This is a genomic window from Virgibacillus subterraneus (assembly GCF_900110695.1).
Classification (GTDB): domain Bacteria; phylum Bacillota; class Bacilli; order Bacillales; family Amphibacillaceae; genus Lentibacillus; species Lentibacillus subterraneus.
In genome coordinates this window covers 459,703-575,045 of sequence record NZ_FOEH01000001.1, presented here as the reverse complement: position 1 = coordinate 575,045, position 115,343 = coordinate 459,703, and the positions used below count along the sequence as shown (strand labels likewise).

117 protein-coding genes (1 of these 117 running past the window's edge) are annotated in these 115,343 nt (G+C 39.7%); 20 read left to right on the top strand and 97 right to left on the bottom strand.

The window, feature by feature from the left end:
- The 5 genes from BMY13_RS02790 to BMY13_RS02770 all read right to left on the bottom strand — a co-directional run.
- Positions 1 to 344, bottom strand: the 5' portion of a protein-coding gene (locus tag BMY13_RS02790) for a permease (protein ID WP_092491498.1). It extends 517 nt beyond the left edge of the window; the window shows 344 of its 861 coding nt (coding positions 1-344); its start codon is at positions 342 to 344; its stop codon lies beyond the left edge, outside the window.
- A gap of 168 nt (positions 345 to 512) precedes the next feature.
- A complete protein-coding gene (locus tag BMY13_RS02785; protein ID WP_092502333.1) occupies positions 513 to 836 on the bottom strand; it encodes an ArsR/SmtB family transcription factor in 324 nt (107 codons plus the stop codon).
- Between the two features lie 164 nt (positions 837 to 1,000).
- Positions 1,001 to 1,642, bottom strand: a complete 642-nt coding sequence (locus tag BMY13_RS02780) for a TetR/AcrR family transcriptional regulator (protein WP_092502331.1) — start codon at positions 1,640 to 1,642, stop codon at positions 1,001 to 1,003.
- Positions 1,643 to 1,661: 19 nt separating this feature from the next.
- Positions 1,662 to 2,678 (bottom strand): ABC transporter permease, encoded by a 1,017-nt coding sequence (locus BMY13_RS02775; protein ID WP_092502329.1) that lies wholly within the window; start codon positions 2,676 to 2,678, stop codon positions 1,662 to 1,664.
- Entirely contained in the window at positions 2,656 to 3,396 is a 741-nt protein-coding gene (locus BMY13_RS02770) for an ABC transporter ATP-binding protein (protein WP_092502327.1), read from the bottom strand. Before BMY13_RS02770 ends, BMY13_RS02775 begins: the two co-directional genes overlap by 23 nt.
- Before the next feature lie 243 nt (positions 3,397 to 3,639).
- Here BMY13_RS02770 and BMY13_RS02765 point away from each other — a divergent pair, with 243 nt between their 5' ends.
- From BMY13_RS02765 to BMY13_RS02755, 3 genes are all read left to right on the top strand, one after another.
- On the top strand, positions 3,640 to 4,071 hold the full coding sequence (locus BMY13_RS02765) for a DUF2935 domain-containing protein (RefSeq protein WP_092502325.1): 432 nt from the start codon (positions 3,640 to 3,642) through the stop codon (positions 4,069 to 4,071).
- A gap of 304 nt (positions 4,072 to 4,375) precedes the next feature.
- On the top strand, positions 4,376 to 5,113 hold the full coding sequence (locus BMY13_RS02760) for a threonine/serine exporter family protein (RefSeq protein ID WP_092503403.1): 738 nt from the start codon (positions 4,376 to 4,378) through the stop codon (positions 5,111 to 5,113).
- A gap of 44 nt (positions 5,114 to 5,157) precedes the next feature.
- Positions 5,158 to 5,595 carry a threonine/serine exporter family protein gene (locus tag BMY13_RS02755; protein WP_175476727.1) on the top strand — a complete coding sequence of 146 codons (438 nt, stop codon included), beginning with the start codon at positions 5,158 to 5,160 and terminating at the stop codon, positions 5,593 to 5,595.
- Positions 5,596 to 5,607: 12 nt separating this feature from the next.
- Here the strand turns inward: BMY13_RS02755 and BMY13_RS02750 are convergent, their stop codons facing one another.
- The 3 genes from BMY13_RS02750 to BMY13_RS02740 form a co-directional block, all read right to left on the bottom strand.
- Positions 5,608 to 5,898 carry a hypothetical protein gene (locus tag BMY13_RS02750; protein WP_092491491.1) on the bottom strand — a complete coding sequence of 97 codons (291 nt, stop codon included), beginning with the start codon at positions 5,896 to 5,898 and terminating at the stop codon, positions 5,608 to 5,610.
- A 266-nt stretch (positions 5,899 to 6,164) separates the two neighbouring features.
- Positions 6,165 to 9,230, bottom strand: a complete 3,066-nt coding sequence (locus tag BMY13_RS02745) for an efflux RND transporter permease subunit (protein WP_092502321.1) — start codon at positions 9,228 to 9,230, stop codon at positions 6,165 to 6,167.
- A gap of 3 nt (positions 9,231 to 9,233) precedes the next feature.
- Positions 9,234 to 10,094 (bottom strand): efflux RND transporter periplasmic adaptor subunit, encoded by an 861-nt coding sequence (locus tag BMY13_RS02740; RefSeq protein ID WP_092502319.1) that lies wholly within the window; start codon positions 10,092 to 10,094, stop codon positions 9,234 to 9,236.
- Positions 10,095 to 10,193: 99 nt separating this feature from the next.
- On the opposite strand from BMY13_RS02740, the gene BMY13_RS02735 reads away from it, so the two are divergent.
- Both BMY13_RS02735 and BMY13_RS02730 read left to right on the top strand, forming a co-directional pair.
- Entirely contained in the window at positions 10,194 to 10,550 is a 357-nt protein-coding gene (locus BMY13_RS02735) for a hypothetical protein (RefSeq protein WP_092502317.1), read from the top strand.
- Positions 10,551 to 10,618: 68 nt separating this feature from the next.
- Positions 10,619 to 11,116 carry a TetR/AcrR family transcriptional regulator gene (locus tag BMY13_RS02730; protein ID WP_092502315.1) on the top strand — a complete coding sequence of 166 codons (498 nt, stop codon included), beginning with the start codon at positions 10,619 to 10,621 and terminating at the stop codon, positions 11,114 to 11,116.
- Here the strand turns inward: BMY13_RS02730 and BMY13_RS02725 are convergent.
- Positions 11,113 to 11,613, bottom strand: a complete 501-nt coding sequence (locus tag BMY13_RS02725; RefSeq protein ID WP_092502313.1) for a competence protein ComK — start codon at positions 11,611 to 11,613, stop codon at positions 11,113 to 11,115. The two genes, BMY13_RS02730 and BMY13_RS02725, sit on opposite strands and share 4 nt — an antisense overlap.
- A gap of 118 nt (positions 11,614 to 11,731) precedes the next feature.
- Here BMY13_RS02725 and BMY13_RS02720 point away from each other — a divergent pair, with 118 nt between their 5' ends.
- Positions 11,732 to 11,920: a YjfB family protein gene (locus BMY13_RS02720; RefSeq protein ID WP_092491486.1), complete on the top strand. Its 189-nt coding sequence runs from the start codon at positions 11,732 to 11,734 to the stop codon at positions 11,918 to 11,920.
- A 106-nt stretch (positions 11,921 to 12,026) separates the two neighbouring features.
- Here BMY13_RS02720 and BMY13_RS02715 read toward each other — a convergent pair whose 3' ends face one another.
- The 6 genes from BMY13_RS02715 to mreB form a co-directional block, all read right to left on the bottom strand.
- Positions 12,027 to 12,329: a hypothetical protein gene (locus tag BMY13_RS02715; RefSeq protein ID WP_092502311.1), complete on the bottom strand. Its 303-nt coding sequence runs from the start codon at positions 12,327 to 12,329 to the stop codon at positions 12,027 to 12,029.
- A 199-nt stretch (positions 12,330 to 12,528) separates the two neighbouring features.
- A complete protein-coding gene (gene fabZ, locus BMY13_RS02710) occupies positions 12,529 to 12,948 on the bottom strand; it encodes a 3-hydroxyacyl-ACP dehydratase FabZ (RefSeq protein WP_092502309.1) in 420 nt (139 codons plus the stop codon).
- 147 nt (positions 12,949 to 13,095) lie between these two features.
- Complete coding sequence (locus BMY13_RS02705) at positions 13,096 to 13,449, bottom strand: DNA-directed RNA polymerase subunit beta (RefSeq protein WP_092491483.1); 354 nt, start codon at positions 13,447 to 13,449, stop codon at positions 13,096 to 13,098.
- A gap of 30 nt (positions 13,450 to 13,479) precedes the next feature.
- A complete protein-coding gene (locus BMY13_RS02700; RefSeq protein WP_092502307.1) occupies positions 13,480 to 14,310 on the bottom strand; it encodes a flagellar hook-basal body protein in 831 nt (276 codons plus the stop codon).
- 10 nt (positions 14,311 to 14,320) lie between these two features.
- Complete coding sequence (locus tag BMY13_RS02695) at positions 14,321 to 15,124, bottom strand: flagellar hook-basal body protein (RefSeq protein WP_092502305.1); 804 nt, start codon at positions 15,122 to 15,124, stop codon at positions 14,321 to 14,323.
- 122 nt (positions 15,125 to 15,246) lie between these two features.
- Positions 15,247 to 16,248 (bottom strand): rod shape-determining protein, encoded by a 1,002-nt coding sequence (mreB, locus tag BMY13_RS02690; protein WP_092491480.1) that lies wholly within the window; start codon positions 16,246 to 16,248, stop codon positions 15,247 to 15,249.
- 434 nt (positions 16,249 to 16,682) lie between these two features.
- On the opposite strand from mreB, the gene BMY13_RS02685 reads away from it, so the two are divergent.
- The gene (locus BMY13_RS02685) at positions 16,683 to 17,708 is read left to right on the top strand and encodes a nuclease-related domain-containing protein (protein WP_092502302.1); all 1,026 of its coding nucleotides are present in this window, start codon (positions 16,683 to 16,685) and stop codon (positions 17,706 to 17,708) included.
- A 414-nt stretch (positions 17,709 to 18,122) separates the two neighbouring features.
- Here BMY13_RS02685 and spoIIID read toward each other — a convergent pair whose 3' ends face one another.
- From spoIIID to BMY13_RS02645, 9 genes are all read right to left on the bottom strand, one after another.
- Positions 18,123 to 18,407: a sporulation transcriptional regulator SpoIIID gene (spoIIID, locus tag BMY13_RS02680; RefSeq protein ID WP_245735983.1), complete on the bottom strand. Its 285-nt coding sequence runs from the start codon at positions 18,405 to 18,407 to the stop codon at positions 18,123 to 18,125.
- A 411-nt stretch (positions 18,408 to 18,818) separates the two neighbouring features.
- Entirely contained in the window at positions 18,819 to 18,947 is a 129-nt protein-coding gene (locus BMY13_RS19870; RefSeq protein WP_281243640.1) for a hypothetical protein, read from the bottom strand.
- An 81-nt stretch (positions 18,948 to 19,028) separates the two neighbouring features.
- Positions 19,029 to 20,066 carry an AimR family lysis-lysogeny pheromone receptor gene (locus BMY13_RS02675; protein ID WP_092502300.1) on the bottom strand — a complete coding sequence of 346 codons (1,038 nt, stop codon included), beginning with the start codon at positions 20,064 to 20,066 and terminating at the stop codon, positions 19,029 to 19,031.
- Positions 20,067 to 20,284: 218 nt separating this feature from the next.
- Positions 20,285 to 21,178: a stage II sporulation protein SpoIIQ gene (spoIIQ, locus tag BMY13_RS02670; protein ID WP_092502298.1), complete on the bottom strand. Its 894-nt coding sequence runs from the start codon at positions 21,176 to 21,178 to the stop codon at positions 20,285 to 20,287.
- A gap of 272 nt (positions 21,179 to 21,450) precedes the next feature.
- Positions 21,451 to 22,581, bottom strand: a complete 1,131-nt coding sequence (spoIID, locus tag BMY13_RS02665; protein ID WP_092491474.1) for a stage II sporulation protein D — start codon at positions 22,579 to 22,581, stop codon at positions 21,451 to 21,453.
- A gap of 127 nt (positions 22,582 to 22,708) precedes the next feature.
- Positions 22,709 to 23,725 (bottom strand): ABC transporter ATP-binding protein, encoded by a 1,017-nt coding sequence (locus BMY13_RS02660; RefSeq protein ID WP_092502296.1) that lies wholly within the window; start codon positions 23,723 to 23,725, stop codon positions 22,709 to 22,711.
- A 2-nt stretch (positions 23,726 to 23,727) separates the two neighbouring features.
- Positions 23,728 to 24,669, bottom strand: a complete 942-nt coding sequence (locus tag BMY13_RS02655) for a C40 family peptidase (protein ID WP_092502294.1) — start codon at positions 24,667 to 24,669, stop codon at positions 23,728 to 23,730.
- A 26-nt stretch (positions 24,670 to 24,695) separates the two neighbouring features.
- On the bottom strand, positions 24,696 to 25,790 hold the full coding sequence (locus BMY13_RS02650; protein WP_092502292.1) for a mandelate racemase/muconate lactonizing enzyme family protein: 1,095 nt from the start codon (positions 25,788 to 25,790) through the stop codon (positions 24,696 to 24,698).
- A 21-nt stretch (positions 25,791 to 25,811) separates the two neighbouring features.
- Complete coding sequence (locus tag BMY13_RS02645) at positions 25,812 to 26,732, bottom strand: S66 peptidase family protein (protein WP_092502290.1); 921 nt, start codon at positions 26,730 to 26,732, stop codon at positions 25,812 to 25,814.
- Positions 26,733 to 26,788: 56 nt separating this feature from the next.
- On the opposite strand from BMY13_RS02645, the gene BMY13_RS19145 reads away from it, so the two are divergent.
- Complete coding sequence (locus BMY13_RS19145; RefSeq protein WP_139184786.1) at positions 26,789 to 27,001, top strand: hypothetical protein; 213 nt, start codon at positions 26,789 to 26,791, stop codon at positions 26,999 to 27,001.
- 163 nt (positions 27,002 to 27,164) lie between these two features.
- Here BMY13_RS19145 and BMY13_RS02640 read toward each other — a convergent pair whose 3' ends face one another.
- From BMY13_RS02640 to BMY13_RS02390, 51 genes are all read right to left on the bottom strand, one after another.
- Positions 27,165 to 28,808, bottom strand: coding sequence for a peptide ABC transporter substrate-binding protein (locus tag BMY13_RS02640; protein ID WP_092491468.1), 1,644 nt, complete (start codon positions 28,806 to 28,808; stop codon positions 27,165 to 27,167).
- A 23-nt stretch (positions 28,809 to 28,831) separates the two neighbouring features.
- A complete protein-coding gene (locus tag BMY13_RS02635) occupies positions 28,832 to 29,836 on the bottom strand; it encodes an ABC transporter ATP-binding protein (protein ID WP_092502288.1) in 1,005 nt (334 codons plus the stop codon).
- Positions 29,837 to 29,845: 9 nt separating this feature from the next.
- Complete coding sequence (locus tag BMY13_RS02630) at positions 29,846 to 30,799, bottom strand: ABC transporter permease (protein ID WP_092491466.1); 954 nt, start codon at positions 30,797 to 30,799, stop codon at positions 29,846 to 29,848.
- Position 30,800: 1 nt separating this feature from the next.
- Positions 30,801 to 31,733, bottom strand: a complete 933-nt coding sequence (locus BMY13_RS02625; RefSeq protein WP_092491465.1) for an ABC transporter permease — start codon at positions 31,731 to 31,733, stop codon at positions 30,801 to 30,803.
- A 12-nt stretch (positions 31,734 to 31,745) separates the two neighbouring features.
- Positions 31,746 to 32,570 carry a M55 family metallopeptidase gene (locus BMY13_RS02620; protein WP_092502286.1) on the bottom strand — a complete coding sequence of 275 codons (825 nt, stop codon included), beginning with the start codon at positions 32,568 to 32,570 and terminating at the stop codon, positions 31,746 to 31,748.
- A gap of 261 nt (positions 32,571 to 32,831) precedes the next feature.
- Complete coding sequence (murA, locus tag BMY13_RS02615) at positions 32,832 to 34,160, bottom strand: UDP-N-acetylglucosamine 1-carboxyvinyltransferase (protein WP_092502284.1); 1,329 nt, start codon at positions 34,158 to 34,160, stop codon at positions 32,832 to 32,834.
- A 34-nt stretch (positions 34,161 to 34,194) separates the two neighbouring features.
- Positions 34,195 to 34,911: a YwmB family TATA-box binding protein gene (locus BMY13_RS02610; protein ID WP_092502282.1), complete on the bottom strand. Its 717-nt coding sequence runs from the start codon at positions 34,909 to 34,911 to the stop codon at positions 34,195 to 34,197.
- A gap of 133 nt (positions 34,912 to 35,044) precedes the next feature.
- Complete coding sequence (locus tag BMY13_RS02605) at positions 35,045 to 35,275, bottom strand: DUF1146 family protein (protein WP_092491461.1); 231 nt, start codon at positions 35,273 to 35,275, stop codon at positions 35,045 to 35,047.
- 190 nt (positions 35,276 to 35,465) lie between these two features.
- Positions 35,466 to 35,669, bottom strand: a complete 204-nt coding sequence (locus tag BMY13_RS02600) for a hypothetical protein (protein ID WP_092502280.1) — start codon at positions 35,667 to 35,669, stop codon at positions 35,466 to 35,468.
- Between the two features lie 166 nt (positions 35,670 to 35,835).
- Positions 35,836 to 36,231: a F0F1 ATP synthase subunit epsilon gene (locus BMY13_RS02595; RefSeq protein ID WP_092491460.1), complete on the bottom strand. Its 396-nt coding sequence runs from the start codon at positions 36,229 to 36,231 to the stop codon at positions 35,836 to 35,838.
- Between the two features lie 332 nt (positions 36,232 to 36,563).
- The gene (gene atpD / locus BMY13_RS02590) at positions 36,564 to 37,976 is read right to left on the bottom strand and encodes a F0F1 ATP synthase subunit beta (RefSeq protein ID WP_092502278.1); all 1,413 of its coding nucleotides are present in this window, start codon (positions 37,974 to 37,976) and stop codon (positions 36,564 to 36,566) included.
- A gap of 39 nt (positions 37,977 to 38,015) precedes the next feature.
- Positions 38,016 to 38,879, bottom strand: a complete 864-nt coding sequence (gene atpG / locus BMY13_RS02585; protein WP_092491458.1) for an ATP synthase F1 subunit gamma — start codon at positions 38,877 to 38,879, stop codon at positions 38,016 to 38,018.
- Between the two features lie 177 nt (positions 38,880 to 39,056).
- Positions 39,057 to 40,565, bottom strand: coding sequence for a F0F1 ATP synthase subunit alpha (gene atpA, locus BMY13_RS02580; RefSeq protein ID WP_092502276.1), 1,509 nt, complete (start codon positions 40,563 to 40,565; stop codon positions 39,057 to 39,059).
- A 21-nt stretch (positions 40,566 to 40,586) separates the two neighbouring features.
- On the bottom strand, positions 40,587 to 41,129 hold the full coding sequence (locus BMY13_RS02575; RefSeq protein ID WP_092502274.1) for a F0F1 ATP synthase subunit delta: 543 nt from the start codon (positions 41,127 to 41,129) through the stop codon (positions 40,587 to 40,589).
- The gene (locus BMY13_RS02570; protein ID WP_092502272.1) at positions 41,129 to 41,653 is read right to left on the bottom strand and encodes a F0F1 ATP synthase subunit B; all 525 of its coding nucleotides are present in this window, start codon (positions 41,651 to 41,653) and stop codon (positions 41,129 to 41,131) included. Before BMY13_RS02570 ends, BMY13_RS02575 begins: the two co-directional genes overlap by 1 nt.
- A gap of 125 nt (positions 41,654 to 41,778) precedes the next feature.
- On the bottom strand, positions 41,779 to 41,985 hold the full coding sequence (gene atpE / locus BMY13_RS02565) for a F0F1 ATP synthase subunit C (protein WP_092491454.1): 207 nt from the start codon (positions 41,983 to 41,985) through the stop codon (positions 41,779 to 41,781).
- Positions 41,986 to 42,133: 148 nt separating this feature from the next.
- Positions 42,134 to 42,856, bottom strand: coding sequence for a F0F1 ATP synthase subunit A (gene atpB, locus BMY13_RS02560; protein WP_092491453.1), 723 nt, complete (start codon positions 42,854 to 42,856; stop codon positions 42,134 to 42,136).
- A gap of 23 nt (positions 42,857 to 42,879) precedes the next feature.
- A complete protein-coding gene (locus BMY13_RS02555; protein WP_092491452.1) occupies positions 42,880 to 43,248 on the bottom strand; it encodes an ATP synthase subunit I in 369 nt (122 codons plus the stop codon).
- A 430-nt stretch (positions 43,249 to 43,678) separates the two neighbouring features.
- Complete coding sequence (locus BMY13_RS02550; RefSeq protein WP_092502270.1) at positions 43,679 to 45,838, bottom strand: S8 family serine peptidase; 2,160 nt, start codon at positions 45,836 to 45,838, stop codon at positions 43,679 to 43,681.
- 182 nt (positions 45,839 to 46,020) lie between these two features.
- The gene (gene wecB, locus BMY13_RS02545) at positions 46,021 to 47,136 is read right to left on the bottom strand and encodes a non-hydrolyzing UDP-N-acetylglucosamine 2-epimerase (RefSeq protein WP_092502268.1); all 1,116 of its coding nucleotides are present in this window, start codon (positions 47,134 to 47,136) and stop codon (positions 46,021 to 46,023) included.
- A gap of 18 nt (positions 47,137 to 47,154) precedes the next feature.
- On the bottom strand, positions 47,155 to 47,784 hold the full coding sequence (gene upp, locus BMY13_RS02540) for a uracil phosphoribosyltransferase (RefSeq protein ID WP_092491449.1): 630 nt from the start codon (positions 47,782 to 47,784) through the stop codon (positions 47,155 to 47,157).
- Between the two features lie 126 nt (positions 47,785 to 47,910).
- Positions 47,911 to 49,146, bottom strand: a complete 1,236-nt coding sequence (locus BMY13_RS02535) for a serine hydroxymethyltransferase (protein WP_092502266.1) — start codon at positions 49,144 to 49,146, stop codon at positions 47,911 to 47,913.
- Between the two features lie 20 nt (positions 49,147 to 49,166).
- Complete coding sequence (locus tag BMY13_RS02530) at positions 49,167 to 49,742, bottom strand: TIGR01440 family protein (RefSeq protein WP_092503401.1); 576 nt, start codon at positions 49,740 to 49,742, stop codon at positions 49,167 to 49,169.
- 29 nt (positions 49,743 to 49,771) lie between these two features.
- Positions 49,772 to 50,212: a ribose 5-phosphate isomerase B gene (rpiB, locus tag BMY13_RS02525; protein WP_092502264.1), complete on the bottom strand. Its 441-nt coding sequence runs from the start codon at positions 50,210 to 50,212 to the stop codon at positions 49,772 to 49,774.
- A 65-nt stretch (positions 50,213 to 50,277) separates the two neighbouring features.
- Positions 50,278 to 50,892, bottom strand: a complete 615-nt coding sequence (locus tag BMY13_RS02520) for a low molecular weight protein arginine phosphatase (protein WP_092502262.1) — start codon at positions 50,890 to 50,892, stop codon at positions 50,278 to 50,280.
- Positions 50,893 to 51,066: 174 nt separating this feature from the next.
- Positions 51,067 to 51,621 (bottom strand): manganese efflux pump MntP, encoded by a 555-nt coding sequence (locus tag BMY13_RS02515; RefSeq protein ID WP_092491445.1) that lies wholly within the window; start codon positions 51,619 to 51,621, stop codon positions 51,067 to 51,069.
- Positions 51,622 to 51,688: 67 nt separating this feature from the next.
- Positions 51,689 to 52,696, bottom strand: a complete 1,008-nt coding sequence (locus BMY13_RS02510; RefSeq protein WP_483887701.1) for an L-threonylcarbamoyladenylate synthase — start codon at positions 52,694 to 52,696, stop codon at positions 51,689 to 51,691.
- Positions 52,697 to 53,139: 443 nt separating this feature from the next.
- Positions 53,140 to 53,541 (bottom strand): GNAT family N-acetyltransferase, encoded by a 402-nt coding sequence (locus BMY13_RS02505; protein ID WP_092502258.1) that lies wholly within the window; start codon positions 53,539 to 53,541, stop codon positions 53,140 to 53,142.
- A 103-nt stretch (positions 53,542 to 53,644) separates the two neighbouring features.
- Positions 53,645 to 54,259, bottom strand: a complete 615-nt coding sequence (spoIIR, locus tag BMY13_RS02500) for a stage II sporulation protein R (protein ID WP_092491443.1) — start codon at positions 54,257 to 54,259, stop codon at positions 53,645 to 53,647.
- A gap of 71 nt (positions 54,260 to 54,330) precedes the next feature.
- Positions 54,331 to 55,182, bottom strand: a complete 852-nt coding sequence (gene prmC, locus BMY13_RS02495; RefSeq protein ID WP_092502256.1) for a peptide chain release factor N(5)-glutamine methyltransferase — start codon at positions 55,180 to 55,182, stop codon at positions 54,331 to 54,333.
- Between the two features lies 1 nt (position 55,183).
- Positions 55,184 to 56,254, bottom strand: a complete 1,071-nt coding sequence (prfA, locus tag BMY13_RS02490; protein WP_092502254.1) for a peptide chain release factor 1 — start codon at positions 56,252 to 56,254, stop codon at positions 55,184 to 55,186.
- A 284-nt stretch (positions 56,255 to 56,538) separates the two neighbouring features.
- Positions 56,539 to 57,159, bottom strand: coding sequence for a thymidine kinase (locus tag BMY13_RS02485; protein WP_092491440.1), 621 nt, complete (start codon positions 57,157 to 57,159; stop codon positions 56,539 to 56,541).
- A gap of 344 nt (positions 57,160 to 57,503) precedes the next feature.
- A complete protein-coding gene (locus BMY13_RS02480) occupies positions 57,504 to 57,749 on the bottom strand; it encodes a type B 50S ribosomal protein L31 (protein ID WP_092491439.1) in 246 nt (81 codons plus the stop codon).
- 149 nt (positions 57,750 to 57,898) lie between these two features.
- Complete coding sequence (gene rho / locus BMY13_RS02475) at positions 57,899 to 59,179, bottom strand: transcription termination factor Rho (RefSeq protein ID WP_092491438.1); 1,281 nt, start codon at positions 59,177 to 59,179, stop codon at positions 57,899 to 57,901.
- 396 nt (positions 59,180 to 59,575) lie between these two features.
- On the bottom strand, positions 59,576 to 60,544 hold the full coding sequence (glpX, locus tag BMY13_RS02470) for a class II fructose-bisphosphatase (protein WP_092491437.1): 969 nt from the start codon (positions 60,542 to 60,544) through the stop codon (positions 59,576 to 59,578).
- A gap of 98 nt (positions 60,545 to 60,642) precedes the next feature.
- Positions 60,643 to 61,929 (bottom strand): UDP-N-acetylglucosamine 1-carboxyvinyltransferase, encoded by a 1,287-nt coding sequence (locus BMY13_RS02465; protein ID WP_092491436.1) that lies wholly within the window; start codon positions 61,927 to 61,929, stop codon positions 60,643 to 60,645.
- A 182-nt stretch (positions 61,930 to 62,111) separates the two neighbouring features.
- Positions 62,112 to 62,753 carry a fructose-6-phosphate aldolase gene (gene fsa, locus BMY13_RS02460; RefSeq protein ID WP_092502252.1) on the bottom strand — a complete coding sequence of 214 codons (642 nt, stop codon included), beginning with the start codon at positions 62,751 to 62,753 and terminating at the stop codon, positions 62,112 to 62,114.
- Between the two features lie 64 nt (positions 62,754 to 62,817).
- A complete protein-coding gene (fba, locus tag BMY13_RS02455; protein ID WP_092502250.1) occupies positions 62,818 to 63,684 on the bottom strand; it encodes a class II fructose-1,6-bisphosphate aldolase in 867 nt (288 codons plus the stop codon).
- Between the two features lie 191 nt (positions 63,685 to 63,875).
- On the bottom strand, positions 63,876 to 64,235 hold the full coding sequence (locus tag BMY13_RS02450) for a response regulator (protein ID WP_092491433.1): 360 nt from the start codon (positions 64,233 to 64,235) through the stop codon (positions 63,876 to 63,878).
- A 203-nt stretch (positions 64,236 to 64,438) separates the two neighbouring features.
- Positions 64,439 to 66,037 (bottom strand): CTP synthase, encoded by a 1,599-nt coding sequence (locus BMY13_RS02445; RefSeq protein ID WP_092502247.1) that lies wholly within the window; start codon positions 66,035 to 66,037, stop codon positions 64,439 to 64,441.
- Between the two features lie 496 nt (positions 66,038 to 66,533).
- A complete protein-coding gene (gene rpoE / locus BMY13_RS02440; RefSeq protein ID WP_092502245.1) occupies positions 66,534 to 67,091 on the bottom strand; it encodes a DNA-directed RNA polymerase subunit delta in 558 nt (185 codons plus the stop codon).
- Between the two features lie 616 nt (positions 67,092 to 67,707).
- Complete coding sequence (gene icmF, locus BMY13_RS02435; RefSeq protein WP_092503399.1) at positions 67,708 to 70,947, bottom strand: fused isobutyryl-CoA mutase/GTPase IcmF; 3,240 nt, start codon at positions 70,945 to 70,947, stop codon at positions 67,708 to 67,710.
- A 5-nt stretch (positions 70,948 to 70,952) separates the two neighbouring features.
- Positions 70,953 to 71,594 carry a TetR/AcrR family transcriptional regulator gene (locus tag BMY13_RS02430; protein ID WP_092491430.1) on the bottom strand — a complete coding sequence of 214 codons (642 nt, stop codon included), beginning with the start codon at positions 71,592 to 71,594 and terminating at the stop codon, positions 70,953 to 70,955.
- Positions 71,591 to 72,517 (bottom strand): methylmalonyl Co-A mutase-associated GTPase MeaB, encoded by a 927-nt coding sequence (gene meaB / locus BMY13_RS02425; protein WP_092502243.1) that lies wholly within the window; start codon positions 72,515 to 72,517, stop codon positions 71,591 to 71,593. The genes BMY13_RS02430 and meaB overlap by 4 nt, the downstream gene beginning before the upstream one ends.
- Before the next feature lie 352 nt (positions 72,518 to 72,869).
- Complete coding sequence (locus BMY13_RS02420; RefSeq protein WP_092491428.1) at positions 72,870 to 74,009, bottom strand: acyl-CoA dehydrogenase; 1,140 nt, start codon at positions 74,007 to 74,009, stop codon at positions 72,870 to 72,872.
- A gap of 15 nt (positions 74,010 to 74,024) precedes the next feature.
- Complete coding sequence (locus tag BMY13_RS02415) at positions 74,025 to 75,167, bottom strand: acyl-CoA dehydrogenase (RefSeq protein ID WP_092502241.1); 1,143 nt, start codon at positions 75,165 to 75,167, stop codon at positions 74,025 to 74,027.
- A gap of 36 nt (positions 75,168 to 75,203) precedes the next feature.
- Positions 75,204 to 76,052: a 3-hydroxybutyryl-CoA dehydrogenase gene (locus tag BMY13_RS02410; protein WP_092491426.1), complete on the bottom strand. Its 849-nt coding sequence runs from the start codon at positions 76,050 to 76,052 to the stop codon at positions 75,204 to 75,206.
- Between the two features lie 137 nt (positions 76,053 to 76,189).
- A complete protein-coding gene (locus BMY13_RS02405; protein WP_092502239.1) occupies positions 76,190 to 77,380 on the bottom strand; it encodes an acetyl-CoA C-acetyltransferase in 1,191 nt (396 codons plus the stop codon).
- Between the two features lie 273 nt (positions 77,381 to 77,653).
- Complete coding sequence (locus tag BMY13_RS02400; protein ID WP_092502237.1) at positions 77,654 to 79,762, bottom strand: heterodisulfide reductase-related iron-sulfur binding cluster; 2,109 nt, start codon at positions 79,760 to 79,762, stop codon at positions 77,654 to 77,656.
- Positions 79,763 to 80,610: 848 nt separating this feature from the next.
- Entirely contained in the window at positions 80,611 to 82,281 is a 1,671-nt protein-coding gene (gene argS / locus BMY13_RS02395; RefSeq protein WP_092502235.1) for an arginine--tRNA ligase, read from the bottom strand.
- Positions 82,278 to 82,718 carry a YwiB family protein gene (locus BMY13_RS02390; protein ID WP_092491422.1) on the bottom strand — a complete coding sequence of 147 codons (441 nt, stop codon included), beginning with the start codon at positions 82,716 to 82,718 and terminating at the stop codon, positions 82,278 to 82,280. Before BMY13_RS02390 ends, argS begins: the two co-directional genes overlap by 4 nt.
- A 271-nt stretch (positions 82,719 to 82,989) precedes the next feature.
- Here BMY13_RS02390 and BMY13_RS02385 point away from each other — a divergent pair, with 271 nt between their 5' ends.
- The gene (locus BMY13_RS02385; RefSeq protein WP_245735979.1) at positions 82,990 to 84,927 is read left to right on the top strand and encodes a transglycosylase domain-containing protein; all 1,938 of its coding nucleotides are present in this window, start codon (positions 82,990 to 82,992) and stop codon (positions 84,925 to 84,927) included.
- 311 nt (positions 84,928 to 85,238) lie between these two features.
- Here BMY13_RS02385 and BMY13_RS02380 read toward each other — a convergent pair whose 3' ends face one another.
- The 3 genes from BMY13_RS02380 to BMY13_RS02370 all read right to left on the bottom strand — a co-directional run bounded on the left by BMY13_RS02380 (position 85,239) and on the right by BMY13_RS02370 (position 87,666).
- Positions 85,239 to 85,760 (bottom strand): YwhD family protein, encoded by a 522-nt coding sequence (locus tag BMY13_RS02380; protein ID WP_092491420.1) that lies wholly within the window; start codon positions 85,758 to 85,760, stop codon positions 85,239 to 85,241.
- 96 nt (positions 85,761 to 85,856) lie between these two features.
- Positions 85,857 to 86,357 carry a YwgA family protein gene (locus BMY13_RS02375; RefSeq protein WP_092491419.1) on the bottom strand — a complete coding sequence of 167 codons (501 nt, stop codon included), beginning with the start codon at positions 86,355 to 86,357 and terminating at the stop codon, positions 85,857 to 85,859.
- Positions 86,347 to 87,666, bottom strand: coding sequence for an HD domain-containing protein (locus BMY13_RS02370; RefSeq protein ID WP_092502231.1), 1,320 nt, complete (start codon positions 87,664 to 87,666; stop codon positions 86,347 to 86,349). The genes BMY13_RS02375 and BMY13_RS02370 overlap by 11 nt, the downstream gene beginning before the upstream one ends.
- Before the next feature lie 97 nt (positions 87,667 to 87,763).
- Between BMY13_RS02370 and BMY13_RS02365 the strand changes: the two genes are divergently transcribed.
- Complete coding sequence (locus BMY13_RS02365; protein ID WP_092502229.1) at positions 87,764 to 88,615, top strand: lipoate--protein ligase family protein; 852 nt, start codon at positions 87,764 to 87,766, stop codon at positions 88,613 to 88,615.
- Positions 88,616 to 88,899: 284 nt separating this feature from the next.
- Here the strand turns inward: BMY13_RS02365 and pta are convergent, their stop codons facing one another.
- Positions 88,900 to 89,868, bottom strand: a complete 969-nt coding sequence (pta, locus tag BMY13_RS02360; protein ID WP_092491416.1) for a phosphate acetyltransferase — start codon at positions 89,866 to 89,868, stop codon at positions 88,900 to 88,902.
- A 197-nt stretch (positions 89,869 to 90,065) separates the two neighbouring features.
- On the opposite strand from pta, the gene hemQ reads away from it, so the two are divergent.
- From hemQ to BMY13_RS02340, 4 genes are all read left to right on the top strand, one after another.
- On the top strand, positions 90,066 to 90,806 hold the full coding sequence (hemQ, locus tag BMY13_RS02355) for a hydrogen peroxide-dependent heme synthase (RefSeq protein WP_092502227.1): 741 nt from the start codon (positions 90,066 to 90,068) through the stop codon (positions 90,804 to 90,806).
- Positions 90,807 to 91,032: 226 nt separating this feature from the next.
- Positions 91,033 to 91,182, top strand: a complete 150-nt coding sequence (locus BMY13_RS02350; protein ID WP_425445144.1) for a hypothetical protein — start codon at positions 91,033 to 91,035, stop codon at positions 91,180 to 91,182.
- Between the two features lie 301 nt (positions 91,183 to 91,483).
- Positions 91,484 to 91,966 carry a spore coat protein GerQ gene (gene gerQ, locus BMY13_RS02345; protein ID WP_092491414.1) on the top strand — a complete coding sequence of 161 codons (483 nt, stop codon included), beginning with the start codon at positions 91,484 to 91,486 and terminating at the stop codon, positions 91,964 to 91,966.
- 72 nt (positions 91,967 to 92,038) lie between these two features.
- Positions 92,039 to 92,290, top strand: coding sequence for a hypothetical protein (locus BMY13_RS02340; RefSeq protein ID WP_092491413.1), 252 nt, complete (start codon positions 92,039 to 92,041; stop codon positions 92,288 to 92,290).
- Here BMY13_RS02340 and BMY13_RS02335 read toward each other — a convergent pair.
- The 7 genes from BMY13_RS02335 to BMY13_RS19855 all read right to left on the bottom strand — a co-directional run bounded on the left by BMY13_RS02335 (position 92,285) and on the right by BMY13_RS19855 (position 94,503).
- Complete coding sequence (locus BMY13_RS02335) at positions 92,285 to 92,653, bottom strand: DUF423 domain-containing protein (RefSeq protein ID WP_092502225.1); 369 nt, start codon at positions 92,651 to 92,653, stop codon at positions 92,285 to 92,287. The two genes, BMY13_RS02340 and BMY13_RS02335, sit on opposite strands and share 6 nt — an antisense overlap.
- A 108-nt stretch (positions 92,654 to 92,761) precedes the next feature.
- On the bottom strand, positions 92,762 to 93,046 hold the full coding sequence (locus tag BMY13_RS02330) for a YwdI family protein (protein ID WP_092502223.1): 285 nt from the start codon (positions 93,044 to 93,046) through the stop codon (positions 92,762 to 92,764).
- A gap of 147 nt (positions 93,047 to 93,193) precedes the next feature.
- On the bottom strand, positions 93,194 to 93,322 hold the full coding sequence (locus BMY13_RS19865; protein WP_281243639.1) for a hypothetical protein: 129 nt from the start codon (positions 93,320 to 93,322) through the stop codon (positions 93,194 to 93,196).
- A 176-nt stretch (positions 93,323 to 93,498) separates the two neighbouring features.
- Positions 93,499 to 93,669, bottom strand: coding sequence for a cytochrome c oxidase subunit 3 (locus BMY13_RS19130; protein WP_139184783.1), 171 nt, complete (start codon positions 93,667 to 93,669; stop codon positions 93,499 to 93,501).
- Positions 93,670 to 93,743: 74 nt separating this feature from the next.
- Entirely contained in the window at positions 93,744 to 94,043 is a 300-nt protein-coding gene (locus tag BMY13_RS02325) for a phasin family protein (RefSeq protein WP_092491410.1), read from the bottom strand.
- An 84-nt stretch (positions 94,044 to 94,127) separates the two neighbouring features.
- Positions 94,128 to 94,262 (bottom strand): hypothetical protein, encoded by a 135-nt coding sequence (locus BMY13_RS19860; protein ID WP_281243638.1) that lies wholly within the window; start codon positions 94,260 to 94,262, stop codon positions 94,128 to 94,130.
- A gap of 115 nt (positions 94,263 to 94,377) precedes the next feature.
- The gene (locus BMY13_RS19855) at positions 94,378 to 94,503 is read right to left on the bottom strand and encodes a hypothetical protein (RefSeq protein ID WP_281243637.1); all 126 of its coding nucleotides are present in this window, start codon (positions 94,501 to 94,503) and stop codon (positions 94,378 to 94,380) included.
- A 335-nt stretch (positions 94,504 to 94,838) separates the two neighbouring features.
- On the opposite strand from BMY13_RS19855, the gene BMY13_RS02320 reads away from it, so the two are divergent.
- Positions 94,839 to 96,956, top strand: coding sequence for a choice-of-anchor J domain-containing protein (locus tag BMY13_RS02320; RefSeq protein ID WP_092491408.1), 2,118 nt, complete (start codon positions 94,839 to 94,841; stop codon positions 96,954 to 96,956).
- Positions 96,957 to 97,326: 370 nt separating this feature from the next.
- Positions 97,327 to 98,676 (top strand): YjiH family protein, encoded by a 1,350-nt coding sequence (locus tag BMY13_RS02315; RefSeq protein ID WP_092491407.1) that lies wholly within the window; start codon positions 97,327 to 97,329, stop codon positions 98,674 to 98,676.
- A gap of 225 nt (positions 98,677 to 98,901) precedes the next feature.
- Here the strand turns inward: BMY13_RS02315 and BMY13_RS02310 are convergent, their stop codons facing one another.
- The 3 genes from BMY13_RS02310 to ku all read right to left on the bottom strand — a co-directional run bounded on the left by BMY13_RS02310 (position 98,902) and on the right by ku (position 101,978).
- Entirely contained in the window at positions 98,902 to 99,729 is an 828-nt protein-coding gene (locus BMY13_RS02310; RefSeq protein ID WP_092502221.1) for a sugar nucleotide-binding protein, read from the bottom strand.
- A gap of 34 nt (positions 99,730 to 99,763) precedes the next feature.
- Positions 99,764 to 100,780 (bottom strand): acyltransferase family protein, encoded by a 1,017-nt coding sequence (locus tag BMY13_RS02305; RefSeq protein ID WP_092502219.1) that lies wholly within the window; start codon positions 100,778 to 100,780, stop codon positions 99,764 to 99,766.
- Positions 100,781 to 101,114: 334 nt separating this feature from the next.
- On the bottom strand, positions 101,115 to 101,978 hold the full coding sequence (gene ku / locus BMY13_RS02300) for a non-homologous end joining protein Ku (RefSeq protein ID WP_092502217.1): 864 nt from the start codon (positions 101,976 to 101,978) through the stop codon (positions 101,115 to 101,117).
- A gap of 115 nt (positions 101,979 to 102,093) precedes the next feature.
- Here ku and BMY13_RS02295 point away from each other — a divergent pair, with 115 nt between their 5' ends.
- Both BMY13_RS02295 and BMY13_RS19125 read left to right on the top strand, forming a co-directional pair.
- On the top strand, positions 102,094 to 103,884 hold the full coding sequence (locus tag BMY13_RS02295; protein ID WP_245736045.1) for a DNA ligase D: 1,791 nt from the start codon (positions 102,094 to 102,096) through the stop codon (positions 103,882 to 103,884).
- Entirely contained in the window at positions 103,871 to 104,092 is a 222-nt protein-coding gene (locus tag BMY13_RS19125; RefSeq protein ID WP_139184782.1) for a hypothetical protein, read from the top strand. Before BMY13_RS02295 ends, BMY13_RS19125 begins: the two co-directional genes overlap by 14 nt.
- A 98-nt stretch (positions 104,093 to 104,190) precedes the next feature.
- On the opposite strand, the gene BMY13_RS02290 is transcribed toward BMY13_RS19125, so the two are convergent.
- From BMY13_RS02290 to BMY13_RS02265, 6 genes are all read right to left on the bottom strand, one after another.
- The gene (locus tag BMY13_RS02290; RefSeq protein WP_092491402.1) at positions 104,191 to 105,585 is read right to left on the bottom strand and encodes an L-cystine transporter; all 1,395 of its coding nucleotides are present in this window, start codon (positions 105,583 to 105,585) and stop codon (positions 104,191 to 104,193) included.
- 223 nt (positions 105,586 to 105,808) lie between these two features.
- Complete coding sequence (locus BMY13_RS02285; protein ID WP_092491401.1) at positions 105,809 to 106,249, bottom strand: OsmC family protein; 441 nt, start codon at positions 106,247 to 106,249, stop codon at positions 105,809 to 105,811.
- 15 nt (positions 106,250 to 106,264) lie between these two features.
- Positions 106,265 to 107,443: a chromate transporter gene (locus tag BMY13_RS02280; protein ID WP_092502213.1), complete on the bottom strand. Its 1,179-nt coding sequence runs from the start codon at positions 107,441 to 107,443 to the stop codon at positions 106,265 to 106,267.
- Between the two features lie 202 nt (positions 107,444 to 107,645).
- Positions 107,646 to 108,005, bottom strand: a complete 360-nt coding sequence (locus BMY13_RS02275; RefSeq protein ID WP_092502211.1) for a DUF488 domain-containing protein — start codon at positions 108,003 to 108,005, stop codon at positions 107,646 to 107,648.
- A 20-nt stretch (positions 108,006 to 108,025) separates the two neighbouring features.
- The gene (locus tag BMY13_RS02270; protein WP_092502209.1) at positions 108,026 to 108,784 is read right to left on the bottom strand and encodes a TerC family protein; all 759 of its coding nucleotides are present in this window, start codon (positions 108,782 to 108,784) and stop codon (positions 108,026 to 108,028) included.
- A gap of 288 nt (positions 108,785 to 109,072) precedes the next feature.
- Complete coding sequence (locus tag BMY13_RS02265; RefSeq protein WP_092502207.1) at positions 109,073 to 110,800, bottom strand: phospho-sugar mutase; 1,728 nt, start codon at positions 110,798 to 110,800, stop codon at positions 109,073 to 109,075.
- 165 nt (positions 110,801 to 110,965) lie between these two features.
- On the opposite strand from BMY13_RS02265, the gene BMY13_RS02260 reads away from it, so the two are divergent.
- Positions 110,966 to 112,078, top strand: a complete 1,113-nt coding sequence (locus tag BMY13_RS02260) for an AI-2E family transporter (protein WP_245735977.1) — start codon at positions 110,966 to 110,968, stop codon at positions 112,076 to 112,078.
- Positions 112,079 to 112,252: 174 nt separating this feature from the next.
- Here the strand turns inward: BMY13_RS02260 and BMY13_RS02255 are convergent, their stop codons facing one another.
- Entirely contained in the window at positions 112,253 to 113,110 is an 858-nt protein-coding gene (locus BMY13_RS02255) for a GNAT family N-acetyltransferase (RefSeq protein WP_175476690.1), read from the bottom strand.
- A 92-nt stretch (positions 113,111 to 113,202) separates the two neighbouring features.
- Here BMY13_RS02255 and BMY13_RS02250 point away from each other — a divergent pair, with 92 nt between their 5' ends.
- Entirely contained in the window at positions 113,203 to 113,382 is a 180-nt protein-coding gene (locus tag BMY13_RS02250; RefSeq protein ID WP_092491395.1) for an SE1832 family protein, read from the top strand.
- 83 nt (positions 113,383 to 113,465) lie between these two features.
- Here BMY13_RS02250 and BMY13_RS02245 read toward each other — a convergent pair whose 3' ends face one another.
- Positions 113,466 to 115,316 (bottom strand): cation:proton antiporter, encoded by a 1,851-nt coding sequence (locus BMY13_RS02245; protein WP_092502203.1) that lies wholly within the window; start codon positions 115,314 to 115,316, stop codon positions 113,466 to 113,468.
- Positions 115,317 to 115,343 lie beyond the last annotated feature (27 nt).

Below are 115,343 nucleotides of genomic sequence, written 5' to 3'. Positions count from 1 at the left end.
GTGTAAATCAAGGCAACTTTCCATCCGAGAATGACACCCATTAATGTAAGAATGGTTGGGTCTAGTACCGGTGATGCAAATAGAAAAATCACGACAATTTTGAATGGCATATTTTTTCGCAGCATGTTTACGACAACCGGAATTGTTGAGCATGAACAAAATGGTGTAATAAAAGCGAACAATAATGCCGCTAAGATACCAATAAGCTGATTGCTTTTGGATAGATAATGTTCGATTTTTTTATAAGGTATGTAGGATTGAAGTGCGCTTAGGATAAATGAGATGACAAAGAATAGTACAGTTAATTCAAGCGCAATCATGAGAAAGTTTTTTAATGTTTCCATATTGAATCTCTCCTTTATATTAATCAACTTTTTTTGATATATTCAATTAATCAAAAAAAGTTGATATATAGTTTTAGAAAACCTGCCATTCGCCAAGCCTTAATGGCGAATGCCTTAGTTGCACTTATGCAGTAAGAAAGGATTTATTCTTACTTACCTGCCAAAAAATTAGCAGCAGGATGGAACGAATACACAGCAAAGTTCGTCTGAGAGCAGGCTTTTTACTTCGGAATTGTTCAGTTCATAGTAGCCCCATGTACCTTTTGTTTCTTTTTTAATCAGATTTGCATCCAGTAAAATTTTGAGATGGTATGACAGTTTTGATTGTGGCATTCCGACCATGTCCACAAGGTCACAAACGCATGTTGAGCCATTATGGCATAGGATATTCATAATCTGAAGTCGTTTCGTATCTGAAAGTGCTTTAAATTTTGACGCATATGTTGTGAATGCTTCCTCGCTTGGATTGTTAAGTACATTTAACTCTTTCATTAGGAGTCGCCCCTCTTTATATCAAATATTTTTGATTTAATGTTATTATATACCATTTAGCGGAAAAAGCAACCATTAAATCAAAAAAAATTGATTAATTGCCCGACAAAATTCGGGTCGTACCTGTCACTTCCCGATGGATGGATGGTGTGGGGACTGGCTCATCACCATTTCTTCCCCACTCCACCCATTATATATGCAATCGTCTGGTGTATATCTGTTTCGTCGTCCCAATCCTTGTCTGGTTGAACGATGAATCTTGTTATCATGAATCCCAGAATTGTTGTGACCATCATGCGGATCATTGTCTCATTTGGCAGGTCCTGCAGTTCTCCTTTTTCTTTATAGAAGTCGAGCGCATGATTAAACGCTGGTATGACTTTTTCGCCAAATTCTTTTTTATATGCGGTTTGGATTTCCGGGTGGAATGCCAGCTCCTGCAATAGAATTTTTATCAATGGGAGATTGGACTGTGCGAACTCAAAGCGATTTTTTTTAAAGGCATAGAGCAGGTCCTCAAAGTGTTCATAGTCATTTTGGAAGACCTGGCTGACGAATTTCTTTGCAAAAACGGGTGCTGAGAAATTCGTTATTACAGGTGTGACAATCGCAACGAGCAGGTCTTTTTTTGTGCGATAGTGGCGAAAAATTGTTCCTTCAGCCACTCCTGCCCTATTGGCGATTTCACTTGTTGATGTGTTGTAATAGCCATTTTCAGAAATAAGCTCGATGGCAGCTTTGACGATCTCAATTTGTTTCGGTGTCATCTTTTCATCATTTCGTAATGTTTCCATCATATCTGACATGAGTGGTTTCCTCCTGGGATTATAGTGTTCGATGGCGTTTGAGTGCGAAAATATTAAGGATAATAAATACTGCTGAGAATCCTATCAATACACTTATGTCACCGGTAACGGTCGCTAACTCCTGCCCTTTAATCATGATTTCCTTTAATGCATCTGCTCCATACGTTAATGGCATTACTTTTCCAATGGTATTAATCCATTCAACGGATTCAGTCGGAAAAACACCGGAAAAGAATACCTGTGGGATGATGATAATCGGGATAAACTGCATCATTTGAAATTCATTTTTGGCATAAGCTGACAGTAAAGTGCCAAGGCTTAATGCCGTGATAGCTAGCAGAAACGTGATAAACAGTACTGCTATGAACGATCCGGCCATGTAAATACCAAGTACATAGATGGAGAATGCTGTAACGATAATCGATTGAATGATAATAAATATGCCAAACCCGAGCAGGTAGCCAATGACAATTTCCCAGCGTTTTAATGGGGTTGCCAGTAATCGTTCGAGTGTTCCCTGCGTCCGTTCGCGCAGGAATGAAACGCCGCCAATAATAAATACGAAAAAGAAGACGAAGAACCCGATCAAGACAGAGCCTGTTTGATCAAATAAATTCAGGTCAGATGTGCCATGGAGAAAGTTAATTTCCAATTCGGGCGCGTTTGGATTTATTTGTTTTACCGCATTACTGATGACACGCTGGACGGCAGATGTTGCTGATGGGTTACTTCCTTCCATTGTCAGTTGTGCCTGATTTTTTTCAAAAAACAGATGGGCATCGGCATGTTCATTTTGAAGTGCGGTTTTGGCCTGGGGTTCGTCTGCCTCCAGAATTGTTGCATCTTGCTGTTCGAGGGCATTCTGCATCTGTGTTGGGACATCTGTAACTGCGATTGTCGGTACGTATTGCTCCATATCAAGCACAAGCCACAGCAATGTCATGACCAATAGTGGTGCGACCATCATCATGGCGATGCTGCGTTTATCGCGGAGAAACTGGTGGATGATTCGCTTAATGATTGCTTGAATGCGCATGTGAGGCACCTCCATACTGTAAGAAGGCCTCTTCCAGGGTTTCGGTGTTGCTTTTTGATTTTAATTGCTGGGGACTTCCCTGGGCGATAACATAGCCATCCCTTAGCAGTGCGAGATTATCACATTTTTCCGCTTCGTCCATTACGTGTGTAGTGATGATGATTGTCGTGCCCTGCTTTTGCATGTTTCGTAGCTCCTCCCAGATGGACGCGCGAAGAACCGGGTCAATGCCGACAGTCGGCTCATCCAGAATCAGCAGGTTTGGCTGGTGCAGGAGTGCTACAGCTAATGACATGCGCCGCTTCATGCCACCAGAGTATTTTTCCAGAGTCTTATCAAGATGATCCTGTAGGTCAACGATTTTTGCAGCTTCTGTGACACGTTCTTTCTGCTGCTTTTTAGGGATCTTATATATACTAGCGAAAAAATACAGGTTTTCCCGGGCTGTCAACTCACTGTATAAAGCGTCTGACTGGGCCATGTAGCCGATTTTCTGCATTTGTTTGAAGGACGGCATTTGCTGATTATCGATGTGGATTATTCCATTCGTGGGGGTTAGCAGGCCGATCATGATTTTGACGAGCGTTGTTTTTCCTGAACCTGATGGACCAAGCAGTCCAAAGAGCTGCCCTTCTGGAATGGATAGGTCGACTTCTTTCAAAACGGATTCCTTATTGTAGCTGTGAGCGATATTGTTCATCTCGATAAAGGCGGACATGGTGGAACCTCCTTTTGTTTATGTGAGTGATGTGAGTGGTGTGAGTGGTGTGAGTGGTGTGAGTGATTACTCACTTTTTATAATAAGCTATTTATGTTGAGTTGTAAAGGATGTGACGCGAAAGTTTATTCGACATAAACCGGGAAGTGACAGGCACCGCACGAATTTTTCACTAGCATGAACTGGCTTCTTTTCGCATAAATATTATTGGACATATTTTATTTTCATCAGGGAGGCTGTGAGATGCAGTTTTATTATGGGAGTCAAATGCCGCTTCGGGTTTTGGATGAGGCGGAGTTTTGGAAGGAACAGGAGTCTGAGCATACAGTAGTGATGCGGGAACTTGTTCAGGATTTAGAGAGCGAATACGTTGATGCGTTGAAGCGTTGGGAGGATGTGCTGAATACGACACACCAGCATGTTAAGCGATTTGTTGAGTCAGTCATCCGGAGCAATAATCAGATATCGCCAGCGTTGTATAATCAGGTACTTGAGCTAGTGACATTTTGTTTACAGGAGAGTGTTGCATTTACGCAGTTCTGCAGGCAAGTGAAGAGCGAAAGTGCTGCTGTTCAGGCTAACCCAACCGCTAAAGTCGTTATCGACCACATAATTGACGAGTCAGAATACTTTATTGGGATTGCACAGACAATTTTATACGAACAGCAGAATTAATTCTATTGGATAGACGCCTTTTTCGGGTGTCCATTTTTGGTGGTTGGCGGGTGATTGAATTATGTTGCGGGGAGACTTGAATGACTTAATGAGGAAAATTTTCTGCAGTGCAGAAAATCAACTGCTCCATTTGTGAACTTCGGTGATCGAACTGTGAACTTCGAGCAACTTTATTGTGAACTACGGTAAGTTTCATGTGAACTTCGGGATTTACGTTGTGAACTTCAGCATTTCAGCTAAATTTCCTTTCAAAAACGCTCTACACACCTTATAATGAAAAAAGATAAAGGTGGTGTTGACTGTGATGGATCGAGTGGTAATTGCAAAAGTGTGTATGCTTGCGGGAAAAATTATGCTGGAAAGTGGTGCGGAGACGTATCGTGTAGAGGACACAATGAGTCGGATTGCGTCTGCATATGGTTTGGCGAATGTACAAAGTTATGCGACGCCGACGGGTATTAATTTTTCCGCTGATTTTGCTGATGTTACGAACTTTATCCGGATTTCCAATCGGTCAACTGACTTACATAAAATTGCGGAAGTTAATAGTATTTCCCGTAATATTGCAGCCGGTAACGTTACCATTAATGAAGCGTTAGAGTCGCTGAACAATGTCAATGAAGCAAGCTACGCATTCCCTTTTTGGATTCAAATTTTCGCTGCCGCTTTTGTTAGTGGAGGCTTTGCAATCATGTTTGGGGGAGTTTGGCCTGATTTTATTCCTTCCTTTATTGCGGGTGGGGTTGGCTATGCGGTAATGGTATGGTTTAAACAGTTAGTTGAAATTGGCTTTGTTGCTGATTTTGTTGCATCATTTGTGATTGGTATTTTTGCAATGTTGTTTATAGCAAACGGATTCGGTGTGAATCTGGATAAAGTGATTGTCGGGGCGGTAATGCCACTTGTGCCTGGGCTACTTATCACAAATGCTGTCCGTGATTTAGTTGCAGGACACTTGGTTGCGGGTTTATCCAAAGGCGTCGAAGCAATGTTAACAGCTTTTGCAATCGGTGCTGGCGTAGCTGTTGTGTTTGCTTTTTAGGTGGTGCCATTCCCAGTTTTGTGAAAGGTGGTTTTTTTACCGTGATGATCGTTACTCAACTTATAACAAGTTTCATAGCTGCAGCTGGGTTTGGGGTGTTGTTTAATGCACCGAGAAAGGCGCTTATTCAATGTGGTCTCATTGGTATGCTCGGCTGGATTTTATATTACGTTCTTGTCCTGGGTGAGATGGATGTTGTGCCAGCAACTGTTTTTGGTGCGATGCTTGTCGCTGTTTTGAGTCAGCTTAGCTCCAAAATATTCAAAAAGCCGGTGATAGTTTTCAATGTATCCGGGATCATCCCGCTCGTTCCAGGTGGAGTTGCTTACGATGCAATGCGCCATTTTGTGGAGAATGATTATTTTACCGCAGTACAGCTATCAGCTAAAGTCATGCTTTTGGCAGGAGCAATTGCGATCGGATTGATGTTTTCAGAAGTAGCGAATCAGTTGATTAAAAAAATAAATTCGGCAGGTGCATAACACCTGTCGAATTTATTTTTTGTTAAATCCTGCATCAATTAATAGAACGATTGCGGTTATGATGTGCATGATCATTCCAATTATCGGTATAACACCAACAGCTGATGTGACCATTCCAATAATGCTTCCGGCCTTGCTTCCTTTTTCATTGTGTGCGATGAGCAGGGTTACCAGGTGCAGGATGAACATGACGAACAAGGCACCCCAACCTGAACTAAGTACAAACGCTCCACCAATGATTGGAATTCCAAGGAACGCTTCACAGCCTCCAGTTACCCATTTCATAATACGAGATAACGACATAATGTTGCCTCCTAAATAAATATCTCATTCAATAGTAGCATATTGCGTAGGACAAACACACTAATTTTGTATATCGCTGTCAGTTTGTAATCATAAATTAGCTGAGGGGGCGCTGGTTGTCGGGTGATTCAGTCTTCGTGGGTGGTGCCTGTCACTTCCCGGTATTTGTCGAATGTTATTGCGCGAGTTTGGTGTTATGTCGCGCGACTTCCCCTATAGCGTGACCTCACCAAAAAAGCTCCCCGCCGTAGCAGGGAGCTTCTCCATTATGCTGGTTTATTTTTCCGTCGTACTATTTTCGCAGTTAAATCGTCGAACAATGTATATACGACTGGGATTAGCAGCAGTGTAAAGATGCTGGAGATTCCGAGTCCGAATATAATTGTGACTGCTAGCGGCTGCTGCATTTCTGCACCTTCGCCTAATGCGAGTGCTAAAGGCACCATTGCTAGTACGGTTGTTAAAGTTGTCATCAGGATCGGGCGTAATCTGCTTGGTCCTGCTTGTAAGATTGCTTCATATCGATCTTTACCGTTTCGCCGTAATATATTGATGTAGTCAACGAGCACGATCGAGTTGTTGACTACGATACCGGCGAGCATGATTATTCCGATAAACGCTGGAATACTTAATGGTAATCCTGTTACGAATAGTCCTACCATAACACCGACAACGGTTGCTGGCATGGAGAACATGATAATCAATGGGAATAGGAAGTTCTCAAATTGCACTGCCATGACCGCATAGACTAGGAATATCGAGAAGATCAGCGCGATTGAAAGGTCTGTGAATGACTCGGCCATATCCTGTGCCTGCCCGCCGATTTTGTAGCTGTACCCTTCAGGCAGATTGATTCCTTCCAGCTCTGCTTCGATATCTGTCGTGATGCTCCCGAGATCGCGATCAACAATTTCGCTAGTTATATTCATTTGCGGTTGTTGATTTTCTCTCAATAATGTTACAGGTCCTTGCACTTCTTTAAATGTCACAACTGAATCCAATGGAATCGACGCGCCGGATTGTGATTGTATTTTCATATCTTGTAAATCATTTATTGTGCTGCGTTCGTCCTCTGGGAACATTAGCTTGACGTTCATTTCATGGCCTTCTTCACGATACTTTGATGCAACTTGACCAGTAAATTGCAGCTGTATTTGACTTATAATTTGTTGCTGATTCAAGCCGTATGCTGCTGCTTTTTCCTCATCAACCTCAATTGTCATTTGTGGAATGCCATCTTCGGCTGCAGACGTCGGATTGTATACACCATCAACAGTTGAAATTTCATCGACTACACGACTGGATAATTCGCGCAACACTTCATGCTCTGGTCCTTTAAGCTGAATTTGTACGGGGTCTCCCATACCCATTCCGCTGTCAGTGGCGTTAACTGTTATTTCAGCACCTGGAATTGATTGAACATCTTCATCAATTTCCTGCACGATATCTTTTGTTGTTTTTGATCTGTCGGTTGAAGGAATTAGCTGCATTGTGTATGTTGCCTGATTTCCGCTTGCAGCCATCGCACCAAATCCGCCACCTCCAACACTGACATAGTTCGTCTCGATGACATCATCATATTCGGTTAGCTGTTCATTTATTTGATCCACGATTCCTTGTGTGTGTTCCAATGAACTTCCCGGTGCTGCTTCAACACGGATTTCCATTTGCCCCTGATCTGAGGATGGGATAAATTCCGCTCCAATTAGTGGTGTCAGCGCCAAGCTTCCTGCAATTGCGATGATGGTGCCGAACACGGTTGTTTTACGGTGCTTGAGTACCCATCTCAGTACGCTCCGGTAGCCATTATTGACACGATCCAGGAAGCGGTCAAACCAGTAACGGCGCCCTTTATCTTCCATCGCCTTCGTTAGTAATTTTGATGAAAGCATTGGCACTAAAGTTACCGCCACAACAAGTGACGCGATTAACGAGAACGATACTGCTAATGCCAGTGGAGTGAACATGTCGGATGCAATTCCTTCAACATAAATAATTGGTAAAAATACGACCAATGTTGTAGTTGTTGAGGCAATTACGGCGGGTGCAAGCTCTGATGCACCTTTTGTTGCCGACTCCATTATCGAATAGCCTTTTTTCCGGTATGAATAGATATTTTCTAAAATAACGATTGAGCTGTCAACCATCATACCGAGCCCGAGCGCCAGACCCCCAAGCGTTAGCACGTTCAGTGTTTCACCGGTAAAATACATTAAAGTAAATGTTGAGATAATCGCAATTGGTATGGATAGTCCAATAACAATTGTTGCTCGAACACTTTTCAAAAATAATAGCAAAATGAAGATCGAGATAATGCCACCGATCAAAATGTTTTTAACAACGGAACTGATCGACATTTCGATGAACTCGGATGTGTCTATAATGACATCTAGGTTAGCATCGGGAGGCAGTTCACCTTTAATTTCTTCCATGCTCTCTTTAATGTTCGTTGCAACTTCTACCGTGTTGCCGTCTGTTTTTTTCATAATGGAAAGCACGACAGATGGTTCACCGTTTACAAGTGTTTCTGTCGATGATTTTTTATATGTGTCCTTCACTTCAGCGACTTCATCTATATAAACTTTCCCACCGGATTGCGTTTGAACAAACGTTTGTTTAATTTCTTCAACTGACTCAAATTCACCTGTCACACGAAGCTGCAGTTTCTTATTACCTTTTTCAACAGCCCCGACTGATGCGGACTGATTCGAACTATTCAGCGACTGCGTAATCATCTGTGCTGAGACGCCATACTGCTGTAATTTTGCCTGATCGAGTATGAGCTGGATTTCTCGTTCTTTCGCCCCTTCGACTGTAACGGATGCTACTCCACCTTGACGTTCAAAGAATGGAACGACTTCATCCTCAGCAACTTGTGTTAGTGTCGCAGAGTCATCACCAGTTAGACCAACCCACATAACAGGTAACTGGTCCGGGCTGAATCGCATCACACTTGGTTCACCCGCTTCTTCAGGCAAAAATCCCTTAGCCTGGTCGACCTTTTCCCGTACATCAAGCAAGGCTTGATCAAGATCTACCCCATTATTAAACATCATGATGACAAGAGAAGATCCTGATTGGGACTGTGATTGCACCGTTTGGATTCCTTCCACTGAGCTTACTGATGATTCAATTGGCCGACTAATTAAATTCTCTACTTCCTGTGGTGCAGCATCACCATAACTTGTTGCTACAACAGCTACCGGGAGATCGATTTTAGGAAAAAGATCAACCGTCAAGCTGCGGACTGAAACAATGCCTAGGGCGATAATCGCCAAGACAATCATGATTACACCAACAGGACGTTTTACGGATGTATTTACTAGTTTCAAGATTTATTCCCCTTCTTTCACGACGTTGACTTTGCTTTCGTCCGTAAGTGTCAGTTGTCCATTTGTAACGACCTGAGCACCGTCGTTGACCTCACCCTCAATCGCTGTTTCATTGGATTGGGATTCTTTGATCCATACTTCTTTTTTAATTGCTTTCTCATCTTCAATTACATAAATGAACGTTTCGCCACTTTCATCGACGATCGCTGCGGTTGGTACGATAACGGTGTCTTTCACTCTTTTTTCTGGAACCTTCATAACTGCAACCATTCCAGCTAGAACAGCTTCATCTTTATTTTCAATAGTTGCCTCCACTGGATACAGCCCAGTGTCATCAGGCATTGAGCCAATAGATGTAATTTCTGCATCGTATTCTATGTCGTCAATTGATGCGGTGAACGTGTCTTCTTTTTCAAAAAGATCCAGCGTACCAGCTGCTACGGTAAAGTTTAGCTTCATTGTGTCGAAATCAGCAATTACTGCTAATGGCTCTGAATTCGATACCATAGCGCCCTCCTCAGCGTTTAGATTAGCAATTTCGCCATCTTTGGAGGCATAGATATTCTGGTTCCCTCTTGCTGTTTGAATGGTTGCTATCAGGTCATCCTCTTCGACCATTTCACCATTTTCGACTTCCAGTTCCGTAAGCTCTCCAGGATTTTGCAGCGTGACTGGCGTCGTGCTTGCCGGTGCTGTTCGTCCGTAGAGTGATTTTTCAACAACCAGGTCACCAGTTGTTACTTCGACTGTTTCGACTGGAGTAACTGTTTCTTTCTTATCTCCGTCTGATTCATCGTTTTGATTACATGCAGCAAGAACACCGATTAAGGCTATTGCTGTAATACTTACAAGCATTTTTCGCATTGATGTAACTCCTCTTCTATTAATTTAATCAAGCAAATCAATATGCAATATTCTGGCGATCTCTTCACATTCTTTTTCCAGTTCAGAAATTCGCTGAAAATGGTAGTGGATGTAAGTATTCAGCTGGATGGGCTGATGAACGGCTACTTCAAATGGATTGTTATCGACGACATCGATATTGACCGGACGAAAATAGGTGCATACCTTGTTAGGCGAATCGACGATATTGTGAGAGGCCTGTTAGACCGTGATGAGATACCATTAATCACGGAAAAAAATATTGCCAACTTATATCAGGATGGCGAGCAGCAATTGACTGACCTCAAAGAAAAAGTCCACAAACTGCAGTTGCCTCAGGAAAAAGTCAAGCAGCTAGACGAAGTAATTGATATTATTTTAAAAGAAATAAATAAAGACGAACCGCAATACATGATGGTCCAAGGGTTGCTGGTTTGACCGGTTAGTTTAGTCTGCAAAGTTGAAACCAATTAGCAATTAAATCGTATAAAGAAACAGGTGTTTAAATGAATGAGAAAAAAATGAAGCTCATCGAAGCAGGCATGAAATTATTTGCTGAGAAGGGCTACCATAAGACGTCAATTCAGGAAATAGCGTCTGAAGCAGGCGTTTCCAAAGGTGCATTTTATTTATATTTTCAGTCAAAAGAGGATTTCATCACAACAGCTTTTCATTTTTACCATGATGAGATTACCGAGCAAATTAAAAAGGTCAGTGAACAAAATCTCGAGCCTCGCGCAAGCTTAGCGAAACAAATCGAAGTCATTATCGCGTACATATACGAGTATAAGGACTTTATCACGATGCAGCTTCGAGAAAATATTTCGATTGGGCAAGATACTGATACGTTTATCAGGCAAATGAAAATGCAAAATTTTTATTGGTTGCGGCAAAATATAAGTGATATTTATGGCGAAAAAGTCACTCCCTATATCACTTTACCTATATTACATTATGCAGGGTTTTTTTGGCAAGAAAAAAACTCCCTTAGTTCGGAAGTTTAATAAAGGTTCCATGGTAATGAGCGTTTGCCAAAAAAGATCGAACGATTTAATTGAGCAATAACCTGACTTGTCCGTTTGAATTGGAGGTCAAATGATTTTTCTGATGTGTTAACATATAAGCCTGTGCCATCATTAAATACAATATATGTTTTGCCATCACGCTGTTCATAACCTTTAATTTGATAGAAGGAGAGCCACGCACAATCTTTATTTTTCGTTGACGATGTGGGTAGCATGAAAACACCTTTGCCCGGAATAATCGGAACAGGAACCTTACTGTTGATCTTAAGAATATCTTTGACTGCTGCTCGCCGTCCTTCAAGTGTTGAACCGTACAATAAACATGTATGATCAATGATTTGCTCCGGCCTATGGATGGAGTGCGATTCACGCTGTGTCTCCAAAATTCGTGACCGGTAATATGAAGAATCATGCGTTAAAATTGCCTTTGTTTGCTGCGTAATTATGTAAACTGATGATGAAATACCGTCCTCCATTCACTTCCCCCCCCGGTAAGCTATAAGCATATTGTACTATGTTTTATTAAGATAATCTATTTGATATTCACATTTGTACGATTTTTGTCGATAAAAGAAGCGTAAGGAGGCTTGTGTAATGGATATAGCAGCAATGTCTGTTGTCTCAGCAAATCAACAGGTACGATCTGATGCAAGTTTGGCTGTCATGAAAAATGCAAAAGGGCTTATGGAGCAACAGGGCCAGCAATTAATTGAAATGATGCAAACGCCTCAAGCTTCAGCGCCCCATCCATCTCTCGGAAGCTCGATTGATGTAAAAGCATAGCCTTTTGAAAATTCCTCTGCATAAGCGGAGGATTTTTATTTGGCAGTAATAAAGTTAAAAATCCCCTCTATTTTGATAAGGGGATTTTTAATGATGTAGTGAGCAATTAGTTGTTGTCTTCCTCATTCATTGTATCTTCATTTCCATCACCCATGCCATTATTGTTATCTGTATCAGTGTCATTATTGTTAGCGTCGTCTCCGCCATTACCATTCATGTCACCATTTTCGTCTTGATTCATGCCACCATCCTGATTGTTCTCGTCTTCATTCATATCACCATTATCTTCCTCTTGATTCAATGGAGCCTCATCCTCAACGGGATCTTCTTGCTCATCAGTTCCACATGCAGCAACTAGTGACAATGCTAAAATTGGTGCGCCAAATTTAATTAGTAATTTCCTTTTCATGATGTTTCCCTCCTTAAATTGTTCACTATCGTCTATAGCTTATCCATTTTCTAAAATGTGATACTCTTTTTAATGAAATTGTTGCTTAGCGTTCAGCTAGAGGAAGAAATATTGTAGTTAATCAAACAGGCAGAGGACAATTAGCGTGATTCCGGTCATAAAAAAATTCCCCACATATGTAGTGTGGAGAATTCCAATTTTATTGAATTGCGAATGTAATTTCTGCTTCACAGGAAACTTCGCCATCAACTGTTGCGACAGCTTTCCCTTTTCCAATTGGCCCTTTTACTCGAATAATCTCAACGTCCAATTTTAACTGATCACCTGGTTTGACCTGACGTTTGAATCGGCATTTATCCAGTCCTGCCAGAAAGCCGATTTTGCCTTTATTTTCTTCGATTCCAAGCACAGCAATTGCTCCAGCTTGTGCAAGTGCTTCAACAATTAATACACCTGGCATAACAGGGTAATTTGGAAAATGCCCTTGGAAAAATGGTTCGTTCGCGGTCACATTTTTAATTGCTGTAACACGCTTTCCTTCTTCCATTTCGATCACTTTATCGACTAATAAAAATGGGTACCGGTGTGGAATTGTTTCCTTAATTTGTTCGATGTCCATTCGTATCTCTCCTTCATTCTTTTGCCTTCATTATAGCAAATATCGATTTTTGGAGTACATGCCTTAACGGCGAATGTCATAGTTGCACTTATCAGTATTTATGCTTTTTAACTGCTAAAATAAGCATATCCATTCGAGTGGATATGCTTACTCTCTTTTCACTACTATATCGATAATGTGCTGCCACGTTTCCTTTTCCAACGCGTCGCTAGGATTCCCCTCTCCGATAATCCCATAACCAACCATCAGCCCGGCCGCTAATGCTGCTGCACATACAATAAGCACAACAATAATCCGTGCCCATATTGGAAAAATACGGCGACGTGGCTTCTTGTTTTGTCGTTTTTCTAACTTCTGTTTTTTCTTTTGCTCTTTACGCGTGGATTTGTCTGTTGATTTTTCATTTTCCCGCTGCTGGGTAAGTTCTTTTTCCTGATCAGCGGATTGCTTCTTACTTCTTGTCTTTTTATCAACAGGTTTATCCGTTTGTTTTGTTGGCATGGTTTCTTTCTCCTTATATCCTTTTGTTACTTATCGAAGCTGGTTAACGAGTCCCATCATCTGATCACTCATTGAAATTGTTCTGGAATTAAACTGATACGAACGTTGTGTTGAAATCATGTCCGTCATTTGTTTGGAAATATCTACATTCGAATGTTCTAATGCTCCACTTTTCAACACATCGGTATTCGGGGCGACGGCTTGAATTATTTCATTAAAATTAAATCCTAATTCATCCAGATTTGGCATACGAAATGCATTTTCACCTGTAGCTTCTAATAGTCTAGGTCGCACCGCTTCAGCAATTGCAAGATTACCAGTATTTTCCGTTTGGTTCCCTCGTTTGACTGTAATTTGCCCATCAGGCTGGATATTAATCGCATCGAAGCCTTCCTCAATAACAATTGGTCCATTTTCTCCCATTACTGGGTTGCCATCTTTTGTCGTTAGCATAACCGACTGGTTGTTATTAACCGGGCTTAAATAAAAGGAACCATCGCGTGTATATCGAGTTTCCGCATTACCATTTTCGGTAACCTGAATTTGATATAAATGATTTTTTCCGAGTAATGCAGTGTCCAAAGTACGATTTGTCTCGGTTATAGACCCTGGCGCAAGATCAATATTGACCGAACCAAGCTTGGCGCCTGACCCAACTCGCACTCCATCAGGGGTTAAGCGTCCTTCGGCATTAGCAGGATCTGTCATGTTGTTGATTTGCTGAAATAACAATGATGAGAAATCTGCTTGGCGTGTTTTATAGCCGGTTGTTTGGCTATTTGCCATATTATTTCCAATCAAATCCAGTTTATTTTGCAGCTGATTCATTGTAACTGCCGCTTGAATCATCGTTCGTGACATAGTATCCCTCCTAGCCTAGTCGGCCAATTTCGCTAACTGCTTTCCCCATACTTTCATCATAAGCCTTCAACACACGCTGGTTCGTCTCAAACATCCGGTATGACTCCATCATTTGAGTCATCGACTGTAATGCATTGACGTTTGAACGTTCTAAGGCTCCTTGTTGAACACTGAATGTAGCTCCAACTGGTACTGCACCTGCTTCACCATTAAATAGTCCATTTCCTTCTTTGGCAAAATCATTCGCGTTCGCAGTGTACGCAATACCAAGCGGAATAGTTTGACCATTAACTTGAAGTTCGCCTTCCTTCGTTACATCAAATTCCATACCGTTCGTCTGAATTGGATTTCCAGCCTGGTCTAATACGTAATAGCCCTGGTTCGTTGTGAGAAATCCTTCTCCATCAACTGTAAAATTCCCATTACGTGTGAAGCGCTCTTCTCCATCCTCGTTTTGCACCGTAAAAAACAGACTCCCTGTTTCATCTGGAAGCTGTCCGTTCACAAGCGCCAAGTCAGTTCCAATGCCCGTTTCCCGAATATCGCCTTGCTTAAAATTAGGGACGTCTTCCTGCACGTATACTCCGCTGTTCATGGACCCAATTGGATGTTGCACTGGCAAATTCAACCCGTGCGTAGTCGGAATCTTTTTTTCACCCATTTGCTGCATCAACATCTCAGGAAAAGCACGTAACGTCGGCTGATCCGCTTTATAACCCGGTGTATTAGCATTGGCAATATTATTTGATAAAGCTTCCTGTGCGCGTTGCTGCGAAAGCATTCCGCTGGCTGCTGTATAAAATCCTCTAAGCAAGATTTCCAACCCCCTTAAAAGGTGATTATTTCAAGAAGTTATATAGTGTGTTATTTCTAATCAGTTAAGCAAGATTACTAAAGCTTTTACTACTAAAGCATGAAGTTAAGCAAGTTTTCTAATTAGCCAATTTTTTTCCGTTCAATTTTATCGATGTTCTCTAACATAATGCCTGTACCTTTTGCGACACAATTCATTGGCTCTTCTGACATAAAAACAGGAACCTTTAATTCTTCGGCCAATAGTTGATCGATACCGTGGATTAGTGCTCCGCCACCTGTCAAAATGACACCACGATCGATAATATCGGCTGATAATTCTGGTGGTGTTCGCTCAAGTACCAGTTTAGCACCCTGCGTAATTAATGAGACAGGCTCACGCAGTGCTTCTTCAATTTCATCAGAATAGACTGTAATTGTGCGCGGCAAACCAGATACCATATCACGCCCGCGAATGTCCATTTGTTCTTGGCGTCCACCTTTAAAAACAGTCGCTACATTTATTTTAATATCTTCTGCTGTACGTTCACCAATTAGCAATTTGTATTCTTTTTTTATGTATTGAAGAATCTCAGCATCAAACTTGTCCCCAGCCATTTTTATCGACTCAGCTGTTACGATATCACCCATTGATAGTACTGCTACGTCTGTGGTTCCTCCACCAACATCAACGACCATATTTCCGCTCGGCTGGAAGATTTCCATGCCAGCTCCAATCGCTGCAACTTTAGGCTCTTCTTCAAGATAAACGCGTTTACCTCCAGATTTCTCAGCCGCTTCTTTAATCGCTTTTTGCTCCACCTTTGTAATATTTGTCGGGCAGCAAATAAGCATTCTCGGCTTAGAAAGAAAACCTCTTACATTAATTTTATTTATAAAATGCTTTAACATAGCTTCTGTAACATCAAAGTCAGCAATCACACCATCTTTCAATGGACGAATGGCCTCAATATTTCCTGGTGTACGTCCAACCATGCGACGCGCCGCTTCGCCTACTTCAAGCACACGGCCTGTATTACGATCCATCGCAACAACAGATGGTTCGTCTAAAACAATTCCTTTACCTTTTACATGTATCAACACATTGGCAGTTCCAAGGTCGATTCCGATATCCCTAGAAAACATTAATTTAGATCCTCCCTGCTACAATTACTTTCTCGCATCTGTAAGAGAACACAATGCTACTAATATTATATTTTACCACAAAAATCCACATATAACTGCAAATTTTGAAAAAAAGGTAGTGAAGAATTGTTTTGATATAGGATAGTTAGGGTATGGGATATGATATTTTGTGGTGTTGGAGTGGGTTGTATAATTTTGTGGGTTGATATATCCGATTTCCGGTTGATATACCAGGGTTGAGGTCGATATATTCGTTTCCCGATCGATAAATCCAGACTGAGGTCGATATATCCGTTCTCCGGTTGATATAACCAATTATAGCCCTCTCTACAGTCAATTGTTCACATAATTGAAAGAACTTTAAGAAGGAAATTGTTAAAGTTTGTAGAATAATTACTATTAATACAAGAAAGGGAGTGGTTCCACTGACTACTATGAAATACAGATTAAAAATATATGATCTTCTCATTTACGAAGCTTTATTCAGACGTTTTCATGAAAGATACGCGAGAAACAATAGTATCATCTCTGCTTACAGGAAGGAGAAAGCAGGCTTCGATGGTGAAAGGAATGTGGACTACAAGCTCTCCACTTACCCACAAAAAGATTTCTTCATTTTTCAAGGTATCCGATTACCAAATCCCCCTTTTTATTTTCAAATCGACACACTCATACTAACAAAAAAACTCATTTATATACTTGAAGTTAAAAATTACAAAGGCAATTTGAAGTATGATTCTAAACAAAATCAAATGACACAGGAGGTTAAGGGAGAAGTGAATGCCTTCAAAGATCCTATTTTACAGGCTGAGGCCCAAAAGACACACTTGCAGCAATGGCTGGAGAAGCATGGGATCTATAATGTGCCAATAGAGACACTTGTTGTCATCGCATATCCCTCAACCATTATTGAAAACATCCATCAGGACCCAGAAGTTTATCACAAGATTATTCACACCGAAAGTTTGCACCAGCATTTGAACAGGCTACATGAAACGCACGCGAAAGATGTTTTGACGACTGCGGCAATACGAAAACTCAGCAAAACTCTCCTACAGGAAGATCAACCCCTTCGTACAAACATACTAGATTATTACAATATAGATGATCAGCAATTAATTAAAGGAGTACCATGTGAACAGTGTAACTACTCTCCCATGACGCGGCTAGCTGGAAAATGGTCCTGCCAGAAGTGTAATGCAATTAGTTACAACGCGCACGAACGAGTTATTCTTGACCACTTTTTATTACATGGCGATACTATTACCAATAAACAGTGCCGTGACCTTCTTCGGATAAGTTCGCCAAGGACGGCGTATTTAATATTAAACGGAATGAACTTAGAACACTCCGGGGGAAACAAGGGAAGAAAATATATTTCCCCTGTATTAGGAAATTTCCCTCAAGTTTCTTACCTACCAAAAGAAATAATGAGTACTCTTATTTTTGATAAGCTATAAAGATGCTGATATCTCGCCATCAAAGTTGATATTCACCTGTTATGGTCGATAATCTGTTTGTGCAGTTGATATATCCTGATAAGGGTTGATATACTTCTATTCAGGTTGATATACGTTAACTACAGTTGATATCGTGCTTCAAAGGTTGATATTTCCTTATCCGAGTTGATATCCACCCAAAGAAGTTGATATATCTTCCTGTCCAAACCTGTCTCTCGATCGCACCCACAAATGCCACAGACCAAAAACCCAGCCGATTATCTCAATTCGGCTGGGTTCCTGTTTTGTCCTACTGTGAAGTGGAAAACTCTTGCTGTGTATTCTTTCTGTTGTCGCTCCACCACCTCCTTAAGGATAGGGATGTTGTTTGTCAGGCTAACTCTCATGCAAAGTAATATTCCCCCTAAATAAGTATCACCCGACTGGTTTGACTGTGGAGTCTTCAGTTTTTTGATCTAGTCTGTACTTGTTACGGGTTGCTTCTCCTCCACGGAGATGGCGGATTGATTTGTGGTAATCGAGTATGTGTTTTACTTCATTGTAGAGTTCTGGGTTTATTTCTGGTAATCGCTCTGTCAGATCTTTATGGACTGTGCTTTTGGAAACACCAAATTCTTTTGCTATCACTCGGACGGTTTTCCTCGTCTCCACGACATATTTCCCTATCCTGATAGTCCTCTCTTTGATGTAATCGTGCACACCGTTCGCCTCCCTAAGTTGGATATTTCCGAGGTGTGGATCGAGACAAGGTGATACAATTTTTATGCTGCTCACTTATCTACTGACAAATACTCATGTGCAGCTGCTACTATGGTTTTGTTATGAACATGGACAAAATGGTCCGTGTTATATGATGTTTTGTCTATGTAGTGGGTTATTTTGTGGTGGGTAGATGGAAAGCTACACAAGCTCTCACCTCAGACTTTTCTGATTGCTTGGTTTGTAATATTTTATTAATGTACAGAGAGGATTATGATTAAATTTACATCTTTTGGGGATGAGGACAAGAAGTATTTTTTCAAAAAGAAATATAAAAAAGAAAATAGGGTGTTTGACTTCTATCGAAAATCACTTTTTAGCGTGTTTTTTCTACAAAATTACGCTAGATAATTAATCGAGGTCGCCTAATTCTGGATCATGATAAGTTGGCTGTTCGTCGATTGCAAGTTCATCAAAATGAAATGTGCTACTCATTAATATTAATAAACTAATGCCTGCAATAGCTGCTAACTTTTTCAATTTTTTTCCTCCTTTATGTTTACTATTAAATTACACCCTATTTTCAAAAAACACCATTTAAATAAAAATTACTCTGGAGGTTTACGCACCCATTTCACGGATTGATTGAAGTGGTAGTCTGCTGAAGAAATAATCACTACGGTTCTCAATAAAGCTGTTATATGATTGAAGAAGTATGTGTTTATCTTGTTTTGCAAGTCCCAGATAGTACATCTTAAAGGGACTATCTATTGGAACCTCACTTAGAATTGATTCTGCTTTTGCATTATTTCCCTTAGCAATTTCAATATGGGCTTGTTCGCTTTTATCTGTTGTTGTCATTCCTTCTACCTTCTTGAAGTGTGCCGATAAAAATGGAATATTTCTTTGTTCAGTTACTGCAACATCTGTTTGCAAATCATTTTTTTTAGCTATTTTCAATGCTTCTGACATATGATACATACCTTGAAAATAAGTGTCGAAAAGATAAGAAAACCCAAGATTTGTATGTACATTTATTTTTGTTTTTGGACAAGTAGTATCATTTAGAACTCGAAATGCATATTTTCGTGCCATGATCACTTCATTCCGTATTAAATAAAAGACAAATAAACTTTGATTTAAACGTATTTGAAATAATGATAGCAGGAATCTGTCCTCTATTTTTTCAAACAAATATTGCTGTTTTTCCAGGGAGTTACCGAATTGACTATAATCATTCATACTATGATATATGTTGATTTTCACGAATTCAATTAAGCATTGCAGTGCAGGCTCGTCCGTCACTATATTCCCTAATTGTTTTATTGTTTCACTCGGGGAGTATCGCTTATATTTCCGGTCAATAGTCACCTGGTATACTGCTGCCCATTTTTGATTGGATATACAATCAGATACTTTATTTTTATTAATCAATTTCTGCAAATCATGATAATAGCCGTTCATATATAAGAATTCCATGCCTTTTTTGCTAATTTCATTTGATGTTGTTTGCAGGCAAAAATTTCGGGCAAGCCGATTTGCAGTTTGCTCATCATGTTCCTGTTTTAAAACTTGTAAAACTTGCTCCAATGTATACTGATTATTACTGGTCATTGTTATAATAGAGTTAGGCATTAAATTCGCTTTGGAAAAGTGCATTATGGGAGCTCCTTTCTAATCATCTATATGATCGGCAAATCTGAATTTACCTAATTTTCTTTCAATTATTTGCAAATTTATATACTACCGATTATATTACCACACATTTACCATATAAAAACCCTATTCGTTCGACATTTTTCGCGCCATGACAGGGCAAAATCTCCTTTTAGCAAAAAAATAACCCTAGTAATTAAACTAGGGTTTGCGTTAATAGATTACGCATCATCTTCTGAGGAAGATGAATCGGATGTATCGTCCGTTGTATTTCCACCTTCAACATTTGAGTTTTGACTGTTTTGGGTTGATGCATCTTCAGCACCTGTACCTGAATCTTCCGTGCTTTCTTCAGTTCCATCAGATTCAACACTTTCTTCTTCTTCTTCCGTTGCTTCTGATTCAGTACCCTCATCTTCTGTTGAAGCTTCATCCAGTGCACTTAATGGTTGATTGAAAAATGATTCTGGATTCACTTCATTTCCATCTTTTCTAATTTCAAAATGGACGTGTGTACCACTTTCCTGACCAAACATGTTTTCTCCAGCTTTACCAAGAACATCGCCTTGCTGAACCTTGTCTCCTGATTTAACGTTGACTCCCTGCAGGCTCGCATAATAGGTTACAACATCATTTTCATGCGATAATGCAACAACATTTCCTAACAAGGGATCCTCTCTGACTTCTGTAACTGTACCGCTTAACGATGCTAACACATCAAATGTTTCACCGTCTGCGGATGCAATGTCAATGCCTGTACTTTGATAAAAACGATTGTTAAACATGACCAATGCATTTTCCTGTTCCTCTTGTTCTGCGTTGTAATCATAGAATTTAGTTACGATTTCTGCTTGATCTTGGTTTACGACAGGCATCTTAATGACTTCCTGTTGTTCCATAACGGATTGTGCGTCCTCATCATGTTCTGCTGGTGTATATGTTTCTGAACTTTGATCATCCTCAGTTTCCTGAATCTGATTGTCCAGGTTTTGATACCATACAACCACCGATAGAAGAAGCGCAGCAATCGTTAAGTACACTGCTGGAAAAAACCACTTCTTGCGAAAAATTCGACTCCACTTGTTTTTTGGAGTACCGTTGTTTTCTTCTTTCATATTGTTATCACCTCAACAACCATTCTGAGCAGAAAAAGGAAATTCTATACATTAAATTAAAAAAATTTCTTGATTTGATGTATTTTTTGAATAATTCAGGGTAAATTAAGCATTTATTGGCTGCACAGTGGCTATTGATAGACTGTTTTTGGTATATTCATTGATTTACTTTTGGTCGGTATATAGCTTATTTCTGGAGTTCAGTCTCATATGGAATACTTCAACCTCCGTAAAAAAAGCCCCAGGATGTATTTCCATCCTAGAGCTTCAGATTATTTAGCTACTAATGTTGGTACTGTTTCATCAAGTGGGTTAACTTCTATACCTTTGTAGTAGTACTTGACAATTTCCTTGTAGTTCTTACCTTCTTTAGCCATTCCGTTTGCTCCGTATTGGCTCATGCCTATTCCATGTCCGAAACCTTTTGTTTTAAAAATCAAATGGTTGTTCTTTTGCTCGATGGAAAAGTCACTTGATTTTAATTCTAGTTCTTCACGGATTTTCCGACCTGAATAGGTTTGATCTGCAATTTTCAATTTGTCGACACGGTTGCTTTCTGTTCGAGTAATTTCCATTGTAAGCTTATCATTGTTTGGCAAATCTACCCCTAGAAGTGATTCCACTTCCTGCATGGTAAATATTTTTTGGTCTAAAAATTTTGGTGAATTTTTATCCCATGGACTTTTCACACTGCGTAAATAGGGTACTTCATTTTCCCAGTAATCCTCGGAATTCTCGGTATAACCGTTACTTGTTGAAAAAAAGGCTATTTGGATTGGTGCATTATTATAGGTTAGAATTTCTCCTGAGGTTTCTGAAACTGCTTTTTTTATTTTATTAATTTTCCAACTATAGTCACTGCCCCATTCTTCCCTTAGCTCCTTTTCGTTATGATAAACCTGATCGTATATTGTATCTGTTACATCTGAGGCATCTGAATTACCTTGTTGCATAAGGTGATTCACGATGAACGTCCTTGCTGCTAGCGCTTGTGCCTTTAAGGCTTCGACTTCAAATTTAGCTGGCATTTCAGAAGCCACTACACGCGAAACATATGTCTCGAGTGGTACATCCTCGACAGTGTCGGAGTTAGCCCGCATTACCGCAACAGAGAATGGTGACTTTCCCATTGTAATTTCGACTTGTTCAGGTGTATCATTTTCAATCGTCACATTCTTCTCCCCGTCCTTGGCAACAAACGGAACAACTACTAACGTTGGAATGACTAGAATGATGGTAATCAAACTTGCAAAAAATAAGATGCTTGGAACTTTCCACGATGTGGGTGTCTTATTGAGGTTTAATGGTTTCTTTCTTTTCTGAAGTAATTGCAATTTTAATGTTTCACTTTTGCGCTGCTTTTTCTTTTTCCAAGCTTTAGGAAGGTTTTTATTTTTTTTCATTAACTGCCTCCTTACCAATATGTTTAGTATAGTGCCTATTTGGTTTCATTTCTAGCATTCCTACTATTAAATTTATACAGTAATCGAAAACAATAGAACTAGATAATGAAAAAAAGCCTGTGCAAATTTATCGCTGCACAGACTCTGCTCCGACTCTACTATTTTTTTCGTGACCTTTCAATGATTCATCATATAGGTGGCAGGCGACATAATGGTCTTGTTCAACTTCTCTCCATTCCGGGACTTTCGCTGAACAGACTTCCATCGCCATTGGACAGCGAGTGCGGAATACGCAGCCGCTTGGCGGGTTAATCGGGCTTGGCAATTCACCTTCCAGGATAACCCGCTCTCTGCTATCTTCAATATCCGGATCTGGAATCGGGATAGCTGATAATAAAGCTTGTGTATATGGATGGAGCGGTTTTTCATAGAGTGCTTCACTCGCCGTTAATTCAACCATGTTTCCTAAATACATAACCCCGATGCGATCGGAAATTTGTTTAACCATTGATAAGTCATGGGCAATGAACAGGAATGTGAGCCCTTTTTCTTCCTGTAGTTTTTTTAACAAGTTGACAACTTGTGCCTGGACGGAAACATCCAATGCTGAAATTGGTTCATCGGCAATGAGAAAATCTGGATTTAATGCCAATGCACGAGCAATTCCAATCCGCTGACGCTGGCCACCGCTAAATTCATGCGGGTAACGATTAGCATGGTCTCGATTCAACCCAACCTCTTCCAGCAATTCATAAACACGATCAAGTTGTTCACTTTTATTTTTAAATATTCCATGTACTTCCATTGGCTCAGCAATTACTTCCTTAACCGTTGAGCGTGGGTTAAGCGATGCATATGGATCCTGGAAAATCATTTGCATGTTGCGGTAGAATTTAAATCGTTCCTTTTCATCCATTTCATGAACGTTCTGTCCATCATAAATAACATCGCCTGACGTTTTTTCATACAGGCCCATGATGGTGCGTCCAGTTGTCGATTTCCCGCACCCAGATTCTCCAACTAGCCCGAACGTTTCTCCTTTGTTGACGTGAAACGTAACGTTATTGACAGCTTGAAGGACTTTTCCTTTACTCATACTAAAATATTTGTGCAGCTCGCTAACTTGTAGAATTTTCTCATCCATTGTTATTTCTCCTCTGCTTTCTGCCAGTATCTTGTGGCAGCACAAAGCTCTTTTTCATATACAGTTCCACTGAGATTAATGATTTCAATGCCTTTTCCTGTTTGTGGGGAATGGAGCATTTTCCCATCGCCATAATAAAATCCAACATGGTGCAATTTACCCTTTCCCTCTTCATATGCAAAAAACATTAAATCGCCTGGTAACAGCTGATCATATGGAACTCTTTCTCCTGCATCTGCCTGATCACCAGCATCACGAGGAATCTGATAGCCATTTGCTTTGTGCATCGCATAAGCGAATCCTGAACAATCATAGCCAAATGAGCTCATGCCACCCCAAAAGTAGTCAAGCCCTACATAGCGCTCACCATCTTCAATAAGTTTGTGACCACTTTGTTTTTCCAATCCTTTGCTTGCAGGGAAAACAGTTACGGCTGAATTTGGTAAAAACCCGGCTCCATGCGGTGTATTCACTTTGACTCTATCATCAATCTGTTCGATTACCGGCAGAGTCGTCATGTAACTGAGCTTTAAAACGTTGTTGCCATTTTCAGATTCAAGCCATACTTTATCATCGACTACAGCTGCAGTATTTTCGGTTTGCCAATCCTGTTGATTGACTTGTTTAAGCTGTTGCATCGGAACCCACCCTGGATACCCACGGCCATCCTTTTTAGATGGCTGCGTTGGTACGACAACATGTGCCCAGTCATCCTTTGTTTCGGTAATGATAACTGCCTCACCATATAGTAATTGAGATTGAACACGATTTTCATCACATAGGGCTACATTTGTTTCGTATGTTAAACTATCAATCCACTTATCTATGTTGGTTGGGTTCGTGATGCCCGGGGTGTCTAACGTACGTGCAGATGTTGGTGAAGTCCACACTGTAGCCACTTGTACCGCCGTCACCCATAATTGATCAAACGTTTGATTAGTCACTGATTTGCTCCCCCTTTTGCTGCTAATTAATCCACGATAAATTTTTCATTAATTTTCTCAATTCCTAAACCTGTGCCGACCCCTAACTCAATATCGCTTTCCTTATATGCGATCCCGCCCTCAATTAAATCTTCTGAAAGCATTAATGGTGCGTCAAAATCATATCGGTTTACATTGGGCTGACTTGCAGCAAAATGCGCAGCTGCGGTAATTCCAATTTTTGTTTCGATCATGCTGCCAACCATACATTCAATTCCGTAAATATGTGCTAGTTTGGCAATCCTCAATGCTTCGTGAATGCCTCCTGCTTTCATAAGCTTAATGTTTATTAAGTCGGCAGCTCCGTTTTCCAGCACACGTTTTGCATCATGGATTGAAAAAATACTCTCATCGGCCATGATTGGGGTTTGAGTATTTTCTGTTACATATTTCAACCCTTCTACGTCATATGCTTTAACCGGCTGTTCTACTAGCTCAACATCAAGACCGAGGTCCTCCATCTTCTGAATCGCACGAACAGCTACTTTTGCATGCCAGCCTTGGTTTGCATCGAGACGAATAAGCGCATGACCTCCGATACGTTTTCGGATTGCTTTGATACGTTCAATATCTTTCTCGATTTTATCTTTGCCGACTTTAACCTTTAATATGGAGAACCCGTCATGGATGTATTGCTGTGCATCATCAGCCATCTCATCAGGGTGGTTTACACTGACTGTATAGTCGGTCTCTATTGTACTGGAATAGCCGCCAAGAAATTCGAACAGCGGCATGCTGGCTTGTTGTGCGATGCAATCGTAAATCGCCATATCAACCGCTGCTTTAGCACTTGTGTTTCCAACAGCACTTTTATAAAGCCTTTCAAAGACCTGCTCACGGTTCCGTAATGATTCTCCGAGTAATAACGGTTTGAAAATTTTTGTGATCGCATAATCAATACTCGCCAGACTATCCCCTGTAATAACATGTGTCGGTGGTGCCTCGCCATAGCCAACAATTCCGTTATCACAGGTTACTTTGACGACAACAGACTCGGCAACAGTCACCGTTCGTAACGCGGTTTTAAACGGTTTATGTAATGGTATTGCTATTTGAAATGTTTCGATGTTTTGTATATTCATAGATTTGACTCCTCCAGTAACTTACTTCACTCCTGCATCGATAGTGAGTGATTTCTCAGCTGTTGACAATTCCGCCGATGTGCCAAGTGGTACTGAAAAGTGCGGGAGGCAGTGGCCAATTTTAAAGCCTGACATCACCGGACACTGAAGGTCGGCAAAATAATCATGAAAAACCTGTTCCAATGACAGAGATGGTTTTTCTTTTTTCGGTTCGGCTTCGGCAAAATCCCCAACAATAATTCCCGCTGCATCAGTCAGTTTTCCGGCAAGTTTTAACTGGTTCAGCATCGCATCAACTCGATACGGCTCCTCGCCTATATCTTCGAGTAACAGCAGTTTTCCTGTTGTATCAATTTCATATGCTGTACCTAATGTACTAATCAGCAGGGACAGGTTTCCCCCAACTAACGTACCTGTTGCTTCGCCCGGGACAAGGACTTGCAGTGAGGAAATATCTTCCGTGTAGAATAGTTTCGCAGGTTTAAATAATTGCTGGAATAAGCGTGCAGACAACGAATCAAAATCAGCATCCGCAATATCAGATGCAAGCATTGGACCATGAAACGTAACAAGATCAGTTGCTTGGCGAATCGTTGTATGTAAATAGGTTATGTCGCTATAGCCCCAAATGATTTTCGGATTTTGTTTGATTAGCTCGTAATCAATATCCTTGGCGATTCTCCCAGTACCATATCCGCCTCTGGCGAAAATAATTGCCTTAACACTTTTGTCAGCTATCATATCGTGAAAGTCAGCTAACCGCTGTTCATCCGTTCCGGCCAAATAGCCGTGAACTTCGTCAATATATTTTCCCAGTCTGATGTTCAGGCCCATTTTTTCAAAAAAAGGAATAGCCCGCTTCAAGCGTTTCATATCAACTGGGCTTGCTGGTGCAATCACACCAATCGTATCACCATTATATAAACGTTCTGGAAGTATCATCAGAATACCTCTTTCTGTGCTTTAAAATTTAAAGTGGAAAGAAGGAGTGGCCCGGGATGAGCCATTCCTCCTTAACACTTAATAGGTTGTCGCTCGAGTTTGGCTGCTCGTCGCTCGAGTTTGGCTGCTCGTCGCTCGAGTTTGGCTGCTTCTCGCTCGAGTTTGGGCGCTTGTCGCTCGAGTTGGGTGCTCGTCGCTCGAGTTTGGCTGCTCGTCGCTCGAGTTTAGCTGCTTGTCGCTCGAGTTGGGTGCTCGTCGCTCGAGTTTAGCTGCTCGTCGCTCGAGTTTGGCTGCTCGTCGCTCGAGTTTGGCTGCTCGTCGCTCGAGTTTGGCTGCTCGTCGCTCGAGTTGGGTGCTCGTCGCTCGAGTTTGGCTGCTTCTCGCTCGAGTTAGGAGCTCCGTCGCTCGAGTTTCAAGATATATAAGATGAGTCTATTTCTTATCTGCCCATTTAAGTTCTAGATAACCTACTGGATGGCGTACAACTCCAGTTACGTCATCTTTATAGATAAACACTTGGTTATAATAATGAATTGGGAAAATAGGCATTTCTTCAGCTAGTAAGCTCTCCGCTTCATACATTAATCCCCAACGCTTTTCTTCATCTGTTTCCGTTTTAGCCTGTGAAATCAACTCATCATATTTTTCGTTTGACCAGCCAGTACGGTTCATAGTTGAATCGGTAACAAAGCTTTCCAGGAAGTTTACCGGATCGCCATAGTCAAATATGAATGAACTACGTGACAGCTGGTGTTTTAATCCTTTTTGATCTTCGAGGAATACGTTCCACTCCGTGTTCTCAAGCGTTACATCAACACCAAGGTTCTCAGTGAACATATCCTGTAGTGTTGCAGCAATCGCTTTGTGTGACTCACTTGTATTATACGTTAATGTTACAGGTGGCAACTCGTCATAACCTTCTTCGGCCATACCTTCTTCTAGTAGTTTCTTAGCTTGTTCTGGGTCAAAATTCACAAGATCGCCATTGGCTTCACGGAATTCTTCACCACTCGGTCCTGTAAACCCAGGTGATACAAAGCCTGTTGCCGCTTTTTCTTTATTTTTTGTTACATAGTCAACAATATTCTGCTGGTTAACCGCTAATGCAAATGCTTTACGGATCTTAGCATTCTGGAACGGTTCTTTTGTAACATTAAAGCGATAGAAATAAAGTCCAGCTTGTTCCTCGATAACAACATTGTCACCATCCAACAGCTGTTCAGCCATGTCTGGTGGAATATTCGTCATATCAAGCTCATCACTTTCAAACATTTGATACTCGGTGTTTGTATCATTAACCATTGCCCAATTTACTTTATCTAATTTCACTGTATCTTTATCCCAATATTGATCGTTCTTTACCATAACCATTTCACTATCGTGTGACCATGATTCAAGTTTGAATGGTCCGTTGGCTACAAATGTTTCTGCTTCTGAAAACCATTCTGGGCTTTCTTTTGCCACTTCAGCGTTTACCGGGAAGAATGCTGGATTCGAAATTACTTGTAAAAAGAATCCGGTTGGTGCAGTTAATGTTACTTCAAATGTTTTTTCGTCTACTGCTTTTACCATTACATCTTCAGCAGATCCTTCACCACTGTTGTATGCCTCGCCACCTTCGATAAAGTAGCCTAGGAATGCAGCAGGTGAACCAGTTTCAGGATTTAACAGCTGCTTCCATGCATAAACAAAATCTTCTGCTGTTACAGGGTCCCCATTTGACCAGTTTGCATCCTCACGAAGATGGAATGTGTATGTTTTATCACCATTGGATTTTTCCCAATCCTCAGCCATTGCTGGTTGTGGGGTATCATCTTTCCCTAAACGTGTTAAACCTTCCATTAGGTTGTTCAAGACATTCCATGAAACTGAGTCAAAACCAACTGGTGGATTTAATGATGTAGGTTCTTCCCCATTGTTCATATACAATACTTTTTCTTCACTTTCTGCCCCTTCACTGTTGCCTTCTCCGTCATTACCTTCGTTGCCTGAATCATCGCCGCCCGAACTCGTTGTACACGCAGCTAATGCGATAATCGTTAATACAGAAATAAATAATAAAAACCATTTCTTCATAAGTTGTAACGCCCCTTTTGTTTTTATTTTGTTGCTGTACTTGCTAAAAGCTGTTTAGCCCGTTCATCCTGCAGCCAGCAATCCACTTTGTGTGAGTCGCTGAGTTCAGTCTGATCCGGGTAAACTTTATTACACACCTCCATTGCGAATGGACATCTTGCTGTAAATGGACATCCTGCGGGAGGTGAGAATAAATCTGGTGGTGTTCCGTCAATCGGAATTAATTTTTCGCCTTGTAAGTCAAGACGTGGGACTGATTTAAGCAGTCCTTTTGTATATGGATGTTCTGGGTTGTAAAAAATCTCTCTCCTGCTGCCAACTTCAATTATTTTTCCGGCATACATAACGGCAATGCGGTCGGCAATTTTGGCAACTACTCCAAGGTCATGGGTAATCAAAATAATGGAGACACCCATTTGTTGCTGAATTCTATCAAAGAGTTCCAGGATTTGTGCCTGAATCGTTACATCGAGTGCTGTTGTTGGCTCGTCTGCTATAAGCAGATCCGGTTCACAAATAAGTGCCATTGCAATCACAATTCTCTGTCGCATTCCACCGCTGAATTGGTGGGGATATTGCTTTAGTCGTTCATCAGGATTTGGAATTCCTACCAAATCCATCATTTCGATTGCTTTTGCCTTTGCATCAGTACTTGACGTATTATAATGTTGCCGTAATCCCTCAACAAGCTGTGTGCCAATTGTTAACGTTGGGTTCAATGCTGTCATCGGATCCTGAAATATCATTGATATATCAAAGCCGCGAATGGAACGCATTTCTTTTTCCGGAAGACTTGTTAAATCCTTTCCATTAAATGTAATCGTCCCGTTCGAAATTTTGCCCGGTGGATCCGGTATCAGCCGCATGATTGCATTTGACGTAACACTTTTTCCGCAGCCTGATTCTCCAACGATTGCTAGTGTTTCTCCTTTAATTAAATGAAAATTCACCCCCCGTACAGCTTTGACCGTTCCCCCATATGTAGAGAACGTTACGTGAAGATCGTTTACTTCAAGTATTTTTTCCATTTGTGTCACCTACTTCCTCAGCTTCGGATCGAGTGCATCCTGAAGCCCGTCGCCTAATACGTTAAATGCAAACATTGTAAATGAAATAAAGAATGCCGGGAAAAATAAAGTCCACCATTTACCGGATAATATTGCCCCTAATGAGTCATTCGCCATGACACCCCAACTTGCAAACGGTGTTTGAATACCTAAACCTAGGAAACTTAAAAACGCTTCTGCGAAAATTGCGGTTGGTACGGTTAAAGTCATTTGTACAATAATCGGTCCCATCGTATTTGGAAGCAGATTTTTCCGAATGATTCGTTTAGTCTTTGTACCAAATGACTTCGATGCCAGCACAAATTCATAGTTTTTGATTTGCAGAACCTGACCCCGAACAATCCTGGCCATGCCAACCCATCCTGTTATTGTCAGTGCAAGGATAATCGTTGTTAGACTTGGCCCTAAAACTACTAACAGCAAAATAACTACTAATAAGTATGGAAGTCCATATAAAATTTCGATAATACGCATCATGATATTGTCTGTACGTCCGCCTTTATAGCCGGAAATCCCACCATAAATCACACCTACGAAAAAGTCTATGAGAGCTGCCATCAAGCCTACAAATAGCGATATTCGCGCACCATACCATGTCCGTGTAAATACATCCCGTCCAAGCGAGTCAGTGCCAAACCAATGCGTGCCATTTGGTGGCTGAAATTGATTCGGTAAGTTCTGTTCGCGAACGGAGAAAGGTGAGAGCATTGGACCGATTACTGCCATGATTCCTAGTAAAATTAGAAAAATAAGCCCGGCCATTGCTATTTTATTTTTCCGAAGTCGTTTCCAGGCATCCTGCCAATAGGAAAGTGATGGTCTGGAAACAGCCTCTGCTGCTTCATTGTCTTTTTCCTTCCACTTAAACCAGTCATCTGGTACGTCGGCAGGAGAATAGGTTTTTGACTCATCTGCTAGTTTCATATTATTCTCCCCCCTTTTTGTGCATTTTGATTCTAGGGTCTAGTATTCCATAAGCAATATCTACTAAAAATAGTGTGAAGATAAGGAATGCACTATAGAAAACGGTTGTCCCCATAATTACTGGGTAGTCCCGCTGGTTAATACTTTCGATAAAATATTTTCCCATACCTGGGATCGCATAGATTTTTTCAATAACGAATGTTCCCGTCAGAATACCCGCTAGCAGGGTCCCCATAATCGTCACAACAGGCATAAGTGAATTTTTCAAGGCATGCTTTACAACAATCTTCCATGGTGACAACCCTTTTGCACGGGCCATCTTGATATAGTCCTGAGTTAGGACCTCAATCATCGTTGAACGTGTCAGACGGGCGATAATTGCCATCGGACCTGTAGCTAATGCGACGACAGGTAATATCATGTGACGAGGACTTGCCCACGTTGCTGCTGGCAATATCCCCAAATATACTGCAAATGATTGAATGAATATTGTTGCCAGGACAAAGTTAGGAATTGAGATACCGAGAACAGCTATACTCATTGCCAGATAGTCAATAATTCCATTATGTCGTAATGCTGCCAGAATTCCTAAAAGTATTCCAGATATAACAGCAACTAAAATCGTCACCATACCAAGTTCAAATGATACAGGAAAGCCTCGGCTAAGGAGGTCATTTACAGTTTCAGTAGGCTGCTTGATTGATGGTCCGAAATCCAAGGTAACGATTGATTTTAAATAAAGCAAATATTGTATGTAATATGGTTCATCCAGATTATAGTGGGCTTCCAGGTTAGCCTGGACAACTTCATTTGTACCCCGTTCTTCGTTTAACGGTGAGCCTGGTATGGTTATCATAAGGACAAAAGTAAGCGTAACTATAATCCATAACGTTACTGCCATTATGGCAAACCTCTTCAAAATATATCGTAGCATCTGTTTACACTCCTATGAAAAAGTTGTACGCATAGCGAGCTCAGTCATTACCAGCATAGCTTGATACGCTTCTAGAATATTTTTTGCTTGATATTTAACGATTGTAGTGCCTGGCGCTATTTCTGTTCCAGGCATAAGATTTGCCCACTCAGCCTGTCCGTGGTTATTAAATTCAATCTCTAAGGTAGGATTTTCGGGTAGTGTTAACGGCTTAACATTATGCCGATTATCCAATGCTTGGTTTACTTTATTGGTTAGTAGCTCCCCTGCCTTTTTAGGAGTTAGGCTTTTGACCGACGACCGTGAGATAGTCTCTTTTACTGCGGCGGTTGTAATGTTTGGAATTAGTTCCTCCGCTTCTTTGGCAGCTTGATCATCACCAGCAACCATTAAAATTGGAACACCGTAATAGCCCGCAAGATAAGCGTTTAACCCAAGCTCTCCGATTGGCTTATCGTTGATATAGAAATTCCGTACTGCGTGAATCATGGCATGTGACATTACACCGTATTGACCTGCACGAGCATGGTATCCGACAAACATTGCTCCTGCATAGCTATCATCCAATCCTTGCATCATAGAATAGGGTTTTACTTCCCCTGTAATTAAAGTTGCATCCGGATTCAGCTGTTCTATTAAAATATTATTCATTTTAGAGTGACTATCATTTATTAAGATTTCATCACAACCAAACTTATACGCAGTATCAATGACATAATTTGTTTCATCTGTCATAATTTTACGTCCGCGTTCATAGTTGTGTTCTTTGTAGTCCACATATGTATAATCAGGAAGTCCTGTTATTCCTTCCATGTCTACAGAAATGTATAATTTCATGATGTATGCTCCTTTTTGAGTTCGTAATTTTCTTTCAATTTTACCATAGAAAAGCTAAAATACAATGATGAATTTGAATGAAATTAATGTTTGGAACATATTTAATTAGAAAACTTAACAATAGCCAAGCACTATTAGTGGGCACCATAGTTGCAATATGCAGTAAGAAAATATGCCTGTTTTTTTGCAAAAGAAAAGGCAGATGTCAAAAAAACTAACATCTGCCTCAAATCTTATATTCTATAAATTCATTTTACTTACCTAGGAAAGCTCAGCAATAATTGATTCATTTTGTTTATCTACTTGTACAAAGGGGTTAACAACATCCCCGTTTTCATCTACACGTTCAATATCCGCACCTAATGCAGCTAATTTTCCAGCGAAATCAACATATCCGCGATCAAGATGCTTTAATTCTGTCACACGTGTGAATCCTTCTGCACGTAGTCCAGCCAAAATTAGTGCTGCAGCCGCACGTAAATCAGATGCAGCAACTTCAGCACCTTGCAGATCAGATGGCCCTTCAATAATAACACTGCGGCCTTCTATTTTCATTTTAGCATTCATGCGGCGAAATTCCTCCACATGCATAAAACGGTTCTCAAACACTGTTTCAGTTATAACACTAGTGCCATATGCACTAAGCATTAATGACATCATCTGTGACTGCATATCAGTCGGAAACCCTGGATGTGGTAATGTCTTAATGTCAGTAGACTTTAATTTATCAGGTCCAATAACCCGAATACCATCATGCTCTTCCAGAACGGTTACATCCATTTCTTGCAGTTTGGAAATAACAGAACGCAAATGCTCAGTTTCAGCATTTTCGATAAATACATTTCCACCAGTTATTGCTGCTGCGACCATAAATGTCCCAGCTTCTACACGGTCTGGAATAATCCCATGCTCCGTTCCATAAAGTTTTTCGACACCTTCAATACGAATTGTTTCTGTTCCAGCACCAATTACTCTAGCGCCCATTTTGTTAAGGAAATTAGCTAAATCAACAATCTCAGGTTCTTTAGCGCAATTTTCTATAATAGTCTTACCCTCAGCTAGTGCTGCAGCCATGATAATATTTTCTGTTGCACCAACACTTGGCATATCCAAATAGATTTTTGCACCGTGCAGACGTCCTTCTGATTCCAATTCCACAAAACCATTACCAACGTGTACATTTGCACCCATAGCCTCAAAGCCTTTTAAATGTAAATCTATTGGTCGTGATCCAATCGCACAGCCACCAGGCATCGCAACCTTCGCATGACCATAACGAGCCAGAAGTGGCCCAAGAACAAGCACGGATGCACGCATTTTACGTACATATTCGAAAGGAGCTTCTGTTTTCAAGGGTTTTGTTGCATCTACGTTAATTGTATTATTTTCAAAATGTACGTTTGCATTCATATTTCGTAAAACTTCATTAATTGTATACACATCAGCTAAGTTAGGAACGTCGGTGATAATACTTTCACCTTCGCTTGCAAGAATACTTGCAGTGATTACAGGTAACACTGCATTTTTGGCACCTTCTACTTTAACAGTGCCATTCAGTTGATTCCCGCCTCGTACTATGATTTTTTCCATATTCCAAATCTCCTTATGTTCCATTTTCACTATATTAATATTCAGTAATCAGGATAGGTGTTCCTATCGTTAGTTTGGTTTTCCCATTTTCAATATCTTTAAACGCTAGTTGTAAGTTCATAGGCTTATCCATTATAGTGATTTTCTGGTCCCATAATGGTGTATACCCATACACAACTTTATTTAACATTGAATTTTCTACTGTATCTGACTGTTCGTCTATATTCTGTAAGTTCAACGATTCTTTTATTCTATTTAAAAAATAAACACTTCCAAGTTTACCACTTAATGTTGTAGTAATACAAGCGAATTTTGTAGATTTATCACTAAAAAAATCATATTGTATCGATTCAAGTCTATTTAAATAATCTTTTTTAATAGATTTATTCCATGAATTCCCTTCGAGTACTACAGTAAATTGTGCCTGATACTTATCGTCTTTAGGAATGACAATATTATATGTTTCGTTAATATTTGTCTTTTTGTTAATGTACCCAAAAGAATATTTTATACTGTTTTCAGCTTCTTTGCTAGTGACCATTTGACTATTTTTTGTTTTTAGCTTTTTAATTAACTGTTTTACCCTATCCTTGCTCATTTGCTCTTTAATTGTTACCTCCCAATTTTCAACTTCCATATCGTTCCCAGTCAGTGTTGAAGCCAACGCTGACATTTCTTCCTGCTGCTTTTGGCTAACTGCAGCACCCGTAGTTAATAATAATATAATTGACATAAGTACAATCTTCTTCATAAAAAAATCCCCCTTGCAAAACTATATAAATAGTATGAACAGGGAGATTACTTAAAATACCTAGAAAACCTAGTAAATTATCGACATGATTTTCATATGATAGATTTATAAATTTGTATTAATTAGTGATGTTTTAGAAAAGAAACATTAGATCTTGAGACCATTGAAGAAATTCCAAAAAGAACCTGCTAACCCCGGCCCCAATAACTATTGTAATGAACATAATTAAAATTCTTGCTTCCGTTTCACGACCCTTCCTTATTAGTGGATCGAAATTAACCGTTGTAACGACTCTCCAAGTTATATATATGAAGATTAAATGCGATATCATACTTATTAATGCTGTTAGTCCAATTGACGACATATTTTCACACCTTGCTTTTAATGATTTTACTACTCGATTGTTATTTCACTACTGTAACCTTGCCATGTATAGTGCTTGTTGTCAATTATTTGATTGTCGAGAGAAGTGTTTAAGAATGCGACTATTTATTTCATTTCCCGGGAAATATCGACATAATATAGTGGGAAATGAAATGGATTAGGGGGGAATCCTACTGAGTAAAACGAGTTGTGATCTTTTTGTAAATGCTGACGCTCTTCTGTTGATGTTCCTTGCCCTTCTGTTGATAATTCGGCTTTTCTGTTGATGTTTCGCCTCTCTGTCGATGTTCCGTTTCTTCTGTTGATGTTTCATGCTTTTCTGTTGATGTTGACGCTCTTCTGTTGATGTTGACACTCTTCTGTTGATGTTTCATGCTCTTCTCTTGATGTATCGCCTTTTCTGTTGATGTTCCACGCTCTTCTGTCGATGTTCCACTCTCTTCTGTTGATTTTACCGTATTAATCGCATTATGTTAAAGAAAATTCAACAACAAAAAAATCCCTTATAACATTCTGTTACAAGAGACTTTTCTGCATTTTTTACCGACCGATTTCCAGTCGATTCGTTGCTCGTTTGAGTGCTAATTCTGCCCGTTGGAAGTCGATATCATCTTGTTTAGACTGGAGGCGTTTCTCTGCTCGTGTTTTTGCTTCTCGTGCACGATCAACATTGATTTCAGAAGGTTTTTCAGCAGACTGAGCAAGAATTGTTACCTTATCTGGCCTTACCTCCAAAAACCCGCCATTCACAGCTAATCGCTCCGTATCATTTTCGCGTTTTAATCGTACACCGCTAATTGTTAAAGGAGCAACCATTGGGATGTGTCCTGGTAAAATACCAAGCTCCCCATTTTCTGCTTTACAGCTAACCATATCGAAACTATCTTCCAATACTGGACCATCAGGAGTAACAACACTCACAGTTAGTGTTTTCAATGTAACCCCTCCTCAGACAAGTAAATAGTCGAATGCGAATTAATACTTCCCACCCGCTATTTTGTCTTCGTTATTGTCTAGCTACGGCTCATAGCGACTAGCGAGACTTCCCTCGCCTCAGTATGATAAGTAAACATCAGCTCTGTTAGTGAAGGCCGACTAAAGTCGGGCTATACGCCCAACGTCGGCATGCCTCTATGAAGGGGCATGTTTCCTTTATCTAGAGGCTTAAGGATAATCAGCTAAAAACGCCGCTTTGCACGGCAACGCTGGTCCACCCTGCATGGCAGGGAGCAGTCCGTTCGTCGCTGTTCAATAGCCTTCGCTTTTCCTTATTCCATGTCTTTTGCTTTTTCAACTACGTCTTCGATGCGACCAACTAGGCGGAATGCATCCTCTGGCAGATCGTCATATTTTCCATCAAGAATTTCTCTGAACCCTTTAACTGTTTCACTAACTGGTACATAAGAACCTTTTTGGCCTGTAAACTGTTCAGCTACGTGGAAGTTTTGAGATAAGAAGAACTGAATACGGCGTGCGCGTGATACAGTTTGTTTATCTTCGTCAGATAATTCATCCATACCAAGGATTGCAATGATATCCTGCAATTCTTTATACTTTTGAATTGTTTGTTGTACTTCACGAGCTACTTCATAATGATCATTACCTACTACTTCAGGGTCTAATGCGCGTGAAGTAGATGCTAATGGATCCACTGCTGGATAAATACCTTGCTCGGATAGTTTTCGGTCCAAGTTGGTTGTTGCATCCAAGTGAGCGAAAGTTGTTGCTGGTGCGGGGTCTGTGTAGTCATCGGCAGGTACATAAATTGCCTGGATTGACGTAACAGAACCTTTATCTGTTGATGTAATACGCTCTTGCAGTTGTCCCATCTCTGTTGCAAGTGTTGGCTGGTAACCAACTGCAGATGGCATACGTCCTAGAAGTGCTGATACTTCCGAACCTGCCTGGGTAAAACGATAAATATTATCAATAAATAACAACACGTCCTGTTGTTTTTCATCACGGAAATATTCAGCCATTGTCAAGCCTGTTAAAGCAACACGCATACGTGCACCAGGTGGCTCGTTCATCTGACCAAATACCATTGCAGTTTTCGCAATAACGCCTGAATCCTTCATTTCATAGTAAAGGTCATTACCTTCACGTGTACGCTCACCTACACCGGCGAATACAGAAATACCACCGTGCTCTTGAGCGATGTTATTGATTAACTCTTGAATTAGAACGGTTTTACCTACACCGGCACCACCGAACAATCCGATTTTACCACCTTTAATATATGGTGCTAGTAAGTCAACAACTTTAATACCTGTTTCTAAAATCTCAGTTTCTGTTGCTAAGTTTTCAAATTCAGGTGCTTCCCGGTGAATTGGATCACGTCGAGTGTCTTCTGCTAATGGTTCGTCAAGATCTATTTTTTCACCTAAAACATTAAATACCCGTCCTAATGTAACTTCACCAACTGGTGCTGTTATAGCACTGCCTTGGTCTTCTACTGGCATACCACGCTTAACACCATCAGTCGATCCCATTGCAATGGTACGAACAGTGTTATCGCCTTGATGAAGTGCAACTTCCAATGTAAGGTCGATATCTACTCCGCCTTCATCTGTTGCTTCAGAACGGACAACTAATGCGTTATAAATTTCTGGAAGCTGGTTGTCGCCAAATTTAACGTCAACAACTGGTCCCATAATTTGTGTAACATGTCCTTTGTTCATCAGTTTCCCTCCTATCTTACTTTCGAACTGGTCAAGTAGCTATTCTAGTGCTGCAACTCCACCAATTATCTCGGTAATCTCTTGTGTGATAGCTGCCTGGCGTGCACGGTTATATGACAATGACAAGTCATCAATAATATCCTCAGCATTATCGGATGCACTGTTCATTGCAGTTCTCCGTGCTGCGTGTTCACTCGCTTTACCGTCTAACAATGCACCGTAAATTAAGCTCTCTGCATATTGTGGTAATAGAACCTTGAGAATTTGCTCTTGATCCGGTTCATATTCATACTGACTGCCACTCATACCAGCCTTACCTTCAATGTCAGTAATCGGCAGTATTTTTTTCGATGTAACTTCCTGAGAAATCGCACTTACATAATGGTTATAATAGATGTTTAATTCATCAATTTCTTCGTCAGTGAACATTTGCACTGTTTCAGATGCAAGTTCTTTAATTTCAGCAAAATCAGGTTGGTCAGCCAATCCGATTATACTCTTGGCAATCGGCATATCACGTTTCTTGAAAAACTCATATCCAATACGTCCAATTGCAACTACTGTATACTCATCTGAAGAATTATGACGTTCGTTAATTGTCCGAAACACATTACGCAGCACGCTGCTGTTATAAGCACCTGCCAAACCGCGGTCAGATGTAATCACAATATAACCAGTCTTTTTAACATCGCGTTTTTGCAACATTGGATGTTGTGCATCCGTGTTTCCGTTTGCAATGCTGCCGACTACTTCCTCCATTTTTTCACTGTATGGAACGAATGATTTAACATTCTGTTCTGCTTTGTTTAATTTGGAAGCGGAGACCATCTCCATAGCCTTTGTAATCTGTTTCATCTTTGTTGTGGAACTAATACGATTTTTAATATCTCTAAGTGATGCCAAGCTTTTTCACCACCCTTTCATTATGGCCTACAGGATAATAAAAACTCCCTGAGTTACATCACACGCAGAAAAAGGGGATTCCTTTTTCAAGGATGCAGGTTAGTTCGACTTTGCCACAAGACGTGACGTTTTTAGTCGAACCTCCTTTTAATTCTGGGCAATTATCGTACTATACAATTATTCACTAGGTAAGAATGTCTTTTTAAATGACGCAACTGCATCATCCATCTTTTCTGCTTCTGGTAATTTACCAGTATCACGAATAGATGCAAGCAATTCTTTACTATTTTCATCCAACCATAGATGGAATTCACTTTCAAAACGTGTGATATCCTCTACAGGAATCTCATCCAGGAAGCCTTTTGTAAGTGCGTAAATAATCAATACCTGTTTTTCAACAGCTATTGGCTTATTCAACCCTTGTTTAAGTACTTCAACTGTACGTGCACCACGATCTAGCTTTGCTTTTGTAGCTTTATCAAGATCAGAGCCAAACTGAGCGAATGCTTCCAACTCACGGAAAGATGCAAGGTCAAGACGTAGCGTACCTGCTACTTTTTTCATTGCTTTAATTTGTGCTGAACCACCAACACGGGATACAGATAAACCTGCGTTAATCGCTGGTCGAACACCAGAGAAGAACAAGTCAGATTGTAAGAAAATCTGTCCATCTGTAATAGAGATTACGTTTGTTGGGATATATGCACCAATATCGCCTGCTTGTGTTTCAACAAATGGCAGTGCAGTTAACGAACCGCCGCCTTTGTCATCATTTAACTTCGCTGCACGTTCCAGAAGGCGTGAATGTAAGTAGAAAACATCCCCTGGGAATGCTTCACGGCCTGGCGGGCGACGTAGTAATAATGAAAGTTCACGGTATGCTGCTGCTTGTTTTGACAAGTCATCATAAACAACTAGTACATGCTTACCGTTATACATAAATTCTTCACCCATTGATACACCTGTATATGGAGCCAAATATAGTAATGGCGCAGGGTCTGATGCACCTGCAGTTACTACAATTGTGTTATCCAATGCACCATGACGACGGAATGTTTCAACTGTACCTCTAACGGTTGACTCTTTTTGACCGATTGCAACATATATACAGATCATATCCTGATCTTTTTGGTTTATAATGGTATCAACCGCTACAGTTGTTTTACCTGTTTGACGGTCCCCAATGATAAGCTCACGTTGCCCACGACCAATTGGTACAAGTGCATCGATTGCTTTAATACCTGTTTGTAATGGTTCATCAACTGATTTACGATCCATAACACCAGGTGCCGCAGATTCAATCGGACGTGATTTAGTTGTTTCAGCTGGCCCTTTTCCATCAATTGTTTGTCCTAGAGGATTAACAACGCGTCCAAGCAGCTCCTCACCAACTGGTACTTGCATGATTCTGCCTGTGCGGCGTACTTCATCGCCTTCTTTGATCTCTGTAAATGGGCCTAAAATAACGATACCAACATTACTTTCTTCAAGGTTTTGCGCCATGCCCATTACACCGTTTGAAAATTCAACAAGCTCACCTGCCATGACATCGTCAAGACCATGAGCACGGGCGATGCCGTCTCCGACTTCAATTACAGTCCCGACATCGCTAACTTCAATTTCCGAGTCAAAACTCTCAATTTGCTGTTTAATCAGACTACTGATTTCTTCAGCTTTGATGCTCATACCATTTCACCCCTATCTTCATTAGTTTGCAGTTACAATACTCCGTTCGATACGCTTTAGTTTTCCACTAATTGTTCCATCATATATTGTGTTGCCGATGCGTAACTTAATGCCGCCAACAATAGATGGATCAACAATGTTATTTAGCTTGATTGTTTGTTTATTAAGTCGTTTTGCAAATGTGTTTTCAAGCTCCTGTTTTTCAGCACCTGTTAGTTCACGAACAGAATATACTGTAGCTACTGCAATTCCTTTTGCATCGTTTACCGAATGGATAAAATGGTCAATAATGTCTGGTACAATCTCAATGCGATGACGTTCTGCAAGAATTTTTAATGTATGAACGATATCACTTGAGAAATCATGAAACACTTCATCGACAAATTGTTTCTTTTCCGCATTATTAACACGTGGATGCTTTAGGAATGTTAAAAGTTTACTATTTGATTCAAATACTTCTTTTAGAACATTAAATTCTTCTACTAACTGTTCTATTTTTCCTTGTTCGTTTCCAAGCTGAAAAAGAGCGTCTGCATAACGTTTGGCAACTACTGCTTCACTCATTACTCTTCTCCTGCCTCTTTAATATATTCGTTGATCAATTTCTCTTGATCTTGTTCACTGATTTCTTTTTCAATAACTTTACTTGCTATAAGAACAGATAATGAAGCCACCTTATCTTGAAGTGCTTGAAGTGCTTTCTCTTTTTCATTCTCGATTTCTTCTTGTGCTGATTTCTTGATGCGGTTTGCTTCGTCGCGTGCAGATTCCACAATATCCTGCTCTTGCTTCACACCAGCACTTTTTGCATCTTCAATGATCTTTTGTGCTTCTTGTTTTGTTTGTTTCAATTGAGCCGCGGCCTCTTGTGATGATTTCTCTGCTTCAGCACGACTTTTTTCTGCTTCTTCTATTTCATTTGCTACATATTCTTCACGCTTTTGCATTACTCCCATTAATGGGCCCCATGCATATTTACGCAGTAGTATAAGCAATACGATAAAGAAGAACAGTTGTGTCAGCATGTCGCCTACCTGGAGACCTCCAAGTGATGCATAAATAGTAGTAAACCCAGTGAATGCTTGCACAAAATTCACTCCTTTCACGTTACTTATTGGGCATTAAAATATAAATTGAAAACAACGGCGAAGGTTATATTATTTAATTTAATAGACACGCTCCGCCATTAAAGTTCGTTTGTGATTAAATTTAATTACATTACCATTAGCGCGATTACTACCGCGATAATCGGCATTGCCTCAACCAAACCTACACCAATAAACATTGTTGTTTGAAGTTGACTTTTAAGTTCTGGCTGACGTGCAATCCCCTCAACCGTACGACTTACGATCAAACCGTTACCTACACCGGCACCTAATGCCGCTAAACCTACTGCTACTGCTGCTGCTAAAGCACTCATAATATAAATCCTCCTCAAAATAGTTGTATAAGTTTTTCCGCAGTTAAGAAAGTATAAATTCTTTCTTACTGCATAAGTGTAACTAATAATTTCCTGTTCCAGCAGATAAGTTCTGCTGAAACTGGCTAATTAACAAAAATAATATTGCTTAATGGTCACTTGACACTTTGTGTGACATATAGACCATTGTTAGCATTGTGAAAATAAATGCTTGGATTGAACCTATAAACAAGCTGAACCCTTGCCATGCCAACATCGGAATTGCTCCACCAAGGAATCCCCAAATACCTGCTGATGTCGTAGCTGCCAGTAAGCCAAGCAGTACTTCCCCAGCATAGATGTTACCAAATAGACGAAGACCTAATGTTAGTGTGTTAGCAAACTCTTCAATGATCTTTATTGGTAGGAACACAGGAAATGGACGTATATAGTCTTTTCCGTATTCTTTTACCCCGCGTACTTTTATTCCATAATAATGGGTTAACACGATGACCATTGTTGATAGCGTTAGTGTGATACCAGGATCGGATGTTGGCGACTTCCACCATAAGTCATGGCCGAATGTTACCATTGTTGCAACACCCATTAAGTTACTTACAAGAATGTATGTGATGAGTGTCAGACCCAGAGGCAAGAAAACCTTACCTGTTTTCCAATCCATCGTGTCATTAATCATTCCTTTTACAAAGTCAATGACCCATTCCATAAAATTCTGTGCACCTGTTGGCTTCATTTGAAGCTTTCTAGAACCTAGTACACAAAGAACGAACACGATAAGGGAGGCAATTGCCATCATCAATACGTTGGATAAATTAAAATCAAGCCATGATATTCCAAATACATCTAATGCTAATGGTGCTTCATGATCCACTTTCTTCACCCCTCTTCCATGCACTACTCCTTAGATTTGAACATAACAAAATCTATTATAATGACGAGATAGGATGTCATTAATCCAATTAAAACAGCAATAATATGAAAATGTTCTTCAAAGCGAAGTGCGATAATAACGGCTAATGCTACTGCTGCTAGTCGCGATACAGTACCGAGCCCTCTTGCGGATTGATTCTTTTCTACAGACTCTGCAAAATCGTTTGTTTTCTTTTGTAAAAGCGATAAATTATAAAAACTTACGATGCTTCCTAAAAGAAGTCCGAGGAAGATACTCTGATATGGGGTAAACCCTGCTCCAAGTACCCAAACTGCGAGAAGGTAGAACATCCACTTACGTTGTCGAGTGGCCATACTTTGATAATTCGACATGATTTGACTCTTCTCCTGTGTTTTCGCGTAAAATAGATTGTTCGTAGTCAAGCTCTATTAAAAAGCTTGTCGAATTGACCTCACTTAAATATTTTTACTAGTTAAAACAAAAAAATAAGTGAGATAAATCACTGCTTATGCGGAACAATTTTGGTACACTTATGTAACAATTTTTACTTAAAAACACAATTATTTCAGCATAGTGTAACCCTTATCATTCCACACTTGATTAGTGTACATTAGCCATACCCCATTGTCAATTAGAATGACAACGAAAAACTACTTGACTAGTTACCAATTTTCAGGCAGCATAATGCTACCATTTCACCGAGTACAGACAAACCATGAAATAATTACTTAGTTACTATTATAAATGAAATCACTCCTTAATTTAATGACGATTCTGTGAACAGTATCTTGTCGAATTTGGTTATTGAATATAAATTACGGTTTGATAACTATCAAGCTTGCCATTCTCCAAATGAACCGTAATAATTGCAAGATACCTTCCAGGTTTACCTAATTCAGATTCTTTTAAATAACCTTCATTCATACCTACCTGCACTTCTTCCGTTTGTAAAAACTGCCGATCAAAAATCAGAGTTTCGGGGTTGTACAACTTCACATCGACACTTTTAGCTGGGTCAGTTAAGTATAGCTGATAGACAAACTGGTCATCTGAAAAAGGTTTTAATGAAAATTCGAATCCCATTGCCTTAGGATAATCAGCAGTTTCATTCACAAACAAGTATGGTAAATGATACAGCTCTTTTCCCTGCTTTAACGTAAGCCAACCTTGGTGTAGTCCTTTTTCTAGTAATGTACTGTTAACACTCAGTTCAACAGGGATCTTCCTCGTCTCGCCGGCTGGGATTGTAAACGTCTGTGGCAGATTCCATCTAAGTCCCTTTTGCTGCTTGGGTATGTTAAATGCATAAGTTTGTACCTGTTTGGAGTTATTTTCGATGGTCAGTTCAATCTTCTTTGTTTCTTTGTAATCCGTTACTTTTCTGAATGACAGCAATGGATTATGGATAATAGTTGGGGTATTTATAGCTTTTTGTGGCTGAATTTCACCCATCCCCTGAATGTTTGGTTTGAAAGGTATTGATTGATTTGTATTAATCCTGCTTGCAGTGGTTTTTAGTGCACCGGTAAGTTGTTTAATTGTCCAGTCTGGATGTGCTTCTTTAAGGAGTGCCATTGCTCCTGTTACATGTGGAGCCGCCATACTTGTTCCCTGCAGCTCCTGGTATCCTCCTGGAACGGTGCTTAGGATATTTGTGCCTGGTGCACTAACTTCAGGCTTCAAGTCCCAGTTAACCGTTACAGGACCACGAGAACTAAAATCTGCTATTGCTAGTTTAGACTTTTCGTAATTTGATTCCATGTAAACTGTCTTGCCCTTCGTGTATTGCTCAAGCCATTCCCCATCCTGTTTCGAAATGGCTGCAACGGGGATCTGAATTGGATCTTCCGCATTCTCAACTGACCCTTGAAAAATACCAGGCTCATTATTTGAAATAAGCAACGCGATTGCCCCAGCATCCTGTGCCATCTTAGCTTTTTTGTGAAAAGGGGTTTTCCCACGACTGGAGAAAGCTATTTTACCTTTGATGTTTTTGCTGGTTAGTTGCGCTATCTTATAGTCTGTCGAGAAATTCCATGGTGTTGACCCTGCCATTTGCGTTAGTTTAATTTTTTTATCTTCCAATGTTTCCAACAAATATGGCACTGTCTGCGGATTAGCTGTCGCTCCAACAGAAAGCGCATTTGTTGCCGTGGCAGGTGAGCCAACAGTCCAGTCGCCCGGCCCATTATTCCCATTAGCAATGACGACTGCGACACCAAGTTCAACCGCACGATTTACAGCAACACTTGTCGGAAAATCCGGACCATTCACAGAATTTCCCAGGGAGAGATTAATGATATCTGCCCCATCATCCACAGCCTGTTCCAATGCCGCAATCACTTGTACGGATGTTCCTCGACCACCAGGGCCAAGAGCACGATATGCATATAAATCAACTTGAGGAGCAACCCCCTCCAGATCACCATTAGCTGCAATTATTCCTGCTACATGTGTCCCATGAAGCGTCGGCATTCCTTGGGATTGGATTGTTTCCATCGGATCATCATCAAGATCTACCAAATCAAATCCTGCTACATAATTTGAAGCGAGGTCCGAATGGTCATAATCAATTCCTGTGTCGACTACAGCCACCTGTACACCTTTTCCAGTATATGTGGTGTCATTGAGAGAGGCAGGCATAACTGCGTTTTTCGTTTTTTCTTTAAGCAGCTCGTACTGTGTTTGATATGTAGTAACGGGATGAATGGCTTTAATAAACTCCAATGATTCCATTTTCTCCAGTTTTTTAGGGGTTGCCTGCAGTGCTAGGCCGTTAAAAAGTGTCTCGTACGTTGCAATAACATCTATGTAAGGATGATACACTTCAAGATATTTTTTATGTTCTGATGGATCACCTTCAACTTCTATGATAATGGATGCGGTATTATCGGCTATTGCGTGGGTAGATGCAGGTAAGACTGTAATGGATAATAATAGTATAGTCAGGAAAAAACGCATAGCTTATGGGTCCCCTTTTGATCGATAATGTGTGCTATTTATCATTTGGCAAAAGAGGAAGATTCATACATGGGAAATAAATCGAGTAGAGTGAAAAAACACGGTGTATTGCTCATTCACTTAGACATTTCTAGTAGCATTTCGACGAAAAAAACCCAGCGCCAAGGCTGGATTTTTATCAACTAACTATTGAAATATCCTACTATCGCGTCGGCTATTTTTCTTGAAGCCTCTCCGTCACCATATGGATTGGACGCTTTAGCCATTTTTAGATGAGCCTCGTCATCACTCAGCAATTCATTAGCTAGGTCAAAAATTGTATCTTCATCGGTCCCTGCTAATTTTAATGTTCCCGCGTCAATACCTTCAGGTCGCTCGGTTGTATCACGCAGAACGAGGACAGGTACACCCAATGATGGAGCTTCCTCCTGTACCCCGCCTGAATCGGTCATAATTAAATGGGACCTGGCTGCAAAGTTATGAAAGTCAACAACACCAAGTGGCTCAATTAATTGAATGCGACCATCATCACCTAAGATACCATTTGCGGTCTTCTGGACAACTGGATTCAAATGGACTGGGTAGACAACCTGAACGTCATCATGTGTTTCGACGAGCCGCTTAATGGCCCGGAACATTTGCTCCATATTATTACCAAGGTTCTCGCGCCGATGGGCTGTCATAAGAACTAATCGCTTGTCTCCAAGTGCATCAATGATTGGGCTTGAATACGCATCGTCAACCGTCGTTTTCAATGCATCTATTGCTGTATTTCCTGTTACAAAAATACTGTCGTATGGTTTATTTTCCTCCAATAGGTTTTGCATTGATCTATCGGTTGGTGCAAAATGCAAATCAGCCATAACACCTGTTAACTGGCGATTCATTTCCTCTGGATATGGTGAATATTTATCCCACGTACGTAAGCCTGCTTCAACATGCCCAACTGCAATCTGATTGTAGTAACCAGCAAGGGAAGCAGCAAATGTTGTAGTCGTATCGCCATGGACAAGCACAATATCTGGTTTGGTTTCTTTCATTACCTCGTCCAAGCCTTCAAGTGCTCGTGTTGTGATTTGTGCCAATGACTGTTTTTGTTTCATAATATTTAAATCGAAATCAGGTGTAATTTCAAAAATATCCAGCACTTGGTCGAGCATTTCCCGATGCTGTGCAGTTACAGTAACAATTGGCTCAAATTCATCTGGGCGCTTCTTCAATTCAAGAACAAGCGGTGCCATTTTGATTGCTTCTGGCCTCGTTCCAAATATTGTCATGACTTTAATACGTCTACTCATTATATTTCCACCTTAAACTTATTTTGTACCAAACAGACGGTCTCCAGCATCACCAAGGCCTGGTCTTATATAGCCTTTATCATCTAACTTTTCATCAAGAGCTCCAAGGTAAATATCAACATCCGGATGCTCTTCTTTAATTACTTCCACACCTTCAGGTGCAGCAATTAGACACATTAAACGGATTTGCTTAGCACCACGTTTTTTTAAGGAATGAATCGCATCATTTGCTGATCCGCCAGTAGCAAGCATTGGGTCAATAACTATTAATTCACGCTCTTCTATATCCGATGGAAGTTTAATGTAATACTCCACCGGTTTCAGTGTTTCTGGATCGCGGTATAAACCAACATGACCAACTTTTGCTGCTGGAATTAGCTTCAATACGCCGTCAACCATTCCAAGACCAGCACGAAGAATTGGTATAAGACCAATCTTTTTACCAGCTAATACTTTCGTTTGTGTTTCCATCACTGGTGTATTGATCGTTTTATCCTGCAGCGGAAGATTTCTTGTGATTTCAAAGGCCATTAACATTGCAACCTCGTCAACAAGCTCACGAAATTCTTTTGTTCCTGTAGACTTTTCTCTTATGTACGTTAACTTATGTTGAATTAACGGATGATCCAGTACGAATACATTTCCCATTTTGCCGATCACTCCTTATTAATAGTTGCATCTTTAAAATTGTACTGAAAAAAGGACAAGCTTTCAAGTGAACCGTTAAACTTTAACCAAAAAGGGATGCTCCTCAAAAAGGAACATCCTGATTAGTTATGCGTATAGTGGAAACTTGCCAGTTAACGCTTTAACGCGATCTGCAGCTTCACTTAATTTAACTTCATCTTCATGATTTTTTAATGTGAATGAAATAATTGATGCGATTTCTTTCATTTCTGCTTTTGCAAAGCCGCGTGTTGTGATAGCAGCGGTTCCGATGCGGACGCCACTTGTTACGAATGGACTCTCCGTATCAAATGGAATTGTATTTTTATTCGTAGTAATACCAATTTCATCCAGTACTTTTTCAGCGACCTTACCTGTAAGTTCCAGTGGAGTAACGTCGAGTAACAATAAATGATTATCTGTTCCACCAGAAACAACACGTACTCCTTCGTTCTTCAGTGCTTCACCCATAGTTTTTGCGTTTTCAATGACCTGCTTGGAGTATGATTTAAAATCGTCTGATAATGCTTCTTTAAATGATGTTGCTTTTGCAGCAATCACATGCATTAATGGTCCACCCTGCATACCTGGAAACACGGACTTGTCGATTTTCTTCGCGTATTCTTCTTTACAAAGAATCATTCCGCCACGTGGGCCACGCAATGTTTTATGTGTAGTTGTTGTGACAAAATCTGCATATGGAACAGGACTAGAATGTAATCCGGAAGCGACTAGACCAGCGATATGTGCCATATCAACCATAAGATATGCATCTACGGCATCTGCAATTTCGCGGAATTTGCCAAAATCAATTTCACGTGAATATGCACTAGCCCCGGCAACAATCATCTTTGGCTGTACTTCTTTTGCGTGTTCTAAAACAGCATCATAGTCAAGCTGCTCAGTTTCCTTATCGACACCATAGTCAACGAAGTTATAAAGCTTACCACTGAAATTAACTGGGCTACCATGTGTTAGGTGACCGCCATGGTTAAGATTCATTCCTAAAACAGTATCGCCTGGTTCTAATGCAGTAAAATAGACTGCCATATTTGCTTGTGCACCAGAATGAGGCTGTACATTAGCATGTTCTGCATCAAACAATTTTTTTGCACGATCACGCGCCAAATTTTCTACTACATCAACATGCTCACAGCCACCATAGTAGCGTTTACCTGGATAACCTTCTGCATATTTATTAGTTAGCACGGAACCCATTGCTTGCATAACTGCTTCAGATACAAAGTTTTCAGATGCGATTAGCTCAATTTTCTCCTGCTGCCGTGTTTTTTCTGCTTGAATTGCGTTAAATAATTCATTATCTGCTTGTTTAACATGTTCCATTATACTTCCCCCTTATGTAATTAAGTGCAACGATTATTTAATTCTATATCTTCATATACTGCACGCTTTCCGCCGATTAATTTTGGTCGTGTGCGTGCAGTTGTCACCCTTGCATCACCAATCATCCGTTGTTCAAAACGGAGCGGGACAGCTACTTGCCTTAAGTGCATGCCAATCATAGTTTCTCCTATATCCATTCCACTGTTTGCCTGAATCGTTTCAACAACTACTGGATCAACCATATTCTTATAGGCAAACGTTGCCATTGATCCACCTGCTTTTCGCACTGGGATAACGGAAACTTCCTCAAGGTGCTGCTGTAGCATCGTTTCTTTTTCAACGACTAAGGCTCGATTCAAATGTTCACAGCATTGGAAAACGAGCTGAACACCAATTTGCTGCTTTAGCCTTTTTAACGCTTTAAAAATAACTGAAGCAATCTCCTCACTCCCGGATGTACCTATATGCGAGCCAGCGACTTCACTTGTTGAACAGCCAATTACAAATAAATCGCCCTTCTTAAGATGGTCACTTTCAATCCATTGTGAAACGATAGCTTCCACATCACGCTCGACTCGCTGTATTAAATCCGTCATCATAAATCACCATCCTGTTTTAGGAGACTTTATTTATCTTCGTATGATGTGATTTTTCCGATACGATTTGCGTGGCGCCCACCATCAAATTCAGTTTCAAGCCATATTTTAGCAATTTCGCGAGCCAGACCAGGGCCAATTACTCGTTCACCCATTGCAAGGATATTGGAGTCATTGTGCTGGCGAGTTAATTTCGCACTATAAACATCATGTGTCAATGCACACCGTATTCCTTTCACCTTATTTGCCGAAATCGACATGCCAATCCCTGTCCCGCAAATAAAGATACCTCGATCAAATTCACCGCTGGCAACACGTTCAGCCGCCGGCAATGAATAATCCGGATAATCGACTGATGTCTCGCATGAACAGCCAGTGTCTTCGTATTCAATACTCATTTCTTCCAACAGATTTTTTACTTCGCTGCGTATTGTCATGCCTGCATGGTCTGCTGTTAAAATAACTTTCATTACCCATCTCTCCTTCTCCTATTGTAGATGTCTTATTTTTATTATGCATTATATCTTTCCATATTTTAAGTGTTCGAATTGTTAATTTTTTTATGCAATAAATCAATATACTTTTCCAGTTCTCTTAAGGTGTCCTGATATGTTTTTAAGTCACCACCGAACGGATCGGAAATATCATAGTTAATTAAGTTGGCCTCCAGTTTTTGAATGTGTTCGATATCATCTTGTAGATGTTTTGTAAGCTCTTCTTCTAGTTGATGATTTTTAAGCTCATGCTGATTTTCATGAATGAACTGGGATCGTTTTTCTTCAAATTCGGCATAGGCCTTTTTAAGTTCGTTCCATACTTTCTTATCCGCTTCTGATACATATTCTTTTAGTGTGAAATATTTGTCCTGAAAATTGGGATGCTGCAATATTAACGATTGCTTATGCTGCGTCGTCATTGTAATTACTAAGTCTGATGAATGTAAAAGCTTATCTGTTACTGGTTGTGATTTAGTGTCCAATGTAATTCCGCGATCTAACAGTGCTTGGATTGCATAGTTATTCGGACGTTGATTCTTTCCTGCAAAAATTCCAGCAGACTGCACCTGAATATCAGGCATTTTATGTTTAATTAACGATTCTGCCATTGGACTTCGACATGTATTTCCTGTACAAACGAACAATATCTTCATATGGATACCTCCGATTATATAAATCCACATTCAAACTATACCATAGAATAAAGGAGATTGTCAGACACTTTTACATGATGATTAAAATCACTAAAGGTATACTACAACCTTGCAAACAATTTCCCATAAAAAAAAAGATCTCCTGCAATTGCAGAAAATCAAGCAAATTAATCCTTATCCAAATAAAATATTTAGACCGAAACCACAAAGGATACTGCCACCTAAAATTTCACTGTATACACCGAGCAATCCGTGTACTTTTTTCCCTAAAATCATTCCTGCCCAAGTCAGAACGGTACTAACAATACCAAATAGCATAAGTGCTATCATTGTTTTTACTCCAGACATCCCTAAGCTTAATCCAACTGAAAAGCTATCAAGGCTTACACTTATGGCAAAAAACAATAGTCCAATACCAACTGGTTGTACAATTTTTTTCGTATCATGATTAAATGCTGAAAATACCATTTGCGCACCTATACCAACTAGTAAAAGGCCTCCGATAAGTGTTGTGAATTGCCCAATTTGTGTGGATATTGCTTGTCCTAACAAAATACCGATAAACGGCATTATGATGTGAAATAACCCGATTATGAGTCCAATTAATGCTATACGCTTTAACCTGACTTGCTGCATCCCCATGCCTAAGCTAACAGAAAATGCGTCCATTCCCAATGCAATTGCCATAAACAAGAGGGATACTATTTCCCCAATCTGATATACCGACATCCTCCATCCTCCTCGGATATGCTATTAAACTATATGCATGTCCGAGTGAAAATATGTGATGTTAATCTTACAGATGAGCCGAGGATGCTTTTTTCAATCGATTCATAACCGCCTCCCCAATATTTGTCTCTGGAAATGTTTCACATAAAATTAAATCTATATTCCCATCCTTAAACTCACGCAAGGCATCATAAAGATTTGCAGCAATTTCTTTTAATTCAAAGCCAAGCGGAATAATTTGATCGGCCTCCAGTTTCTGAGCCGTAGCAGTACTTGCCATGACACCAACTCGATTCTGTTGAGCTCGTTCACGATTTATTACTTCCTGCATTCTATCGGGTGACCCCGCTACTAGCCACATAGGTACTTCTGGTGCATAATGTCGATATTTCATTCCAGGGGCTTTTGGCTTCTCGGATGCGTTCGCCAGTGCCGGATCAAGCATAACCTTACCTACTACCTGCTCAAGCTGCTCTTTTGTTATACCACCTGGTCTAAGGATAATTGGCAGTTCCTGTGTACAGTCGATAACTGTCGATTCAACACCAACCCCAGTTGATCCTCCATCAACTAGTCCGGCGATTTTCCCATTTAAGTCTTCCCATACATGGTCTGCTGTTGTTGGACTTGGCTTTCCGGAAACATTCGCGCTCGGAGCGGCAATTGGTATACCGCATTCTTTCAGTAACTTGTTCGCAACTGGGTGATCTGGTATTCGAACACCAATTGTGGATAACCCTGCAGTTACATTTTCTGCGCACGTCCCATTACTTGGCAAAACGAATGTTACCGGGCCAGGTGTGAATGCATCAATTAGCTTTTCTGCAATTGGTGATAACGAGCTTACCAGACTGTTTAATTGCTCTTTAGTGGCAACATGGGCGATTAACGGATTATCTTCAGGCCGCCCTTTTGCCTCAAAAATTTTTGACACAGCAGTGTTATTGGTCGCATCTGCCCCTAATCCATAAACTGTTTCAGTTGGAAAAGCTACTGTTTGACCGTCTTCTAATAGGGCCGCAGCTTCTGAAATTGCCATTTTATTTGTTTGTACATTCCATCGTTTTGTTTGAATCATCGTTGAGCCTCTTTTCTAACGTTAATTTTAGTCGATGGTGGTTTTTTTGGCAAAAAAATAGCTCTTTAAGTAAAGATTGATGTTTTTAGTCTTTGGAATTAGATATAAACTGCGGCATAGTGAAATATTTCTTTTGTACTGCTTTTTATCGTTCCAATGATGTTGAGTGCTTAGATGCCAGCCGCCCTAAGTCGCGCGAAGTGTATTTCCGCAGCGTTGTCGCAGCACTTAAGTATTTTTCCACATTACTTCACAGTTGATTGATTTTTGTTAACAAGAATCTATTAAAAACGCACATAAAAATAGCCTGTTGGAGATTTTCCACAGACTATCCACAAATTATGCCTTATTAACGGGGGATTGTTAATAAGTTATATTTAAAATCCACAGTTTTTAAACACCTTATACACAAGGGTCTGTGTATAACTGTGGATATGTGCTTAAGATACGTTATAAGTCCACCAACTACCTTTATCGATTGGGTGTTTATCCACTAAAATGTTTTCTTTCTGTGGATAAAACTGTAATGCTTCTAATAAAATATCGACCATTGGCTGATGGCTGTGGACAAATACTTTCTTCGCTTGTTTTTCTTTTGCCATTGCTAGAATAGCTTCCAGTAAAACAGGTATTGATTTTGCATAGTCTTTCGTAATATAAAGCTGCTTCAACCAGTATATATCATCATCGATGGAATCTAATATAAAGCACCCTTCAATATTATTATCAATTTCCACAATATAGCCTTTTTTCTTCAGTAAATCTTGTTCCACGTTATCATTACTTGTTAAAAAGCTTTCCAGTTTTTCCTGAGATGACTGGTTTGCTGCGATTAATTTCATTTTTTTCACCTCTATTATTTTTGATAGTATAACTAAGGCTTTCGCCATTAGATCTTGGCGATAAGCCAAGTTTTCTATATATCCTATGCAAAAACTATAAAGTCTATGACCAGCCAAACCATTCAAAAAGAAAAAACTTTACTTCAGCTTGTTCATCATCTTCTTCAGCTAACGCTTTGTCATCTACTTCTTCATCACTACTTGCACTGGCAACACTCGTTCCATTAGAAAAGTCCAAGAAGCATAATGGTGGAAATAGAACACACCACCAATTAGAACCTTTACCTTGACCAAGCGTTATTAAAACAGCTTCGTACTCACCTGGTGGATATAGGAAATTTCCATATAATTTTGCTGGAAATGTAACATTTGTTCCATATTCTACATGATAATCTTGCTCAATATTTTCCCGTTTAAGAACATCCGCTACAATTGCTTCAATTTCTGGGGTACGTGCATCAATCAAATCTCTCGCTTGATTGATATCGGTTATCTCCTTAACCCATTCGGAAATAACAGCATTGACCTCATCGCGGACCATTCGTTTCAATTGCTGATCTTCATCATTATCACTGTTTGCTAGAATGCGTAACCGAATTGCCTCATCCGGTATAACTTTAATGTTGGAATCGGAATGTGATTCATCACTTGTTCCCTTAACTGGCATTGATAATATAATAATAATAAATATAATTGCCGAAATTACTAGTTTCTTCATCGTTATGATCCCCCTCCATCTGATTTACAAACAGTATGGGCAGGGGACTATTTTTTTAAACTAGTAATCTATTATTTTTTTAAATGGGCTTGGATAATGCGGTCCTTTTTATTAATGTCTTTAATGATTTGTACGTTACTTGTTGGAAATTGTTCGGATAAAAGAGCTCGAACAGCTTCACCTTGTCTATCACCAATTTCGAAAAAAATATCTGCATGACCATTTATGACGTGAGGAAGATCTTCTATGATTTGTCTATATGAGGCTAACCCATTCTCATCAGCAAAGAGAGCAAGCTCCGGGTCAAATTTTTTCACTGTGTCAACAAGGCCGGCTTTATCCTGATGTGCAATATATGGTGGATTCGAAACAATAACATCTATCTTTTTTCCGATAAGGGGTGTTAAAAAGTCGCCTTGCAGAAATGTGACGTCCGCACCCAATTGTTTGGCATTTTGACGTGCAACAGATAGCGCATCTTGTGAAATGTCAGTAGCATAAACTGTTGCTCGAGGGAGCTCAAGCGCCAGTGTTACAGCAATAATTCCGCTACCTGTTCCAATATCGACAATTGTGAGAGGCTCGTTTGGTGTAGTTTGGATAACTTGCTGGACAAGCTCTTCTGTTTCAGGCCTTGGGATAAGTGTATGCTCGTTCACACTAAATTGTCTGCTGTAGAATTCTTCGTATCCAATAATATGCTGGATTGGAATGCCGGTTTCTGCGTGAACTTTTATAGCATCTTGAAATTGCGCTGTGATTTTTTCTGGAACAGGATCACGCATCATCGTGAAAAAATCAGATCTAGATACTTGGAGGAAATGCTGCAGCAGCAGATCGGCAGCTTTTTCTTCGCGATTATGTTTTTTTAAAAAAAGAGAAGCCCATTGGAGGACTTCATGCTGCTTGGATTCTTTTTCCATATTATTCACCAATTTGCTCTAATTTTTTGGTTTGTTCTTCAACTAACATTGCATCAATGAAGTCATCTAACTTGCCTTCTAATACCTGGTCAAGCTTCTGAATCGTTAAACCAATGCGGTGATCGGTAACACGAGTTTGCGGGAAATTATACGTACGAATACGTTCCGAACGATCTCCTGTACCTACAGCTGATTTTCTATTTTCATCATACTCAGCTTGTGCCTCACGCTGGAATTTATCATAAATACGTGCACGCAAAACTTTCATCGCTTTTTCCTTGTTTTTAATCTGTGATTTTTCATCTTGACATGATACAACAACACCTGTTGGATCATGGGTCAAACGAACAGCGGACATTGTTGTGTTAACACTTTGTCCACCAGGGCCACTTGATGCAAATGTGTCCACACGAATATCTTTCTCATGAATATCAATTTCGACATCTTCTGTCTCAGGCAGTACGGCTACAGTTGCCGTTGATGTATGAATCCTGCCGCCAGATTCTGTTTCCGGAACACGCTGGACTCGGTGTGCACCATTTTCATATTTCAACTTGGAGTATGCTCCAGTACCATTTATCATGAAAATAATTTCCTTATATCCGCCAACTCCAGTGGAACTAGCCTCAATTACATCTATCTTCCATCCCTGCATCTCGGCATATTTAGAATACATGCGATAAAGGTCACCTGCAAATAACGCAGCCTCATCACCGCCGGCAGCACCACGAATTTCCATAATAACGTTCTTATCATCATTAGGATCTTTTGGCAGAAGAAGAATTTTCAGCTTCTCTTCAAGTGATTCTGTATTTTCTTTTAATTCCTCAATTTCCATTTTAACCATATCATTCATTTCGCCATCAAGGTCATCTTCAAGCATAGCCTTCGCATCGTCTAACTGCGACATTTTATCTTTATATTCACGATATACCAGAATAATTTCCTCAAGACCTGATTGTTCCTTCGAATACTCTCGTAATTTGTTCGTATCACTTATAATATCCGGATCACTAAGTAGTTCATTAAGCTTATTATAACGATTCTCCAATGATTGTATACGATCTAACATCACGGTCACCTCTTTCTAATTAACAGTATAATTATAGTATACTCCCGTGAGGAGGTCAAAGTTTACTTTTTATATGGTGATTTTCTGCCTTGCAGAAGCTCTTTCTATTTGTGGGATCTGGGGCGCAACTGTTGCGTGTTGATTCAGTATTCGTTGCCGTTGATTCAGTATTTGCTATACCTGATTCAGTACTCACTTGCAATCATTCAGTTTTTTTGGCCAAAAAAAGCTAAATCCAGAAATCCTTCACTCTCTAATCAAAAAAAGAGCGCTAATGCACTCTTTTACTTGGATAGTTTTGATAGGGTTTTTACTACTTCATTTTTGGGTTTGTTTGGGACTTCATGATGATGGCGGCATCTTGGTTCATATGATTCAGATGCACCTACCATGATTACCGGGTCGTCATATGATGCCGGCTTACCATCAATTAAGCGTTGGGTTCGGCTTGCAGGTGATCCGCAAATTGGGCAAATAGCATTAAGCTTGGATACTGATTCACTCAGCGCCATTAATTTTGGCATCGGTCCAAATGGTTCACCACGAAAGTCGGTATCCAAGCCAGCTGTAATTACACGAATACCTTTATTCGCCAATTCATCAGCTACTGCTGTAATATTATCGTCAAAAAATTGGACTTCGTCAATACCGATGACATCCACTTCATTATCGATATCTTCCAGAATTTCATCCGAGTTTTTGACAGGGCGTGCGATAGCCGATGTGCCGTTATGTGTTACAACTGAATCATCGGCAAAACGATCATCAATCGCTGGCTTAAAAACGCGTACAGATAAGTTGCCGTATGTTGCACGACGAACGCGGCGTATTAATTCTTCTGATTTACCAGAAAACATACTGCCACAGATGACTTCTACCCAGCCACTTTGTTTCATAATGTACATATGCGGGATCTCCCTTCAACGTGTTTTCGATATGTATTTATATTATTGTTTAACATTTATTTCGACAAATATTGATTGGCAGTTAAGAAAGTATAGCATAAGTGCAACTAAAGCTTGGCGATATGCCAAGTTTTCTAATATTAGGTTATCCTATCCCACATTTCTGAACCGTAGTTTAAAAATGGAAGTAAAAAAACAGGCAAAGGTAAGACATTTTGCCTGTTTCTACTTTTGACTGAATCTATCCAGCCTTTTATCAATCCAGCTTCAGAACTGGAGATACAAATCATAATTAATTAGCAAACTATGTGCAATATATATGATTCCCCAGCTCTTTCAGCCTCTTAGTTCATTTTATATTTTTTCTTGAATCGGTCTACACGTCCGCCAACTTTGTCAGCTTTTTGTTTACCTGTGTAGAACGGGTGTGAATCTGAACTGATTTCAACACGGATCAATGGATATGTGTTACCATCTTCCCATTCAATTGTTTCTTCTGAGTTTTGTGTTGAGCCACTCATAAATTTAAAATCTGAGCTTGTATCAAGAAACACAACTTTTCTGTATTCTGGATGAATATCTTTTTTCATGTCTTTCCACTCCTTTTTGCCCTGAGTCCTTTGGAACAGAGTTTATTGCAAGAGCCGTCATAGGTACGATACCTTATCTAAACTCACATAAAAAGATTATAACAGTCTATAGTATCGATTGCAATAGCAAAAACTTCCTTAAGACAAGTTTACTTCTTAATACCTTTACGGCTCATTTCTTCGTCCATTTGCTGGAAAAATTCCATATTATTCTTCGACGATCTTAATCGTTTCAGGAAGCGATCAAGGAAGTTATGTGAATCCTGCATCGTTTTTCGGATAGCCCATATTTTATCCAAGTGCTCTTTGGAGACAAGCAGTTCTTCTTTTCGTGTGCCTGATTTTAAAATATCGATTGCCGGGAAAATCCGACGCTCAGCCAGGCTGCGGTCAAGATGCAGTTCCATATTACCTGTTCCTTTAAATTCCTCATAAATAACATCGTCCATCCGTGACCCTGTATCAACCAGAGCCGTTGCCAGAATCGTAAAGCTTCCACCCTCTTCAATATTACGTGCCGCACCAAAGAACCGTTTAGGACGATGGAATGCAGCCGGGTCAATACCACCTGAGAGTGTTCTCCCGCTTGGCGGAATGACAAGGTTATATGCACGTGCCAAACGCGTAATACTGTCCATTAATACAATTACATCACGTTTATGTTCAACTAATCGCATTGCTCGTTCTAAGACGAGCTCAGAAACCTTAATATGGCTTTCTGGACCTTCATCAAATGTTGAACTAACTACATCAACATCTGAATGTACCGAGCGTTCGATATCTGTAACTTCTTCAGGACGCTCGTCCACTAGCAGAATAATTAGTTTTGCATCTGGATGATTTGCTGAGATACTGTTTGCTATTTCTTTTAATAGTACAGTTTTACCAGCTTTTGGTGGTGCTACAATTAAACCACGCTGTCCGAAGCCAACTGGTGTCATCAGATCTATAATCCGGGTAGAAAGACTTTTCGTGTTCTTTTCCAACTGCATAAATCGATCAGGATACAGTGCTGTTAAAGCAGGAAAATGCACACGTTCCTTTGAGGTTTCAGGATCTTCGCCATTCACAGCATCAACATGCAAAAGTCCATAATAACGTTCATTTTCTTTTGGTGGGCGTACCTTTCCAGATACTTTATCGCCGTTTCTTAGGTCAAAGCGGCGAATCTGAGATGCAGAGATATAAATGTCTTCTGCGCTTGCAGAATAGTTGATTGGCCGTAAGAAACCGAACCCTTCCGATGTAATAATCTCCAGTACTCCATCCATAAATAAGTAGCCATCTTTTTCAGCTTGAGCTTTAAGTATAGCAAAAATAAGTTCTTTTTTTGTCAGTTTTGAATAATAAGAAACCTTGTGCTCTCGTGCTAGAGCATATACATCCTTTAATGTTAATGTCTCTAAATGAGAGATTGATAATTCAGCCATTTAATCACCACGCCTATTCATTTTTACATTTTAAAATTTAATCAAAAAATATGAAGTTCTTGTATTTTTAGGCAGATAAGAAAGTATAAATCCTTTCTTACTGCATAAGTGCAACTAAGGCTTTCGCCAATAAGGCTTGGCGAAAAGTCAAATTTTCTAAAGTAAGTTACTCGGGTTTATTAGTTATATGGTCTGTTCTAACAGAAATGAAGAGTTGTCGGAAGCTAGAATAGAAGTTGTTTTTATAAATTATATTAACCAATCATTACTAGTATTAAACATCTACAATAATACCTGTTTGTGTCATAATATTCAACTCTATTTTTATATTCTTGGCAGTTGGATGATAAATAGAGAAGGAAGCCGCGAAATTGGCTTCCCTTCTATAATAATTTATTATGGTTCCATTACGAGGTTTGGTTTTTTCTTCAGGCTATGGTCGCCATCGATAAAACGGACTGTCCCACTTTTGGCACGCATAACTACTGTTTGTGTTGTTGCCTTGACGCCTTTAAACTGGACACCTTGTAACAATTCACCGTCAGTGACTCCTGTTGCGGCGAAAATTGCATCATCACCACCACAGAAATCATCCATATAGAATACTTTATTCGTATCAGCTATTCCCATTTCTTTACAACGATTTGTTTCTTCATCGTTTGCCGGGACAAGCTTTCCTTGGATTTCACCGCCTAGACATTTTAAGGCAACTGCAGCCAGTACACCCTCTGGGGCTCCACCTGTACCTAATAAAATATCTACACCTGTATCATCAAAAGCTGTGTTCATTGCTCCAGCCACATCACCGTCTGGAATTAACTTGATTCGTGCACCTGCAGCGCGTATTTCCTCAACTAGCTCTGCATGACGAGGGCGATCCAAAACGACTGCCACAAGATCTTCCATATTTTTATTTTTGGCTTTCGCAACAGCTTTTAAGTTTTCTAGTGTTGATGCATTAATATCTACTTTGCCTACTGCTTCTGGTCCGACAGCTAGTTTTTGCATGTACATATCGGGCGCATGCAAAAGCTTCTTATGGTCGGCGATCGCTATTACGGCAAGTGCATTCCATGTACCCTGAGCAACAATGTTTGTTCCTTCCAATGGGTCAACGGCTATATCTACCCTTGGACCAGATCCAGTCCCAAGCTCTTCACCAATATAGAGCATTGGTGCTTCATCCATTTCACCTTCACCGATTACAACTGTTCCCTGCATCGGAATTGTATCAAAAACGTCACGCATTGCTGATGTTGCTGCATCGTCGGCTTCTTCCTTTTTGCCTCGCCCCATCCATCGTGCTGATGATAATGCAGCTGCCTCTGTGACGCGTACGATTTCCATTGTTAAACTTCTTTCCATAATATTTCCTCTCCCTTTAAATGTAATATCCTCATCCCAAGAAGATATTAAATATGGAGATTACTACATGGAAGCAATGCAAACTCTTGTTTTTTTGTCTAAGAGTTTTGGAATTGCTCTATTTCTTGTTGTGTCATTTCTTCCCGCCATACATTTGCACCGAGGTCGATTAGTTTCTCTGTAATTTTCTCGTATCCTCGATCAATATGTTCCAGGCCGGTAATTTCGGTTATTCCATTTGCCATTAGTCCGGCGATAATAAGGGATGCACCCGCACGTAAATCAGTTGCCTTTACGCGTGCGCCTTCTAGCTGGACTGGTCCGGAAACAATTACAGATCCACCCTCAACTTTTATTATAGCATTCATTCGCCGTAATTCATCAATATGTTTTAATCTTGCTGAATAAATTGTATCCGTGATAACACCTGTATTAACTGCTTTAGTTAATAACGTTGTAAAAGGCTGCTGTAAATCGGTTGGAAAACCTGGGTAGACGAGTGTTTTTACATCAACGCTTTTAAGTGGTTTTTTTGGAGCAATATATAGTTGCTCGTCTTTTTCTTCCACTACTACGCCCATTTCTCGTAACTTGGCTAATACGGACTCAAGATGCTGTGAAATCACATTGTCGATAATTACTTCTTTACCCTGGGCCGCAGCTGCGATTGCATATGTTCCAGCTTCAATTCGGTCTGGAATGATCGTATGGCGGCACCCGTGTAAATGCTCAACACCTTCAATTCTGATAACGTCAGTTCCGACACCTTTTATTTTCGCACCCATATTTGTCAGCAAGGTAGCTACATCAATAATTTCTGGTTCTTTTGCTGCATTTTCAATCACTGTTTTACCTTTTGCTTTAACAGCTGCAAGCATAATATTAATTGTAGCACCAACACTAACAACGTCCAGATATATTCGCGCACCTTTTAGTTCATTTGCCCTAATATAAATTGCGCCTTGTTCATTGGTAACCTCAGCTCCAAGTGCCTCGAAGCCTTTGATGTGCTGATCAATTGGGCGTGGACCTAAGTGGCAGCCACCTGGCAAACCGATAACTGCCTGGTTGAATTTGCCAAGCATAGCGCCCATAAAATAGTAGGATGCTCGCAGTTTCTTCACTTTCCCATTTGGCAATGGCATTGATACCATATTCTCTGGGTCAATATGCACTGTTTGCCCGTCCCAGCTTACTTTTCCACCAATCTCTTCAAGCAAGTCACCAAGTGTGTACACATCTGAGATCTCTGGTAGTCCTTCAATCATTACATGGGAATCAGCTAAAAGTGCAGCAGGTAATAATGCGACTGCACTATTTTTGGCTCCGTTGATTCGAACCTTTCCGTTTAGCAAATTTCCGCCTTCCACTAACATTTTCTGCATTCGGGGCACCTCACTTTTTGACGCACAGAATGTACTAGTTCCGGATTGGCCACAGAATTAATAGCCCTTTTTTCCGGTTGAGGTTATTCAAAAAATTAATTTTGAACACACATACTTTCTGGTTGTTTTTAGTTTTTACTATTATTTACTTTATTTTGCACAATTTTCCCAATTATATGTGCTTATTTATTATTGTTCCAGTCAGACAGAAACTTTTCGATACCTTGATCTGTCAGTGGATGCTTAACAAGCTGACCGAGAACTTTGTATGGAATTGTTGCAATGTGCGCTCCATTTAGTGAAGCGTCAATAACATGTAATGGATTTCTGATTGATGCTGCAATAATTTCTGTGCTTATATCATGTAAATCGAATATCTCAGAAATAGTTGCGACTAATGTCATTCCGTCATGACCAATGTCATCCAAACGACCAAGGAATGGTGATACATAAGATGCACCTGCGCGAGCAGCAAGTAAGGCTTGATTGGCATTAAAAATTAACGTAACATTTGTTTTTATGTTCAAATCACTGAATGCCTTAACAGCCTTAAGTCCTTCTAATGTCATCGGGACTTTAACTGTTATATTTGGTGCAATTGCCGCAAGTTCTTTACCTTCCTTAATCATACCTTCAGCGTCTTCAGCAATAACCTCAGCACTTACTGAACCTGACACTTCATCGGTAATTTCTTTTAATCGATCATGAAATGAAACACCTTCTTTTGCTACTAAACTTGGGTTTGTGGTCACGCCTGCTAATATACCAAGTTCATTTGCGGAACGAACCTCTTCAATATTTGCGGTATCGATAAAAAATTTCATCGTTTATTCTCCTCTCTTTCTTGCAATAGTCTTGCTATTTAACACTATGCTTAAACTGTTCTTTCTATTTTGCTTGTTTAGAAGAACCAAATTCACGCATTTTGCCAATAACCGTTTCCTTAATTGCGTCACGACTTGGACCTAAATATTTACGAGGATCATAAAGATCCGGTTTTTCATTTAATACTTCTCGAACTTTATTTGCTTGTGCAACCTGACTCTCTGTATTCACATTAATTTTTGCTGAGCCTAAGGAAATGGCACGTTTGATATCTTTCGTCGGAATGCCTGTACCACCGTGCAATACAAGTGGAATATTTGTCAGGTTCATTACTTCCTCCATACGGTCAAATCCGAGGTTCGGTTCACCTTTATAAGGACCATGCACTGAGCCTAAAGCTGGTGCGAAACAATCAACGTTCGTTTCGTTGACAAGTCTTTCACACTCCGCAGGGATTGCATATGCAGCTTCTGCATCTTCAACAATTATGTCATCTTCCTGCCCGCCAACTCGACCGAGCTCTGCTTCAACAGAAACGCCATGAATATGTGCTAGCTCAACTACTTTTCTCGTTAAATCAATATTGTCATCTAGTGGTTGTGAGGATGCATCAATCATCACAGATGTGAATCCTGCCTGAATTGCCTTTGCACATGCTTCAAAGCTTGAACCATGATCAAGGTGGATAGCAACCGGCACAGTTGTACCATATTCTTCCATAAGCGCTTTAACCATTGAAACAACTACTTTAAATCCGTCCATATATTTTCCAGCGCCTTCAGAAACACCAAGGATAACTGGTGACTTTTCTTCTTCAGCAGCCTGCAGAATTGCTTGGGCATATTCCATATTATTTAAATTGAATTGTCCAACTGCATAACCATTTTCCTTGCCCTTTTCGAGCATTTCTTTCATTGATACTAGCGGCATTCTATGTCCTCCTTAGATGATTACGTCTACTTCAATAAATTAAACTACAATATAAGAATACCAACAACAACATCAAGTCGCAAGAACAAAAGAGCAAGTGCCTGTCCTTCGCCGAATTCCACATAACAAAATAGTAGCTAATGTGGTAAAGTCAGCTACAAAATTGTTATCTATTTATAACTTATCAATAATCATCCAATTAAGCTTTTTGTGTAGTCACATACATCTTTAACGTTAAATGGCTTTGCAAGCACCTTTTTTACCATATCGTAATTTTGAGATTCTTTCATTATATCTTCCGCTAAACCACTCATTAATATAGCAGGTACTTCAATTTTATCACGTTCCAATTGCTGTATTACCTCTACGCCATCAACAACAGGTAACTTATAATCCAGCATAATCAAGTCATATGAGCTTTTGTTAAGCTCATCCAATGCTTCCTTGCCCGTTTTTGCCGTTGTTACACGATACCCCTGATTTGTAAATATCTCCTGTAAAAGTAAACGTATACCTGGTTGGTCATCAACCACTAATATTTCCTTTTTCATAAAGATAACCTTCTCCCCACCTCGAACATAAATTTCTCTCTCTTTAACTACATATTTCTACATACACTCCGAAAAATCCTTCTTTTTAAAGAACATATTTTTTATGATCATATGATACAAAGTCACTAATAATAAAAAAGACCTATACAAAGAACAGAATGTACGTTCTCTATATAGGTCCTATTATGTTGTTTATAGTTACGTTATTTATTTACTACTGCACCGATAAAGCCATGGAATAATGCTTGTGATCTTGTTGGACGTGATTTAAATTCCGGATGAAATTGACATGCGACAAACCATGGATGGTCGGTAATCTCAATTGTTTCGACCAATCTGCCATCAGGGCTTGTTCCAGAAAAAATGAATCCATTATCCTTCATTTGCTCTCGGTATTCATTATTAAATTCATAACGGTGGCGGTGGCGTTCATACACAATATCTGCTCCATCGTATGCTGCCTTTGTTTTGGTATTATTTGTTAATTTACATGGATAAATGCCGAGTCTTAACGTCCCACCAAAATCTGATATATTTTTCTGCTCAGGCAATAAATCTATTATTGGATATGGTGTTTTTGGATTGATTTCTGCTGAATGGGCACCTTTTAGTCCTAATACGTTACGAGCAAATTCTACAGTAGCAAGCTGCATCCCAAGACAGATTCCAAAAAATGGTATTTTGTTTTCACGTGCATAGCGAATTGCTTCAATTTTCCCCTCTATTCCACGGTCACCAAAACCACCAGGTACTAAAATACCATCGACATGCTTCAGTTCATTTTTAATTGTTTCTTCATCGAGCTTCTCAGCGTTAATCCAGTTAATTTTAATGTCAGTATCATAGTAAAATCCTGCATGCTTTAATGACTCGACAACTGAGAGATATGCATCAGGGAGCTCAACGTATTTTCCGACAAGTCCGATTGTAACCGTTTCGGAAAGATTTCTTACCTTGTTGACCAGTTGTTTCCATTCACCCATATCTGCCGGCTGACATTCCAGTCCGAAATGATCACATGTCAGCTGATCCAGTTGCTGCTCCTGTAATGAAATAGGAACCTGGTATAATGTATCTGCATCAGGCATTTCAATCACTGCATTTTCGTTTATATCACAAAATAATGCTATTTTCTCTTTCATATCCTTGCTGATTGGCAGTTCTGTACGCAAGACAATCGTGTCTGGCTGAATACCTAGTGAGCGCAATTCCTTCACACTGTGCTGAGTTGGCTTAGTTTTCATTTCGCCTGCAGCCTTAATGTATGGTACCAAAGTACAATGAATATACATAACATGTTCCTTGCCAATGTCACTCTTAATTTGACGTATTGCCTCCAAAAACGGCAAGGACTCAATATCACCAACTGTCCCGCCAATCTCCGTAATAACTACATCTGCTTTTGTAGCTTGACCAGCCCGAAATACCTGTTCTTTAATTTCATTTGTTATATGTGGAATAACCTGAACCGTTCCACCCAGGTAATCTCCGCGACGTTCTTTTTTTATAACACTGGAATATACTTTCCCGGTTGTTATGTTACTGTATTTATTTAAATTAATATCAATAAACCTTTCATAATGACCCAAATCTAAGTCGGTTTCTGCTCCATCTTCTGTCACAAAAACCTCACCATGCTGATATGGACTCATTGTTCCCGGGTCAACGTTAATGTACGGATCAAACTTTTGTATCGTTACTTTTAATCCTCTGTTTTTTAATAAGCGACCTAATGATGCTGCTGTTATTCCTTTTCCTAAAGAAGAAACAACGCCACCTGTTACAAAAATATACTTCGTCACTACTCATCCCTCGTCTTTCTCTATTTATTATTAGATTTATATTTTTCCTGTCTGATTAGAAACCTTTCAAAAACTATGTTCTGCTTAAATAACAAGGGTTAACCATTAGAAAAATCTGGCATTCGCTAATCTTTAGGCGAAATGCCTCAGATTCATTATTCCTAACTGCGTATAAAAGCGTAAGTGGCTGTTCAGTTCCGTATGGGTTTTGCCCGCGCATCGCGATTGGGTCGACGTTGTTGTGTAATGCTGCTATTAGTCGACCTTCCTTTATTTCTTAGCTTAGACATGGGGAGGGAAGTCCATACGGTGCTGGAGCTGAACGTCGCTAAATCTGTAGTCCAGTTATCTTTAGCACTTAATTATTTTATAGTTGCATAAACAATAAAAAAAGCGCCTCCCCTATTAATCAAGGGAAACGCTTTATGACTTTGAATTTAAAGAGCCCAATAAAAATTGTACTCATAAGGGCTAAAAAAGTCAAGCGAGCCTTTTATTATTTTTTATCTTCTTCGTCATCTTCTTCGTCAAAATCGTCATCATCTTCATCAAATTCATCTATATCCTCGTCAAAATCGCCTGATTCGTCGTCAAGGCTTTCATCGAATGCTTCGTCTTTCTCGTCACCATCGTCTCCCGTTTCTTTAAAGTCACCAGTAAGCACTTCTATATCATCAGCGGGAATTTCTTCTTCCTCTTTCGGCTCTTCCTTTTTAGCTACTTTTTTCTTCTTTGGTTTCGGTTTAGCTTTTGCTTTTTTCTTTTTCTTAGGGGCTGCCGCTACTTCTTCATCCGTTTCTTCAACTAAATACCAACGTTTTAGACCCCAGTTATCTGTGTGAACAGCCATGAATCGACCATCAACTGTCAGATTTGTATGGAATTGTGCTATGTTTTCCGATTTTTGCTTTTCTGTGAATCCTTTTAACTCTGCAACTTTATCGTAAACTCCATAGAAATCCTGGGCCTTTTTCTTGTCTGTTAAAATTAAATGTGCCAACTCAATCATTGGTTTGTTTACAAGTTCTTCGCGGCTATACTTTTTCAGGCTCACGATACCGCACTCCCTTTTTCATGTATTAGTGAATTAAATATTATAAGTATCTTAAAGCAGTTAAGAAAGTATAAATTCTTTCTTATTGCATAAAAGCAACTAAGACGTTCGCCATTAGACCTTGGCGATAAGCTAAGTTTCTAACAAACTCTATTTAATATGCTCTCTATAAACCATACCATACATTATAAACAAATCTCACCTGAATATGCTAGTGTAAACTACAAAAAAGTTGAGAAAAAGAGATTATTTTCTCAACCTTAATGTATTCTTCACTCTTGTCTCATCCAGTTCAAGCGCCCAGCGACTAGCGCGACTTCCCTCACCTCTGTACGATAAGTCAACATCGTTTCGCTTCGCTCATACGTGTTTCCTTTATCTCAAAGAATTGTCGGAAGTTCAACTAAGACCGCCACTTTGCGCGGCAACGTTGAACCACCCGCGATACGCGGGCGCAGTCCGTACGTCGCTAAACGGGCGCTTTCACTTTTGATGATCTAGATCCGGTGCCTAGACACTCGAGTCATAAGCAGTTCGCCTCCGTGTGGAAAAACCCCCACACTGCGCGCTCTGCTTATGCTTGTCGTGTCTTTCAAGGCACCTGCGCTTTTCGCAATTACATATTCCTTCTGTATTGTCCGCCTACTTCGTAAAGGGCGTTTGTTATTTGTCCGAGGCTTGCTACTTTTACTGTTTCCATTAGTTCTACGAAAATATTTCCGCCTGAGGCTGCGACTTCTTTTAATTTTGATAATGCAGCCTCAGTTTTGTCTTCGTTACCACCTTGGAATTTGTGCAGTTCGCTTATTTGATGTTCTTTTTCCTCTTTGGATGCTCGCGCAAGTTCCATAGAATCTATTTTATCCTCTGAAGGCGGGTTCGGGTTCAAGTATGTGTTAACCCCTACAAGCGGCAATTCACCGGAATGTTTTTTACCTTCATAGTATAGAGATTCTTCCTGGATTTTTCCGCGTTGATATTGACGCTCCATTGCACCTAGCACGCCACCACGGTCATTCATTTTTTCAAATTCCTGGAGAACAGCTTCCTCAACTAAGTCTGTTAATTCTTCAACAACAAAAGAACCTTGCATCGAATTCTCATTTTTCGTTAAGCCGAACTCTTTATTAATGATCATTTGAATTGCCATTGCCCGACGTACAGAATCTTCTGTAGGTGTTGTGATGGCTTCATCAAAAGCATTGGTATGCAAGGAATTGGTATTATCCTGAATGGCTAATAGTGCTTGCAAAGTTGTACGGATATCGTTAAAGTCAATTTCCTGTGCGTGCAGGGAACGACCAGATGTCTGAATATGGTATTTCAGTTTCTGAGCTCGCTCATTCGCTCCATATTTATCACGCATCGTTACTGCCCAGATACGGCGCGCAACACGACCAATTACTGTATACTCGGGATCTAATCCATTTGAAAAGAAGAATGATAGATTCTGCGCAAATTTGTTAACGTCCATTCCGCGACTCAAATAGTATTCTACGTACGTAAAGCCATTTGCTAATGTAAATGCAAGCTGTGTAATCGGATTAGCCCCAGCTTCTGCTATATGATAACCGGAAATCGAAACGGAATAATAGTTTCGAACTTCTTTATCAATAAAGTATTGCTGGATATCACCCATCATACGCAGTGCGAATTCAGTTGAAAAAATACATGTGTTTTGCCCCTGATCTTCTTTTAAAATATCCGCTTGGACTGTTCCGCGTACAACAGAAACTGTGTCATCTCGAAGCTTCTCGTACTCTTCCTGGTTAGGCTCACGTCCATTATCTTCTTTAAATTTCGTAATTTGCTGATCGATTGCTGTATTGAAAAACATTGCCAAAATTATCGGAGCAGGACCATTAATTGTCATGGATACCGATGTTTTTGGGTCTGTTAAATCAAATCCATTGTATAGCTTTTTCATGTCCTCAAGCGTACAAATACTTACGCCACTTTCGCCAACTTTCCCGTATATATCGGGACGTGGTGCTGGGTCTTCTCCGTACAATGTTACCGAGTCAAATGCAGTTGACAGGCGTTTTGCATCCTCGCCTTTTGATAAATAGTGGAAGCGGCGATTTGTTCGTTCAGGTGTACCTTCTCCAGCAAACTGTCGTGTAGGGTCTTCCCCTTTTCGTTTAAATGGAAAAACTCCTGCAGTAAACGGAAATGCTCCAGGAACATTTTCCTTCATTAGCCATTCCAGACGTTCTCCCCAGTCCGAAAACTTCGGAAACGCAACTTTAGGGATTTTTAACCCTGCTAGTGTCTCTGTTGTAATATCCATTTCAATTTCTTTATCTCGAATGGAGAATGTCAATTTATCCTGACTGTATCTTTCTTTTGTTTCATCCCATCCCTGAAGTGACTTTTTTGCAGCGGGATCAAGCTTTTCTTCGTATTGATCAAACGTTTGATCAATCACGTTTTTAGTGTTCTCGTCCTCTACTACTTCCTTTGCACCTTCAAGCTGATAAAGTTTACGAGCGATATCGCTTTGCTTCTTCGCATTTTGATGATAGTTACGAACGTGAGTTGAAATCTCACGTAAATAATGACGGCGCTCATTGGTGATAATCATGTTTTGCTTTTCCGCGATAATATTACGTTCAAAACTGATTTCATCATTCCAGTCATGTTTTTCATTTAATGTATCAATCAGTGATGCGAACAATGCGTTTGTTCCTGCATCATTAAATTGGCTGGCAATTGTACCAAAGACAGGGAATTTTTCTTTGTCCTGGTGAAAAAGCATATGACTGCGTTCATATTGTTTACGCACCTGATTCAATGCGTCTTCAGAACCTTTTTGCTCATACTTATTGATTACGATGAAATCTGCAAAATCAATCATATCGATTTTTTCAAGCTGTGATGGCGCGCCAAATTCTGCTGTCATGACATACATAGATAAGTCTGTCACATCAGTAATCGCAGCATCACCCTGCCCAATACCGCTCGTTTCAATAATAATGAAATCATATCCTGAAGCGCGAACAACATCAATGACGTCCTGGATTGCTTTGGATAGTTCACTTCTGGAGTCACGTGTTGCTAAAGATCGCATATAAACACGGTCGGTAAAAATTGCATTCATCCGAATTCGGTCACCAAGTAATGCGCCACCTGTTTTCTTTTTCGTCGGGTCAATCGAGATGATCGCAACTTTTTTGTCCGGAACTTCATTAATGAAGCGGCGGATAAGTTCATCGGTTAGTGAACTTTTCCCTGCGCCACCAGTGCCGGTAATACCAAGAACTGGAGCATTATTTGATTCGGATTGAAGCGACTTAAGTACTTGCTGCTTTTCTTCTTGGTCCTTTTGATTACTTTCCATATAGGTGATAAACCGGGCAATTGCTTGACGTTCTCCAGTTAGCAGTTTATCTTTGTCTTTTTTCAGATCAATTGGTGGAAGGAAATCACATTCTTTAAGCATCTGGTTAATCATACCCTGCAGTCCATATTTACGACCATCCTCCGGGGAAAATATCCATGACACCCCATACTCATGCAATTCTTTAATTTCGCGTGGAATGATTGTACCGCCACCGCCACCATAAACTTTAATATGTGTGGCACCAAGTTCATTTAGCAAATCAATCATATATTTAAAATATTCAACATGGCCACCCTGATAGGATGACATGGCAATTCCTTGTGCATCTTCCTGAATGGCTGCGTAGACAACTTCTTCTACTGAACGATTATGCCCAAGATGAATAACCTCTGCTCCACTTGCTTGGAGAATTCTTCGCATTATATTAATTGATGCATCATGTCCGTCATATAAACTTGATGCTGTTACAAAACGGACCGGATTTGTCGGTTTATACAGTTCTGGTTGTTCCATCATCATCAAGCCTCCTTATCTTTTGCTATTGTTCTGTCGATTGCTAGTGATTCCATTAAATAATGGATTTGACGATCAATATACTCTTTCAGGGTGAATTGTTTTTGCAGGACCCACCGTCTGAATCCCCACATATGTCCTTGTATGAATATATTATTCGCCATTAATTCAGCGTCCTGCTTGGAAATTTCATGTGGCAGGCAAGTAACGATAACTTTCTCAAGCATGCCAACCATATCCCGCTCTTTTTGCAGTACATATTCTTTGGTGTCCTTCTTTAGCGATTTTACTTCCTGGTACATGATAACGACTTCTTCCTGCATTTCATCCATTAAGTAAAAATATGATTCAATGACTTTTTCCAGATTGGTAACAGATGGGTTCTCCAAATCAATTGCTGCTTCAAGACGTTCATGAACTTGCTCGTAAATGGCATCACATACAAGAAATAGCACATCTTCTTTCGTTCGAATGTACTCGTAAAGCGTACCAATACTGAACCCAGACTCTTTTGCTATTTCTCTTGTTGTTGTGCGATGGAACCCTTTTTCTTTAAATAAGGTTATTGCACCCTTAATCATTTGGTTTCGGCGTATTTCAACTAGTTCAGCATTTTTTACAGAAGAAAGGATTTGGTTTTGAGTCATTTAATGTCCCCCTTCCACTTTTCAAATAAGTCCTGCGCCAATTGGTATGGATCACTATTCGCCTCGATCGTTATGTCTGTCTCTTCGATATACTTTTTGACATCACGCCATATTTCTTCGCGGACTAACTCATATACTTCTAATTCCTGCTGCTGTTTTCGGCGTTTTTTTCCTTCGTCAGTGTTGTATAAGTATTGATGATGCTGATCAATCTTTTCCCATAGTTTATCGATACCTTTATTTTCCGTTGTAATCGTCTTAACAATAGATGGTTCATGGTCGCCTTTGGTTGTCATCATCACAAGCTCTTTCAAGAGTGCTTTCAGTTTCCCTACTCCCTGGAGATCTGCTTTGTTAATGACAAATAAATCAGCAATCTCCATGATACCCGCTTTGAAAATTTGCAGGACATCACCGCTGTTTGGTGTTAAAACAAGTGCCGTTGTATCAACGAGTTTCATAATATCAAGCTCGGATTGACCAACACCAACTGTTTCCACCATTACAACATCAAATCCATAGGCATCACAAATTCGCACCGCATCCTTTGTTGCCCGTGCTAAGCCGCCAAGACTGCCACGTGTTGCCATACTGCGGATGTAGACACCGTCATCAGTAAAATGTTCATTCATCCGAACACGATCCCCAAGTAATGCACCACCACTGAATGGACTTGTAGGATCAACCGCTATAATTGCTACTGTTTTTCCTTCATTACGGATGTGGGTAATGAGGCGGTTCACCAGCGAACTCTTCCCAGCACCAGGTGACCCTGTAATACCAACGTAGCGAGCATGTTTTTTTATCGAAAACACGTCGCTTAGCATGGCAAGTTTATCAGGATGGTCATTTTCAACCATGGTGATAGCTCGTGCCAAAGCGCGTATATCCTTTTCTCTCATCCGTTCTACAAGGTTGTGCATGTGGTGGCATCCTTTCAGCTTACTCGATATTGTGGTGTGCTGGCTCGAATTTTCGGTTTGCTCTCTCGATATTGCTGGGTGCTCGCTCGATATCGTGGTGCAGTTGCTTGAAATTGTGAACTTGAGCCAAATTATTGTTAACTTGAGCGGAATTTGTGACAACTTGAGCCAATGTGGTGCAGTCGCTCGAAATCGTGGTGCGGTCGCTCGAATTTACGGTTTGACCGCTCAATATTGTGAACATCGGCGATCATTTTGTGAACTTCGAGCAAACCAATTATGAACTTCGGCGTTTCTCTTGCTATCTACGGCGAAGTCACTGTGAACATCGGCAAAAACGCCATATTGTTAGCTATTTCGTCAGCATGCGCCCGATAACCATACGCTGAACTTCATTTGTTCCTTCATAAATTTGCGTAATTTTCGCGTCACGCATATAGCGTTCCACTGGATAGTCTTTTGTGTAGCCATATCCGCCGAATACCTGGACAGCTTCGACCGTAATGCGCATTGCTGCATCTCCGGCAAAAAGCTTCGACATTGCAGAGGCTTTACCATAGGGTTGACCCTCTGATTCTAGCCATGCAGCCTGATAGGTTAAGAGACGGGATGCTTCGATTTCTGTTGCCATGTCCGCTAGCTTAAATGATATACCTTGGTTCGCTGCAATTGGCTTGCCGAACTGTTCGCGTTCTTTTGCATAATCAACCGATGCATCCAATGCACCCTGGGCGATTCCCAATGCCTGTGCTGCGATTCCGTTACGACCACCATCAAGTGTAGTCATCGCAATTTTGAATCCATCTCCTTCAGCACCCAGCATATTTTCTTTCGGAATACGGCAGTTTTCAAAAATAAGCTCGGTAGTTGGTGATGAACGAATTCCCAGCTTCTTCTCTTTTTTACCAAATGTGAATCCTTCTGTTCCTTTTTCAACGATGAAAGCACTTATTCCTTTATGTTTAGCATCACTATCTGTTTTTGCAAAAACAATATAGAGATCTGCAACACCACCATTGGTAATCCACACTTTGTTACCATTTAATACGTAATGGTCACCGTCTTCTTTTGCCACGGTTTTCATGGATACAACGTCACTGCCGGCACCAGGTTCAGATAATGCGTATGCTCCTAATGCCTCACCAGTTGCCAAACGATAGAGGAATGTTTTCTTTTGCTCTTCATTTCCGTATTTGAAAATTGGCCAGCTTGCCAGCGATAGATGTGCCGATAATGTAACACCTGTTGATGCACAAACACGTGATAGCTCTTCAACTGCTATTACATAACTCACGTAGTCAGCTCCGATTCCACCGTACTCTTCCGGCCATGGTATTCCTGTCAGGCCAAGTTCGGCCATTTTATCGAAAATATCACGGTCAAAGCGCTCTTCTTCATCACGCTCAGCCGCAGTCGGTTCCACATCTTTTTTTGCAAAATCTCGGACCATTTTACGTAGCATTTCTTGTTCGTCTGTTAGTTGAAAATTCATAATCTGTTGTCCTCCTTAGTCTTTTAAAAGGTTTTTAGCTATTACGATATGCTGAATTTCATTTGTTCCTTCATATATCTCGGTCACTTTGGCATCACGGAATAAGCGCTCTACCGGATAATCCTCGGTATACCCATATCCGCCGTACACCTGGACAGCTTCGATTGCAGCTTTTCTTGCAGTTTTGGACGCATACATTTTTGCCATCGATGCTTCCTTGTTACACGGTAAGTTGCGTTCTACTAATGATGCAACGTTATAGACTAATAGTTTCGCAGCTTCGACTTCTGTTGCCATATCAGCTATTTTAAATGATATACCCTGATTTTGCGAGATTGGCTTGCCGAATTGTTCGCGTTCTTTTGCGTATGCGGTTGCATGCTCGACTGCAGCTTCACCAATTCCTAGTGCTTGTGCGGCTATCCCAATGCGTCCCACATTCAGGTTCGCCATAGCGATTCTAAAGCCGTCACCTTCATTGCTTAGAAGCTGTTCTTTTGGGACGACACAATTGTCAAAACTTAGTGGTACCGTACTTGAACCATGCAGCCCCATTTTCTTTTCAGCCTTACCAATCACAAATCCCGGTGTATTCTTTTCAATTATAAACGCACTGACACCTTTCGCGCCTGCTTCATCACTTGTACGGGCAAACGTAATAAATGTATCAGCCGCTCCGCCATTTGTAATAAACATCTTTGAGCCATTTAAAATATAGTTATCGCCATCTTTTTTTGCTCGTGTTTTCAGGTTTGCAACGTCAGATCCTGCACCTGGTTCGGTAACGGCAAAAGCACCAAGAAACTCGCCTGATGCCAATTTTGGCAGATAGTACTTTTTTTGTTTGTCATTTCCAAAATATAAAATTGGATTTGTTCCGACAGATGTGTGTACAGATAAAATAACACCGATTGTTGCGCTGACCTTTGAAAGCTCATTAATGGCGATAATATAGGATGTATAATCCATCCCGGTACCACCGTACTCTTCCGGAATAGGAATCCCCATCAATCCAAGCTCACCCATTTTCTGGATGACTTCTTTTGGAAAGCGGTCTTCTTGTTCCATTCTCTCTATTTCCGGTTGTACTTCTTTTTGGGCAAAATCCTGAACCATTTTGCGCATCATTTCCTGTTCGTCGGAAAAATTGAGATTCATTCTAAATGCCCCCCTTCCTGTTTTTCTTGGTAGTTTTTAATACTGATAAAATCCTCTGCCTGATTTTTTACCTAGCCAACCGGCTTTTACATATTTTCTAAGTAATGGACATGGACGGTATTTGCTATCGCCAAACCCTTCATATAATACTTCCATAATATATAGACATGTATCAAGCCCGATAAAGTCTGCCAGTGTTAATGGCCCCATCGGATGATTCATACCGAGTTTCATAACTGTATCTATGTCCTCTACTGAAGCTACTCCTTCATGTAATGAAAAGATCGCCTCATTGATCATCGGCATAAGAATACGGTTTGCGGCAAAGCCTGGTGAGTCGTTTACTTCTACTGGGCTTTTTGATAGTTTGTTAGTCATATCCTCAACTACCTGATAGGTTTCGTCGCTTGTCTGTAATCCACGGATAATTTCAACGAGCTTCATCACCGGTACTGGGTTCATAAAATGCATCCCGATAACTTGTTCCGGGCGGTTTGTTGCTGCTGCAATTTCGGTAATTGGCAGTGATGACGTGTTTGTAGCTAGGATTGCATGCTTTGGTGCGATTTTATCTAAATCACTGAACACTTTTGTTTTTACATCCATGTTTTCAACAATTGCTTCGATAACGAAATCACGTGATTGTGCATCCTGCAAATCAGAGGATGGCGTTAATCTGTTTAATGTCTCCGTTTTATCTGATTCACTGATTCGTTCTTTGTCTACAGCACGTGTTAAAAGCTTTTCAATGTTTTTCATGCCTTTTTCAAGTGCTTCTTTGTTCATATCATTTAAAAGAACGTCAAATCCTGATTGTGCAAAGACTTGAGCAATTCCTGCGCCCATCTGTCCTGCACCGATTACCATAACTTTATTAATTGCCATGATGTAGGTTCCTCCTTGATTTATTAAATTGTTGTGAACTTGAGCCGGGAAGTTGTGAATTTGAGCTGAATTTGTGACAGTTTAAGCCGATTTGCTGTGAACTTGAGCCGAATATGTGTCCGTTTGAGCCAAACACCCTAATATTGCTTCGGTACTTCAATCAGCATTGCGTCACCTTGACCGCCGCCACTGCATATTGCTGCAATTCCGATGCCGCCACCTTGACGTTTCAGTTCATGAATTAATGTCAAAATAATGCGTGCACCACTTGCGCCGATTGGATGACCAAGTGCTACTGCTCCGCCATTTACATTCACTTTTTCCGGATCGATGCCAGCGATTTTACCACTCGCAAGTGACACAGCTGCGAATGCTTCGTTAATTTCAAATAAGTCAATGTCATCTTTGGAATAGCCAGTTTTTTCTAACAGTTTGTTAATAACAAGTCCTGGCGTTTGCGGGAAATCTTTTGCTTCAACGGCAACTTCCGCGTGACCAAGCACAGTTGCCATCGGCGATTTCCCAAGCTGGTTAGCCTTTTCATCTGACATCACGACAAATGCGCATGCGCCATCATTAACACCAGGTGCGTTACCAGCAGTAATTGTTCCGTTTTTATCAAACGCTGGGCGTAAACTAGCTAATCGCTCCACACTTGTATCTTTACGTGGTGCTTCATCCGTATCTACAACTATTGGGTCACCTTTGCGCTGCGGCACTTCCACCGGTACGATTTCTTCTGAAAATTTACCATCCTCAATTGCTTTTACTGCACGTTGATGACTGCGGTATGACCACTCGTCTTGTGATTCTCTCGTCAAATTGTATTCGTCAGCTGTGCTGTTTCCGTAATTACCCATGTGCACACCTTCGAAAGAGCATGTTAGCCCATCATGGACCATCATATCTTTTACTTTCTTGTCTCCCATTCGGTTACCCCAACGAGCATCTGGAAGGAAATATGGTGCGTTGCTCATGCTTTCCATTCCACCAGCAACAATTACATCTTCATCACCAAGTCGGATTAACTGGTCGGCAAGTGTTACACTGCGTAATCCAGATGCACAAACTTTGTTGATTGTTTCCGTTTTGACATTCCATGGAATTCCTGCTTCACGAGCTGCCTGACGTGAAGGGATTTGCCCTTGACCACCTTGCAAAACGCTTCCCATAATCACTTCATCGATTTCTTTTTCATCAAGGCCTGCACGGTTTAATGACTCGCGAATTGCCTTCCCACCAAGCTGTGATGCTGTGAAAGGCTTTAGTCCGCCTCCAAATTTACCAAATGGTGTTCTTGCTCCAGATACGATAACTGTTTTTCGCATACATTCAACATCCTTTCAAAAAGTGGAATTAAATTTTTAATATGATAGCGCTTACCATAATTCGATTGAACGCTCGCTCAATCTGTTTCCGAAAAAGTAGAGGGGCAGTTATACCCCTCTATTATTTAAGCAGTTAAGAAAGTATATATACTTTCTTACTGCATAAGTGCAACTAAGGCTTATCTATATTAAGTCTTGCACTCCAGAGTATAAGGGGTTCTAAGAAAGCAAAATACGCTTTCATAAGAATCCCTTTAACGAATGCCAAGTTTTCTAAGCTGTTTTTGCTTCATCTTCAATGAATACAGATAGTGCGAGAATTTCTGCTACATCCAATGTGCTGATATCTTCATCAACTTCTTTAGCTTTAGTACCATCACTTAACATCGTCAAACAGAATGGACAAGCACTGGAAATCATAGTTGATTGAGTTTCCATTGCCTGTTCTGTACGGGCAACATTAATGCGGTTACCTGTTGTTTCCTCAGTCCACATTAAGCCTCCACCTGCACCACAACACATGCCATTTTCTTTATTGCGCTGCATTTCTACCAATTCAAGACCTGGAATAGATTTCAAAATTTCACGTGGCGGGTCATAAACACCATTGTATCTTCCAAGGTAACATGAGTCATGGTATGTTAGCTTTTGATTGATCTCACGTTTTGGTTCAAGTTTACCATTCATCACCATGTCATAGAGCATTTGTGTGTGGTGATAAACTTCTGCCTCAAAACCGAAGTCAGGGTATTCATTTTTGAAAATATTATATGCGTGTGGATCTATTGTTACGATCTTGGTCACACCATTTTTCTCGAATTCTTTAATATTTTTCTCAGCAATTTCCTGGAATAGGAATTCATTTCCGATACGGCGTGCCGTGTCGCCTGAGTTTGTTTCTTTATTACCTAAAATTGCAAAGTTGATTCCTGCTTTATTCATTAACTTCGCAAACGCTAGTGCAATTTTTTGGCTTCGGTTATCAAATGAGCCCATTGAACTTACCCAGAAAAGATATTCGAATTCTTTATCTTCTTTTTTCAATTCTTTTACTGTTGGAATGTACGCTTCTTCATCAAGTTCACGCCATTTGATACGGTCTTTTTTAGATAATCCCCATGGGTTACCTTGACGTTCTATGTTCATAACCGCACGTTGAGCATCCGGATCCATTTTACCTTCTGTCATGACAAGATAACGGCGCATATCAATAATTGTTCCAACATGTTCATTATTTACGGGACAAGCATCTTCACAGTTACGGCATGTCGTACAGCCTGAAAGCTCTTCTGCAGTAATAACATCACCGATTAGGCTTGCACTTTCCATGCCTGCTGCTGCTTCATTTGCTCCAGCATTTGCAGCTTGGTTCCCATTGGTGTTTGAAAATGCATAAGATGGCACCCAAGGTGAATTACCTGTGACTGCTGCACCTCTTTCTGTTAGATGATCACGAACTTTAATCATAATATCCATCGGAGACAGCATTTTACCTGTTCCAGATGCCGGACACACATCGGTACAACGTCCGCATTCAACACATGCATAAAAGTCAATCATCTGGTGCTGTTCAAAATCTTCTACTTTCCCAACACCGAATGAAATTTCATCTTCGTTTTCTTCTTCATCTAGATCGAAGTCTATTTTTTTCAACTTCCCTGGAACACGCTTGCTTAAAAATACGTTAATTGGTGCTGCTATTAAGTGTGCGTGTTTTGACTGTGGTACATATACCAAGAATGTAAGAATCGTAATCGTATGAATCCACCAAAACACATAGAATAATACCATTGCAGCCGTTTGTGGTAACCAGCTAAATGCTCCTGCTATTAAACTAGCAATAGGCTCGGTCCATGTTAATCCTTCACCATGCCAGATTAAAGCCATTCCATTGCCTGCCAAAACAGATACCATTAACGTTCCAATAAAAATTAAAACAAGTCCTGCCTTAAAGCCGCGCTTAAGTCGAACGATTTTTTCTACGTAACGACGGTGAAACGCCCATACAACAGCAACCAGTATCATTAACGTTACAAGTTCCTGGAAAAAAGTAAATCCTGCATAGAAAGGCCCGAATGGTAAATGACTTCCTGGCGCCAATCCTCTGATAAACATATCAATCGCACCAAATTGCACAAGGATGAAACCATAGAACATCATAACGTGAATTGTCCCGGATTTTTTATCCTTCAATAGTTTCGATTGACCAAAAACGATTTTTCCTATTCGACGGAACCGTTCTTTAAAATCACGATCAAACTCAGATTTTTTACCGAGTTTAATATACGATATACGTGTTGCTACAACTCTAGCGAATAAATACAAACCATAGATGACAATTGCTAGAAATGCTAGCAAATTAATCAATAAAAACGTGTCCATCATTCGCTCCTCCTTTTGTCTTAGTATAACGAAAAATGATAGCGATTGCATTAATTATAAAAAAATATAGATGCGTACCGCCACTATTTTTTTAAGTTTAATATACTAATACTTTATATGTGAATGATCATTCAGTCAACTCATTTTTAGGGAGTTGTGACAATTGTCATAACTATAAACTGCTGTATATATAAAAATAATATACCAACTGATGCCACTTTGTTGGGTTCAGAAACGATTGTAGTTATAGAAAGATGCACCCACCCCCTATGTCACGCAAATTCATTGCCAAGGAGCATTTTTTCAAGGGAAAAAGTTTCGTTTTTACCTACTTAGGATGTTAACGGACACCACGGCCTCTAACTGTGACAAAATGAGGTGATTTAAGGTGTAGGCGGACACCAGAGCCCTTATTGAAGTAATCTACTGCCATTATTGGATGCTTTTCAATAAATAAGGCATCCTGTGTCCGAAAAGCTTATCAAATAGTGTGTTTTCATCGGAATAAGAGCTTCTGTGTCCGCTAAAATATGTTTCATAATTTCACCTAAGCTTATCTGTCCACTTGCAACAAATAATTTGTAAATACGTCTTAATTGGCGATTACTTATATAAATAATCAGCAATCCCATGTGTAGTAAATGGTCGAAAGGATCCGGCGCGCATATCGAACAACTTCTGCCTCGAGCCAAGATAATTCAGTGTGAACGATTCAATGTTGACTTATACGGGGAAGGAAGCCACTAGGCACTAGTACGTCTGGTACGCCGATCTTGGACGTGCTGATTCGGAAGTCCAGTTTCCTATACAACAAAAAACTTGCAGAGGCCTTAACCCCTGCAAGCAGCTTACATCTTTTCTGGTGCAGATACACCGAGTACTTGTAGTCCATTAGCGATTGTAATTCGTACTGCTTTCATTAATGCAATACGTGCTTTTGTCATTTCTGGTTCATCCTGATTCAATACCTTTTCTGCATTGTAAAAACTGTGCAGCAGTGTTGCCAAATCAAACACATATTGCGTCACTTTGTGAGGTGTATGTTTTTCAGCAGACTCTGCAATCGTTTTTGGGAACTCGCCAAGTTTTTTAAGTAAATCAATTTCTTTTTCAGCAGTTAACAGCTCTGCATTAAAGTTTTCATCACTTGCGAGTCCTTTTTCTTCTGCCTGCTTTAGCATTGTACAAATTCTTGCGTGTGCATACTGAACATAGTAGACAGGATTATCATTCGATTCGGAACGTGCAAGGTCCATATCAAAGTCAAGCTGTGAATCGTTTGAACGCATCACAAAGTAATAACGGACGGCATCAACACCAACCTCTTCCATTAATTCACGCAGCGCAACAGCTTTGCCTGTCCGCTTACTCATGCGAATCTTTTCGCCGCCTTCAAACAGGCTTACCATTTGGATGACTTTTACATCAAACTTTTCAACAGGATATCCAAGTGCTTCAATTGCTGAGCGCATCCGGGCGATATAGCCATGGTGATCAGATCCCCAGACATTGATAATTTGATCAAAGCCACGTTCGATCTTATTTTTGTGGTATGCAATATCAGGTGTCAGATACGTATAGCTGCCATCCTGTTTAATTAACACACGATCCTTATCATCACCAAAGTCCGTTGAACGGAACCATGTTGCTCCATCCTGCTCATAAACATAGTTCCCATCCTTTAATGTTTGGACTGCTTCCGTCACTTTGTTGTTATCATATAATGATTGCTCGGAAAACCAGTTGTCAAAATAGACGCCAAAATCGTTCAGATCTCTTTTCAGCTTATCAAGCTCATATGTTAATCCATACTCTTTAAAAAACTTCACTCGTTCTGTTTCATCTGCATCGGCCCATTTATCGCCATATTCAGTGGCTAATTGTTTGCCAATACCAACAAGATCTTTACCATGATAGCCGCCCTCAGGCATTTCTGCATCGTGACCTAGCGCCTGCAGATACCGCGCCTGAATGGATAATGCCATGTTATCAATCTGATTTCCAGCATCGTTAATGTAATACTCCCGTTCAACATTATAGCCTGCTGCATCCAGAACGTTGCAGAATACATCACCAAATGCTGCGCCACGAGCATGTCCCAGGTGCAAATCACCGGTTGGGTTTACGGAAACAAACTCAACCTGAACCTTTTTGCCCTGCCCTGCTTCTGTTTGCCCATATGTTTTGTCAGCTTTCAATATTGTTGGGACAAGTTCACCAAGATAATCATTCTTCATGAAAAAATTAATAAAACCTGGCCCAGCAATTTCAACTTTTTCAATTGTTGCTTTTGATTGGTCAATATTTGCCACGATATCATCCGCTATCTGACGTGGTGCTTTTTTGGCAACCCGTGCCAGCTGCATCGCAATGTTTGTAGCAAAGTCACCATGCGCCTTGTCCTTTGGTTTTTCTAAAATAACTGATGGCAACTCATCTTCCGTAGCGAGGTTAGCATTTAGGACGGAAGCAGCGATTTCCCGCTTCAATACATCCTCTGTTTGCGCCAAAACGTTCATTGGGAGTCCTCCTCTTTAATTGATAGTATTATTTTTTGCTTACGTTCTTCCTGCCCATTTAGCTTCACAGTATAGTCGAGTTTTAACAAGCCATTTTGCTGATTGGCAAGCTCTTGGTATTGCATCGAATTTGTGAAAGTTTCCATATGTATATGACCATATTCATGCTGGAATACATTTTCCGATGTTTGCCTTAAACGGAATTGCTGATGCATTTTAACCGACCCTATTCGTTTAATACTAACCTTATCAGCATGAATAGTTATCAAATTGTTAATTAATGATCCATCGTCCGCTTTCTCTTTAAAGGTAAGTACATCTATATTATCTTTTTTATAAAAATTCCCATTTTCTTTAACAGTATTGTACTCTGTCTGCCCGTCATCGTTAATAACTGTCTGAAGTTCAATTGAAACCTCTTTTGGTTCTGAATTCATCGAATCGCTCCTGCTTTGTATAATTTCCTATTATAGCGATAATTGTATGCATTTATCAACATAAAGCAGTTAAATACCCATACATACAATATATCCCTCATGATTTTACGTTTAATTCTACTTAACTTTTCCCATAATGAAAGTAATGAAATTTTACTGGAGATAAAAGTGTATGAGAAAATTTTTCCGATTAAAGAAAAGCAGGTTAATTCTATTATTTCCTATAAGTATTTTTATACTTGGGATTGTTTGCCTTGCAGGGGTTTATTTGGTGAGCTTTTTGCTCGGTCCCCCAAAACTAACGACCGATCAAAATACAATTTATTATAGCATAAATGAAGAAGTGATTGGCGAAGAACGTGGTGCGGAAAATCGATATTGGGTTGATTTAGAAGAAATGTCACCCCATTTAATTGACGCAACCCTAGCGATTGAGGATCAGTATTTTTATAAGCATAATGGGTTTGATTTAAAACGAATTGCTGGTGCGGTACTATCTGACTTAAAGAGTTTTTCATTAAGAGAAGGTGCTAGTACACTGACGCAGCAGTATGCCCGGAACTTATATTTAACACATGATAAAACTTGGTCTCGTAAACTGAAGGAAGCTTTTCATACAGTAAGGATTGAAATGTACTACTCCAAAAATGAAATTCTGGAGGGCTATTTAAATACGATTTACTATGGCCATGGCGCACATGGTATTGAAGCGGCTAGCAGGTATTTTTTTAACAAATCTTCTAGTGCGTTATCATTAGCTGAAGCATCAATGCTGGCAGCAATTCCAAAAGGTCCTACCTATTATTCACCGCTTAATGACCGGGATAATGCCGAAGAACGGCAAGAACGAATTTTAGGGCTAATGCAGCATGACGGAGACATTACAGAACAGGAGCATTTTTTAGCCAGACGGGAAAGACTTGCATTCACAGAACAGGAAGAGCGTGAAAAGATTGCAGTAGCCCCTTATTTTCAGGACTCTGTTTTAATAGAAGCCGCTGATATACTAAACGTAGAATCTGAATTAGTTCGGTCAGGCGGATATGAAATTCATACGACATTGGATGTCGACCTGCAGCAAGAACTGGAACGCAGCGCCATAAATGTTATTCAGCCTGGTAGCGAAATAAATATCGGCGCAATGGCTATGGACCCAGCAACTGGCGGCATACGTGCTTTATTAGGTGGTAGAGATTATCAAAAAAGCGAGTTTAACCGCGCCATTAGTGCAAAGCGAATGCCAGGGTCAGCCTTTAAACCATTTTTATATTACGCCGCCTTAAACAATGGCTATACACCAAGTACAATGTTGATGAGTAAACCGACATCATTTGAACTTGAGGATGGAAAAGTATATCAGCCGAGTAACTATAACGGGTATTACGCGAATGAGGAAATATCATTAGCTCAGGCAATAGCTTTATCTGATAACGTTTATGCCGTTAGAACGAATCTGTTTCTTGGTACTGACACACTAGTTGATACAGCTAGAAAAGTTGGTATTGACGGAGACTTACCTGCTGTACCGTCATTGGCTCTGGGAACGGCTGCAGTATCTGTAGAGGATATGGTAACTGGATATGGCACGATAGCTAATGGCGGCAATCAAATAGAAGGACATACCGTCACAAAAATCATTGATCGTCATGGACAAACGATATTCGAAAGAGACCAAGAAGAAGGTAAACAAGTGCTCGATCCTGAGTCCGCATTTATACTAACCCATTTAATGACTGGGATGTTTGATCGGTCATTGGATGGATATATGGCTGTGACAGGATCTTCAATTGCTAATCAATTGAGTCGTACTTATGCTGGAAAATCTGGGACAACGAACACAGACAGTTGGATGATGGGATACAGCCCCTCACTTGTTGCAGGAATATGGACAGGCTATGATAACAATGCCCTTATGGAAAAAACTGCAGAAGTCAGCTATGCCAAAGACGTCTGGGCAGGGTTTATGGAAGCGGCCCACAAAGATTTGCCATTACAAAGATTCACTGCGCCATCAGGTGTTGTAGGATTGCCAATTGATCCTGATTCAGGCGAACGGGCAACAGCATATTGTGACACAAGCCGTGTCATGTATTTTGAGAAGGGTACCGAACCAACAGAATATTGCTCAATCCACTTACCCGATGGCAAAAAACAAGAAAATAAAAAACAAAAAGGAATGCTTCAAAAATGGTTTGATAAACTGTTCTAGAAGGGGTGCCTGTCACTTCCCGGTTTTTGTCAAACTTTGTCGAGCGCAGCCACACCATTAGAAAACTTGGCTATTCGCCAAGTCTTAATGTAGATAAGCCTTAGTTGCACTTATGCAGTAAGAAAGAATTTATACTTTCTTATCTGCAAATAAAAGAAGCTGACTCCTGTAAGGTCCATCTTACGTTTGGAGTCAGCTTCTTTTTTGTCCTAGCAATACATGAGTTAGCCCATGTATATACATTTTACAAATTTATTTATTAAAGTACAAGTTGTAAATCAATTGTTCATAATACGGTCACAAAATGTTCATTATTTCGGAAGTACTTCTTTTAACTCATCTGTAGAATTATTCCACATATCTCCACCTTCAAAATCGGCAAGGAAATCCTTTAATAACTTTTTCGAATGATCATCCATGTGTTCAAGCATAATCTTGCCCTTTAATGATTTTTCCATGTGAGTCACATGCTCAGGCATTGATTTATAAGCTCGTTTGATTGAACGGTCAACACGAACCTCACTTCCGCAAACACCGGAAAAATAGGCGCCATTTTTATTTTTTTCAACATTTACCCAAACAATCCAATATAATTTCCCATTTGGCACTTCATCTTTGTTAGGTAAAAATTTGACACGTCGTTCTATTTCACTTCGAGCGTGCATTGCTCCCATATCTACAAACGCACGATCTTCATTTGGGTCAATAATCACCGGGGACATATTTTCAAGGCTGACTGTACCGGCACCATACCCTCCGTGACCGTCCGTTGAATCATCTTTAAGTATTGTAAATTGATTTGTCTTCTTTTTATTCTGATCTTCTGAACTCACTTTCGGAACCCTCCTACTTAGGTTTTAATTAATATTCTAGCATAACTGAAGCCCTCATTTCATCCATTGCAATTTAAAATTAAAAACCCACCAACATTATTGAGGTGGGTTAATTGATTTAATAAATTGGCTTGCTTCAGTTATTTCATCATTTGTATACTTTTGCTTCGGCTTGACGGTATGTATCTTTTCAACCATGTCCGCCTCCGTTAAATCATCAAAATAAAGCATTGTCGATACAAGTTCAAGAAAACGCGAACTCTTACCTTTCAATAATTGAACCTGCTTTGTCATATCAGGTATTTCCAATTTAAATTGATTTAAAAATTCCTGACCATCTGCGGTAATGCTGTAGTTATATTGAAAATAGTTACTCTTTTCCTCTTTTTCCTCAGCAATAAAGCCTAGATTACATAGTTCCTCTGTACGAAGCGATAGCTCTTCAGAGTAAGGACCATAGAAATGAAATTGATATTTTTCCTCAAAAGGCATATCACATTTTTGTAATATATAAATCATCTTCTGCAGCTTTTTCCGACCCGTAACTTCATTTGCCACAGAAAAAAATTGCATTAATTTCGCATGATTAGTTAACATTATTTCCCGCTCCTTCACCATATAATAATTCTAAAATTCTTCGTTTGGCTGGGCAATCATCACTAAGTTCTTCCAACAAATCTTTAGGAAAATACAGCTTATGGTCCGTACGTTTTTTCCCTGAGATAGCTTCAACGATATCCGAATGACGGGAAAGCTCTTTCAGCTCATCGTTAGGCATCATCAAATGAATCGGAAGTCGTTCTTCCTCTTCACCAGGTCGATAAAAATCATATGGCAGATCAGATGACGAATCGACCACAAGGTAATATTCCGGATCAATTCCGGCCTCCTGAAACAACCGATAAAGCTCCATCCACTCATTCATTTGCTGGTTCGGATTAAATTCAATATATTTAAACAGGCGACGATTCATAAACCGTTCACACAAATCATGCAAAATCTCGTCATCTTCCTCCTGCCATAACTGAAAGTAGTAAGAGACAATGGATTCATCCAGTTTCAAATAATCAGCTAGATCAACCTTTTCCTTAAAAAATGAAATAAAATGCATTGGCTTCAGTTTAAAGGTATAATCTGTTTCAAATAAATATTTGGCACGATGGAGGATTTTTGACAGAATGACTTCTGCACTTCTCGTTACAGGATGAAAATATACCTGCCAGTACATTTGGTAGCGACTCATGATATAGTCTTCCACCGCGTGCATTCCACTTGATTTAATGACAACCTGATCATCAATCGGACGCATCACCCGTAAAATTCGTTCCATATCAAAATGACCATAGCTGACACCAGTAAAATAAGCATCACGTTGCAGATAATCCATCCGATCAGCATCAATCTGGCTTGATATGAGACTGACAACTAATTTGTCCTCATATGTTTTATCAATCACGTCAGCAACCTTTTTAGAAAAACCAGGTGAAACGCGCTCTAAGATTGTATGTATATGTGTATCACCCATAATAATTTGTTGGGTAAAATGCTCATGATCCAGCTTAAATACTTTTTCAAACGAATGGGAAAATGGTCCATGACCCAGATCGTGCAGTAAAGCAGCACATAAGCACAGCAGACGCTCATCATCATTCCAATGCGGGCGGTTTTCGAAATTATAAAGAATCCGGCGGACAATTTCATAAACGCCTAATGAATGGTTGAAGCGGCTATGTTCTGCCCCATGAAACGTTAAATTAGTCGTTCCAAGCTGTTTAATCCGGCGTAAACGCTGAAATTCCGGTGCAGCAATCAAATCCCAGATAACACGATCCTTCACGTGAACATATCTATGGACGGGATCTTTAAATACTTTTTCTTCATTTAATTGTTCATCTTTGTACGCCATTTTTCCAACCCGTTTCTTTTCGACATTATTTACTTTATTATATAATGAATAACCTAAGGATAAAAGAGCCAATCTTTCTGAGCAAAAGGAGAAAACTATGAAAAACTGGAAGGAAATCGTCAGGCACAAGCAGTTTCGCTATCTCGATCATTCAAAAGAAAATTTTTTTAATAAAAAAGCCTATACAGCATTAACGTCGTTTGCAATTGATGATGTACTGGCGCTATCTGTTGGTGGAAAAAACACTGCACCGGCGATAAGGTTATGGGTCCACCCTGATACCGTTGTGTTAGGCATTCCTGATGCACGCTTACCTTATATTGAAGAAGGCGTAGAACTGCTAAACAAACAGGGATATCATGTTGTTGTCCGGAATTCCGGAGGGTTAGCGGTCGCATTAGACGCAGGTGTTTTAAATATTTCGCTGGTCCTGCCTGATGTGAAGCATATTTCTATTCATGATTGTTATGAGGCGATGGTGAGCTTTATCCAGTACATGCTGCGCGACCTGACAAATGAAATTGAGGCCTATGAAATTGTTGGCTCCTATTGTCCTGGTGACTATGATTTAAGTATCGGCGGCAGAAAATTTGCTGGGATTTCACAGCGTCGAGTAAAAGATGGAGCAGCCATTCAAATATACTTGGATGTGGAAGGAAAAGGTGTTGAGCGAGCATCATTGATTCGTGATTTTTATAGCGTGGGGCTTAAAGACGCTGAAACCAAGTTTTCGTTTCCAGATGTGGATCCATCAACAATGGCTTCGCTAACAGAACTTTTAGGGACAAAAATAACTGTTAATGGGATGAAGGATCGTGTTTTAGAATCCCTTCAGCACTTTAGTGACACGATTGTAACGGATGATTTTTCCGCTGATGAACAGGAGGCTTTTAAAACAAGATATGAACAAATGGTTAAGCGGAATGAGAGGATTGCTGGGATGCAGTAATTTATCGACTGCAATAACTGTATATCAATTCGATACATCGTTTATCAACCGGGGAAATCATTTATCAACCTGCAATCTCGTTTATCAACCTGATATGCGGTTTATCGACCGGGGATTTGATTTATCGACCGCAATAACTGTATATCAACCCGGTATTCCGTTTATCAACCTGTATATCCATATATCAACCTGAAAACTCATCTATCAACCAACCAGCATACGATATCAACTTAAAAAAGGCTTACAGCAGAACTTCAATTCGCTGTAAGCCTTTCTTTTTTGTATTATGCTTGTGCTGCTGTAATGATTGCCAGTTTATAGACATCGTCAGCACTGCACCCTCGCGATAAGTCATTCACAGGTTTGTTGAGCCCTTGCAGAACTGGACCTACTGCTTCAAACTCTCCTAATCGCTGGGCTATTTTATATCCGATGTTTCCCGCTTCAAGACTTGGAAAAATAAATACATTCGCATCACCTTTCAAGACGGAATCTGGAGCTTTTTTCGAGGCAACACTTGGAACAAATGCTGCGTCAAACTGAAACTCGCCATCAATTACGAGTGAAGGATTTTTTTCTTTTGCAAGATTTAATGCGTCAACAACTTTATCTGTTTCTTCAGACTGAGCCGAACCTTTTGTCGAAAAACTAAGCATTGCAATACGTGGGTCAACATTAAACAATTCGGCAGTAACAGCACTCTCTACTGCTATCTCCGCCAGATCCTGACTGTCAGGGTTAATGTTGATCGCACAATCAGCAAACACATATTTTTCATCGTTTCGAACCATGATAAATACGCCGGAGGTCTTTTTAATTCCATCTTTTGTTTTTATAATCTGTAATGCTGGTCTGACAGTATCCGCGGTTGAATGAGTCGCACCACTAACAAGTCCATCTGCCTGATTCATGTATACAAGCATCGTTCCAAAGTAGTTCGCATCAAGCAAGGTTTCTCGTGCTTGTTCAGCGGTAACTTTTCCTTTACGGCGTTCAACAAAGGTTTCCACCATTAAATCAAATTCAGCAAAGTCTTTTGGATCCATTAATTTGCATGTGGAAATATCGACACCAATTTCTTCTGCTTTCTGTTTCATCTTGCTCCTATTCCCTAATAAAATAGGTGTTAGAATACCAGCTGCACCAAGTTGGCTTGCTGCGGTAAGAATTCGTTCATCCATCCCTTCCGGAAAAACGATAGATTTATCAGTTGTTTTTATTTTATCACTTAATTGATCAAAAAGATTACTCATGATTGAGTACCTCCTATTATATTTTCTACTTAAAATGATAATTGATTATCGAGCCTATTAAAAGAAATCACCCTTCATTTTTGCAGTAATATTGACGGACTGGTGACAAAACCTTATTCCATGATTATCGTTCCCTAATTATGATATAGTAAAAACATATGATGAATAATTTCAAATTGATGAAGGAGAGATATAGAATGGCAGCTGAAGCAGTTGAAACCTTGGATGGCTGGTATTGTTTGCATGATTTACGCACGATTGACTGGACATCCTGGAAATACGCATCCAGTGAAGAGCGCGAATCAGCAATCCATGAATTTAAAAATCTACTTACCAAATGGGAAGCTGTTGAAAATGAAGAAAATGGAAGTCATGTTTTATACAAAGTTGTTGGCCAAAAAGCTGATTTAATGTTTATGTTTTTGCGTCCAACTATGGATGAGTTGACTGATATTGAAACGGAATTTAACAAATCAAAATTTGCCGAATTTCTACTTCCCGCCCATTCGTATGTATCTGTTGTTGAGCTTTCGAAATATGGCCCTCAGCATGCGGAGGATGATCCTAGAACACAGGAACGCCTGAAACCGATTCTGCCTAAATGGGAGCATATTAGTTTCTATCCGATGAACAAAAGTCGCGACGGTGAAGATAACTGGTATTCAGTCGACTTTAAAGAACGGGCAAAACTACTTTATGAACATAGTAAAACAGGCCGAAAATACGCAGGTAATATTAAGCAAATCATCACTGGTTCCTTCGGTTTTGATGACTGGGAATGGGGCGTAACCCTTTTTGCTCACGATCCTTTACAGCTGAAAAAAATCGTCTACGAAATGCGCTTTGATGAAGTAAGTGCACGCTTCGGTGAGTTTGGCGAATTTTTCGTTGGAAACCACTTGGCAAAAGATGATATTGACGCTTATTTACACGTATAACTAAATGAAAATTGTCTCGATAAATTCGAGGCAATTTTTTTGTTTAATTTGAAGGAGAAACTCCTACCAGATTTTGAGATTTTCAACCACAACTTACACATACACGTGTGTGGTTCATTCCTGCTATAAAAAATCCTCTAAGGACAGTCATCATTCCGCCCATACTTACATACACATATTTAGTAGACCTAACCAGCACGAGTTACAAAAACGAGGTGTGTTTGGTGTGGCTGTTATTCGATACAATCAAAAAGAATTAAAATTATCGGCAAGGTTAATGCGTGCAAAAGCTGAAGAGGACGGTAAACTTGGCATGCTTATGGTGGGAAACACTGATTGTGAGTCAGGCCCGTCAGAAGGATATAAATTTAGTTAGAAAACTTGGCATTCGCTGATGGGATTCTTATGAAGGTGTATTTTGCTTTCTTAGAACTCCTTATACTCTGAAATGCATGCCTTAATATAGATAAGCTTTAGCTGCATCTTTACAGTATTTTCTTAACTGCCAAGAAGGGTTTTTAGCTGAAAAGGTACTATCCCGCATCAAACTCTTTGTGGTTTTTCAGGCTAGAGGGCGCATGTCAAACCCCATGGAACATAGGCAGGTACAAAGCAAATTGTTACTATGCACCAACAGCATTTGAATGTCCAAAAGCATACTAATAGGAGGTTTTTTTATGAGTGAAAACGAGAGAAATAAAAATCAAGGCTTTACAAATTCGTACCAGCAATATCCTTACTATTACTATCCACAATTTTCACCAGCGTATTATCCAGCTTATGACCCTAGGCAAATGCCTCAGAGTCCGCAAAATCAGCAGAACCAGCAGGCACAACAGCAACAACAAGCTGATGGCATGGGGCAACTTGGTACTGGGCAACTTCCAATGGAGCAATCTTACATTGAAAATATTCTTCGGCTGAATGAGGGAAAAGCTGCTACCGTGTATATGACATTTGAAAATAATAGTCAGTGGAATGCTAAAGTTTTTAGAGGAATTGTTGAAGCAGCTGGAAGAGATCATATCATTTTAAGTGATCCTCAATCAGGAAAAAGGTATTTACTGTTAATGATATACCTTGACTATGTAACTTTTGATGAGGAAATTAATTACTCCTACCCATATGGAAATGGAGAATCAGTATACCCATCACGATAAACAACTGTTGAACGTTAGAAAAACTTGGTATAAAACCAAGTTTTTCTATTATAACAACTGGGGGAAGTTCAAATGAGACATCCTTACGAAAAATTCATTCGCCTTGAATTGATAACCCTTGTATTAGTTGTGATAATTGGGCTAATTTCTATTTTTCAAGGTATTCTCATCATTATGTTGTTTAGTTTATATTTATTAGCTATTAGTATTTTCTGTGAAGCAATTATTGCTATGAACACTCATAATACAGCAGAGGGTGCGAAACAATTTGTTAAAGCCACTATGCTTATGCTTGTCACAACCATCCTTCTTTTCCAACTATAGATATTTCATAACAGCATACCCAAGCAGCACCCAGCCAATTAGAAATGCGACGCCACCAATTGGTGTAATCATTGCAAAAGTTTTAATACCGGTAGTTGAATAGATATATAGCGTGCCTGAGAATAATAGAATACCAACCAGGAACATCCAGCCTGCCCAGACCATGCCGCCGCTCTGTAATTTCGTTAGTAGTAGTCCAGTAATCAGTAGTGCCATTGTATGAAACATTTGATAGTTAACTGCTTTGTCCCACGTTTTTAAGGCTTTTTCGGACAACTTCCCCTCAAGCCCATGTGCTCCGAAAGCTCCCAGGGCAACTGCCAGGAATCCATTTATTGCTCCCAGAATTAAGAATAACTTCATAATTTATGCCCCTCTCTTTTTTCAGCAGTTAAGAAAGTATTAATACTTTCTTACTGCATAAGTGCAACTAAGGCTTAGCTAGGTGATAAGCCAAGTTTTCTAATGTTGTTAAAAGTCGAATATGGAACTGCCATTTGCATCGTCATCTTCTTCAATTTCACGACGTGTTGTGCTTTCTTTTCGACCATTATTGCTATGTCCGATCATCGCTTTCATTTCTTCCGTTGAAATCTCACTACTATTAGATTTTGGTTTCTCTTCCAATATTAGTTCACAAAGAAGCTGTACATTAGCAATATGTTTTTGCACCACAGCATTATCATCGCTTTTTTGCTGTGCCTGCGTTAATTCCTTCATTATTTTCTGAATGATTGTATCAGTTGCCACTGCCATGATGACCACTCCTTTTTTCAATCTGAACTCAATTTAGTATAACACTATCAGCAGAATTACAAAAAGCCTTGAAGGCTATCTTCAAGACTTTTTGTGCTTAATCCGTTATATCGTTAATTGACATTATGTAGGTGTAAGGGAATACAATTAAGCATTCACCTGCTGCTCCCTCGTATAGCGCTCATAAACCCATTGTAAAAACTCTACTTCGTTCTTATACAATCGCCTTCCAAGCTTTTCTTCTGTATCCTCCAGTAGCTGCAAAAAGCTTCTCATAACGCTATATCCCCCTATTGTGGTGCAACCGTATTCTTCCCCTTTTATAATTGTACCGTTTATTATATTGGTAATCAACAGAAAATTTGCTAAATTATTCAATTCACTGATAAAATATTCTTATATTTTACAGATTCGGAATTTTAAATGGTAATTAATACCTATTATGTAAAATTTTACACTAAATAAGGGAGATAAACAAGAACGAAAATAAACACCCATATAACATCAACGAAGTGCCAATAGTACGCAAATGTCGATTGTTTTTCTGTATAAAGTCCATATGGTATTTCCCTAGAGTATTGAATAATCAGCAGAATTATCCAGAATACGCCAAACAGTTGCACTTATGCACTAAGAATGGATTTATACTTTCTTAACTGCCAAAAAAACAGGCCTCCATTAGAGACCTGCTTTCATTCTATTCTTCATCCAATTTTTCCTCTAAGACCGAGATGCGTGCGCGTAATTCATTGATCTCTTCTTTTGTAGCTAAGCCAAGCTCTTTTGCCATGTCTTGGGTTTGTTCAAATTGCTTGGTGCTCCACTCGTCTGTCTTCATTTCGCCCTTTTCAACAAAGTTACGCATTACCGTTCTTGCTTGTTCCTGGGATAACTCATTTTTATCAACAAGTTCCTGCAGTTTTCGGTCCAATTTCTCTTTACCACTTACTGCTGCTCCAAGGCCTAATAAGAATCCTTTTCTTAAAATATCACTCATTATCTACACCCCCCTAATGGCTTGGTTTTATAAAATTGATAGTGTTTTTTAAAACAACTAAAAGCGTTAATAAAAATACTTCTGTTACGGTGCCTCAAGTATTATCAGATTGTTAATATATACGAAAGCACCCATAACAATCATGACAAAAATAATTCTTTCAAGCAATAGATTAAAATGGTGTACCTGCTTTGTGTGTACTGCTGTTCTTTCTGCCATTACTTATTTCTTTCCCCACTTTCCAGCCAATCTAACATAGCTCGGGAAAATGAAAGAGTTAGCTTCAGGGTATATTTAAAAATCGAATCGGTTAGATTTTTGCCCGTGATCTACCTTAATAAATATACGTATGTCTTCCTTCTATTGATACGTCATTTGGTAAAATAAAATTCTTTTCATCCATTGTTTCGATAATTGTATCATAATCACAGCTAATTTTTGCAACCTCCACCCATTCCATAACAAATACTCGATTCGTGCAAAGATATTCATAATATGATTGAATGTGAATTTGTTTGCTTGATTTCTTATTTTAAAGTATAAGCTATGTGCGTGTTCTTGTTCAAAACAGAGTTCTTTATCCATGACACATGTAATTCTATGTACAGTTCTGTCGATTTTTAAATTTTTCTGCGTCAAAAATAGTTCTTTATACCTGTTAAAATGAGAAAAAGGTCGTACAAATAGTTCTAAATAACCATTCGTAATATTTTGAAAATTAGTAAAAGCTTGTATATAATAGGAGTATGTAGTGAATTTCTACTATATAATTCTATGAATCTAGGGAGGTTTTTTATGAAGAAGTTAGTAGCATTTATTTCAGCAAGCGCATTGATTTTATCGTTGGCAGTTCCAGCAGCAGCTAACGATTCATCAGGTCAGGCAGATAAAGTAACCAATTGGGATAAAGAACGTTATGGTGATACAGTAGATATTACGTCTCACCTGAACAAGCTAACTGAGGATGAGGATTTCCAAAAAGAATCGGAACAGATCATTAAGGAATCAGCTAAAGATTTAAATGATGGTGAGGAAGATAGCAACTCATCTCAAAATGATGATGGGAATTCAACAACATCTGTTGGTAGTACCAAGTCCTTCCTTAACCGTGATCTCGCATTTAAACAATTCACTTTAAAGAGTGTTGGTGAAAATGTGGAAATCTGGGTTGCGAACGACCTAAGCTTTCCTGAAGGTGACCCCCGTGATCCACAAGTTGTCACACAAGAGCAAGCAGATAAGTTACGTGACGAATTTGATTCGAATATCTATCCGACCGTAACGGGTTTCTTTGGTACACCTGATTCACTCGATGGTAATGAAGCGGCTTTAGAAGACCTAGGCATAGTACCTGAGGGATATTACCAATCAGAGGATGGTAACGATAAAGTAATCATGCTGGTCGACAATATTACGGATGATAACTACTACGATCCAGATTATCCATTCTTTGTAGCAGGGTTTTTCTGGCAAACCTTGGAACAATATATGGATCGTAATATAATTACAATTGATGCTAATAATTGGGAAGAACGATTAGAAGGTACATTCTTCTCCACCACCATTCATGAAATGCAACACTTGATCCACGCAGATAATGACCCAACTGAAACATCATGGCTGAACGAGGGATTCTCAACATTTTCCGAATACCTAGGCGGTTATGGACATGATGCCGGATCAATAAACTTTCTACTAGACCATCCAGAGAATTCATTAACAAATTGGGATGACCATGTAAATGCTGAAACAGGTCCGGAAACGATTGCCGACTATGGCTTGGTTTACTTGTTCACCCTTTACAACTACGAACAATTTGGACAAGATTTCATTTTAGATGTTGCTAAAAGTCCATTGACCTCAATTGAAAGTTACAACCAAGCGTATCAGGACAACGGAATTGACGAAACATTTCAGAGTGTTTACGAAAAATTCGTTACTGCTGTTTTGATGGATGAACCTGATAATGTGAAAGGTGAAAAAGGTATTTACGGCTTCGACATAATTGACTTACGTGAACTTCCGGTAGATGACGAAGGAACTGAACGTGGTACAACCGTTAATTTTGAAAAAGCAAAGCAATATGAGAAAGATGGTGTTCCAGCATGGGGCGCTGACTATAAGGTATTAGATTTTGACAGTAAAATTAAAGATATCACTTTTAACGGCATTGACTTCCTACCAATGAAGTGGGAAACTGTCGCAGACCCTCTTGATTCAGCAAACGATGTGTTCTGGGGTAATGAGGGACATGAAGCTGATCACAATCTAATATTTGAAGCTGACTTATCCAATGTATCTGAAGCAACACTTAATTTTGATCACTACATGGATATTGAAGAACAGTGGGACTTTGGTGCTGTCCAAGTTTCGACTGACAATGGCCAGTCATGGACTAGTCTCGCCAATGAAAATACCCGCTCAGACATCGTTCCTGAAGGTTACCCAAAGATTAAGGAAAACCTGCCAGGATTCACCGGGCATTCTGAAGACTGGGGACAAGAAAGCTTTGACCTTTCCGAATATGCTGGTCAGCAGGTTCACATCTCCTTCCGCTATTTAACAGACTGGGGATACAATGACACTGGATGGTTTATTGACAATATCGCTATTCCGGAAATCGGTTTAAGTTATGATGGCTCTTCTACTGACGATTTCCTATCAAAAGGAGAGCTAGCAGAAGATTATGTTAACTACTCCGTTACATTTGTAAATAAAGACGAGCATGGAAAATACAAAGTAAAACATGTAGATCCTTTTAATGTTACGGATGAAGACGCATTACAATTAAGACAGTTGTTCAAAAAAGGAACCAACTACATGACAACCTGGTATTCAGCACCATCTGATCAAGTAGACCCAGTTCCTTTTGAATATGAGATTAAGTTAAAATCAAATAACGGGAAAAAATAACTAATACTAAAGGCTGGTCATCTATCTGGATGATCAGCCTTTTGTCATTGTCTAGGAAACTATAAAATTAAAGTGCTGTAGATAACTGGACTCCCGAATCAGCCACGTCCAGCTTAGACGTACAGGATGTACTAGTGCCGGTGACGCCACAGGACGGGCGTTCTCACCGGCCAGCGCCTAGCGCCTAGTGGACTTCCCTCCCCGTGTCCACCAAAAGAAATAAAGGATGTTCGACTAAAACCACCACATCCTGCGGCAACGTCGACCTAGCCGCAGCGCTGAACAGGAGCTTACGTTTTTGTCATTCCTAGTCATATCTTTTCGTATACTTTATAATAGAAATATAAGATTTTTACTTAGGGGGGAAATCATGAAAAATAACTCGTATGAAATGAGCAACCATTTAAAATTTATTATCCCATCGCTTCTTGGAATATTCCTGTTTATGACTCCTGTTGGTACTGATGGTGGCATGACAATTCCGATTGCTGTTTTAGCCAATTGGATACAGGAATTACTTGTTAATCAGCTATCAGCGATCATGATGATAATTATTACGTTAACTGCAATCATGACCATTGTTGCTTGGTTGCTTGGTAAGGAAGCTTTTAGTAAGACACCATTTTTTCAACAGTTATTTCACGTAAGTATATTTTGGGTAATAACCCGTATTCTTGCAGCCATTTTTGCAATCATGGTTTATTTCCGAATAGGTCCTGAAGCAATACATGGACCAGCTACAGGGCAACTATTATTAGGTGACTTACTGCATGTACTTTTCGCTGTATTTTTATTTGCTGGCCTATTTCTGCCACTATTAATGAATTATGGTTTATTGGACTTATTTGGTACATTAATGACCAAGGTAATGCGCCCATTATTTAAACTTCCTGGACGTGGATCAATTGACTCTCTAGCATCGTGGATAGGTGATGGCACAATTGGTGTTCTGCTGACAAGTAAACAGTATGAAGGAGGCTACTATACAAAACGTGAGGCGGCTGTTATTGGCACCACATTTTCGGTTGTTTCGATTACATTTACTTTAGTCGTTATTAGTGAAGTAGACCTGATGCATATGTTTATTCCGTTTTATTTAACAGTAATTGCAGCAGGGTTTGTTGCAGCACTAATCATGCCACGAATTCCGCCGCTTTCCACAAAGGCAAATACGTATATTACAGAAGCTGAGGGCGGTATTGAAGAAGATATTCCCGAGGGTTATAATACACTGACATTTGGCTATAAAAAAGCATTGGACCGCAGTAAGAAAGAAACAAGTATCACTAAGTTCTTTAAAGAAGGCGGACAGAACATCCTCGATATGTGGATGGGGGTTGCACCTATCGTGATGGCTTTCGGCTTAATTGCCTTAATTATCGCTGAATATACTCCAGTATTTACCTGGCTTGGGCTTCCGTTCATTCCATTATTGGAATTAATGCAAGTTCCATATGCTCAAGCAGCGTCTGAAACCATTCTAATAGGATTTGCCGATATGTTTCTTCCTGCCATTATTGGATCTTCCATTGAAGCGGAAATAACCAGATTTATTATTGCGGCCTTATCGGTTACACAGTTAATTTACATGTCAGAGGTTGGTGGGCTTTTACTTGGCTCCAAAGTGCCTGTCTCATTTAAAGACTTATTTATCATCTTTCTTTTGAGAACACTGATAACACTGCCGATCATCACCTTAATAGCGCATATGTTATTTTAAAGAAAGGCTTTTTTCTAAAAGTTAGTTGTTTTTGGAAGAAAAGATATAAGCTGTGACATTAGAAAACTTGGCTTATCGCCAAGCCTTATATAGATAAGCCTTAGTTGCACTTATGCAGTAAGAAAGAATTTATATTTATTAACTGCCAAGTAAACAACCCACCATTTCATAATGGTGGGTTGCTTTATTTATAAATTAATTAAAGGGGGTATTATAGTATACGTTTTAATGAAATTTTTGTTTCGTTATTTTTTTAATTTTTTTGGTATTGAGTGAAGTATTTTTCGGTACTTCCTGATTCACTACCTCTTCCTCTGATTCCTTTTCAACAAGATTCATATCGTAGCCAAATTCCTCTGCCTTTTGCCGCATGAATTCATAGAGGCTTTGACTCTTGTTCGGCCCAACATGATATACACCTGTAACTTCATTTTGAACCAATTCAACAACCACATTTGCCAGGTCATCAACATAAACAAACGTGCGAATTAAATCATCCCGAAAAGCAATTCGTTTATCTGACCGAAGATGATAAGATAATTTATCGGTTCGTTCGTCAAGTTTACCTATTTTATTCTCACCATAAATCGGCCCAGCGCGCAATATAGCATAATTGGACAGTTCTTTCGTGATAAAGCGTTCTGCCTTTACTTTTGCATTAGCATAATTAGCCAGCAAATGGTCATCGGGCAATTTTGACATTGGATCATCTTCATTATATGAGCCTTTACCTTCTGCAAATACAAAATCTGATGAAATGTAAACTAATTTTGTTTGTGGTGTGAGATGCGTTATTAAGTGCATAAGCCCTTGATCTACCAGTTCATGTTCATTTGGCCCACTCATCACTGACCATACCACTACATCAGGTTGTGCTTTTTTAAAGAAATCAGAAAATGACTCTGGCTGATTAATATCCAGTTTATATAAATCATCAAACATGGTCGGTTCTCTTAGGAATGTGCCAACCACTTCAAAATCACGAGTATCTTTTAGCAATTGATATATAGAAGCGCCTGTGTAGCCACTTGCTCCAAATACACATACTTTCATCTCTATTCACCTTCCCTTTCCCATATACTTTGTTTTAAGCATGATGGTGGTGATCTTTATTTTCCCGTCGACTAAACAGCCTTTTCAATTTTGAAATGTTTCCCTCAATAATTGGCTGACTTACTACTTGGATTGGTTTGCTAGATAAAACAAGAACAATTGTTGCCGAAATAGCAGCCAAACCTACTAAATCCAGTATGTTATTTATCTCAAATAATCCTGCTTGCCTGAAAAATTGAATAAAAAACCCGTGCAACAGATAGACATATAATGTTCTTGTGCCCAACTTCGTGAATTTATTGTGAGCTTTAGGAATCCATGCTAATACGCTGATTGCCATAATAGCTGACATAAGATATACGAGTAATCGTGCAAACAAGCCAAACTCTGGCTGACCTAAATCACTGTATGATTTGGAAGCAAGCAGCCACCCTGAATTAAAATCAGGCGCAATATATATAGCTACTGCTACTGTTGCCATAATTGCAATTGATGCTATCTTCGCACTCTTATGCTTTATCCACATTACATGATTCTGCGTTAGCCAGTAACCCAACAAGAAAAATGGGAAAAATACGAATGTGCGAGATAAACTAAATGTGTGTCCAATTTCTCCAAAATAGCCAACTGCTAAGCCAATACTTATAGCAGTGATTACGCTTAGTACTGCTGGAATCTTTTTAAACCAATACAGCAATATGTGCCAGCTGAATAAACTAAACAGGAACCATAATGACCAGTGCGGGTAGAACACACCCGTCTGCCAGCCTTCTTTGCCAATGAAAAAGTAATAAACTGTATATAGAACCTGAAAAATAACATATGGCACTAATAATTTTTTAGCTAAATTTAATATATATTTCTTGTTCCCTGATCCTTTTGCAAAAAAACCTGCCAGGAAAATAAATGCTGGCATATGAAAAGTGTAAATCCATAAATAAAATGAACTCATTTCCCGTGATCCATCCGTAAATGGCTGTATCATATGGCCAAATACGACGAGGAAAATTAAAAATACTTTCGCGTTATCAAAAAATGCATTTCGTTCCATGCTTCTCATCCCTTTTACGTTCATAATCATCCAACCCTATAAATCTTATACCCGATTCCAAACAGAAATACGATAGTATACCAGCGATTTATTGAGGTTGTTATTGAATTGTAAACGGAATGAAAAAATGAAATATAAGTGTTAGAAAACTTCGCATTGTTAACGGGACTCTTATGAAAGCGTATTTTGCCATCTAAGACCCCTTATATTTTGGAGTGAAAGCCTAAATGGGGTGAGTGAAATAGTTGGACTACTTATGCAGTAAGAAAGTATCCATCATAACTGCTAAAAAAGGAACATGCCCCTTCCTTATAGGATAGGTGACATGCTCATTTTATTTAGCCGCCTTTTTCTTTTGTGTTGACGTTTTTGTCTTTTGTTCTGGTTTCTTTTTTGTCTTTTCTTTTGCCTTTTTCTTATCATTATCTTGAGTACGATCGAGAGAAGCCTGTAGTGCGTCCATTAGATTTGTTGCTTTCTCAGGCTTCGGCTTGTCTTTTGCAGTTGTAACTTCTTCCTGATTTTTCTTTTCCTCGATTAGATCTAATAAAGCGGAACGGTATTCATCTTTATATTTTTCTGGATCAAAGGTTGTCGTTAATTGATCAATTAGCATTTTGGCCGTATCCAGCTCTTTCTTTGGTGTATCGGCTTCTTCTGGAACATTTGGCACGTCCTGGACATTACGAACTTCATCTGGAAAATGTATTGTTTCCACTACAAGTGTGTTCTGATAAATACGGATAACCGCTAGTTGTTCTTTTGAGCGTATAATCATTTTAGCAATTCCGATTTTCCCTGTGTCCTCAAGTGCAGAACGCAGCAGACTGTATGCCTTGCCTCCACCTTCACTCGGTGATAGGAAATAACTTTTTTCAAAATAAATTGGGTCTATTTCTTCTAATTTTACAAAGTCAACAATTTCTACGGCCTTATCAGCCTGTTCCTTCTTTAAGTTTTCCAGCTCTTCATCATCCAGAACAACAAATTTGTTTTTGGCATATTCATACGCTTTTACAATTTCATCATTTTCAATCTCTCGGTCACATACTGGACATGTACGTTCATACTTTATCGGAGATTGACATTCTTTATGAAGCTGTCGTAATTTCACGTCTTTATTTTCAGTCGCAGCATGCATCTTTACAGGGATGTTCACAAGTCCGAAGCTGATGGTTCCCTTCCACATCGTGTGCATTATCATAACCTCCCTTTTTACCATAGTGTACCGCCATAGATTTTTTTTATCCTTTTGATATTTTTCTATTGTATGAGCAACATTAATATAAAGGAGTGTGTTAGCCGTGAATATAATGAAGCCAAATGCCAGTGAGCAAATTCCGACCGGGACTGAGTGGGTTTATGAAGTAAAGTATGATGGATTTCGCTGTGTTCTTCATTGGGAGAAAGAGACTATCCGTTTAATAAGCAGGAACGATACAGATCTTACTGCAAATTTTCCAGAGATCATTATGGCTTGCCTGGCCAAGCAATCGTCAATTGAGGATTCCCTTCCACTCCGAGTTGATGGTGAATTGGTTGTTTTGAATAATGAATACCAGGCCAATTTTTCCTGGATTCAAAAGCGTGGACGTCTTAAAAATAAAGAACCAATCGAAAATGCTGCTGCAACTCGTCCAGCAAGCTTTATGGCGTTTGATTTACTGGAATATGAGGGTGAATCACTAGTCAACGAAGAGTTTGCTGAACGTAAAAAAAAGCTTGCTGTCATTTTTGACAAGGGACAGTTTGAGAGCCTGTTACGTTATGTACCTTTTACAAATGATGCAGATGAATTGTGGGCGAAGGTATTTGACTATAAAAGTGAAGGCATAGTCGCTAAGCGTTTGAATAGCGTATACGGAGATAAAAAGAAGCATAACGATTGGTTTAAAATCAAAAACTGGCGTAAAATTAATGGGTTTTTAACTTTTTATAATACTAAAAATGACTATTTTACTGTTTGTGTTTTTGATCATGATGAAGTTCTTTCTATTGGCAAATGCAAGCATGGGCTGGATGACGAGGAATCTAATACTTTGAAAGATATATTTCGCTCAAATGGGGCAAAAGAAGGTGATGGATTCAGACTGCCACCTGCAATATGTGCTGAGATTAATACGTTAGACTTATTTAAAAGTGAGTTACGAGAGCCCGAGTTTAATCAGATACTGCCAAGTATGGAAGCCACCGATTGCACATTAAATAAATTAAAGCTCGATATCACATTACCTCCTAATATAGTTGAACTTACAAATACAGATAAAATTTTCTGGCCACAGGCTGATATGACAAAAGGTGATTTACTTGTTTACATACGGGAAATTTCTCCTTACATGCTGCCTTTTCTCAAAGATCGACGTTTAACAGTTATTCGCTGTCCTGATGGAGTACATAAGGAATATTTTTTTCAAAAACATCTACCCGATTACGCACCATCCTTCATTAAAAGTGTCTATATTGAGGATGAGGAGTTCTTTATTTGTGATTCATTGAATTCATTATTGTGGTTTGCTAATCATGGAGCAGTCGAATTTCATATTCCATTTCAATCGGCTGACAATGACACCCCAACGGAAATAGCTTTCGACTTGGATCCACCTGACAGAGAGGCATTTCCACTAGCTATTAAGGCTGCCAATATACTGAAACAATTGCTTGATAACCTTGAATTAGTTTCATTTGTTAAAACATCTGGCGGAAAAGGGCTGCAAATACACATTCCTATCCCGAACGAAAGCATGACGTATGATCAGACAGGGGTTTTCACCCAAGCAATCGCCTGGACAATTGAAAAGGAACACCCTGATTTATTTACTACTGAACGACTCAAGAAAAACAGAGGAGACCGCCTGTATATTGATTATTTACAGCATGGCAAAGACAAAACATTAATTGCCCCATATTCACCACGGAAAAGAGATGATGCAACAGTTTCAGCACCATTATTTTGGGAAGAAGTTAGGGAAGGACTCACGCCTGATTCGTTTACAATTGCTAATGTTGTTGAACGTGTGAAGAGGGACGGATGCCCGTTCGATGGTTATTTTGAAGTGGGTAAAACGCAAGTAATGGATAAAATCTTGGGGCTTGTGGAGAGGTAATCTTGGTTGGAGTGTTGGATCGCTCGAGTTTGGGGTGCTGTCGCTCGAGTTTGGCTCTGGCTCGCTCGAGTTTGACGTGTTGTCGCTCGACTTTGATGTGTTGTCGCTCGAGTTTGATGTGTTGTCGCTCGAGTTTGGTGTGTTGTCGCTCGAGTTTGATGTGTTGTCGCTCGTCGCTCGAGTTTGGCTCTGGTTCGCTCGAGTTTGACGTGTTGTCGCTCGACTTTGACTCCAGCTCGCTCGAGTTAAGACCCTTCTGAAGCAATAAAAATAGTCGCCCCCAGTCTGGAACGACTATTTTTAAAATTATAGTGATGTTTCTTGTTCGATTGCTGTTTTATCGTTAAAGGTTTTCAGGTTTAATTTTTTCATTATACGTGATGTTAAGGTACCTGAAAGCATCGAATCATTTACATTCAATGCGGTACGACCCATGTCGATTAGTGCTTCAATTGAAATTAATAGTCCGGCTAATGCGACCGGCAGACCCATTGATGATAGTACTATTAATGCGGCGAATGTTGCGCCACCACCTACACCTGCTACTCCAAATGAACTAATACCTATGATTAGCACTAATTGCGTGATAAATCCTGGTGTAAACGGATCGATTCCAACTGATGGTGCAATCATAACAGCTAACATGGCTGGGTAGATTCCTGCACAACCATTTTGCCCAATCGTAGCACCAAAGGATGCAGACATATTGGCAATCCCAGAATCAACACCAAGTGAGTTTCGTTGCGCTTGAATATTTAGCGGAATTGTCCCAGCACTTGAGCGTGAAGTAAATGCAAAGCCAAGTACTGGCAACACTTTTCTCAAGTATGTCATTGGATTCAAACCGAATACGCCTACCATAACAAGATGGATGATAAACATGACAGCTAATGCCACATACGAAGCAATAACAAACTTCCCAAGCTCCATAATTCCAGCAACATCTGTGTTGGCTACTGTATTTGCCATTAACGCGAGAATACCAAATGGTGTTAACCGTAAAACCAACGTTACAATTCGCATAACCACTGCATATATCGAGTTCATTATTTTCGTAAACATTTCTGCTTGTTCCGGATTTTTTCTCCGTAAACCGAGAACGGCGATACCAATAATTATCGAGAATATCACAACTGCGATTACGGATGTAGATCGTTGCTGCGTCATATCCAGGAATATGTTTGACGGGATAAAGCTTAGAATTTTTTCAGGTGTAGATAGATCCTCTATATCACCTAATCTTGATTCCAGCATAGTTCCTCGATCGTTTTCTGCTTGACCTGCCTCAATTTCACTAGCATTTAAGTCAAATATTGCGGCACTTCCTATCCCTACAAGTGCTGCTATCATTGCGGTTCCCACTAAGATACCAATAATCCAACCTGCCATTTTCCCAAGTTCTGAACCTTTTTCCAAATTAATTATCGATTGAATAATTGAGACCATAACCAGAGGTACGACAATCATCATTAATAAGCTAATATATCCCCTGCCTACAATGTTATACCACTCGGTTGTCTGTGATAACACTTCCGAACCTGCACCGTATACAGCCTGTAAAATCGCACCTAATACGATACCAAGTCCCAAACCTGTGAACACACGTTTACTAAATGAAAAATGTTTCTTTTGCATGTAAATAAGTAGTCCAATGATTGCTGCTAATGCCGCGATATTCACTAAAATATATGCTAAGTCCACGATAATTCCTCCTTTATCCTTTATCCTTTTTGTGTTTATTGTTCTTTATGCTTGTAGCATCATTATATGATGGCGCATAGAAAAACGATACACATTAATATATATTATTCCTATCAAAATAGTATGTTTTAATACTATACAATTGTACGGAATAAATTGTCAAGAGATGAATTACTAGTGTTATCGAAACAAAAAAATAACAAGGCCACAAAATGCGACCTTGCTACGTTATATCTGCTTGTAATTCTATTTCAACATTTCCTTTTAGTGCACGTGAAATCATACAGCTTGTTTCTGCTTTTTCAACCAGCTTATGCAGTTTCTTATAATCCGTTTCCGCTGCATTTTCCTGTAGTGCAACTGTTGGCTTGTGGATGATTTTTTTATAAGTAATGATGCCATTTGTCACGTCAACAATGCCTTCTGATTCAAGTCCCATTTCCTTTAATGGAAGTTTGGTACGCTCAATCATAGCCGCTAATGTAATCAGATAGCACGTTGCAGCTGCACCTAACAGCATCTCGTCGGGGTTCGTACCTATTCCAGGACCATCCATTTCGGGTGGAATTGATACTTTCGTTTGTAGGTTCCCGGCTTCAATAGATCCTGTACTATTCCGTCCACCAGGCCAGTCTGCTTTTAATTGAAAATGATGCTCAGCCATCAAATCACCTCAAGTTTAAAGAATATAACTTATACCAGTTCCAACTATAACACCAATAATTACGATTAGCCACGCAGGTGTTTTCCAGAAATGGAGCAGCCCAAATAGGATTGCGGCAAGTCCGAAGTCAGCTCCGTTATTGATCGAACTCGTAAAAACTGGATCATAGAGTGCTGCAAGTAAAATTCCAACCACACTTGCATTGACACCAGTTAGGATCCCTTGAAAACTTGAACGTTTACGTAATTCACTTAAAAAAGGAAGTGCACCAACAATTAATAGGAATGACGGCAAAAAGATAGCAACCGTTGCAACAATAGCACCGGCAACCCCACTAATCATCGTTCCTAAATAACTTGCGAATGTAAATAAAGGTCCTGGAACCGCTTGAGCCATACCGTACCCTGCCAAGAATTCACTACTTGATAATAGGCCATTCGGAACGACTTCCTGCTCCAGCAATGGTAGTACAACATGACCCCCACCAAAAACGATAGCTCCAACACGGAAGAATGTATCAAATATAGAAATATATATGTTTGAAGCAGTTTGCGAAAGAATTGGTAAAAAGATTAATAATAAAACTAAAATCGCTATTGAAATAATACCTTGTTTTTTTGTAATTGAAACGGGAAAAGGCTGCACCTTTGAATCAGCATGTTTCGAAAAAAGAAAATACCCTAAAATTGCCGCACCAATAATCACTGAGATTTGTACAATTGCTGACGGAAACAACAGCATAACCATTGCTGCAATTAATGCCACTGCTATTCTCGGTTGATCTGGTGTTAACTTTTTACCGAGACCAATCACAGCATGGGCGACAACTGCGACCGCTACAATTTTCAAACTCCCAATCCAAGCAGCACCTTCCAATGAAAAAGTCTGATATAATAGCGCAAACATTACAAGCACAATAACAGATGGTATTGTAAATCCCAGCCACGAGACTACACCACCTAAGAAACCGCCACGCAGCATGCCGATTGCAATCCCTACTTGACTACTTGCAGGGCCAGGAAGAAATTGACATAAAGCAATTATATCTGCATAGGTTTTGTCATCAATCCATTTTCGTTTATCTATGTATTCTTCTTTAAAATAACCTAGGTGTGCGACCGGGCCACCGAACGAAGTAAGTCCAAGCTTAAGCGATGCACCTAAAATTTCAATCAGTGAGCGTTTTTTCTTCATATCTGCCCCTCCAGCATTTATTTTCCTTATAAAATAACACATTTACTGGGAATAAGCGATAAAATTTACATAAATTTAACTAAAAAACTTGTCGCCAGGTCACTAATAGCAAAAGCCTTAATTGCACTTATGTAATAAGAAAGTATCTCATACTGTCTTAAGATCCACAAATCCCCACTAAACTAATAGTGAGGATTTTCGCTTACTGCCGGTCCAGTATTTCTTTTAGAACGCGTGCCTGATTAAATTGTTCATCTTTTGCCGCAAATAATAATGTCAGATTTTTGTTATACTGTTTTGTTAGTTCTTTTAGTTTTTGGAGTTCTTCCTGCTGGTCACCGTTCTTGAGTTCTTCTTTATATTTCTTTTTGAATGCATCATATTTATCAGGGTCATGTCCAAACCATTTACGCAAATCATTCGATGGTCCAACTTCCTTCATCCAATGATCCAGATGAGCATCCTCTTTTGACATACCCCGTGGCCAGACGCGGTCTACCAACACACGCACACCATCACTTGTTTCAACTTTTTCATAAATTCGCTTCATTTGTACAGGCATTGAAATACTCCTTTATGAATTTACTCCTTTTCTTCTACCTCTTTCTTACCTGACATAAACCAGCCGCTAGCTGCAATAGCAACTAACACTGCGTAGAAAATCAGTTTCCATATTGTAGAATGCGGGAAGTCGTGTGGAATCCAAGCAATGTCAGGATGTGCAAATACAATTAATGCTAGTTTCACACCTACCCAACCGACAATTACAAATGCGGCTATTTCAAGTCCAGGCCGTTTATTCAGTAATTCAACAAATACATTTGCAGCGAATCGCATAATGATCAGACCAATCATACCACCGGCAAGCACTACTGCAAACTGTCCACCGTCAAGACTACCTACGTTTGTCCAACCTGTTGGTGGTAAAGCAACTGCAAGTGCTACCGCTGCCAGAATAGAATCTACCGCAAATGCCAGGTCGGCAAATTCTACCTTTACAACTGTCATCCAGAACCCACTGCCTTCTTCTTTCGGTTTCTTTTCTTCCTTTTCAGACCATAGCTTGTCATATAAATGCTTGATGGAAATGAATAGCAGGTATGCTGCGCCTAAAGCTTGTACTTGCCATACATCAACTAGAAACGAGATAATAAATAATGAGCCAAATCGTAAAACAAATGCCCCTGCAAGTCCGTAAAATAATGCTTTTTTACGTTTTTTGGGTGGTAAATGTTTCACCATTATTGCTAACACTAATGCATTATCCGCAGCCAAGAGACCCTCAAGACCGATTAATATTACTAATACCCATAAATACTCGATTAATAGCTGTATATCCAATTAAATCTCTCCTCAAAAAAATGGTCCTCACCAACAGGTAAGAACCAATTACAAAAGACCCTTACCCCGTTAATGGTAAAGGTCTCGCTAACAACGCACGTTGCCAATTAAGCCGGAGATACTATCTCGAAATGACGGCTATAATTGTCCAGCTACTCCCCTTTAGGAATATTATGTTACTTAAATTAAACCTTTTCCTTCGCTAAATGTCAACTATTAGATTCGTTATCTACTTTACCATTACATATATTGTTTCTTATACAATACCCTTTTTGGCAAAAAGTATTCTTAAATCTGATCTATTACTTCATCCATATGTGTCTTCAATGCAGCCAGGCGACCATCGCTTTCCTGTTTACTAGAACCGCATACACCAAAGTAACATTTAATTTTCGGTTCAGTTCCAGATGGTCGTAAACAGACCCAGCTATCTTTTTCTAGCTTATATTTGACCACGTTTTCTTGTGGCAGATCAATTTGTTCAATCGATTGCTCACTTCCTAATATTGTCCGCTCGCCAGAATCATAGTCCTCGATTTGCTGAACTTGTAAACCTGCTATTTCAGTAAGCGGCTCTTTTCGAATGGTTTTCATAATAGCAGCGATTTTTTCGGAACCCTCTTTTCCTTTAAATGTTAAAGAAGACATCCCTTCCAAGTAATACCCGTGTCTTTCATAGAGTTCATCTAACGCAGCATGCAGCGTTTTTCCTTGTTTTTTCCAAAAATAAGCCATTTCACTTGCGTGTACCGCTGCCTGGACAGCGTCTTTATCGCGTGCAAAACTACTTATCAAATAGCCGTAACTCTCTTCATAACCGAATACAAATGTTTCACCTGTTGCATCGAATTGGCGAATTTTTTCACCGATAAATTTAAATCCGGTTAATGTATCAATTGTCTTCACGCCATAATAATCTGCAATTTTCCGACCTAGTTCTGAAGTAACAATTGTTTTTAACATACGTCCATTCGCAAGTAACGCCTGTTCACTATGTGAAAGAATATAGTCTAACAATAATGAACCCAATTGGTTTCCGGTTAGAACATTATATTCACCAGCATCATCTCTGACAGCAACACCTAGTCGGTCTGCATCAGGATCTGTACCGATTAGAATATCCGCACCCGATTGTTTCCCAAGCTCAATTGCCATACTAAATGCTTGATGTTCCTCCGGGTTAGGTGACTCAACAGTTGAAAATTCCGGATCTGGTACAGCTTGTGCTTTCACAACTTCCACCTGATTAAAGTTTAATTGCTGCAGACCTTTCATCACTAAATCATAAGCTGTTCCATGTAAGGGAGTGAATACGATTTGCAACTCTTTATCCTGGTTACGCTCATCCGCATTTAAATTGGAAATTTGCTCTAAGCATTCCAAATAAGCATTATCAATTTCACTGCCAATCCATGAAAGTAACTCTCTTTCCTTTAGCTCACTCTCTTCCATGTACGGAATAGTCAATTCATCATCTGCTTTTTGTATTGCAGCAGTGATGTCACTTGCTTCCTCAGGAGTAATTTGTCCCCCATCCTCATTGTAAACTTTAAACCCATTATATTCAGGCGGGTTGTGACTAGCGGTGATCATTACTCCAGCGACTGCTCCGAGGTAGCGCACAGCAAATGACAGAACTGGTGTCGGGTGCAATGTATTAAATACATGCGCCTTTATGCCAAAATCACCAAGCACTTTCGCTGTTTCCAGTGCAAATTCTTTAGACATATACCTGGAGTCATAGGAGACAACTACACCTCGGTCTCTAACGTTCACACAATTTACTTTTAAGTAATTAACAAGTCCATTCACGGCTTTTCGAACTGTATAAATATTCATGCGGTTGATGCCAGGACCCAGTAACCCGCGCATACCACCAGTACCAAAAGTTAATTCTTTATAAAACGCATCTTCTAGCGATTTATTATCTTTAATATCTTCCAGTTCTTTTTTTAATGATGGTTCAAGATGCTGAAACGTTCTCCATTTTTCATATGCTGTTTTCCAATTATCCATAAGGTGTAATCCCCCTCTTTAACGAATACATTTGCTCAAATTCTAGCATACTTTGTGCCCATATTCTATTTCTCTATGAAAGTTTACGTTTATTCGGATCCGCTTCAGGTGAAAATAGTGAAGTAAGCTTCCTATTATTGCCATAAACAGTTAGAATAGAGAATAATGAAATTTAAAAAGAAAGTTGTGATTATGGTGCTCGACAAACGTTGGTTTCAAATATTAACTATGTTTATACTTATCTTTCTATTAATCTTACTTATTTCTGTCACCGATTTTATTTTCGATCCTATCTTTAAATATATGGGCGCCGTAGCTGTACCTATTGTAGGCGCTGGTATCCTCTTTTATTTAACAAAACCTGTCATGCATTTTTTAGAGAAATACAAAATTAATCGTGTGTTTTCCATAATCATTGTATTTCTGCTCTTAATTTTACTTGGATTTTTAATTTCTACTTATATTGTACCAATTGCCCAAAAACAATTCTCAAATCTGATTGATAATATACCTAAAATGGTTTCTGGCGCTGAGGATATCATAACATACTGGCAGGCCAACCAAAATCTGATACCTCCAGAAGTGAATAACACCATTAATGATTTTATGTCAAACTTGCAATCACACATTGAGTCTGCGATGTCATTTATATTTGGTTTTGTCGGTCAGCTAATTGGATTTGTTTTTGCATTAGTGCTTGTACCGTTCTTCTTGTTTTTCATGTTAAAAGATGGCGAAAGATTCGCACCATTTATGACGCAAATCTTTGAAAAGAAGAAGGCTGAAAACATTCGTGCGTTAATGCACAAAATCGATGACGCATTAACTTCTTATATTCAAGGTCAGTTAATTGTCAGCTTTTGTATTGGTGTTTTACTATTTATAGGGTATTTAATAATTAATCTGGAATATGCGTTAACCTTGGCGTTATTTGGTATGATTATGTGTGTTATTCCATTTCTCGGACCGTTTCTTGCTGTTATCCCGGCTATTATCGTTGGCTTTTTTCAGGACCCTATGGTGGCAGTATGGGTAGTAGTTGTAATGATTATTGCACAACAAATCGAAGGTAACTTTGTGTCACCAAATGTGATGGGACGTGCACTAAAACTGCATCCATTAACTGTTATCACCTTAATCCTAGCTGCTGGAAGCATTGCAGGTTTTCTGGGAATCCTTTTTGCAGTACCGTTCTATGCAGTAGTAAAAACCATCATTGTTCACTTTTATAAAACATATCAGGATTCAAAAGTTAATCAGGATGATGCATTAATTTAATTAGGATTGTTTATGTAAAAAGTAGCATGGAATAAACCCCTTGCTACTTTTTTTAGGCGGAGGATTACATGGAGACTCCTGCGGGAGGAAAGGCATCGGCGAGAGCCGCAGTGCGCAGCACGAGGAGGCTCGCCAGCAGCCCGCAGAAAGCGAAATCTATTTCCGCGGGCGGTGTCAGAGCCTAGTGTTAAAATTATATACAATTGAGGAGCCTACTTCATAATAGCCTATCTTTTTATAAATACGGTTAGAAGTTGAATTGGCTAAATCCGTGTATAAACTGCAAAACTGAAAGCCATCTTCTAGCAGTTTTTCTGTTAATTTCGCTACAGCGGCAGTTGCATATCCATTTCTTTTCCATTCATCTGGGGTAAAGACTGCATTCAGTGTTGCACCATTCTTCGTTTTTCTTGACCGATTAACCATGGAAACAGGAATACCCTCTACCACCCAGAAATAAAGCGTCCGATTGTATATAAACGATTGAGCCATTTGATCAGCATCATCCTCAGAGATATTTTCACTTGCTGCTACACCAAATTGGATTAGCCAATTTTTAACGAGAGGACGGTCTTGGGGTTTAGCTTCACGCAACTGCCCTTCTATCTCTGGAAATGTATTCACTTGATCAAGCTGATATATTAATTGCCTCATCTTGATAGTTGCCTGTGTTTGCGTCAGGCTTTCCCATTCATTCCTAAAAATTCCCGCTTCCTTAGTCGGACCCAATACTCCAGGAACACTCACTCTACTCTCACAAAGAAATGCTGCGACCTTACGAATAACATTATTATGTACATAGTCAATGTCAGCAAGTATCCAGTTATTCGTTGAAGTCTGCATAAATGCATATATTGGTTCGCCATCTACTTCGACTAAGCCTAAATGAAATCCTTTTTTATAGGAATCGCTATCATTGGTAAGCCGGTCGAGAATCCCGAGCATTAGATTATTTGATGCTTCTCTTTCCAGCAGCAGCGACTCAACATTATCTTTATAATTTTCAAGAGATGGTTCAAACTTCACATCCATATTAAGAGCCTCCTTTGATATAAATAATACTAATTTAATTTCTTGTTTTGTAAAGACCATTTCAGCTAAACTGATAATGGGGAGTGATATTCATGACTAAAAAAGAAATTGAAGCGGAAATCGCAGAATTGAAGTCAGACTATATCCGTATTCAAGGGGATCTTGAAAAAGCAACATCTTTCGGAGTAAATACTTCGAAGGGTGAAAAGCAACTGATTCAAATAGAGAAACAATTAGCTGAGTTTAATCGTAAGTTGGAAGAAATAAATTAAGCAAACAGGGCTGTCTACTGACAGCCCTGTTTTTTAGTTAATATTATTCGACATAAAACGGGAAGTGACAGGCACCACCACTACTACTTTCCGTTTCCGTCGCGTTGATTTTCGAGTCGTTCGCGTATTTTTTTGATTTCTTTTACTGGTGGGGTCAGACTGACTACTATATCTCCGTTTTCTGGTGTCACTCTCATTTCTTCTGAGTAAAACTTAATTTGACCAGATGGCTTAATGATATACAGGAGAATTGTCTCATCTTCTTTTTCCTCTAAATATTGTTTATATTTATATTGATCGGTAATTGCGGTCTGCCGAAATTTATAATGGCTTGAGATTTTATTCGTTAATTCCTCTTTTGATACATCCTCTTTAAACAGTATTCTTCCACCCACCTTATCAACAGTGCTGTTCACATCGCTATCTACCAGATTATAAGGACTGATTTTAAATACATTCGTGCGACCATATTCTGGTATAAACGTTGTACAAACAAGTGCATTATACGAGTGGAAATCAGTTGCTGCAATTAAGTAATCATAAGGGATTGTATCTAAATGATATTCCGTTTGCTCTGACAGCATTTCTCCATGATAAAATGCTATTCCCGCTTCACGGGCCAATCTTAACCGTTCCCATGATGAATCCACAATAAGGACTGGTGCTTTCTGTTCTTTAAGTGATTTAGCGAGATTTATCGTAAACTTATTACTACCCACAATTAACGTACCAGGCCTTCCCTCCATTGAAAGATGGAGCTTTCTGGCCGTCCAACGTATTGTGAACCCATGTGCTACAACGGTGAAAAATACTAATGCAAATGTGAGTGTCGTAATAAGGGACGCATCCTCATATCCTGCCCCACCCAAAATAGAAGCAAAATAACTAGAAACTGTCAGTGCAACAATTCCTCTTGGAGCAATCCAGCCGAGCAGTAATTTTTCATTTAATGATAAATCTGTGCCAATTGTTGATAGGAAAATTGATATTGGACGAACTACGAACATCATTAATATCACATATCCGATAATGTGTGGATCGAATACTTTCAGTAACGTTTCTACTTGTAATGAAGCGGTAAGCATAATAAAAATTGCGGAAATTAATAATATCGAAATGTTTTCCTTAAAGTGACGCATGTCTGCGACTGAACTTATTCCAATATTCGCCAGGGTCATACCCATAGCTGTTACAGCGAGTAATCCTGTCTCATGCATAACCTCATCAGCTAATGTAAAACAAAATATAACGACGATAAACACAGCCGGTGATTTTAAAAACTCCGGAATATTTCCCGTTTCGAACATCCAACCCATTCCACGGCCACATGCCCAACCTAATATTGCAGCAAATACAGATGCTGCGAAGAATAATAGCAGCGCTGAACCATCAGGATTAGTCGAAGTCAGAAAGGCAATAATTTCAAAGGCAAACACTGCGAGCAGTGCACCAATTGGATCAACAATAATGCCTTCCCATTTCAGGATTTTTGCAGGCCTTGGCTTCAGTTTTGACTGGCGCAGCAATGGCATAATAACAGTCGGACCTGTCACAATGAACAAACCGCCAATAACAAATGCAACAGCCCACGACAAGCCGGCAATATAATGAGCAGTCAACGACCCAAGAATCCAAGCAATAAATGCTCCGGCAGTTGAAATTCGAAATACCGGTCGTCCCAGTCCTCGAATTTCCTTGAAGCTCAAGTTCAAACTTCCCTCGAACAGGATAATTGCTACAGCTACAGAAATAATTGGTTTATATAAATCTCCAAAGTCTTGTTCAGGATTCATGAATCCAAATACTGGACCTACCAATAAGCCAGTAATGGACATTACTACAATTGCTGGCATTCGATAGCGCCATGCAACCCATTGAGACCCAATCCCTAAAAGACCTATAAGCATTATTTCAGAAAGTATAGATGCAACCATATCAGACCCCCTAACTTAGATTTTGCT

Bases quoted from the DNA above. Each gene is read 5' to 3' on its own strand.
- BMY13_RS02635 (WP_092502288.1), bottom strand. From the start codon at position 29,836: ATGGAAAAAATACTTGAAGTAAACGATCTTCACGTAACGTTCTCTACA.
- argS (WP_092502235.1), bottom strand. From the start codon at position 82,281: ATGAACGTTTTGGCGCAAACAGAGGATGTATTGAAGCGGGAAATCGCT.
- BMY13_RS19865 (WP_281243639.1), bottom strand. From the start codon at position 93,322: ATGAGAAGCTTTTTGCAGCTACTGGAGGATACAGAAGAAAAGCTTGGA.
- BMY13_RS02685 (WP_092502302.1), top strand. From the start codon at position 16,683: ATGAAATACAGATTAAAAATATATGATCTTCTCATTTACGAAGCTTTA.
- BMY13_RS02760 (WP_092503403.1), top strand. From the start codon at position 4,376: ATGGATCGAGTGGTAATTGCAAAAGTGTGTATGCTTGCGGGAAAAATT.
- BMY13_RS02530 (WP_092503401.1), bottom strand. From the start codon at position 49,742: ATGACGGATTTAATACAGCGAGTCGAGCGTGATGTGGAAGCTATCGTT.
- spoIIR (WP_092491443.1), bottom strand. From the start codon at position 54,259: ATGAAGAAACTAGTAATTTCGGCAATTATATTTATTATTATTATATTA.
- BMY13_RS02420 (WP_092491428.1), bottom strand. From the start codon at position 74,009: ATGAATTTTCAACTAACAGACGAACAAGAAATGCTACGTAAAATGGTC.
- BMY13_RS02485 (WP_092491440.1), bottom strand. From the start codon at position 57,159: ATGTACATTATGAAACAAAGTGGCTGGGTAGAAGTCATCTGTGGCAGT.
- BMY13_RS02755 (WP_175476727.1), top strand. From the start codon at position 5,158: ATGATCGTTACTCAACTTATAACAAGTTTCATAGCTGCAGCTGGGTTT.
- BMY13_RS19855 (WP_281243637.1), bottom strand. From the start codon at position 94,503: ATGGAATGGGTGGAGGTTGCAAAAATTAGCTGTGATTATGATACAATT.
- BMY13_RS02370 (WP_092502231.1), bottom strand. From the start codon at position 87,666: ATGGCGTACAAAGATGAACAATTAAATGAAGAAAAAGTATTTAAAGAT.
- BMY13_RS02620 (WP_092502286.1), bottom strand. From the start codon at position 32,570: ATGAAATTATACATTTCTGTAGACATGGAAGGAATAACAGGACTTCCT.
- BMY13_RS02550 (WP_092502270.1), bottom strand. From the start codon at position 45,838: ATGCGTTTTTTCCTGACTATACTATTATTATCCATTACAGTCTTACCT.
- BMY13_RS02650 (WP_092502292.1), bottom strand. From the start codon at position 25,790: ATGAATATACAAAACATCGAAACATTTCAAATAGCAATACCATTACAT.
- BMY13_RS02715 (WP_092502311.1), bottom strand. From the start codon at position 12,329: ATGAAAAGGAAATTACTAATTAAATTTGGCGCACCAATTTTAGCATTG.
- BMY13_RS02780 (WP_092502331.1), bottom strand. From the start codon at position 1,642: ATGTCAGATATGATGGAAACATTACGAAATGATGAAAAGATGACACCG.
- BMY13_RS02730 (WP_092502315.1), top strand. From the start codon at position 10,619: ATGAATGAGAAAAAAATGAAGCTCATCGAAGCAGGCATGAAATTATTT.
- gerQ (WP_092491414.1), top strand. From the start codon at position 91,484: ATGAGTGAAAACGAGAGAAATAAAAATCAAGGCTTTACAAATTCGTAC.
- BMY13_RS02315 (WP_092491407.1), top strand. From the start codon at position 97,327: ATGAAAAATAACTCGTATGAAATGAGCAACCATTTAAAATTTATTATC.
- BMY13_RS02770 (WP_092502327.1), bottom strand. From the start codon at position 3,396: ATGTCCGCCTTTATCGAGATGAACAATATCGCTCACAGCTACAATAAG.
- BMY13_RS02600 (WP_092502280.1), bottom strand. From the start codon at position 35,669: ATGAAACATCAACAGAAGAGTGTCAACATCAACAGAAGAGCGTCAACA.
- BMY13_RS02410 (WP_092491426.1), bottom strand. From the start codon at position 76,052: ATGGCAATTAATAAAGTTATGGTAATCGGTGCAGGACAGATGGGCGCA.
- BMY13_RS19860 (WP_281243638.1), bottom strand. From the start codon at position 94,262: ATGGCAGAAAGAACAGCAGTACACACAAAGCAGGTACACCATTTTAAT.
- BMY13_RS02310 (WP_092502221.1), bottom strand. From the start codon at position 99,729: ATGAAAGTATGTGTATTTGGAGCAAGTGGCTACACAGGCGCTTCTATA.
- BMY13_RS02785 (WP_092502333.1), bottom strand. From the start codon at position 836: ATGAAAGAGTTAAATGTACTTAACAATCCAAGCGAGGAAGCATTCACA.
- BMY13_RS02520 (WP_092502262.1), bottom strand. From the start codon at position 50,892: ATGAAGATATTGTTCGTTTGTACAGGAAATACATGTCGAAGTCCAATG.
- murA (WP_092502284.1), bottom strand. From the start codon at position 34,160: ATGGAAAAAATCATAGTACGAGGCGGGAATCAACTGAATGGCACTGTT.
- wecB (WP_092502268.1), bottom strand. From the start codon at position 47,136: ATGAGTAGACGTATTAAAGTCATGACAATATTTGGAACGAGGCCAGAA.
- spoIIQ (WP_092502298.1), bottom strand. From the start codon at position 21,178: ATGAAAGAAGAAAACAACGGTACTCCAAAAAACAAGTGGAGTCGAATT.
- BMY13_RS02675 (WP_092502300.1), bottom strand. From the start codon at position 20,066: ATGCACTTTTCCAAAGCGAATTTAATGCCTAACTCTATTATAACAATG.
- BMY13_RS02640 (WP_092491468.1), bottom strand. From the start codon at position 28,808: ATGAAGAAATGGTTTTTATTATTTATTTCTGTATTAACGATTATCGCA.
- meaB (WP_092502243.1), bottom strand. From the start codon at position 72,517: ATGCACAACCTTGTAGAACGGATGAGAGAAAAGGATATACGCGCTTTG.
- BMY13_RS02645 (WP_092502290.1), bottom strand. From the start codon at position 26,732: ATGATACTTCCAGAACGTTTATATAATGGTGATACGATTGGTGTGATT.
- spoIID (WP_092491474.1), bottom strand. From the start codon at position 22,581: ATGAAAAAAAATAAAAACCTTCCTAAAGCTTGGAAAAAGAAAAAGCAG.
- atpD (WP_092502278.1), bottom strand. From the start codon at position 37,976: ATGAACAAAGGACATGTTACACAAATTATGGGACCAGTTGTTGACGTT.
- BMY13_RS02610 (WP_092502282.1), bottom strand. From the start codon at position 34,911: ATGAAGAAGATTGTACTTATGTCAATTATATTATTATTAACTACGGGT.
- hemQ (WP_092502227.1), top strand. From the start codon at position 90,066: ATGGCAGCTGAAGCAGTTGAAACCTTGGATGGCTGGTATTGTTTGCAT.
- BMY13_RS02265 (WP_092502207.1), bottom strand. From the start codon at position 110,800: ATGGATAATTGGAAAACAGCATATGAAAAATGGAGAACGTTTCAGCAT.
- pta (WP_092491416.1), bottom strand. From the start codon at position 89,868: ATGAGTAATCTTTTTGATCAATTAAGTGATAAAATAAAAACAACTGAT.
- BMY13_RS02625 (WP_092491465.1), bottom strand. From the start codon at position 31,733: ATGCTACGATATATTTTGAAGAGGTTTGCCATAATGGCAGTAACGTTA.
- prmC (WP_092502256.1), bottom strand. From the start codon at position 55,182: ATGGAAAAAGAATCCAAGCAGCATGAAGTCCTCCAATGGGCTTCTCTT.
- BMY13_RS02450 (WP_092491433.1), bottom strand. From the start codon at position 64,235: ATGAAAAAGGAAATATTAGTGGTTGATGACCAACCAGGTATACGTTTA.
- BMY13_RS02765 (WP_092502325.1), top strand. From the start codon at position 3,640: ATGCAGTTTTATTATGGGAGTCAAATGCCGCTTCGGGTTTTGGATGAG.
- BMY13_RS02415 (WP_092502241.1), bottom strand. From the start codon at position 75,167: ATGAATCTCAATTTTTCCGACGAACAGGAAATGATGCGCAAAATGGTT.
- BMY13_RS02515 (WP_092491445.1), bottom strand. From the start codon at position 51,621: ATGTCGGTATATCAGATTGGGGAAATAGTATCCCTCTTGTTTATGGCA.
- BMY13_RS02430 (WP_092491430.1), bottom strand. From the start codon at position 71,594: ATGACTCAAAACCAAATCCTTTCTTCTGTAAAAAATGCTGAACTAGTT.
- BMY13_RS02335 (WP_092502225.1), bottom strand. From the start codon at position 92,653: ATGAAGTTATTCTTAATTCTGGGAGCAATAAATGGATTCCTGGCAGTT.
- BMY13_RS02245 (WP_092502203.1), bottom strand. From the start codon at position 115,316: ATGGTTGCATCTATACTTTCTGAAATAATGCTTATAGGTCTTTTAGGG.
- BMY13_RS02775 (WP_092502329.1), bottom strand. From the start codon at position 2,678: ATGCGCATTCAAGCAATCATTAAGCGAATCATCCACCAGTTTCTCCGC.
- BMY13_RS02505 (WP_092502258.1), bottom strand. From the start codon at position 53,541: ATGAAATTAATCGCAGCAAACCAGTCATCTCAGGAAAAACTGGAAAGC.
- glpX (WP_092491437.1), bottom strand. From the start codon at position 60,544: ATGGAAAGAAGTTTAACAATGGAAATCGTACGCGTCACAGAGGCAGCT.
- BMY13_RS02255 (WP_175476690.1), bottom strand. From the start codon at position 113,110: ATGGATGTGAAGTTTGAACCATCTCTTGAAAATTATAAAGATAATGTT.
- BMY13_RS02720 (WP_092491486.1), top strand. From the start codon at position 11,732: ATGGATATAGCAGCAATGTCTGTTGTCTCAGCAAATCAACAGGTACGA.
- upp (WP_092491449.1), bottom strand. From the start codon at position 47,784: ATGGGAAATGTATTCGTACTGGATCATCCGTTAATTCAACATAAGTTA.
- BMY13_RS02400 (WP_092502237.1), bottom strand. From the start codon at position 79,762: ATGGACACGTTTTTATTGATTAATTTGCTAGCATTTCTAGCAATTGTC.
- BMY13_RS02250 (WP_092491395.1), top strand. From the start codon at position 113,203: ATGACTAAAAAAGAAATTGAAGCGGAAATCGCAGAATTGAAGTCAGAC.
- BMY13_RS02480 (WP_092491439.1), bottom strand. From the start codon at position 57,749: ATGAAAAAAGATATTCATCCAGAATACAGAAAAGTTGTGTTTCTTGAT.
- BMY13_RS02320 (WP_092491408.1), top strand. From the start codon at position 94,839: ATGAAGAAGTTAGTAGCATTTATTTCAGCAAGCGCATTGATTTTATCG.
- fba (WP_092502250.1), bottom strand. From the start codon at position 63,684: ATGCCGCTAGTATCAATGAAAGAAATGCTCGAAAAGGGCAAGGAAAAT.
- BMY13_RS02660 (WP_092502296.1), bottom strand. From the start codon at position 23,725: ATGGATGAGAAAATTCTACAAGTTAGCGAGCTGCACAAATATTTTAGT.
- BMY13_RS02340 (WP_092491413.1), top strand. From the start codon at position 92,039: ATGAGACATCCTTACGAAAAATTCATTCGCCTTGAATTGATAACCCTT.
- fabZ (WP_092502309.1), bottom strand. From the start codon at position 12,948: ATGGACATCGAACAAATTAAGGAAACAATTCCACACCGGTACCCATTT.
- atpA (WP_092502276.1), bottom strand. From the start codon at position 40,565: ATGAGCATCAAAGCTGAAGAAATCAGTAGTCTGATTAAACAGCAAATT.
- BMY13_RS02295 (WP_245736045.1), top strand. From the start codon at position 102,094: ATGAAGCCAAATGCCAGTGAGCAAATTCCGACCGGGACTGAGTGGGTT.
- BMY13_RS02605 (WP_092491461.1), bottom strand. From the start codon at position 35,275: ATGTCGTCAATTGGACTAACAGCATTAATAAGTATGATATCGCATTTA.
- icmF (WP_092503399.1), bottom strand. From the start codon at position 70,947: ATGGAACAACCAGAACTGTATAAACCGACAAATCCGGTCCGTTTTGTA.
- BMY13_RS02285 (WP_092491401.1), bottom strand. From the start codon at position 106,249: ATGGCTGAGCATCATTTTCAATTAAAAGCAGACTGGCCTGGTGGACGG.
- BMY13_RS02535 (WP_092502266.1), bottom strand. From the start codon at position 49,146: ATGGAACATGTTAAACAAGCAGATAATGAATTATTTAACGCAATTCAA.
- BMY13_RS02705 (WP_092491483.1), bottom strand. From the start codon at position 13,449: ATGCCAACAAAACAAACGGATAAACCTGTTGATAAAAAGACAAGAAGT.
- BMY13_RS02375 (WP_092491419.1), bottom strand. From the start codon at position 86,357: ATGTTAACTAATCATGCGAAATTAATGCAATTTTTTTCTGTGGCAAAT.
- BMY13_RS02700 (WP_092502307.1), bottom strand. From the start codon at position 14,310: ATGTCACGAACGATGATTCAAGCGGCAGTTACAATGAATCAGCTGCAA.
- ku (WP_092502217.1), bottom strand. From the start codon at position 101,978: ATGCACACGATGTGGAAGGGAACCATCAGCTTCGGACTTGTGAACATC.
- BMY13_RS02275 (WP_092502211.1), bottom strand. From the start codon at position 108,005: ATGCCTGTACAAATGAAGCGAATTTATGAAAAAGTTGAAACAAGTGAT.
- BMY13_RS02740 (WP_092502319.1), bottom strand. From the start codon at position 10,094: ATGCGAAAAATGCTTGTAAGTATTACAGCAATAGCCTTAATCGGTGTT.
- BMY13_RS02325 (WP_092491410.1), bottom strand. From the start codon at position 94,043: ATGAGTGATATTTTAAGAAAAGGATTCTTATTAGGCCTTGGAGCAGCA.
- prfA (WP_092502254.1), bottom strand. From the start codon at position 56,254: ATGTTAGATCGTATACAATCATTGGAGAATCGTTATAATAAGCTTAAT.
- BMY13_RS02365 (WP_092502229.1), top strand. From the start codon at position 87,764: ATGAAAAACTGGAAGGAAATCGTCAGGCACAAGCAGTTTCGCTATCTC.
- mreB (WP_092491480.1), bottom strand. From the start codon at position 16,248: ATGTTTTCTAGGGATATCGGAATCGACCTTGGAACTGCCAATGTGTTG.
- BMY13_RS02725 (WP_092502313.1), bottom strand. From the start codon at position 11,613: ATGGAGGACGGTATTTCATCATCAGTTTACATAATTACGCAGCAAACA.
- BMY13_RS19145 (WP_139184786.1), top strand. From the start codon at position 26,789: ATGAGCCATTCCTCCTTAACACTTAATAGGTTGTCGCTCGAGTTTGGC.
- BMY13_RS02405 (WP_092502239.1), bottom strand. From the start codon at position 77,380: ATGCGAAAAACAGTTATCGTATCTGGAGCAAGAACACCATTTGGTAAA.
- BMY13_RS02280 (WP_092502213.1), bottom strand. From the start codon at position 107,443: ATGAAGAAAAAACGCTCACTGATTGAAATTTTAGGTGCATCGCTTAAG.
- atpE (WP_092491454.1), bottom strand. From the start codon at position 41,985: ATGAGTGCTTTAGCAGCAGCAGTAGCAGTAGGTTTAGCGGCATTAGGT.
- BMY13_RS02630 (WP_092491466.1), bottom strand. From the start codon at position 30,799: ATGAAACTAGCAGATGAGTCAAAAACCTATTCTCCTGCCGACGTACCA.
- BMY13_RS02575 (WP_092502274.1), bottom strand. From the start codon at position 41,129: ATGAGTGAAGCAGTAGTTGCCAAACGTTATGCAGACGCTCTTTTTCAG.
- BMY13_RS02750 (WP_092491491.1), bottom strand. From the start codon at position 5,898: ATGTCGTTATCTCGTATTATGAAATGGGTAACTGGAGGCTGTGAAGCG.
- BMY13_RS02260 (WP_245735977.1), top strand. From the start codon at position 110,966: ATGAAATTTAAAAAGAAAGTTGTGATTATGGTGCTCGACAAACGTTGG.
- BMY13_RS02735 (WP_092502317.1), top strand. From the start codon at position 10,194: ATGGTAGTGGATGTAAGTATTCAGCTGGATGGGCTGATGAACGGCTAC.
- BMY13_RS02330 (WP_092502223.1), bottom strand. From the start codon at position 93,046: ATGGCAGTGGCAACTGATACAATCATTCAGAAAATAATGAAGGAATTA.
- BMY13_RS02390 (WP_092491422.1), bottom strand. From the start codon at position 82,718: ATGAATTCAGAACCAAAAGAGGTTTCAATTGAACTTCAGACAGTTATT.
- BMY13_RS02465 (WP_092491436.1), bottom strand. From the start codon at position 61,929: ATGCAGAAAATGTTAGTGGAAGGCGGAAATTTGCTAAACGGAAAGGTT.
- rpiB (WP_092502264.1), bottom strand. From the start codon at position 50,212: ATGAAAGTTATTTTAACAGCAGACCATGCAGGCATGACAATACGCAGC.
- fsa (WP_092502252.1), bottom strand. From the start codon at position 62,753: ATGAAATTTTTTATCGATACCGCAAATATTGAAGAGGTTCGTTCCGCA.
- BMY13_RS02555 (WP_092491452.1), bottom strand. From the start codon at position 43,248: ATGTCGAATTATCAAAGTATGGCCACTCGACAACGTAAGTGGATGTTC.
- rho (WP_092491438.1), bottom strand. From the start codon at position 59,179: ATGGCTGAATTATCAATCTCTCATTTAGAGACATTAACATTAAAGGAT.
- BMY13_RS02305 (WP_092502219.1), bottom strand. From the start codon at position 100,780: ATGGAACGAAATGCATTTTTTGATAACGCGAAAGTATTTTTAATTTTC.